Raw genomic sequence first — 115,343 nt, forward strand, 5'->3', positions numbered from 1 at the left:
CTGTGTGGGCACTCGTTGATGATAATCAAAAAAGATTTATCAATGAACTGAGTGACCATTTGAATGAGCAATCATTCAGCACAGTCAATTCAACATTACTTCGCTTTTTATTAAGCAAAGAATGTAATCAGTATTCATTGAGCCGAAGCGAAAGCTTCAAAAACTTTTAATTGAAGAGTTTGATCATGGCTCAGATTGAACGCTGGCGGCAGGCCTAACACATGCAAGTCGAGCGGCAGCACAGAGGAACTTGTTCCTTGGGTGGCGAGCGGCGGACGGGTGAGTAATGCCTGGGAAATTGCCCGGTAGAGGGGGATAACCATTGGAAACGATGGCTAATACCGCATAACCTCGTAAGAGCAAAGCAGGGGACCTTCGGGCCTTGCGCTACCGGATATGCCCAGGTGGGATTAGCTAGTTGGTGAGGTAAGGGCTCACCAAGGCGACGATCCCTAGCTGGTCTGAGAGGATGATCAGCCACACTGGAACTGAGACACGGTCCAGACTCCTACGGGAGGCAGCAGTGGGGAATATTGCACAATGGGCGCAAGCCTGATGCAGCCATGCCGCGTGTATGAAGAAGGCCTTCGGGTTGTAAAGTACTTTCAGTAGGGAGGAAGGTGGTTAAGTTAATACCTTAATCATTTGACGTTACCTACAGAAGAAGCACCGGCTAACTCCGTGCCAGCAGCCGCGGTAATACGGAGGGTGCAAGCGTTAATCGGAATTACTGGGCGTAAAGCGCATGCAGGTGGTTTGTTAAGTCAGATGTGAAAGCCCTGGGCTCAACCTAGGAATCGCATTTGAAACTGACAAGCTAGGGTACTGTAGAGGGGGGTAGAATTTCAGGTGTAGCGGTGAAATGCGTAGAGATCTGAAGGAATACCGGTGGCGAAGGCGGCCCCCTGGACAGATACTGACACTCAGATGCGAAAGCGTGGGGAGCAAACAGGATTAGATACCCTGGTAGTCCACGCCGTAAACGATGTCTACTTGGAGGTTGTGACCTAGAGTCGTGGCTTTCGGAGCTAACGCGTTAAGTAGACCGCCTGGGGAGTACGGTCGCAAGATTAAAACTCAAATGAATTGACGGGGGCCCGCACAAGCGGTGGAGCATGTGGTTTAATTCGATGCAACGCGAAGAACCTTACCTACTCTTGACATCCTCAGAAGAGACTGGAGACAGTCTTGTGCCTTCGGGAACTGAGAGACAGGTGCTGCATGGCTGTCGTCAGCTCGTGTTGTGAAATGTTGGGTTAAGTCCCGCAACGAGCGCAACCCTTATCCTTGTTTGCCAGCACGTAATGGTGGGAACTCCAGGGAGACTGCCGGTGATAAACCGGAGGAAGGTGGGGACGACGTCAAGTCATCATGGCCCTTACGAGTAGGGCTACACACGTGCTACAATGGCGTATACAGAGGGCAGCAAGACCGCGAGGTGGAGCGAATCTCACAAAGTACGTCGTAGTCCGGATTGGAGTCTGCAACTCGACTCCATGAAGTCGGAATCGCTAGTAATCGCAAATCAGAATGTTGCGGTGAATACGTTCCCGGGCCTTGTACACACCGCCCGTCACACCATGGGAGTGGGCTGCAAAAGAAGCAGGTAGTTTAACCTTCGGGAGGACGCTTGCCACTTTGTGGTTCATGACTGGGGTGAAGTCGTAACAAGGTAGCGCTAGGGGAACCTGGCGCTGGATCACCTCCTTACACGATGATTATCGTGATGAGTGTCCACACAGATTGATTTGGTTTAGATTTGAGCATCAAGTGGGGCTATAGCTCAGCTGGGAGAGCGCTTGCATGGCATGCAAGAGGTCTGCGGTTCGATCCCGCATAGCTCCACCATCTTTAAGCGTTTTCGCTGAGAATGTTTAAAAATGGTTCATCTTTTCTTTAAATAGAAAGGGAATCTTGCTCTTTAACAATTTGGAAAGCTGACAAAACAACAATTTATTGTTGTTTGTAAAGTTCTCAATGTTTATCGAAAGATAAACACCAACAACACATTCAAGTGTGCTTGGTATCGAATAAGACTTAGGTCTTGTTCAAAATTTGAGTCCGGCAAAATCTGTCTCGCACTCATGTAAATTAAACGCGAGACAACTTAGGTTGTTTAAACAACAACCCGAAACTCCTTCGGGTTGTATGGTTAAGTGACTAAGCGTACACGGTGGATGCCTGGGCAGTCAGAGGCGATGAAGGACGTACTAACTTGCGATAAGCGCAGATAAGGCAGTAAGAGCCGTTTGAGTCTGCGATTTCCGAATGGGGAAACCCAACTGCATAAGCAGTTACTGTTAACTGAATCCATAGGTTAACAGAGCAAACCGGGGGAACTGAAACATCTAAGTACCCCGAGGAGAAGAAATCAACCGAGATTCCGGTAGTAGCGGCGAGCGAACCTGGATTAGCCCTTAAGCACTCGGTGAAGTAGGTGAACAAGCTGGAAAGCTTGGCGATACAGGGTGATAGCCCCGTAACCGACGCTTCATCGAGCGTGAAATCGAGTAGGGCGGGACACGTGATATCCTGTCTGAATATGGGGGGACCATCCTCCAAGGCTAAATACTCCTGACTGACCGATAGTGAACCAGTACCGTGAGGGAAAGGCGAAAAGAACCCCTGTGAGGGGAGTGAAATAGAACCTGAAACCGTGTACGTACAAGCAGTAGGAGCACCTTCGTGGTGTGACTGCGTACCTTTTGTATAATGGGTCAGCGACTTATATTCAGTGGCAAGGTTAACCGTATAGGGGAGCCGTAGCGAAAGCGAGTCTTAACTGGGCGCTCAGTCTCTGGATATAGACCCGAAACCGGGTGATCTAGCCATGGGCAGGTTGAAGGTTGAGTAACATCAACTGGAGGACCGAACCGACTAATGTTGAAAAATTAGCGGATGACTTGTGGCTAGGGGTGAAAGGCCAATCAAACTCGGAGATAGCTGGTTCTCCCCGAAAGCTATTTAGGTAGCGCCTCGGACGAATACTACTGGGGGTAGAGCACTGTTAAGGCTAGGGGGTCATCCCGACTTACCAACCCTTTGCAAACTCCGAATACCAGTAAGTACTATCCGGGAGACACACGGCGGGTGCTAACGTCCGTCGTGGAGAGGGAAACAACCCAGACCGCCAGCTAAGGTCCCAAAGTATTGCTAAGTGGGAAACGATGTGGGAAGGCTCAGACAGCTAGGATGTTGGCTTAGAAGCAGCCATCATTTAAAGAAAGCGTAATAGCTCACTAGTCGAGTCGGCCTGCGCGGAAGATGTAACGGGGCTAAGCAATACACCGAAGCTGCGGCAATGTCCTTTGGGCATTGGGTAGGGGAGCGTTCTGTAAGCCGTTGAAGGTGAATCGTAAGGTTTGCTGGAGGTATCAGAAGTGCGAATGCTGACATGAGTAACGACAAGGGGGGTGAAAAACCTCCCCGCCGGAAGACCAAGGGTTCCTGTCCAACGTTAATCGGGGCAGGGTGAGTCGACCCCTAAGGCGAGGCTGAAAAGCGTAGTCGATGGGAAACGGGTTAATATTCCCGTACTCAATCAAATTGCGATGGGGGGACGGAGAAGGCTAGGTGGGCCAGGCGACGGTTGTCCTGGTTCAAGTGCGTAGGCTTAAGAGTTAGGTAAATCCGGCTCTTTCTAAGGCTGAGACACGACGTCGAGCACCTACGGGTGTGAAGTCATTGATGCCATGCTTCCAGGAAAAGCCTCTAAGCTTCAGATTTGATGGAATCGTACCCCAAACCGACACAGGTGGTCGGGTAGAGAATACCAAGGCGCTTGAGAGAACTCGGGTGAAGGAACTAGGCAAAATGGTACCGTAACTTCGGGAGAAGGTACGCTCTTGATGGTGAAGTCCCTCGCGGATGGAGCTGACGAGAGTCGCAGATACCAGGTGGCTGCAACTGTTTATTAAAAACACAGCACTGTGCAAAATCGCAAGATGACGTATACGGTGTGACGCCTGCCCGGTGCCGGAAGGTTAATTGATGGGGTTAGCGCAAGCGAAGCTCTTGATCGAAGCCCCGGTAAACGGCGGCCGTAACTATAACGGTCCTAAGGTAGCGAAATTCCTTGTCGGGTAAGTTCCGACCTGCACGAATGGCGTAATGATGGCCACGCTGTCTCCACCCGAGACTCAGTGAAATTGAAATCGCTGTGAAGATGCAGTGTACCCGCGGCTAGACGGAAAGACCCCGTGAACCTTTACTACAGCTTGGCACTGAACATTGAACCTACATGTGTAGGATAGGTGGGAGGCTATGAAGACGTGACGCTAGTTGCGTTGGAGCCGTCCTTGAAATACCACCCTTGTATGTTTGATGTTCTAACTTAGACCCGTTATCCGGGTTGAGGACAGTGCCTGGTGGGTAGTTTGACTGGGGCGGTCTCCTCCCAAAGAGTAACGGAGGAGCACGAAGGTGGGCTAATCACGGTTGGACATCGTGAGGTTAGTGCAATGGCATAAGCCCGCTTAACTGCGAGAATGACGGTTCGAGCAGGTGCGAAAGCAGGTCATAGTGATCCGGTGGTTCTGTATGGAAGGGCCATCGCTCAACGGATAAAAGGTACTCCGGGGATAACAGGCTGATACCGCCCAAGAGTTCATATCGACGGCGGTGTTTGGCACCTCGATGTCGGCTCATCACATCCTGGGGCTGAAGTCGGTCCCAAGGGTATGGCTGTTCGCCATTTAAAGTGGTACGCGAGCTGGGTTTAGAACGTCGTGAGACAGTTCGGTCCCTATCTGCCGTGGGCGTTGGAAGATTGAAGGGGGCTGCTCCTAGTACGAGAGGACCGGAGTGGACGAACCTCTGGTGTTCGGGTTGTGTCGCCAGACGCATTGCCCGGTAGCTAAGTTCGGAATCGATAACCGCTGAAAGCATCTAAGCGGGAAGCGAGCCCTGAGATGAGTCTTCCCTGACAGTTTAACTGTCCTAAAGGGTTGTTCGAGACTAGAACGTTGATAGGCAGGGTGTGTAAGCGTTGTGAGGCGTTGAGCTAACCTGTACTAATTGCCCGTGAGGCTTAACCATACAACACCCAAGGGGTTTTGTAGTGGACTCAAAGCTAAGCGCATAAGAATGTGTGTGAGAACGAAGACAGCTTTCCAGATTATTCTCTAGAAATAGAGAGAAAGAATTTGCTTGGCGACCATAGCGTTTTGGACCCACCTGACTCCATCCCGAACTCAGAAGTGAAACGAAACAGCGTCGATGGTAGTGTGGGGTTTCCCCATGTGAGAGTAGAACATCGCCAGGCTTTAATTTAGCACCAAGCGCTAGCCAATGCGGAGCGGTAGTTCAGTTGGTTAGAATACCGGCCTGTCACGCCGGGGGTCGCGGGTTCGAGTCCCGTCCGCTCCGCCACTTATTCGAGCTTAAGCTCAAAAAATCCACAGGGGTGTAGCTCCAATTGGCAGAGCAGCGGATTCCAAATCCGCGTGTTGGGAGTTCGAATCTCTCCACCCCTGCCATATATTGAACCTCAGCAGCAATGCTGAGGTTTTTCTTTATCCGTGTTTTGACAAATTCCAGTCAAGTATCGTGATACGTGACGTATGTAACTTTTCTTATTTACCATCTCATGCATCCCTTCTTCCCCTATTTCTTCCTTTAATTAAATCTATTCTTACGCTGAAATATCGCACTTTATCTTTATGAATGTTTAAAATAGCTTCTCTAAATAATGGAGGAACAAGCATGTCGCTATCTATGTTGGGGTTTATTGCTTTGGGTGGGGCGATTGGTGCTTGTGCCCGTTTCTTAGTCTCTGAAATGTGCATTACTCTTTTTGGCCGAGGTTTCCCTGTGGGAACACTCACCGTGAATGTTGTTGGCTCATTCACTATGGGGGTTTTGATTGCTTGTGTTGAAAACGAGTGGTTAAGCCCTTACCCGTGGAAACAAGTGATTGGGCTCGGTTTTTTGGGGGCATTGACGACATTCTCTACGTTCTCAATGGATAATGTGCTGTTAATGCAGCAAGGAGCCTTTTTTAAGATGGGAGCGAATGTGCTGCTCAACGTGATTTTGAGTATTTCCGCTGCTTGGCTTGGGTTCTACTGGTTAATAAAAAGTTGATAAGTGAAACAGTCATTTTACTTGGTTAACCAATAACCTTTATCTATAATGCTTCCACTTGTCGGAGTGCCATTGGGCTGAGACCGTTTATTCGGGATCCGTTGAACCTGATCAGGTTAATACCTGCGAAGGGAACAAGAGAAGACTCTCTGGGTGAGCTATTATTTTTAGTAGCGATCTTACCTGTCGACTCACCTCTTATAGCATTTTTCCGTCAAGCATTTCTCCCTCTTATTAAAAAGGAAATGCTATGTCGAATCGTAAACAAGCAAGACTGGAAGCGAAACGTTTTATAGAAACTCTTTCAGTTGAACCCTATCCAAACTCTCAAAAGACATATTTCGTAGGATCTCGTGCGGATATTCGTGTGCCTGTGCGTGAAATTGCCCTTAGTAATACCTTGGTCGGTGGTAGCAAAGAGGCACCTATTTTTGAGCCTAACGAGCCGATCTGTGTCTACGACACCTCTGGTGTTTATACTGATCCTGAGCATGATATAGACCTCTATACAGGACTTCCTAAACTGAGAGAGTCATGGATTGAAGAGCGTCAGGATACCCAGATTCTATCTAATATGAGTTCTCATTTTGCTCGTGAGCGATTGGCCGATGAGACACTTGATGAGCTGCGCTATGGACATCTTCCTCGTATTCGACGGTCTGTAAAGCAGCGTCGAGTGACTCAGTTACATTACGCAAGACAGGGTATTGTTACACCTGAAATGGAGTTCGTTGCGATTAGAGAAAACTCTCGTCGCCTATCAAATCAAGCCCTCAGTTTAACTCAGCAACATGCAGGCCAGAATTTTGGAGCACACCTTCCTGATTTGATTACCCCTGAATTCGTACGTAATGAGGTTGCAGAAGGGCGTGCCATTATCCCATGCAATATTAATCATCCTGAATCCGAGCCGATGATCATTGGCCGTAATTTCTTGGTTAAGGTGAACGCGAATATTGGTAACTCTTCGGTCAGTTCATCTATCGAAGAGGAGGTGGAGAAACTGGTGTGGGCTACTCGCTGGGGTGCTGATACGGTCATGGATCTTTCTACTGGGCGGAATATTCACGAAACACGGGAATGGATTCTGCGCAATAGCCCTGTCCCTATTGGTACTGTACCTATGTATCAAGCACTAGAAAAAGTGAATGGCATAGCTGAAAATCTCACTTGGGAAGTCATGCGTGACACTTTGCTTGAGCAAGCCGAGCAAGGTGTGGACTATTTTACGATTCATGCCGGTTTGTTATTGCGTTATGTGCCGATGACGGCAAAACGCCTGACTGGGATTGTCTCTCGCGGTGGTTCTATCATTGCTAAATGGTGCCTTTCTCACCATAAGGAGAATTTCCTTTATACCCATTTTCGTGAAATCTGTGAGATTTGTGCGCAGTATGATGTGGCTCTATCTCTTGGAGATGGGCTTCGTCCAGGCTCGATTGCTGATGCTAACGATGAAGCACAATTTGCTGAGTTACGTACTCTTGGTGAGCTAGCCAAAATAGCTTGGGAATATGATGTTCAGGTCATGATTGAAGGCCCAGGACATGTGCCGATGCATTTGATTAAGGCGAATATGGATGAACAGCTTAAACACTGCCATGAGGCTCCTTTCTATACTCTTGGACCATTAACCACCGATATCGCTCCTGGTTATGATCACATTACCTCAGGTATTGGTGCGGCAATGATTGGTTGGTTTGGGTGTGCCATGCTCTGCTATGTAACGCCGAAAGAGCACTTGGGATTACCCAATAAAGAAGATGTTAAAACAGGCCTTATTACGTACAAGTTAGCTGCACATGCTGCTGATTTAGCAAAAGGGCATCCAGGGGCTCAGATTCGCGACAATGCATTATCAAAAGCGCGTTTTGAATTCCGTTGGGAAGACCAATTCAACCTCGCATTAGATCCGGTAACAGCTCGTGCTTTCCATGATGAAACTTTACCGCAAGAGTCGGGGAAGGTTGCCCATTTCTGTTCTATGTGTGGCCCTAAATTCTGTTCTATGAAGATTTCACAAGAGGTAAGAGATTACGCTAATCATCAACAAACCTCAGAGACTTCAGTCATTGAATTGACCATGCCGGAGCAATTGGCTCAACAAGGAATGCACGATAAATCTCAAGAGTTTTTAGCCTCGGGTGCTGAGCTCTATCATCCATTAGTTAAAGAATTAGCTGAGGAGTGATGATGGCTCGCTTAGTTTTTCCCCGTCACATGGCTGCATTCACTGGCCGTGTGCAATCAGTGTTGTTTCTGGCTGAAAAACAGGGATTTTCTATACAACACATCAGTTTAGATGTGGGTGATAGCCCATATTTTGTATTAATCGGTGGGTGTTCGGTAGTGATTGGCAGTGATGTGTGCTCCCTAGAGAACGCAAGTGAGCCTTTAGATTATTACATACAGTATTTAGCAGGGCAGCCAGTACATCAGGCCAACTGTACGGTGAAGGTGGGGCTGCCCGATCCACGTGACGGCGATTTCCAAATAGATCAGTGGTTTACTAAGGCGAACATTCCACAACAGATCTCTTATCCATTTGTTCATACATCATTGAATTATCAGCAAAATCAACATCTTGCTTGGGTGTTAGCACTGTTAGCTCTGGATTTTCCTCTTGAGGATACATTGTGTATTGCTCGTGCCGCGATGAGTCAAGCTCAGTATGTTTCACGTGAAACATGGCCGACACAGTGGCAGCATTTTCCTGTAGTCAAAACAGCGTGGCATTCCGCTAAAGTTGTCGCTTTCCCTGCAATCGATAAGGCGAAATTTACACTCTACCCCGTAGTAGACGATGTGGCTTGGATTGAACTTCTATTGAAGCTTGGAGTAACAACGGTCCAATTGCGTATTAAAGATCCATCACGGCAAGACTTGGAAGCGCAAATCTCTCGAGCAGTTAGTTTGGGGAGGGAATATGACGCACAAGTCTTTATTAACGATTACTGGCAGCTGGCCATGAAGTACCATGCTTATGGTGTCCACTTGGGGCAAGAGGATCTGACGTGTGCCAATTTAGAACTGTTGTCACAAGCAGGATTGCGATTGGGCCTCTCGACCCATGGTTATTTTGAGTTAGTGAATGCGGCATGTATACAACCTAGCTATATTGCGCTAGGCCATATTTTCCCCACGACAACTAAACAGATGCCATCAAGACCCCAAGGATTGGTACGCTTGGCGGCTTATCAAATCGTTGCTGATCAGATGCCTTATCACGGTGATCTAGGCATACCCACGGTGGCGATTGGAGGGATTGAACTCTCAAATATTCGTGATGTGCTCGCTTGTGGAGTGACGTCTGCCGCTGTTGTTCGGGCGATCACTCTCGCTGAGAATCCAGCTTTCGCCGTGCACCAACTCTTCTCTGCGTTTTATGAGTGTAAGGAAAAGCAGTTTCTGGACCTGAAACAGAAAATAGCCACTTTGACTCGGGAGGCTAGTGATGCTCAGTGATCAACTTTTTCTGCGTTACCAACGGCAAATTAGCCTTGCTGAAGTGGATCACATCGGTCAACAAAAACTCATCAATGCGCGAATTTTGATGGTCGGGTGCGGTGGTCTTGGTTGTGTGGTGGCTCCTTATTTAGTCGGAGCTGGTATCGGGAGTCTCATCATTGCTGATGGTGATGGGTTGGAAATACACAATTTACATCGGCAGATTATCTATCGCGAAGAACAGTTAGGAGGCAATAAGTCGGAATTATTAGCTCAACATCTCCGCCTATTGAATTCTAATGTCCGCATTCGAACCGTTCCAAGGCAAGTTGACGAGCTGATTTTGACATTGGAAATAGAGCACGTGGATCTGGTCATTGACTGCAGTGACAACTTGGCAACCCGTCATGCCATTAACCGAGTCTGCTTTAATGCACAAGTTCCACTCATTAGTGGTGCGGCAATCGGGTGGGAAGGACATTTGATGGCGTTTCGCTATCAGCAAAACTCCCCTTGCTATCACTGCATTGTTCCAGATATGTCGGATAGACAGCGCTGTAGTGACTCTGGGGTGATAGGACCTGTGGTGGGAATGGTGGGGAATGCACAAGCTTTACTCGCCCTACATTATTTACTCGATAACACGCGATTTCCTGCCGAACAATTGATGCGCTTTAATGGAATGCAAATGCAATGGCAAATCTTGCAATTACACCAAGATAAAGCCTGTCCAGTTTGCGGTATTCATTCCGCAGTAATTAAGGAGTGTGCCCTGTGTTAGTTATATTTATTAATCAACAGCCTTTTGAAGTTGTTGCCGAAACTTCATTGCGTGAATTGCACACCCAGCTCAAGCTCCCGCAACAAGGCTGTGTATTTAGTCTCAATGGTGATGTGGTTCCCAGAAGTGAATGGGAACAAGTTGGGTTAAGTGCAGGTGATCAGATTTCACTCTTTCAAGCGATAGCAGGAGGCTAATCCCATGCTGAAGATTGCAGACAAAACATTTCATTCCAGATTATTTACGGGTACCGGAAAATTCTCCAACCGCACCATCATGACTAATGCACTCGCAGCTTCGGGGTCGGAGTTGGTCACCATGGCATTGAAGCGTATTGATTTCACCCAATCTAACGATGATATTCTCGCACCTCTACTCAACATGCAGATCAATTTGTTACCCAATACATCGGGTGCCAAAACCGCAGCCGATGCCGTGTATGCGGCTCAGTTGGCACGAGAGGCTTTGGGGACATCTTGGTTAAAGTTAGAAATTCATCCTGATCCGAAATATTTAATGCCAGATCCCGTGGAGACTTTGCTGGCGGCAGAGCAGTTGGTTAAGTTGGGCTTTACCGTTTTACCTTATTGTCATGCCGACCCTGTGCTGTGCAAAAGATTGGAAGAAGTTGGATGTGCCGCCGTGATGCCGCTTGGTTCTCCGATCGGTAGTAACCAAGGCTTAGCCTCTAAAGCTTTCCTCGATATTATCATCGAACAAGCTAATGTTCCGGTGATTGTTGATGCTGGGATTGGTTCACCCTCTGATGCGGCATTAGCGATGGAATTGGGTGCCGATGCGGTGCTGGTTAACACGGCGATTGCTGCCGCTAGGGATCCAATCGCTATGGCTCAAGCCTTTAAGCTTGCAGTTGAAGCGGGACGCATGGCGTATGAGTCAGGTATGCCATCACGCTTAAGGACGGCATCAGCTTCGAGCCCGTTAACTGGATTTTTGGATTTTGCGTTATGACGTTCATGCAGCGCTTCCAACTAATGGACTGGGATGACATTCGCCTGTCTATTCATGCCAAAACAGCAAGGGATGTGGAGCAGGCTCTCTCTTCGCATAAGCGTACACTGGAGGACTTCAAAGCACTGATTTCTCCTGCTGCAGAGCCTTATCTCGAAGCAATGGCTCAAGTCGCTTATCAAGCCACTCGTCAGCGATTTGGTAACACCATGTCGATGTATATCCCGCTTTATCTTTCGAATCTTTGTTCAAACTCATGTACCTATTGTGGTTTTTCGATGGAGCACCGAATCAAGCGCAAAACACTGAATGTTGAAGAGGTTGAGCGTGAGGTTGTAGCGATCAAGAAAATGGGATTTGATAGTGTCTTGCTCGTCACGGGAGAGCATGAGACTAAAGTTGGTATCGACTATTTTCGCCGAGTATTGCCCATCATCAAGCGGGCATTCAGCTACGTTGCGATGGAAGTACAACCGTTACAACAAGAAGAGTACGCTCAGCTGATTGAACTCGGGCTCGATGCCGTCATGGTCTATCAAGAAACCTATCATCCATCAACTTATGCTCAGCACCATCTGCGTGGCAATAAGATGGATTTCCAATTCCGGTTGGAAACGCCGGATCGTTTGGCGAAAGCGGGTGTTGATAAGATCGGTATTGGGGCATTAATTGGTCTTGAAGATTGGCGCACTGACTGCTTTTTTGTTGCCGCACATCTGGACTATTTACAGCGACAGTATTGGAAAACACGCTACTCGATCTCTTTTCCGCGCTTGCGCCCGTGTGAAGGTGCATTGCAACCGAAATCGGTAATGTCTGATCGGCAATTAGTTCAATTAATCTGTGCTTATCGCTTATTGAACGGTGAAGTTGAGTTATCACTTTCTACGCGGGAGTCTCCCGAATTCCGTAATCAGGTGGCCAAACTTGGGGTGACTGCGATGTCAGCGGCTTCGAAAACTCAACCGGGTGGGTACGCAGATCCAAAAGTGGAACTAGAGCAGTTTTCTGTCAGTGATGAGCGCTCTGCGGCAGAAGTGAGTGCAGCGTTAATGACTCAGGGATTACAAGTCGTTTGGCAAGATTGGCATCGAGCCTATTCGAGATGATGTTTCACGTGAAACCAACGTGGTTTTAATTAGTTTGTTAAAAGCCAACGCTTCAAAAACTTATAGATAAAAGAAAACCGCCGGTCGGCGGTTTTCTTTTATCAGTAGGCCATAGCTAAATGCATTAAACCCATTGGCATTGCGTTATGGATGGCTCAACGGTGACGTTGCTTGAACAAGCCATTGGCGAGTTGTTTCGTCTATGATAAGAGGGCTCACCTCATCCCATACTTTTTGATGGTATTGATTGAGCCAATTCAACTCAGGTTTGGTCAGTAAATTCACGTCAATCGCACGCTTATCGATCGGGCAGCGAGTTAAAGACTCAAAGCCGAGGACCGAGAAATCACCTTGAGTTTGGAACTCAGAGACGAGCTCTAGGTTTTCAATACGAATCCCGAAAGCGTCAGCTCGGTAATAGCCAGGTTCATTGGACAGCACCATTCCGGGACGTAGAGCGACACTATTGTGTACTTTTGCGATCCGCTGTGGACCCTCATGAACACTTAAAAAGTGGCCTACACCGTGGCCAGTACCATGGTCATAGTCATAACCTTGCGCCCACAAGTATTGTCTGGCTAACACATCCAGTTGTGAACCTGTAGTGCCTTTAGGAAAGCGGGCACGAGCTAACGCGATGTGCCCTTTGAGCACTAAAGTGAATTGTTGTTTCATCTCAGGGCTGACATTACCAATCGCAATGGTTCGGGTAATGTCGGTGGTTCCATCGACGTATTGGCCGCCAGAGTCAACCAAATACAGGCTATTCATTGAAAGCTCGCCAGGTATGGGTTGATTTTGATGGTTGTAATGACACATGGCTGCGTTGGTGCCTGCTGCGGAAATCGTATCGAAACTTAGGTCGACTAGAGTTGGGTCTTGGCGACGGAAAGCTTCCAATCGCTCAGCCAACTGCGCTTCGTTATGTAAATGACCATTGGCTACTTCATTGTCTAACCATGCGAGAAATTGCACCATGGCTGCACCATCACGCACATGGCAATCGCGCATTCCAGCTACTTCAACGCTGTTTTTTGCTGCTTTAGGCAGTAAGCACGGATCCGCTTCATTGATCAACTCTGCTCCTGCATTCTGCAACGTGAGAGTGAACCAAGCATTGCTAGTCGCAGAATCGAGCATAACACTACGGCCAGAGAGCTGACGCAGTTGTGCTTCAAGCTGTTCAGGATGATGTACGCGAACCGTCCCTCCCACATGGACGTCAAAGTTTGCCGCCAAGCGTACAGGGTCAAGGAAGAAATCGATACTTGTGTCGCTGTGAACAATCGCGTGAGAAAGCAAAACGGGCAAGCGAGAAACATCCAAACCACGGATATTGAGTAGCCATGCGATCGAATCAAGCTCGGTAAGCACTACGCAATCGACGTTCTTAGAGCGCAAGGTGGCTGAGATCAACTCTCGCTTTTCAAGACTAGTCTGGCCAACTCTCGCCAAAGGCATTAAGCGCATTTCAGACACGACAGGTGCAGGGCGACCATGCCATAACCGATCAACGGGATTATCCGCTACCGGACACAGTAACACTTTTCCAGCAAGTTTTTGCTGCGCTTGAGTAAGCCAGCTGCCACGGTGCATACGTGGGTCATAACCCACTTTGGCTCCTGTTGGAAGTTGTTCCGTTAACCAACCTAAGTAAGGTTCTTCAATCAAATGGCGGTACTCAAACAACTCAGGAGAGACCTGTTTACGTACTTGAACGGTATAGCGGCCATCAACAAAAATCGCTGCACGGTTGGTAGCAACAATCGAAGCGCCGGCAGAACCAGTAAAACCCGTTAACCAATGCAAGCGCTCGTTGTGTTCGGGGACATATTCACCGAGATATTCATCTTCATGAGGGATGATGAAAGCATCAAGTTGTTGGGTGTGTAGCCAATGGCGAAAATCCGCGAGGCGCTGAGCATGAGAGTTTGACATCTGAGGTTATCCTTTTTCTAAACAGTCCTTTGTTATGGCTTGTTGCATCGCAGTGAAGGAGTCAATACAGCAAGTGGACGAGAGCGAATAAGCTACTCCTTTTATGTACGCTGCGCAAATATCTGACTATGGATTCAACGTAAATGAAGTGTATTGGTTTGTATCACTTCGCGCAGCCAACGTAATGCAGGATCGCTTTCTCGATCACGATGCCAGAACAGGGTATAGGCCATCGGCGGAAGCTCAATCGGCAGTTGGAGTTCAACCAGACCAAGCTGCTTTACGATTAATTGGGTAAAGTGGCTTGGCGCCGTAAACACAAAGTCGGTATAGGTACACAAACTAGCGGCACTATTGAAATCAGGCACTGTGATGGCGATGTCGCGCTCACAGCCGATATCTGCTAGGCGATAGTCAAGTAGCCACCGATCATTGCCATCACAACGGACTTGTACGTGTCTCTGGTTCAGATAGCTCGCGAGGTTCCATTCTTGAGTGAGCAGTGGATGATCGTGGCGTACTACACAGCGCTGCTGATCGCGAAACAGCTCTTGTTCACAGATGTCCGTAGGGGGCAGCATGGTCAGCTTGGCATCGTTGATGTCAATGTCTCTTCCGGTTAGCCCAAAATCCAGTTCACCGACTTGCAGTTTACGAAAGGTTTGATCACTCCATGAGTGGGTGCTGATACTAAGATGGGGACCATGATGAAAAATGGTGGGTAAAAAATAGGGCATGATCAGTGGATAGGCGCTTTCTACCGCGGCAATTTGAAAGCGGTATTCACTCGATTGAGGTGAGAACTGGGCTGGCTGGGTAAGCAGCTCAAGTTGATTGACCAATACATCGAGTTTGGGTTTTAAAAATAAAGCCTTAGGCGTTGCATTTAAACCATAAGAAGTGCGAACAAAAAGCGGATCATCAAATTGCTCACGCAGTTTAGCCAGTGATTTACTAACGGCTGATTGGCTAAGACACAAACGAGCGGCGGCACGTGTGACGCTGAGCTCTTCGATTAATACCTTTAAGCAGACCAGAAGATTGAGGTCGATCCGCGCGAGTTTTTCAATTTGCATAAGATTTTCTAAAATGGAATAACAGCAATGACGAGATACCACTGTTTTGCATATCTTGCCATGCGTATCATGCATTGATCTTTAAAAATGAGCCGGAGTGTGAAGTGAAACAAGCAATGCCTGATCAGGTCAGTAAACAACAAATGGTATTACTGACGTTTTTGGTTCTTTTTAGCCCCTTGGCTATCGATATTTATTTACCGGCATTGCCACAAATTTCGCAAGCGTTTCACGTGGAACACTCCTTAGCGAAGGATACGATTACTTGGTTTTTGTTTGCTATGGGTGTAGGGCAGCTTTTTGCTGGCCCATTGGCAGATAAGTACGGTCGTCGAACGGTTGCATTAGGAGGAATTAGCATCTACATCTTGAGTGCTTTATTGGCGTGGAGTGCTCAAACAATCGAATGGATGTTGATGGCTCGGCTGTTACAAGGCTTAGGAGCGTGTGCAACCTCCGTAGCAGCTTTTGCAACGGTTCGCGATTTATTTGGCCCACAACGCAGCGGCAAGATGATCAGCTATCTGAATGGGGCGATCTGTTTTATTCCTGCGTTGGCGCCTATTTTAGGGAGTTGGTTAACACAACAATTTGGCTGGCGAGCGAATTTCAGCTTTATGGCTGGTTTTGCATTGGTCGTGGGTTCGGCGATTGCGTTACGTATGCAAGAGAGCAATCCAAATACAGGAACACGTCCGGCGGTGTTCAAACTCTCACGTTATGCTGCGGTGCTTAAAGCGCCTACATTTTTGTTTCACGCGACCCTATGTATGCTCGCTATGGCCGTCATTCTAGCTTACGTCACTTCTGCGCCAGTGGTTTTGATGGAGCGTCTGCATTTAAGTATGAATGAGTTTACTCTTTGGTTTGGCTTGAATGCAGTAGTGAACATTATTGCCTGCATGACTGCTCCGAAAATGATGGATAAACTCGGTACACGAATCACGTTGCTGATCGGCATTATGACGCTGTTGATTGCGGGAGTGATGATGGTGATGATGCAGACTGTACCTGCTCCGCTAGCTTTCATGTTGCCGATCTTTTTATCCTCGATTGGTTTTGCTTGGATTCTTGGGGCCGCAGCAGGGAAAGCTTTAGCACCATTTGGCGACAAAGCAGGAACGGCGGCGGCATTGCTTGGCTTATTTCAAATGAGTGGTGCTGGGCTGCTAGTGGGCACATTGCAACGAATGTTACCAGAACCACAACACATGATTGGTTTTACAATGTGGCTTGCGGCACCGGCGATTTTGATCATGATGTCCCCGATAGGTAACCGTTGGCACACCCGTGTGCCTGAGTGTTGATTGAGCGAGAGAATTTCACGCTGAGGCTATTTTACTCAGCGTGTATCCTGTGTATATTGTCTGCCACTTCGACAGCAAATAACCGTTTGGAACTTAATACACCATGTCTTTAACCACCTATGAAATGGCTCGCATTCTGGAACAGCTCGATGAGTCCCCAGAAAAGGTGATGTTTGGCAAATTACTTAATGAACTGGGTAACCAAAGTAGCGAACGTATTCGCAGTGCGGCTAAGCAAGTACCGCTAACTGTGCTACGTGACCTGATCTATCAGTTTCAACAAGTGATTGAATCACGTAAAGGTGAGCAAGTGGAAACCATGGCCAAAGAGTTGGCGAAACAAGGAATTTCCGCAGAAGAGCTGCTCAATTATCTACAGAAACGCTAACACTCCCGATTTTATCCATTCTTCTTTTCCTGAGCCTTGTTGCTATCCCTGATAACAGAACAAGGCTAGGCGGCTCATGAACATCGGAAACTCTACGGGTTGACATTGCGGTTGATGGGATTTTGTAAGGAAATCAAGGTTTCCGTGGATTGCACTTCATCAATGGCTTGCAGTTTGTCTATCAGGACATGCTGTAGCTCCTCAATCGAACGGCACATCAATTTCACAAAGATGTTATAGGCGCCAGTGGTGTAGTAAGCTTCAACCACTTCATCAAGTGCATTCAGTTTGGCTAATGCTGAATGGTAATCGCGCGCAGCATTCAAATTTATCCCGATAAAACAGCATACATCGTAACCAAGCTTTTTGGTGTTCACGACCACCTCAGTGCCTTGAATAATATCGGCCGCTTTCATCTTCTCGATTCGCACGTGAATGGTGGCTGGGCTAACATTAAACTGTTTCGCCATTTCTGCGTAAGGTGTGCGGGCATCGTCCATCAGAATCTTCAGAATGGCACGATCCAGCTCATCAAGTTTGGTTTGGTTGGTTTGCATTGTCCTTCCTGATAGTCTGCCGACTCAAAATGAGTGTGTGCATTTTAGCACCATTAAAGTAATTAATAACCTTGGAGTCTGCTTTGAACCCTTTGCGATTATTCCGCGCCATATTCGGATATTTAACCTTTGGGGGGTTAGGATTGATTTGTGCCGATGCGATAGCGCAAGAGCTGGCATCATCTAACGATCAAGCGGAGTTGATACAAAAAGTGAGTGATTACTCTCGCTGGAGTGCAGAATTCATCGGAAGCACTCCAGCGTTAACTATGATGATTGCTGTTTTTAGCGTGCTGCTCATCGTCAGTGTGCGGCAGTATCGTTATACACAGCGGCTACGCATCAACCAGAAACTGCTGGAATCCATCTTTGACCAAAGTACACATTACATCGGTATTTTTGACAGAGAAGGACGGATTGTTTCCTGTAACGGCAAGTTGCAACATTTGCTCTATCGACATGGCGAGAGCTTACTCAGACCGATATGGCAGCACAAAGGTTGGGAGGATTCAGCGGTAGAGCACATTCAGAACTATTTCTCTGGTTCTGTGCCGCAAGCTCGCCAGTTTAATGCTGAAATTTGGCACCCTGATTACGGTGCCATTGTATTGGAATGCCAGTTTAAGCCGCTGCCGACTCGAGAGGCTGCGCAAATTCTGCTCGAAGCACAGGACATCACTTGGCGAAAAATCACGGAAGATAAGTTGTTCCAACGTGAAGCCAGTTTACGACATTACTACGATCAGCAGCCCGTGATGATGCTGACGTTGGATGAGCGTAACCACATACAGCAAGTGAATCAGTTCGCTGAGCAACTGTTGGGGTATCCTGCTGCAGTCATGTTGGGTCACCATATCCGCGATTTCTATCAAGAGCCTGACGCTTTAACGCCAAGACAAATGTTGTTGCTGCCGAGCAGCCATGTCTCTTCGGTTTGGCGACGGGACGTCTGCTATCGCCATCATTCTGGTAAATCCGTGTGGGTGAGGGAAAATATCCGTCCGTTGGTGGAAACGGGGACTTTACTGATCGTTGGGGAAGACATTACCGAAACTCGTCAACTGGCGGATCAGCTTGCTTATCAAGCTCGTTATGACTTATTAACCCACACATTTAATCGTAACCAATTTGAATTGGAGTTGGCGAAAGCACTCAAAGAAACTGAAAGCCAGCTTCGCACACATGCCATGCTGTATCTGGACCTTGATCAGTTGAAAGTGCTGAATGATACCGCAGGACATGATGCGGGTGATGGAGCCATTCAGTTTTGCGCCAGTATGCTTGAAGATGTGCTGCCTTTTAAGGCGACACTGGCGCGTATGGGCGGCGATGAATTCTCAATTTTATTGCGCGACTGTACTGAGCGAGATGCGGTGTTGGTAGCGCAAAGCATCATTCATGCACTGAGTGAAGTGCCGTTTGTTTGGGAACACATTCGCTTTAATCTGACCTGTTCGATTGGCATCCGCATGATTGACCATACCGCAACATCACCCCAAATGGTGCATGCTCAGGCTGATACCGCCTGCCACGCGGCGAAAGAGGAAGGGCGAAACCGCTTTAACTTTTATCGACAGGATGATGCGGATTTGCGTCGCAGCCAATTGGAGATGGAGTGTGTAAACCTAGTACATGACGCCTTAGCCCATCAACGTATTGAGTTATTTGCCCAACGGGTTGTGCCACTCCATCAACCTGAGCGGCAATTGCACTTTGAGGTATTGGTACGAATAAAAAATGCGATGGGAGAATATGTCTCTCCGGGTATTTTTGTCCCAGCTTCTGAACGTTATAACCTGGCCCATCATTTAGATCGGCAAGTTGTTGAGCAGACGCTAAGTTGGCTCGAAGCTCGTCCTGATGTAGTCGATAAACTTGGCCGAGTGTCTATCAACCTCTCTGGCAACTCAATTGGCAATCCCGATTTTGTCACTTTCTTACTGCAACGGTTACGCATCAGTCACGTGTCGTGCCACAAAATCTGTTTTGAAATCACCGAAACGGCGGCGATGTGTAATCTCAACCAAGCGATTACGGTGTTGTCAAAACTCAAAGCGCTAGGGTGTGTGTTAGCGTTGGATGATTTTGGTTCGGGACTTTCATCATTCGGTTACTTACAAAAATTGCCAGTGGATATCGTGAAAATAGACGGCATTTTTGTGTGTGATATGGATAAAAACGAGATGGATCGCTTGATGGTGCGCTCTATTCATGAGTTGACCAAACAAATGGGTAAAACCACCGTTGCGGAATTTGTCGAAAATGAGCAGATTCTGCAGGCATTGCAATTGATTGGCGTGGACTATGCGCAGGGATACCTGTTCAGTCGACCGCAACCCATTGCCGATTTGGTTGCTGAGCAACTCAAAGAGAAAGCGTAGGGTTTGCCAACAAAATCCGCTACACTGAGCGCCGTTTTGTCTAGGTTTTCGGAGTTCCCTTGTTGATACAACTGATTTGTGAAGCGGCACACCGTGCGCAAGAATTGGAGCAGATTGCAGCGCGTTGGCAACTGCAAGCCAGTGATGACAGTGTATTTGCTTTGGTACTCACAGAAGAACGCCTTGAACTGCGCAAATTAGATGAGCCAAAGCTTGGTGCAATCTATGTCGATTGGGTGGAAGGCGCCGTAGCGCATCGTCGTAAATTCGGTGGTGGTAAAGGGCAGTCGATCGCAAAAGCGGCAGGGTTGAATAAAGGCGTGACTCCACTCGTTCTGGATGCGACAGCCGGTTTGGGGCGTGATGCATTTGTGTTGGCTTCCTTAGGTTGTCGAGTACAAATGGTGGAGCGTCATCCCGTGGTGGCAGCCTTGCTAGAAGATGGCTTGCAACGCGCCAAACAAGACAATGAAATTGGAGCTTGGGTGAGTGAGCGCATCAGTTTACTGCACGCTTCAAGCCATGATGCTTTACTGCAACTCGCCGCCGATCCGAATTTTATTTCCCCAGATGTGATCTATCTTGACCCTATGTATCCTCATCCTGAGAACAAAAAGAAAAGCGCTCTCGTCAAAAAAGAGATGCGGGTTTTTCAATCTCTGGTGGGAGCGGATAATGATGCCGATGCCTTACTTGAGCCAGCGCTGCAATTGGCAAAAAAGCGAGTAGTGGTGAAACGCCCTGATTACGCGCCGTGGCTGCAAAATCACAAACCCAGTATGGCGATTGAAACCAAGAAAAATCGCTTTGATGTTTATGTTCTTGCGGCGATGGATGATGAGTAACCAGCCTCAACGCGACCATTATTCGTCAAGAAAGGCTAAGCGGATCGAACTTGTTTTTTGCGCTTAACCACGTAATATGCGCCTGAGAATAATTCGTGTTTTAGCTGGAGTGGTGAGTGGCTAAACGTCTATGCAAACTTAATCGCAATGAGATTGCGACCTCCCTTGGTGAGATTGAACGCTTAGTGGCTGAGCCGCAGTTTCTGTGCCGAGCCTGCGCTCGTGTGGCCGCCGATAAAAAAAGCCTGTGCAAGCCACAAGCTTTGAGTGCAAAGTCTCCTGCTGCCAGTATCCCCACATTATCGGAAATCGAAACCAATACCGGCATGGTGAACTTATTGCCGAAAGGCAGTTTGAAGAAACAGCAGAAGTTTCATAAGAAACTGGAAAAAGTGCTGAAGAAGCAGCGTAAGCTGATGAAAAAACAGCAACAGCTGGAAGGTAAAGTCGCTCAGACCAATCCAGCGCCAGTTCATGAAATCGCTGCTCAGGTCAGTATGCATTAAGCTTGAAAAGTCGATAAGGATTAAGCAAAAGCCCATCATTCGATGGGCTTGTGTGTTTTAGGCGATGAGAGTTTGCTTAGGCTAAGTTTTGGCGTTGATAATCACGCTCAACACGGCGTTTTACCCAAGTCTCATTGATCCACAGTGAAGCCAAGATAATCGCGCCACCAAAGGATAGGCGAACCAAGTCCACATCGCGGTTCCAAATCAGAATGTTCACCACCAAGCCTGCAGGCACTAAAGCATTATTCATCACAGCTAAAGCGCCCGCATTTACCAAGCAAGCCCCTTTGTTCCACGCAAAGTAGCCAAGGCCAGAAGCAATCAGCCCTAAATAGAGCAAAATGCCCCACTGGAGTTGAGTGGTCGGCAATTTAGTGGGGTTACCCAGCAGTAAGAAAGCGACACTCGCCACCACGAAAGCACCAAGATAGAAATAACCAAACACCGTATGTTGCGGCAGGGAAGTCTGTTCGCGCTCCATCAGGTATTTGTAGCCGACTTGGCCAATCGCAAAGCAGAGGTTGGCACCTTGAACGACGAAAAATCCAGTCAGGAAATTCTCATTAACTCCTGCAAACTTAATCACTACCGCACCCAATACCGCAATAATGGCAGTGACCAAATACCAAGGTGAAAAACGACCTTTGAGAAAATCGTAAATCAAAGTGACATAAATCGGGGTGAAAACGGTGAACAGCAGCACTTCCGGTACTGAGAGCAGCAAGAAAGATGGATAGTAAAAACAGTACATCAAGCCGAGCTGAATACCGCCAATCGCCATCAATTTGGCAATCAGTGCGCGTGGTACACCTTTAAAACGGAGAAAGGGGATGAAGACTAGGCTCGCGAGAGCTACCCGCATCCAAACCGCAAACCAAGAATCGACCTGACCGGCTAAATAGACGCCGATCAGGCTAAATGAAAATGCCCATAACAGGGTGACTGCAGAGAGATAAACCATAACGCGACTGAATGAGTGAATGGAATTCGCAGTCTACCCGAGTCTTTTTCGTTCGTCAGTCGTTGAGTGGTATGACTAGCATATCCACTGGAGAACTGTTAATCAGCTGACGAGTAGAAGAGAGCAGTTTGCTCCAGAAATCCTGATGATGGCCACACACCAAAAGATCCACGTTAAATTCGCTGATGGTTTCGCACAATTCATTGGTTAAATCACCGCTGCCCACCAGAGTATGCTTGATAGGGTAATTGGCATGTTGCGCTAAATCTTGTAGCTGCTTTTGTGAGGCTTCCATCGCGTGATGCTGAGTTTCGGCCAAATTAATATCGATAAGGCCAGTGTACAGCTCAGCATAGTTCACATCGATATGGATAAATGAGACTTCTGCATTGAGTGGTTTGGCCAGAGCCACCGCTTTTTCTACTAGCAGTTTGCTGTCTTCAGACAGATCCACTGCAACCAAAAGATGTTGATAACTCATTGTACGGACTCCTTTTTAGGTGACTCAATACAGCGTAGCACCGGATGGGTGAATTTTTTGTCGCAGTGATCTCAGTTTGGTGGTGCTGACTTGGGCTAGGGCTACAATAACCGGTGAACATGCTATAGTGCGTTCAAATAGTTACAGTGAATTAGGAGCTTTTTATGTTGTCGCAGGCGATGGTTGAACATCTCAATGAGCAAATTAACCTCGAATTTTTCTCATCCAATCTATACTTACAAATGAGTGCTTGGTGTGAAGACAAAGGATTTGATGGCGCTGCAGAGTTTTTACGCGTTCACGCGGTAGAAGAGATGCAGCATATGCAACGTCTGTTCACTTATGTGAGCGAGACGGGAGCACTGCCCATCCTTGGTGCGATCGCTGCGCCACGCCACGAATTTGCTTCACTGGGTGAAGTGTTTCGTGAGACGTACCAACATGAACAGAAAATCACGCAACAGATTAACAAACTGGCTCATGTGGCGTTCACCTCCCAAGACTACTCAACATTTAACTTCCTTCAGTGGTACGTGGCTGAACAGCACGAAGAAGAGAAGTTGTTTAAAGGGATTTTAGATAAGCTAGAGCTGGTCGGTGAAGATGGTAAGGCGTTGTTCTTTATCGATAAAGATCTGGCGGCATTGGCAAAGAAAGGCTCATCTTCTGTGATGGATGCTCCTGCTGAGTAAGATCGGCAAAAAGACAAACTGAAGCGATCGTCTTTTTCTCTGGGCATTCTCAACACAAGGTGTAGGGAGGAAAAGATGATCAGTGGAGATACCATTCTATTTGCGCTCATGCTGGTGACTGTGATTAACGTCGCGCGTTATGTCACCGCTTTGCGTTCACTTATTTACATCATGCGTGAAGCCCATCCGCTGCTTTACCAACAAGTTGATGGTCGGGGCTTTTTTACCACTCATGGTAACGTCACCAAGCAGGTACGCTTATACCATTACCTAAAAGGCCGCGAGTATCACCATCATCATGATCCCGTGTTTACTGGCAAGTGTGATCGCGTTCGTGAGCTGTTTATTCTATCCGGTTCGTTACTGGTTCTGACCACTGTTGTCGCATTTATGCTCTAATCGCGTGCATTTGCCATACATTGGCATTGCGTTGGCATAGTGGCCATTTGCCGTTAGAATAGCCGCCCAAGTGAGTAAGGATGTGCACTCAGCACATCCTTTTTTTATGGTATTAGGTGGCAGTGATGAGCAAGAAAGTCGATGTAGTGATAATTGGCGCTGGTGCAGCAGGTTTAATGTGCGCGGCGCAGGCGGCACAACGTGGCCGTCAGGTATTGCTGCTCGATCATTCCAAAAAGCCGGGGCGTAAAATTCTGATCTCCGGTGGTGGCCGTTGTAATTTCACCAACTACGATGTCTCTGCCGCCAACTACTTGTGCCAAAACCCGCATTTTGTGAAATCTGCGCTTTCGCAATACACCAATTGGGATTTCATCTCGCTGGTCAGCAAATACGGCATTGCTTACGAAGAGCGTGATCATGGCCAGCTGTTTTGCCTTGATTCGGCCAAAGAGATTGTGGATATGCTGCTCAGTGAGTGTAATCAACCCAATATCGAGCAGCGTTATCAAGTTGAAATCAGCACGATAGCCCACACCGAACAAGGTTTTACCCTGCAAACTACCATCGGTGAGATTGAGTGCGCTTCGTTGGTGGCCGCGACGGGTGGTTTATCGATGCCGAAATTGGGCGCAACACCATTTGGTTACAAGATTGCTGAGCAGTTTGGTTTGCCCATCATCAGCACTACGGCAGGTTTAGTGCCTTTTACTTTGCATGTGCAAGATAAGGAAGATTTCGCGCCGTTATCAGGTGTGGCGATTCCCGTTGAGATGCGCGCAGAGTGCGGTAAAACTTTTAAAGAAGCCTTGCTGTTTACTCATCGCGGCTTATCTGGCCCTGCAGTGCTACAAATTTCCTCTTATTGGACTCCGGGACAAACCATCACCACCAATTTAGTGCCGGACGTGGATTTGGCGGAGCTGCTGAATAGCGAAAAAGAAGCGCACCCGAATCAGAGCTTGAAAAATACCTTATCGAAAGTGTTACCTAAGCGTTTGGTGGAAGTGCTGATTGAGCGTCAACTGTTTGCCGATAAACCGCTGAAACAGTATTCCCCCAAAGAGCTCGACGCGGTGCAAACCAGTTTAGAACAGTGGTCGATTGTGCCAAACGGCACCGAAGGTTATCGCACTGCTGAAGTGACGCTCGGCGGCGTGGATACCGATTGCCTCTCATCCAAAACCATGGAATGCAAAACCGTGAAAGGTTTGTTCTTTGTCGGTGAGGTGATGGATGTAACGGGCTGGCTCGGCGGCTATAACTTCCAATGGGCTTGGTCGAGTGGCTACGTTGCCGGCCTGTGGGTTTAGGGGTTAAGTTTTGCTTCGCTAGGTTGCGCTTTACGCCCTTGCCACTGCTGAACTACAAGGCCTGCAATAATCAGTACCAAGCCGATCAAGGTAGTTGGGTGGATCGCTTCACCAATGATGGTCGCGAGTAGAAACAGCGAGATAAAAGGCGAAGCAAAAATCAGGTTACTGATGCGTGCGGTGTTCTGGGTATTTTTCAGCGCGCTGAGCCAGAGTACAAACGTGATGCCCATTTCAAACAGCCCCACGTAAGTGACCGCTAACCAACCTTGGGTGGTGATGCCTTGCCAATTGAGGTTTTTGTGCCAACACAGCGCCAGTGCAAAAGGGATGGCGAGCAGAAAGCCGAGTAACACCCCAACGATCGGGTCTGCTTTGTTTTTGGTGTTGAGAATCCAATATCCCGCCCACAGCAGAGTAGAGAGCAGCGCTAGGCCAACCCCGAGTGGACTTTCAAACTGCAAACCGAGCAGATTGCCTTTTGTGGCGATCACCACTACACCGAGATAACTCATTGTACAGGCGATCCAATCTTGTTTACGAATCCGTTGCCCGAGAAACAGCGCCGCCATCAAGGTGAGAGTAATCGCCCAACTGTAGTTGATGGCTTGTGCTTGTGACGCGGGCAGTAGCGAATAGGCTTTAAACAAAATCAGGTAATAGGCGAGTGGGTTAATCAGCCCAAGCAGCAGGTAGTAAAACGGATTGGCCAGCAAAGTGGGGACGATCAGCTTAAGCTTGCCCATCGCAGCACAAATCACCAGTAAAGCCAGTGCAGAGACAATGCTCGCCACCGTCACCATTTGCAGCGGGTTCAACTCGGCCAGTGTCAATTTAAAAGCAGTCGCCACGGTTGACCACAGCAACACAGAAGCCAGCCCTAAGCCCAACGCGCGTTTTTCATTCATCCTGAAACTCTCTTATCCTTGTTTTTCGCTAGTCTACGGGGAGAATAAACGCGCAACAAACTGGACATTTATCCAGTGTCGAAATACCATTTTGATCGAGATAAATCACAGTAAGTGTTCAACATGCAATGGATTTTTGAAAATCAAAGCGCCTTGTGGTCGGCGTTAGTAAGCGCCGGAGCCACTGGGGTGGCGATCGGCTGGTGGGTCAAGCAGCGCTACCAACTGAAAACCCAATTGCTTGAGCAACAACTTGAGCAGCAGAGCCACTGGCATGCGCAGCAAATTCAGCAGCTTAATGAGCAGCTCACCACTGCTCAGCAAGAGTTGGATGAGCTAGATGCGTTACGTGACAAAAACGAATTTGAACTCAAGCAATCACACGGCAAGTTAATGGCAGTGCTGGAAAAGCTGCGTTACTTTGAGGCGGTAAAACAAGAGCGCCAGCAATACGCCGATGAGCTAAACCAAGTACGCGCGGCAAAAGCCGAGTTAGAAAGCCAATTGCGTGAACAAGAAGCGCGTCATCAGCAGCAATTGGTGGCGAGCCAAGAAAAATTGCAGCTGCTTGAACGGGCTGAAGAGCGCCTGAAACAACAATTCGAGCATCTGGCCAATCAAGTGTTTGAACACAAAACCGCGACGGTAGATGTGCAAAACCGCCAAAGTTTGGAAGGCTTACTTAGCCCACTCAAAGAGCAGCTCGAAGGCTTTAAAAAGCAAGTCAATGACAGCTTTAACCACGAAGCCAAAGAACGTCACACCTTGGTGCATGAACTGCGCAATTTGCAACGTCTCAATGAGCAGATGGCCAAAGAAGCGGTCAACCTGACGCAAGCACTGAAAGGCGATAACAAACAGCAAGGCAACTGGGGCGAAGTGGTGTTGGCGCGCGTGTTGGCGGAATCTGGGCTGCGCGAAGGGCATGAATACCAAACCCAAGTCAGCTTACAAAACGAAACGGGCAAGCGTTATCAACCAGATGTGATCGTCCATTTACCGCAAAACAAGCAGGTGGTGATCGACTCAAAGATGGCTTTGGTCGCGTATGAGCGTTACTTCCATGCCGAAACCGATAGCGAGCGAGATAGTGCATTACGTGAGCACTTACTTGCGCTACGCAACCACATTCGAGGGCTTGGCCAGAAAGATTACCATCAACTCAAGGGCATTCAGAGCCTTGATTATGTGCTGATGTTTATTCCGGTTGAGCCGGCTTTCCAAGTGGCGATTCAAGCTGACCCAAGCTTGGTTAAAGACGCGATGGAGCAGAACATTATTTTGGTCAGTCCCACCACCTTGCTGGTGGCATTGCGCACCATTGATAACTTATGGCGCAACGAACGGCAGAACCAAAATGCGCAGGTGATCGCCGAACGTGCCAGCAAACTGTACGATAAGCTGCGTTTGTTTGTAGAGGATATGGAAGGACTGGGCGGCGCATTGGATAAAGCCAACCAGAGTTATCAAGGGGCGATGAATAAGCTGGTGACTGGGCGCGGAAACGCCATTCGTCAGGCGGAAAGCTTCAAACAGCTGGGGGTTGAGATCAAACGCTCCATCCCTCAGCCGTGGGTGGAGCGCGCACAACAAGCATCGGATCAGGAAAATGCCCCTTTAGTAGAAAGACATCTGATTGAGGATAAAGTAAACTAACCGCCCGCAGTCGCCGCAGTGATGACGGCCAAAGAGGAAAAATAATGACGGACACCAACGTGCTAGCAAATTCGGCAACAGACAATCAGGAAACGACCCACTTCGGGTTTGAAACCGTACGTAAAGATGAAAAAGTACATAAAGTCGCGCAAGTGTTTCACTCTGTGGCGGCCAAATACGACATCATGAACGATTTGATGTCAGGCGGCATTCACCGTTTATGGAAGCGCTTTACTATTGATTGTTCTGGCGCACGTCCGGGACAACGTATCCTCGATTTGGGTGGTGGCACGGGTGATTTAACCGCCAAGTTTTCGCGCATCGTTGGCGACAAAGGCCATGTTATTTTGGCGGATATCAATAACTCTATGCTGAATGTTGGCCGCGATAAACTGCGCGACATTGGTGTGGTCGGCAATGTGCATTACGTACAAGCCAACGCGGAAGAGTTACCTTTTCCAGACAACTATTTTGACTGCATCACCATCAGTTTCTGTCTGCGTAACGTGACTGACAAAGATAAAGCGCTGCGTTCGATGTTCCGTGTACTGAAACCCGGTGGCCGTTTGTTGGTGCTGGAGTTTTCTAAGCCGATCCTCGATCCGCTGTCGAAACTCTACGACACCTATTCATTCCATATTCTGCCTAAGATGGGACAGTTGATCGCCAATGATGCAGACAGCTATCGCTATCTCGCTGAGTCGATCCGCATGCATCCGGATCAAGAGACACTAAAAGGCATGATGGAGGACGCAGGCTTTGAACAAACCACTTATTACAACCTGACCGGCGGCATTGTGGCGCTGCATCGTGGTTACAAATTTTAAGGGCTGCTATGTCATTGCTTGCGACCATGCCATTGTCTCCTCTGCTGACTGCGGTAATTGAAACCACGCTCAACACGCTCATTAATGATGATCCGGCTTTAGGCCGCAAACTGCTGCGCCTGAAAGGTAAAGTGATTTCGCTGCATCTGCGTGAATTAAATCAATCTCTAACGTTTGTTTTTAGTCAGCGCATCGATGTGATGACGGGCTTTGAAGGCCAACCGGATTGCTATCTGGCACTAAACCTCTCGATTCTTCCTCAGTTGCGTGAACAGGCCAACATCACTCGTCTTATCAAGCAAGATAAGCTGGAACTGGAAGGCGATATCCAACTGGCGCAGAAGTTTGCTGAGCTGATGACCGATTGCAAACCGGATGTGGAAGAGTGGCTATCGCGTGTTACCGGTGATGTTGTGGCACACAGCTTAGTGCATGGTGTAAAAAGCGTTGCCAATGCAGTGAAACAGCAAGCACGCAAACATCAAGACCACTTGGCACAGGTGCTCACTGAAGAGTGGCGTATCGCGCCGCCGCCATTGGAAATTGCTTATTTCTGCGATCAAGTGGATGAAGTGAAAAGTCAGGCCGCGCGCTTAGAAGCGCGTCTTAGCCAGCTATTGGAAAAAGCATGAAACCTGCAGAGCTGAAACGTTTATACCGCATAGTTAAAGTTCAACTCGAATATGGTTTGGATGAGTTGCTGCCTGATCATCATCTGACCCGAGCGCCTCTGCTTGCGCGCAAATCTCTGTTCTGGCTGCGTAATCAACACACCGATAAGCAGTTAGGTGAGCGCTTACGTTTGGCACTGCAAGAGCTGGGTCCTGTGTGGATCAAGTTTGGGCAGATGATGTCGACCCGTCGCGACTTGTTCCCACCGCACATCGCCGATCCCTTGGCGATGTTGCAAGATAAGGTCGCTCCGTTTGATGGTCAGCAAGCCAAACAACTGATTGAAGAAGAACTCGGCGCGCCGCTGGAAACCTGGTTCGATGATTTTGACATCAAACCGTTAGCTTCCGCTTCGATTGCCCAAGTACACACCGCCAAGCTCAAGAGTAATGGTCGTGATGTGGTGCTGAAAGTGATTCGTCCGGATATTCGTCCGCAGATTGATGCCGACATCAAGCTGATGTATCGCGTGGCACGCATTGTCGCCAAAGCGCTGCCGGAAGCCCGCCGCTTAAAACCGGTGGAAGTGGTGCGTGAATACGAGAAAACTTTGCTCGATGAGCTGGATCTACGCCGTGAAGCGGCCAATGCCATTCAGCTGCGCCGAAACTTCGAAAACAGCGAAGAGCTATATGTACCAGAAGTGCTGACGGACTTCTGTAATGAAACTGTCATGGTTTCTGAGCGAATATATGGCATCCAAGTTTCTGACTTAGCAGGGCTTCATGCCAACGGTACCAATATGAAGTTACTGGCGGAACGTGGTGTGAGTGTGTTTTTCACTCAAGTGTTTCGCGACAGTTTCTTTCATGCGGATATGCATCCGGGTAACGTGTTCGTCAATCCTGACCACCCTGAAAACCCACAGTGGATTGGTTTGGACTGTGGCATCGTAGGTACACTCAATAGCGAAGATAAGCGCTATCTGGCCGAAAACTTCCTTGCCTTTTTCAATCGTGATTATCGCCGCGTGGCGCAACTGCATGTTGATTCGGGTTGGGTGCCACTGGATACCAATGTGGATGAATTTGAAGTGGCGATCCGCATGGTGTGTGAGCCGATTTTCGCCAAACCGCTATGCGAAATTTCGTTCGGACATGTGCTGCTTAACCTATTCAATACCGCGCGCCGCTTCAATATGGAAGTGCAGCCGCAGTTGGTCTTGCTGCAAAAAACGCTGCTGTATGTGGAAGGCTTAGGTCGTCAGCTCTATCCGCAACTCGACTTATGGCAGACCGCCAAACCATTTTTAGAAAAGTGGATGGCAAACCAAGTCGGTCCACAAGCCTTCTTGCATGCTTTGAAAGAGCGTGCCCCTTTGTGGTTTGAAAAAATGCCTGAACTGCCAGAATTACTGTATGACAGTTTAAAGCAAGGCCGTAACTTGAATCAGCGTTTGGATAGTCTGTATCAAGGCTATCGACAATCCAAACGCCAACAAGGGACGGGAAAGTTTTTGTTTGGTGTTGGAGCCACATTAGTCGTATGCTCGGCGATATGGATCTCCAATCAATTAGAACCTTTAGCGATCGGTAGCGCGACCATTGGCGCGTTATGTTGGCTGTTGAGTTGGCGGGCTTATCGTCAGTAGCGTGTGTCGCTCAGAGAAGCTCGAAAATTTGTTCACACATAACCCGAGGTAAAAAAGATGGGTGGAATCAGTATTTGGCAACTTCTTATTATTGCAGTTATCGTGGTATTGCTGTTTGGCACTAAGAAACTACGTGGTATCGGTGGTGACTTGGGTAGCGCGGTAAAAGGCTTCAAGAAAGCCATGTCGGAAGAAGAACCAAACACCACAGCAAATCAGAAAGATGCTGATTTCGAAACCAAAAATCTTGAGCAGTCAAAAACCAATGCGACTGCTGAAGTGAAAAAAGACAAAGAGCAGGCTTAAATCGTGTTTGATATCGGTTTTTGGGAACTGGTATTGATCGCTATTGTGGCGCTGGTGGTGCTAGGTCCTGAGCGATTACCGCATGCAATTCGTAGCGTGGCAAAGTTTGTCTCTGCAGCGAAAAGCATGGCGAATAGCGTGAAGGATGAGTTAGCGCATGAGTTGAAAGTGCAGGAGTTGCAAGAAAACCTGCGTAAAGCTGAGCAGATGGGGATGCAAAACTTATCACCAGAACTGCAAAAATCGGTGGAATCACTCAAGCAAGCCGCGCAGGAAGTGCAGCGTCCTTACGCGGCAACACCGAGCAGCGAAGCTACATCTAGCTCTACCAGTGGCAACGCCAGTTCTGCTACTGAGCCCGATGTGCGCCTCGATAGTGCACCGCAACCGGCTGAAAAAAAGGCCGACTAAGCTATCTTTCCAAAGAGTTATCCAGGCTTTAACGCTGATGTGATAACTCTTTTTTGATCTGTCACATGAGGTTTGCATGTCTTCCGTAGAACAGACCCAACCTTTGATCAGCCATTTACTAGAGCTGCGTAATCGCCTACTCAAAGCGGTGGCAGCGGTCATCGTGGTGTTTATTGGCCTGATCTATTTCTCGAATGAGATTTACGAGTTTGTCTCAAAACCCTTAGTGGATCGGCTCCCAGCAGGAGCAACCATGATTGCTACTGACGTAGCATCGCCCTTTTTCACGCCTTTAAAACTGACGTTGATTGCCGCGGTATTCCTAGCGGTGCCTTTCATTTTGTATCAGGTGTGGGCGTTTGTAGCGCCTGGCTTATACAAGCACGAACGGCGTTTAATCTTCCCGTTGTTGGTCTCTAGCTCGCTGCTGTTTTACTGCGGTGTCGCCTTTGCCTACTTTGTGGTGTTTCCGCTGGTGTTTGGATTTTTCACCGCGATTTCACTCGGTGGTGTGGAATTCGCGACCGATATCGCGAGTTATCTCGATTTTGTACTGGCGCTGTTTTTAGCGTTTGGTATCGCGTTTGAAGTGCCGGTGGCGATCATTCTGCTGTGCTGGACGGGCGCAACCACGCCTAAAAGCCTATCGGAAAAGCGCCCCTACATTATCGTTGGGGCATTTGTGGTCGGTATGCTACTGACACCGCCGGATATGATTTCGCAAACCTTGCTCGCGATTCCTATGTGCCTGTTGTTTGAAGTCGGTTTGTTCTTCGCCCGTTTTTATACCCGTGACGAAGCCGAAGAGGCAGCAGAAGAAGATGAATAAATCATCACATTCACTGGGGTGTAAGGCTGATGAAAATAGGGAGCGCAAATGTGCTCCCTATTTTTTTAGCTGTGCTGTAAGAAGGTGCCAGCGCGCCATTGGGTAGCTAAAGCGATGCCAAGTGTCACGCCACGCAGCGCCATAAAGCTGAGCATGGCAAGCCAAAGTGCATGATTGCCGTAGCTTGCACTAAGCCAGTAAGCCATAAAGAAAGCCACCGCCGAGATTGCCATACTATTTCGCATCTCTTTACCTTTGGTCGCGCCGATAAAAATGCCATCCAACAAAAAACACCACACCGCCACCAAAGGCATGGCTACCAGCCAAGGTAGATAGATTTCTGCCGTCGCTTGGACGCTCGGAATGTTAGTGATCATTTGGATCAGATCCGATCCAAAACCTAAGAAGATCAGGCTTAACAGCAAACAGATCATGGTAGCCCAAAAGGTACTACCAATCATGGAGGTACGCAGTTGGCGATCATCCTTTGCGCCAATTGCTTTACCCACCATGGCTTCCATCGCATAAGCGAATCCATCCATGCCGTAGGAAATCATCATCAAAAAGCTCATCAATACTGCATTCGCTGCTACGGTTTCATCCCCTAGTGCTGCACCTTGGAAGGTCATAAAGCTAAACACGGCTTGTAGGCAGAGTGAGCGTAGGAAGATGTCACGATTGAGCGCCACTAAACGGGAAAGCTCTTTGGTGATAGAAGGAATGAAAGAGAAAGGGGCTGGGAGCTGATGCTGCCGCCAGTAACGCACCACACACAGGAGACCAAACAAGAGTCCGGCATAATCGGCGATAACCGATGCAATGGCGGCACCCTCGACTTTCAGCCCCAGTCCGAGTACCAACAGCAGATCGAGCCCAATATTGGTGAGGTTGGTGATGATCACCATCCACATTGGGGCGCGGGCATTTTGCGTACCCAGTAACCAGCCCAATAGCACAAAGTTAAGGAGTGCGGCTGGGGCGCTCCACGCACGAATAGAGAAATAGGCGTGCGCGTAGGTTTTGACTTCGCTACTGGCATCGCTGAAGTGAAAAATCAGTCCGGCAACAGGGCGGTGAAACAGCAAAAACAGCGCGGCTAAACCAAGAGCAATGACGCTGCCTTGCAGTAAAACTCGACCAAGCTGCTGTGTATTTTGCGCACCATGCGCTTGGGCGGTTAAGCCTGTCGTCGACATACGTAAAAAGCCGAGCAGCCAAAACGTCACACTGATCATAGTGCTACCCAGAGCCACGCCTCCTAAATACCAAGCGTGTTCGAGATGACCGATAACCGCAGCATCGACCAAGCCAAGCAGTGGAACGGTAATGTTAGACAGCACCATAGGCAACGCGAGCGCAAGCACTTGGCGATGCACGCTCTGCTGTTTCAGAGTCTGGATAATCAGTGACACACAAAAAACCTCAAGAACGACTTGCGGTTAGTGTAACTGAGTGGAGATGGTTGGGCTATGACATGACCGAGATGGTGGGTTACCAATCTAGGTTAACAACAACGGGTGTTAAGCGTGTTTTATAAATGCCGGAGCGTGCAATCGCGCGTTGCCAAAATTTCCAGCGATCACAATGGCGATCGAGTGGGGAAAATGTGCGTACTGATTTCGCCCATGGTAAACAATTCATGATGGCATCACCTGCGCAGGTAAACCCGTGGGCATAAGTTTCACAGCCCAGTTTTTGGCCTAAATAACTGGAGGTTTTATCCCCTGCCACCACAAGGCATGCGCTGGCTTTGGCAAAATGTAATCCGATAGAGCGGACAAAGCGCGCCACTTGTTGTGCATCACAATCGAGTAGAGCGTGTTCGCACACTAACAAAACGGGAGCAAATTCAGGGATGGGCAGTTCCGCGAGCCCTTGTGGTTGCATCACATCACCACACACTAGCTGATAGCGTTCACTACGGTGAAACAGCTTCTCACGCCATAACAGGTTTTCAGTGATATCCCATTCAATCCAGTGGCAGCGGCCGTTATCAACACGATAAAAACGGGTATCGAGACCTGCGCCGACATTAATAATCCAGCCATCAGGATGATTATCGAGAAAGTGGCGAACTTGTTGGTCACAAAGCTGAGTTAGCGTGACATGCAGTAACTGCTTTTGTGCGATATCCCCAGTTAAGCACTCTTGCGCTAACGCGCAACGCCTACAGGCATTGGCGGCAATCGGATCGTAAACAAGGCCATTATCCACCAAGCTTTCTCGACTGCGCAGCCAAAGTGGTTGCACTAAATTGGCGGGGACGTGATATTGGTCTGAAGTAGGTGAATCTGAGTGACGCATGCTCATCTTCCTATACTGGGATAGGAAGATGATAATGAATCTCAAATAAGAAGGCAAGTTGTTGAGAATTTATCTCAACAATGTTTACATCCAGTTGCTGTTGCGAATTACGCCAACCGCAATGCCTTCAATCGTGAGGGATTGAGCGGCTAAATCGACTTCGATCGGTGCAAACTCTTCATTTTCCGCATGCAGAAAAACTTTGGAGCCTTTGCGTTCAAGACGTTTCACCGTGACGTCATCTTCAACGCGGGCAACAACCACTTGGCCATTGCGTACGTCTTGCGTTTTGTGAACGGCTAGGAGATCACCATCGAGGATGCCGATGTTTTTCATACTTTCGCCATGTACACGCAGCAGAAAATCAGCTTGCGGGCGGAACATGCTTGGATCGACTTGGTAATGCGCTTCCACATGTTCTTGAGCGAGAATGGGTTCACCTGCGGCAACGCGGCCAATCAAAGGTAAGCCAGTTTCGGCCTCTTCTTCGTTCGCGGCATTATCGACAAGGATTCGGATCCCGCGTGAGGCACCTGGAACCATCTCAATGACTTGTTTACGGGCAAGCGCTTTGAGGTGTTCTTCAGCCGCATTGGCCGAACGAAAACCCAGCTCTTTGGCAATTTCGGCGCGGGTTGGGGGCATTCCGGTTTCATCGATCTTACTTTTGATCAGATCAAACACTTCTTGTTGGCGTGGAGTTAACGGCTTCATGAGTCACCTGTCTTTTTATACAGTTGACTGTGAGTATATCCAGTGCAAAGAGAATTGCAAAGCCAATTGCTTGTTTTTTGTGTGATTGTGAAGTGAGCCACTGACCCTTGTGGTCATCGGCGGGTTGTTGCGTGGAGCTTTGGTATTCTATTCAGTTCAGAAATGCTGCGGATGTAAGCAATAAAATTAAAAGGTTTGACCAGTTTCTGGTATTCTTGGCGCGCAAAAAAACAATACCGCACGATGGTGCACTCTCACGCTGGCCGTTAGAGAGGAAGTACAGTCGGGCTTATTTAAAGAATCTTGAGGCTTTGAACTCTATGTCTTCAGGACACCTATTATCCCGCTCACTATTGAAATTGCCGATGTCGGTGCTGGTGAAAGGGACGGCGATTCCGTCTAATCCGATCCAAGATCTGGATATCGATACTCAAAAACCAGTGATTTACGCCTTACCGTTTCGCTCAAACGTTGATCTGCTGACGTTGCAAACTCACGCTAAAGACGCTGGCCTGCCTGACCCGCTAGAACCACTGGTGGTGAATGGCAAAGCTTTCCAACGCTATGTGTTTATTGCCTCACGCCCGACGCTGCTCAATAGTGATCAGCATGTGCCGAATGACTCTATTGCGCTGTTTTCTGAGCTGCTGACCGAGCATAAGCTCGACAGTGAGCTGGATGTGCAAGTCATCCCAGCAACAGTATTGTGGGGTCGCAAGCCGGGTAAAGAGGGGCAAGAGAGGCCCTATTTGCAAGCCTTGAATGGACCGGAAAAGGCGATTGCGGTACTGGTTGCTGGCCGTGACTGCTTGGTGCGTTTTAGCCCAGTGGTTTCGATGCGGTACATGGCGGATACGCACGGCACCGATACCTCGATTGCGCACAAATTGGCTCGTGTAGCACGCATTCACTTTTCTCGGCAAAAACTGGCGGCGTCAGGCCCTAATTTGCCGCAGCGGGCACAACTGTTTGCGCGCTTAATGAACTCTCCCGCGATTGAAAAAGCCATTGCGGATGAAGCGAAATCCAAACAGATCCCGCTCGAAAAAGCGCGCAAAGAAGCGCACGACATTTTGGATGAGATCGCGGCGGATTTTTCATATTCGCTGGTGAAAAAAGGCGATCGCATCTTAGGTTGGCTGTGGAATCGCATCTACCAAGGTTTGAACATCAATAACGCCGCGACTGTGCGCCGTTTGGCGCAAGATGGCCATGAGATTGTCTACGTGCCTTGTCACCGCAGTCATATGGATTACTTGCTGCTTTCTTATGTGCTGTACCATGAAGGCATGGTGCCTCCGCACATTGCCGCGGGCATTAACCTGAACTTTTTCCCGGCGGGGCCGATTTTCCGCCGCGGTGGTGCGTTTTTCATTCGCCGCAGCTTTAAAGGTGCACCACTCTATTCAACGATTTTCCGCGAATACCTCGCGGAGCTGTTTGCGAAAGGCTATTCGGTGGAATACTTCAGCGAAGGTGGCCGCTCGCGTACTGGTCGCTTGCTGCCAGCGAAAACAGGCATGTTGGCGATGACCATTCAAGCCATGTTGCGTGGTCTGAATCGTCCAGTAACTTTAGTACCTGTCTACATCGGCTATGAGCATGTGATGGAAGTGGGTACTTACGCCAAAGAGCTACGTGGTAAACGTAAAGAGAAAGAGAACGCCGGTTTAGTACTGCGTACGTTGCGTAAGCTGCGCAATTTTGGCCAAGGTTACGTGAACTTCGGTGAGCCGATCCCACTCAACCAGTTCTTGAATGAAACCGTTCCACAATGGACGCAAGATATTGACCCGATGGGCGCAAGCAAACCGCAATGGATGACGCCGACGGTGAATAAGCTCGCCACGCGCATGATGACGCACATCAACGATGCCGCGGCAGTGAATGCGATGACCTTGTGTGCAACGGCGTTGCTGGCTTCTCGTCAGCGTGCCTTGGCGCGTGACAACCTGATTAAGCAGGTCGATTGCTACTTATCGCTGCTGCGTAATGTGCCGTATTCAGCGACTTCAACGCTGCCAAGTGATAGCGCAGAAAAGCTGGTTGAGCATGCGGAGTCGCTGGATAAGTTTGTGGTGGAAACCGATACCATGGGCGACATTATTTCGCTGGATCGCAACCAATCGATCCTGATGACTTACTATCGCAACAACATCATCCACTTGTTGGCGCTGCCATCGCTGATCGCTCAGTTGTTGATCCGTCAGCAGAGCGTATCGTTGGAAAAAGTCCAAGCGACCGTCGCACAAATTTATCCTTTCCTGAAACAAGAGCTATTTTTACGTTTTGAGGAAGACGAGCTAAACGATCTGGTACTGCGCTATGTGGCGGAGCTGGCTCGTCAAGGTTTAGTGAGTGTGGAAGGTAAAACCGTCACTCTGAATCAAGCTCAAACGCAAGTGCTCATGCTGCTAGGACGAATTATTTCTGAAACCCTGCAACGTTATGCGATTGCTTTGAACCTTCTGGTTAGTTGCCCACATTTGGGTAAAGCTGAGTTGGAAGAGAAAAGTCAGGAAGTCGCGCAGCGTCTTGGCCGCTTGCATGGCATTAATGCGCCTGAGTTTTTTGATAAAGGGGTATTTGCTTCGTTATTCGTGACGCTCCAAGAGCAGGGATATTTGGATGATCAAGGTCGCTGCGTGTTAGAAACTGCGAAGCCACTCTCTCGTCAGCTTTATGCGCTGATCTACCCAGAAGTGCGAATGACGATTCAAGAGAGTTTGTGTCAGGTTGACGCTTAAACTAAGCGTAGCGAGAACTCTCCAGTAAATAGAACTAAATGAAAAAGGCATCCCATGGATGCCTTTTCTTTTTGTCTTCATTCTGAATGGTTACCAGACACTGAAGAGTATGCCGGCAGTGATCGCCATGCCGACATAGTTGTTATTCAGAAACGCCTGAAAACAAGGCATACGCTCACGATAACGGATCAGATGTTGCTGATAGGCAAACAGTCCGGCTGCGACTAACAGACTCCAGTAGTAGCTTGCGCTAAGTTCTAAACCTTGACCTAAAGCGACCAGTAACCCCAAGGTGGCCAACTGCAGCAGACCTATGATGCGCTTATCCCAACGACCAAATAAGATGGCGGTGGATTTAATGCCAATATTCACATCATCATCTCGATCAACCATCGCATATTGGGTATCGTAAGCCACTGTCCACAGAGCATTAATTAAAAACAGTACCCAGACTTGTGGAGGCAACGTATCCGCTTGAGCGGCCCAAGCCATAGGAATCGACCAACTAAACGCCAACCCCAACACCAATTGAGGTAGGTGGGTAAAGCGCTTCATAAACGGGTAGATAAAGGCTAATAAAATACCAACGAAAGAAAGCTGGATAGTAAGGGTATTCATAGTTAACACGAGCAAGAAAGCCGTGACTGCAAGGATGACAAACAGCCGTAAGGCTTCTTTTGCGGAAACTAACCCGGCAGGTAGTGGGCGTTGGCTGGTGCGTTTCACATGGCCATCGACATGGCGATCAGCAAAATCGTTGATGACACAACCGGCGGAGCGCATCAAGAATACGCCTAGCACAAACACAACGAATACGCGGACATCCGGCAAGCCTTGAGCGGCTAAAAGCAGCGCCCACAGAGTAGGCCAAAGTAAAAGTAGGGAGCCAATTGGGCGATCCATGCGCATCAGTTGCCAGTAAGCACGTGCTTTTACAGCGGTCATTTACACTCTCTCCTTAGAGTAAATCGGGGATGTGGCGAGAAACAGCTCAGTGACCAACATGGGTTTATGATTCATCCATAATCGAGACCGACGAGCGAGTAGTCGTCCCAATTCTGTTTCTACCCAACCTACTTGCAGTGCATCTCGCTTGACATTATCCGCACTAAAGACGGTGAGTCCTAGTGGAATTTGCCCTTGTTGCGTCAAATCGTATTGTTGTTGCTGCATGGATGAGCGAGGAATTAAGGTGTGGCCGAATACCCAAGGTTGTTGGTCTCCACGAATGACCACTTGGCGTAGAAGATACTCCTCTGGTTGAAGTAATTGTAATTCATCCTGGTTTAGCGAGTCGGTTGGCATCATTTGGTTGCTCAGGAGATCGACCGTAAGTTGTTCACAATGGGTTGCCATTAAACGTGATAGTGAGCCTTGTTCAAGCAGCCAGCGCTGGGCTAAAGGGGCAGGAAACTCAATATCATCAGGCTGTTGCCAAGTTACCTGATTAAGAACGGCTAAATAGAGCGAAGTTAATTGATTCATACTATTATTCAATTTGACGCTTTACCCGATTACCCTCGCTACCTGCAATACCACGTAGTTTAGGTATACAATAAAGCTCAGATTTTGATTCCAAACCCAAGAGTTCGAACGCGGAAAGCATTTTATTTACCAAATGGATGCTCTATTGTAACAAGACTCCGGCGGTTCGAGTATTGCGAACAGAATAAAGAGCAGATAGAAATATGCTAAAACGTTATGTCATACAAATAATGCTCGTTTTGAGCTTAATGCTGTCTTTTGCCAGCCATGCCGAAGATCCACCGGCTGCGCCTCAGCTAGCTTATTTCACTTTAGAGCCTGATCTCACGACCAATTTTTTTACCAAAGGTAACAAACTGGGTTATATCCAAGTACGCATCGATATTATGGTGGCGAATGCGGCAGATTTGCCAGTGGTGGAACAGCATCAACCTTTGATCCGTGATGCTGTAGTAGAACTGCTGGGTAAGCAAACTGAAGACACCATCAAATCTTTAGCGGGACGTGAAGATTTGCGTAAGTCACTGGTTAATCGCCTCAACAATATTTTGTTGCCTGAAGTCGGCCGTACTGTGATCGCAGATTTACTGTTTACTAAGTATATCTACCAATAATTTTGGATTTTCATCCAAGATTAATCATGAAAAAGCGGCTTAAGCCGCTTTTTTACTTTCACGCCAAAGACTGCCATTACGCCTGCTGGTAGCGCTTGCTATCCATCCAAGCTAGAACGATGCCACTGATTAAGCCCGCTAAATGTGCGGTGTTGGCAATCGCCATAAACGGTTGAACATAACCCAGCGCCAACCAAATCAGCATAAAACCCATTAATGATCTCGGGAGCGACAGCCCGAGTTGTGGCGAGCGTTGGCCAAGAATCCACAAATATCCTGCTAAAGCGTAAACCACGCCAGATAGGCCCCCAAAATTTGCGCCTTCCACCCAGTATTGTCCCGCACCGGAGACGATGGCTGAAATAATGAATAGTTTTACCAATTTTACAGTGCCGAGACGTTGTTCAATGTCACCACCAAACTGCCACCACCAGAGTAAGTTAAAAGCAATGTGCATGACTGAAAAATGCAGTAAAGCATGGCTTACCCAGCGCCAAATTTGCCACTGCTCACTAGCCTGAGCGGGAAAGTGCAAGGTAGCAAAAATGGCTTCACCAGCGCCAAAGGTCTGTAGAGCGAAAATGGCAATACATAGCGCCATGATCAGCAGTGTAAAGGCACCCGCTTTGGCTTTGATGAGGCTGAGTAAGTTGGGGGAGGCGTAATGAAATTGGGGCCGTTTTTGATCGGCGACTTCCCATGATGCAGCTTGATACTTTTGATCATAAGGGTTTTGTAAAAACGCCTGCAGCTCAACTTGTGCAATATCGATATGTTGATCATTCATTACCCAAAGAGTGAACTGACCACTGGCATCCGGCATCATTTTAATTTCGATCTGATGAGCGGCCATGTAATCAATAAAAGCTTGAGCTGCTCGCGGATTGTTTAAAGTGGTCAGTAAGTGCATCAATAATTAACTCGCTTCAATGGGAAGGTTGGCACGTTGCCAAGCGTCAAAGCCGCCATCCACACTATACACCTCTTCAAATCCTTGGTTAACCAGATATTGGGCCGCACCTTGGCTGCTGATCCCGTGGTAACACATCACTAAAACGGGGTTATCGAAATCGACCTGTTCCATAAATTGCGTCATAGATTGATTAGTGAGATGAAACGCCTCTCGGGCATGGGCAACTTGAAAGGATTGTGGGTCGCGAATGTCGACTAAACGAGCTTGTTTTTGCTCCATCAGGCGTTGTGCAGCATTAACATCGATGTGTGAAAATTGGTCCATAGGTTCGCTCTCATTTGGCATGCAAGACAGTGTAAAGTGTAACCTATTCAAGTTTAGACAAGTACCGAAGAACCGTAGGGTTATCCACTTGTGATTAAAATGACAGCGCTTGTGGGTAATCCTGTGAATTGCGTTGATAAAGTGGTTTTAAAAAAATCGATCCACAATATGTAGCGATGATCCTGATTTTGTTGTGGGTAATTTTAAAAGTATCCCCAATAGAAGTATATCGAGAAAGCCTTGAAAATGGCGGTTTGATGATGGGGATAAATAAACTTTCTCACAGAGTTATCCACAGATTGTTTACGCAACGCGATCCACTCTTCGATCCTCAAAGGGAGAAGATGAATCAAAGATATATGGGGTGAATACAGACGGGTAAGGTGGTTTGGCTGTGAATCCCTAAGTTGACACAAAAAATAGCCTGCATCTGCAAGCTATTTGTTATCTGCATCGTATCTGGAGAGATGAGGTGGTGCATTCGCACCAGTGATATACGCTGAGACGGTGACTATTTGATCTTGATGATCTGCCCACATTCCTTGCACAGATAAACTTCTTTAATACCAAGCAATTTTTGCCAAAGAGTGCGTCGTTTCCGTTGTAAATGATTCGTATGAGTACAATTGAGCATAATGTATAAGTTAACTATGAAAAATTGTTACGGATATTACATTTGACGCACTGCTTAAAAAGTGATCTTAGTTCAATTGTGTGATATGAAATTAAATTAATAAAACTATTATTTGTATAGTTTAAACAGTGAGTTAGCGTTACTTGTGGTGATGGTGCTAACCTCGCCGAAAGTGAGTGAATGAAGCTGAGAAATTTTCTCGCAAATGAGACTGGTAAACTGAGGCTCATTGCGTTTTCCACGATGTGGGACTGGCGCTAAATAAGGGCAGTCCGTTTCTAAAATGACGTAATTAAGATCGAGCTCTGGGATCACCTGATCCATTCCGCTATTTTTAAATGTGCTCACACCACCCAGCCCAAGATGAAAGCCGAGATCATTGATCGCTTTGGCCTCATCGAGCGTGCCGCCAAAGCAGTGAAAAACACCGTATAAGCTGCCATCTTGGGCTTGCTTGAGTAATGCTAATGTCTCGTTGAGCGAATCTCTGGTGTGAATGACCACGGGTAAATCCAGTTCTTTTGTCCAGTTGAGTTGGGTTAAAAACGCCATTTCTTGTTCAGCTTTAAAGGTTTTATCCCAATACAGATCGATACCGATTTCGCCCACGGCGATAAAAGAGTGACGAGAAAACCAATCGTAAATCGTGGTCAAGGTTTGCTTCACATTGGCATCGACATAACAAGGGTGTAAGCCCATCATTGAATGACAAAAATCGGGGTAAGCCTTTTCTGTTGCTAGCATTGGCTCAATCGAATTAAGGTCGATATTCGGCATCAGGATTTTTTCAATACCCGCTTGTCTGGCTCGAGCAATCACTTCATCGCGGTCATGGTCAAATTCACTGGCATAAACATGGGCATGGGTATCTATCATGAAATTATCTCTAGCATTAGGTTTGTAGCGAGTATACGTGAGTGTGAGCACGAGGTCATTTTTGGCTTTTTCCTACTTTGCCGCTAGCATGCCGAGCCGAGAGTGATATGATTTTGCCCAACACTTCCCTCAGCGCCTGATTGTTTAGGCACTGATAACATAAGAAGGAGAGTCGTGTGTCGGTATCCATTCAAGGTCAATTTCCCGGACGTCGTTTGCGCCGTCTGCGCAAACATGATTTCAGTCGTCGTCTTGTGGCAGAAAACCAGTTGTCGGTGAGCGATCTGATTTACCCCATGTTCATTTTGATGGGTAAAGATCGCCGTGAGAAAGTGGACTCCATGCCTGGTGTCGAACGCTTGTCGATCGATTTAATGCTAGAAGAAGCACAATACCTAGCCAATCTTGGTGTGCCGGCGATTGCTCTATTTCCGGTCGTGAACCAAGATGCCAAAAGCTTGTGTGCAACGGAAGCCTATAATCCGGAAGGATTGGTCCAGCGTGCTGTGCGTGCTTTAAAAGAGCATGTGCCCCAAATGGGTGTGATCACCGATGTGGCACTTGATCCATTTACCACCCATGGTCAAGACGGCATCATTGATGATCAAGGTTATGTTCTAAATGACGAAACCACCGAAGTGTTGATCAAGCAAGCTCTGTCTCATGCTGAAGCTGGAGCGGATGTCGTTGCACCTTCCGATATGATGGATGGTCGTATTGGCCGTATTCGTCAGGCGCTGGAAGAGGCTGGATACATTCATACCCAGATCATGGCTTACTCCGCCAAATATGCCTCAAATTACTATGGTCCATTTCGTGATGCAGTAGGGTCATCCGCGAATTTAAAAGGTGGCAACAAGAAAAATTACCAGATGGATCCGGCCAATTCGGATGAAGCCTTGCACGAAGTGGCAATGGACATCAATGAAGGTGCGGATATGGTGATGGTGAAACCCGGCATGCCTTATCTGGATGTTGTGTGCCGAGTCAAAACCGAACTGCAAGTCCCAACTTTTGCTTACCAAGTCTCTGGTGAGTATGCGATGCACAAAGCCGCAATTATGAATGGCTGGCTTAAAGAGCGCGAAACGGTGTTGGAATCCTTACTCTGCTTCAAACGTGCTGGTGCAGATGGTATTTTGACCTATTTTGCTAAAGACGTTGCTCAGTGGTTAGCGGAAGACAATGCGAAAGCGGCGCAATTCCTTGCCAAAAAATAATCTACTTTCCGTGATATAAAAGATGAAGGCTGACGTAAGTCGGCCTTTTTGTTGGGAGAAAATCATGTTGGTTCGTGAAGGGTCTTTGAACGAAGTTACGCAAATTGTGGCGCAAATAAGCGAATTTGCTAAATCGGAAAATGAGCAGAGTCTACAAGCGAGGCTGGAAAATAAGCCTAATTTGGTACTTGTCGCAGAAAACAATGGTGAGCTGCTCGGTTTTAAAATCGGTTATAAGCTTGATTCTGAAACATTTTATAGTTGGTTTGGTGGTGTCGCTCCGGCCGCTCGAGGTCATGGTGTGGCGCAACACTTGCTCGAAGTGCAGGAGGCATGGGTGTTAGAGCGGGGATATAAACGCATTAAAGTTAAATCCCGAAATCAGTTTCCAGACATGTTGCGTTTATTAATAAAAAATGGCTATTTTATTGAAAATTATGAGAAAAAAGATCCAATCATAGAAAGCAGGATCCATTTTAGTAAAGAACTCTAAAAATAAATGAGATTTCTTCTCATTTAATTCTTGACTATTAAATGAGAACTATTATTATTAGGCGTGTCTTAGGGAGCAAACGAAAGTTCACAGGACGTTAGATGACCCTATCTTAGTATGGATTTATGGTGATTTAACGAACGAACTTGAACAGGTTCTTTTTGACACGACATTGCTCACATTGCTTCCAGTGTAATTTTTTAGCTTTTTGGTAAAGCGAATCAATCAATTGGCTTTTACCTTGTTTGCTAGGCGACATCTTCGGGTGTCGCTTTTTCTTTTTATCCCTTTCTATTTGATGCTCTATGTTGTTGACTGCATTTGCTCATCCCAATCACATTACCTATCGGCACACATAGGAGTCACTACTTGGCGTCTATCTATAATTCCAAGCATTTGGGTATACCTCGTGATGTATTAGTTATCCACTATCTTCATATTTTACTTCGTCATCCAGTGAACAAGTGTTCGTTTGGTGAGTAATCATCCACCGTAGTGAGCACGAAGAGAAGAGACTGAGCAAAAGGGCAGCGAGTGTCTTTTCCACAATTGATGATCTGGAAAAGATCATTTTACGCCATTGAGATCCATTTTTTTGTCATTTAAAAACATTATGTTACGTAGCAATTTGATTGTGTTTTTATGAGGTTTAAAGCTGCGTAAAAAAAACTATAAACAAACTTATCCACAGATTGGCGCTGTGCACAGGCCGCTAGGATATCCCCCGAATCGAGCAAAACCAGTAACAACGTAGAATCCAAGCAGTAGTCGTGGCATCCTAGGCTCATTTACTCTCGTTTGGATAACCCTCTTATGGCTCGTATACCTGACAATCCGCTGATTCTGATCGACGGCTCTTCTTATCTTTATCGTGCATTTCACGCTTACCCGGGCACCATGAGTAATGGTGAGATCCCGACAAACGCCATTTATGGTGTGGTGAATATGGTGCGCAGCATGATGCGTCAGTTTGCTTCCGATCGTATCGCAGTAATTTTTGATGCGAAGGGAAAAACCTTCCGGGATGAGATGTACGACCAATACAAGGCGAATCGTCCGCCAATGCCTGATGATCTACGCTGTCAGGTTGAGCCACTGCATCAAGTGATCCGCGCGATGGGATTACCCTTGCTGGCGATTGAGGGTGTTGAAGCGGATGACGTGATTGGAACATTGGCGCGTCAAGCCTCACAAGCGGGTATGCCCGTTTTGATCAGTACCGGCGATAAAGACATGGCCCAGTTGGTGGATGAGAACATTACCCTGATTAATACCATGACCAATGTGGTGCTGGATCGCGAAGGTGTGATTGAAAAGTTCGGTATTCCACCTGAGTTGATCATCGACTACCTTGCCTTGATGGGCGATAAAGTGGATAACATTCCGGGCGTACCGGGTGTGGGTGAGAAAACCGCGACAGCACTCCTGCAAGGTATTGGTGGTTTGGAAGATCTATACGCCAATTTAGATAAAATCGCTGCTTTAGGTTTCCGTGGTTCAAAAACCATGGCGCAAAAGCTGGAAGAGAACCGTGACAATGCCAATCTTTCTTACCAACTCGCTACGATTAAATGCGATGTGGAGTTGGAAGAGTCACCACAAACACTGCTTAAGCAGACTCCCGATCGTGATGCACTGATGACATGGTACGGGAAGTTAGCGTTCAAATCTTGGCTGACAGAATTACTCGATGGTGGTACTGGAATTGTGACTGCTGACGAGCAAGCGAAAGTCTCTTCAGTGACTGCGTCAAACACCGCAAACAATGCGGCTAGTCATGGCGCAGCGATTCCTGCAAGCCCAGCAGTGCAGATCGATCGCAGCCAGTATCAAACAATCCTTAACGAGCAAGATTTCAATCTGTGGTTGGAAAAATTACAGCAAGCTGAACTGTTTGCCTTTGATACCGAAACCGACAGCCTCGATTACATGGTTGCAAACTTGGTTGGGGTGTCGTGTGCTGTAGCGGAAGGTGAAGCGGCTTATATTCCTGTGGCGCACGATTATCTGGATGCGCCGCAGCAGTTGGATCGCGAGTGGGTGATCGCCCAGCTTAAACCTCTGCTTGAAGATGAAAGCAAAGCCAAAGTCGGCCAGAACCTCAAATACGATGCGAGCGTGATAGCGCGCTACGGCGTTGAGTTGCGCGGTATTCGCCATGACACCATGTTGCAATCCTACGTATATAACAGCGTAGGCGGCAAACATGATATGGATAGCTTAGCGCTGCGTTTCCTGCAGCACAGTTGCATCTCCTTTGAGCAAATCGCCGGTAAAGGCAAAAATCAGCTCACTTTTAACCAAATTGATCTGCAAGAAGCCGCTCAGTACGCCGCAGAAGATGCGGATGTAACTTTGCGTTTACATCAGCGCATCAGCCCGCTGATTGAACAAGACAGCAAGCTTGAACAAGTGTATCGTGAAATTGAAATGCCGCTCGTTCCTGTGCTGTCACGCATTGAACGCACAGGTGTTATGATCAACGACATGCTGCTCAGTGCTCAATCACAGGAAATTGCGTTGCGTCTCGATGAGTTGGAAAAAAAGGCGTATGAACTGGCTGGCCAGCCATTCAACCTCAGCTCACCGAAGCAACTGCAAACCATTTTGTTTGAGCAAATGAAGCTGCCTGTCTTGCAAAAAACGCCATCAGGTACTCCTTCAACTAATGAAGAAGTGTTGCAAGAGCTGGCCTTGGATTACCCACTGCCGAAAGTGCTGATTGAGTATCGTGGTCTGGCTAAACTCAAATCGACCTATACCGATAAGCTGCCCAAAATGATTAACCCCAATACAGGGCGTGTGCATACTTCCTACCATCAAGCTGTCACGGCTACGGGGCGTCTTTCATCGACGGATCCAAACCTACAAAACATCCCTGTGCGTAATGAAGAAGGACGTCGCATTCGCCAAGCGTTCGTTGCACCGCATGGTTGGAAAATCATGGCCGTCGACTACTCACAAATTGAGCTGCGCATCATGGCGCATCTGTCGGGTGATCAGGCATTACTCGATGCCTTCCGTGAAGGGAAAGATATTCATGCTGCCACGGCGGCTGAAATCATTGGTGTGCCGATAGAGCAAGTCAGCAGTGAGCAGCGGCGTCGCGCCAAAGCTGTTAACTTTGGCTTGATCTACGGCATGAGTGCGTTTGGTTTGGCAAAACAGCTCGGTATTCCACGCGGTGAAGCGCAAGAGTATATGGATAAATACTTCGAGCGTTATCCAGGTGTGATGCAGTACATGGAAGACACGCGCAGTCGCGCTGCGGAATTGGGTTATGTTGAAACCATTTTTGGTCGTCGCTTACACCTGCCTGAAATTACTTCGCGTAATGGGATGCGTCGAAAAGCGGCAGAGCGAGCCGCGATTAACGCGCCAATGCAAGGCACTGCGGCAGACATCATCAAAAAAGCGATGCTGCTGGTCGATGAGTGGATTCAGCGAGAGGGTGATGGTCGTGTCAAATTGCTGATGCAAGTACACGATGAACTGGTCTTTGAAGTTGAAGAGTCATCTTTATCCGAAATTGAAAGTAAAGTACAACAGCTGATGGAATCAGCAGCAGAGCTTGCTGTACCACTGGTTGCTGAGGCTGGACACGGAGATAACTGGGATCAGGCCCATTAGTTGATTTTTTCAGCGAAATTCCTCAGGAATATGAGCCGGCGCACGTTCGCTGGCTTTTTTTATGGCTAAAAAAAGTTTACCAAGCTCAGACAGTTATGTTGTTAACCTAAAAATCAATGAAAAAAAACTACAAAAAATATTTTCAATTCTGACCAATTGTTGTACATTAACGCTCGTAGGGTACAGAGGTAAGATGTTCTATCTTTCAGACCTTTTGTTTCACGTTATTGGATTAGGCTGATTCAGCCGCCCCAGTCACCATTTGACTGGGGCGTTTTTTATTGGGCGTAATTCAAGTGTTCTAGCCTATTTTGGCCTTTCTTTTTATTTCTACTTAACCTCGCTTAATGCTGTAACTTAGCTCAGATTGAGTTACAAAAGGCATTGCATTCTGTAATTAAGCACCATTCACACTTTTATTATTTCTAGATAGAAAGTAAGTCTTATCGAATGACGATTCTATCGAAATAAACAAACATTACTTATTGAGATATAAGGAAAGATCGCTGTGGATGGGCGGTTTGATGAGTGTTTTGTGCTGGCTTGATATTTAGGCGTCTTTGCTGAATGCTTAACGACATAACAATAACAACTGTTTTCTCTCCCGTTGCCCCACCAGGATGGTGGGGATTTTGTTTTTTCTCTTCAGCTCTTAATTGGTCTCAACTTAGTCACAATAAAAACCCCGCTAATGCGAGGTCATCATGGCAAAATGCTGAGATTATTGGCCAGCAGACTCTTCGGGTTGCTCTCCCTCTGCTTGCTCTGCAAGCGCTGCCAACATTGGGGCATACCACTCATCCAACTTCGCGCGCAGCGTATCGACACCAATTCCGCTTAGTGACGAAAATGCATCTACCGCGACATCGCCGCCAAACTGTTTAGCGTCTTCACGCACTTTCAAAACTTGCGCTTTGCGAGCACCACTTTTCAGTTTATCCGCTTTGGTGAGCATCACTTGTACTGGGATGCCACACTCGACAGCCCAGATAATCAGTTGCTGATCGAGATCTTTCATCGGGTGGCGAATATCCATCAGCACCACTAAACCTTTTAAGCACTGACGTCTTTGTAGGTATTCACCGAGCGCTCTTTGCCACTTTAGTTTCATCTCTAGTGGTACTTGAGCAAAGCCATATCCCGGTAAATCGACGATATGGCAACCCTCTGCTACTTTAAAAAGGTTAATCAACTGAGTACGACCCGGAGTCTTACTGGTTTTGGCCAGGTTTTTCTGGTTGGTCAGGCGATTAAGGGAACTTGACTTACCAGCGTTAGAGCGTCCTGCGAACGCAATTTCGATACCTTCATCTTCAGGAAGATGGCGAATATCAGGCGCACTGGTAATGAAATGCGTGTTCTGGTAATGAATTTTTACGCTCACTGTGTTAACTCCATCTCGACTTTGTGTAGTCGATTGATTACTTTTTTGTGAAATTGTGTAAAATAACCGTGCTCGGCATAAGGTCGCCTATTGTACCATGAGTGGTACCCCAGAGTGGTACTGGAAGCTTGATAATTATAAATGGAATGTCATGAAGAAATTAGCGCTAATCTTGAGTGTTTTAGCCAGCTGCTCTGTATGGGCCCAAGGTAGTATCGAAGCTGGTAAAGCCAAATCTTTAACCTGTGCTGCCTGCCACGGTGCAGACGGTAACAGCCAATTAACTATTTACCCTAAACTGGCAGGGCAACATGAGAAGTACCTTGAAAAGCAACTCAAGGAACTGAAACTGGGTGCTGCTAGCGGTGGAAAACAAGGTCGTTACGATCCGGTGATGAGTGCAATGGCAATGCCTCTGAGCGATGAAGATATCGCAGATTTGGCGGCTTACTTTGCCTCCATGCCAACCTCTGCAAACACCACACCAGAAGATGTCGTTGCACAAGGTAAAGTGCTCTACAGCGCTGGAGATGCATCGCGTGGTTTGACGGCGTGTATTGCGTGTCACGGTCCTCGTGGTGATGGTACTGAGTCATCTGGCTTCCCGAAAATTTCAGGGCAGCATGCCGACTATATTAAAGCACAGCTAGAAAAATTCCGTTCAGGGACACGTGCTAACGATATGAACGAGATGATGCGTGATGTGGCGCATAAGCTGACGGATACGGATATTGATATCCTATCGAAATACGTAGGTGGCTTGCACTAATTCGGCAATACGAGCAAAAAATACCAAACAGCCCTAGTGACCTTACTAGGGCTGTTGCTTTTCTGGCGCTGAGAATCTTATCTCTCCCCCTTACTTCATGTGATTTTGCGTTTTTTGTTTAGGTTGATGAGAAAATCGCCTTTTACACTCCACTCTAAGGGGAGTTTCTGGTATGTTGCGCATCCCGTTGGAGGAGGTCAGCATGCATTCGTGCCCGTTATGTCACAGTGAAAACAGCCAAGCGTATTTTGTAGATAAGCATCGTCGCTATTTTCAATGTCAGCAGTGTGCGCTGGTGTATGTCGATCCAGAACAGCGCTTAAGTGCGGAGCGAGAAAAAGGCTTCTATGACTTGCATCAGAACATTCCTAGTGATGAAGGCTATCGACGCTTTTTATCACGAGTCTGTTCGCCTATGCTTGAGAGGCTGCCTCCCCAATCTCAAGGGTTAGATTTTGGCTGTGGGCCAGGCCCCACTTTATCGCTGATGTTAGAAGAAGCGGGACACTCCGTGGCGTTGTACGATATCTTCTATCATCCGGATACTGAGGTGTTGAACCGCCAATACGATTTTATGACTGCGACCGAGGTGATTGAGCATCTACATGATCCTCACCGAGTGTGGCAGCAATGGTTAAATTTAGTTAAGCCAGGCGGCTGGATTGGTCTGATGACAAAAATGGTCAAAGACTTGGACGCATTTGCTGGTTGGCACTACAAAAATGATCTCACCCATGTGATCTTTTTCAGTCGTGCCACGTTTCAGTATCTGGCTGAGCGGGATAAGCTCGAACTTGAATTTATTGGTAATGATGTAATTTTACTGAGGAAACCCCAGTAATGAGTCGCTCAAAGAAATCGAGAAAACCGGGTACCAACAGTAACGACCAACTGGTCGTGGTACGTACGCGCAGCGAATCCGAAGTGGAAAGCCGTCTGCGTAAAAAACTGAAAAAGCGCAAAGGCTTAAAGTCAGGTAGCCGTCATTCAGAAAGCACTGAAAACCAAGTGCGCCAAGGGACGCAGAAGCGTGATCCACGTTTGGGCAGCAAAAAGCCAATTCCATTGATTGTTGAAGCGCCGAAGAAGCTCAATAAACAAGAGCGTAAACTGGCGGCTGAGCAAGAGCTGGCGATGCTGGAAAAAGATGCACAACTGAATGTGTTGCTCGACCGACTCGACAACGGTGAGAAGCTAGGTATTGGCTTGCAGAAATACGTTGATGAGAAATTAGATCGCATCGAAATGCTGATGGATCAACTGGGTCTGTTGGACGATGAGCCAGTGGAAGAGCCTGCACCACAAGCTAAACCGAGCAAAAAGCGCAAAACAGAAGACGATTTGCTCTCTGAGTTTGAACAGCTGGATGTCGATAAGTACCAAGATTAAGGAGCAGTGATGAACGGGATGCTACTCGCCAGCGTGGGTGGTGCCATTATCGTGGCGCTCGCCAGTTACGCTGCTTATTTGTTGTGGCAAGTGAAAAAACAGCAAGCGCTGCAGTTGCAACATCAACAGTTAGCGATTGAAAAGCGTAATGCGAACATCTTTGATAGCGTTAATATCCTTTGCATGGCGGGTATTCAAGGGCAGTGCGATCTGTCGGAAATCAGTATCCGTGTTTATTGCATTATGGATTATGTGCAGGGTGAACAGCGCGTCAATTTTGAACAAGAGTATCCCGCAATCTCTGAACTGTATCATCTGGTGAAAGACATGGCGCGCGGTGATGCGCGCCAAGAATTACCAAAGCAAGAGCGAATGAAGCAGAATCTGGAACGCACTAAAGCAGAAAGTCGTCTGCAAGAGGCAATCGTTGAAGAGCTCACTGCACTCAAACAGCGCATCCAGCCGCTGAATAACCAAATCGCGATTCAGATGGTGTGAAACTAACCCGAAAGGGGGAGTGATCACGCTAGCAGAATCGAATATTTTGTTGCCAAATCCTGTTCTGCTGCCCGACGCCTGTCAATGTCGTGTGGCAGAATAGCCTGTCAAGAATTGAGCAAAACGGAAAGATTCACTATGTCGTCGTATGTCGTACCCAGCCAACAGATCGTATGGGATCAGGCCATTCTGGATAAGTACAACTACTCCGGTCCGCGTTACACTTCATACCCGACTGCGGTTGAGTTTCATGAAGCCTTTACTATCGCTGACTTTGATATGGCTTGTACTCAGTACCCAGAGCGGCCTCTGTCGCTTTATATCCATATCCCGTTTTGCCATAAGCTTTGCTACTACTGTGGCTGTAACAAGGTCATTACTCGTCATTCGCACAAAGCGGATGAATACCTTGATGTGCTTGAGCATGAAATTCGCCAACGCGCATCATTGCTGACGGGGAGAAATGTTACTCAGCTGCACTTTGGCGGTGGCACTCCAACTTTCTTGACCAATGCACAGATCAGCCGTTTGATGACGCTGCTACGCAGTGAATTCGACTTTGCTGATGATGCTGAGATCAGTATTGAAATCGATCCGCGTGAAATTCAGTTAGAGGTGCTTGATCACTTGCGCCAAGAAGGCTTTAACCGAGTCAGCATTGGTGTGCAGGATTTCAATAAAGAAGTGCAGAAGCTGGTTAATCGTGAACAGGATGAGCAGTTTATTTTTGCTTTGGTTGAGCGTGCAAAACAGCTTGGTTTCCGTTCGACCAACCTCGATCTGATTTACGGCTTACCTAAACAAACCGCGGAAACTTTTGCTCAGACTTTGCAACAAGTGCTGACTATGCAGCCGGGGCGTTTGTCGGTGTTTAACTACGCGCACATGCCACAACTGTTCGCGGCACAGCGCAAAATTAAAGATGCGGATTTACCTGCCGCAGAAGAAAAACTGGCGATTTTACAGCAGACGATTGCCACTCTGACTGGCGCGGGTTATCAGTTCATCGGTATGGATCACTTTGCCTTGCCGGATGATGAGTTGGCTGTTGCTCAACGTAACGGTATTTTGCATCGTAACTTCCAAGGCTACACCACCCAAGGTGAGTGTGACTTAGTTGGCTTTGGGGTTTCCGCGATTTCTATGGTGGGCGATGCGTACGCGCAAAACCAGAAAGAGCTGAAAAAATACTATGCACAAGTCAATGAGATGCGTCATGCACTGTGGAAAGGTGTGGCGCTCGATAAAGATGATTTGCTGCGCCGTGAAGTGATTAAGCAGCTTATTTGTAACTTCAAGCTTGATAAAACCGAGATTGAGCGCGAGTTCAATCTGCGTTTCAATCACTACTTCCGTCAGGATTTAGCTCTGCTACAAACCTTTATTGACGACGAGTTGGTGACGGTGGATGAAAAAATGATTGAAGTGACTCTGCGTGGTCGTTTGTTAATTCGCAACATCTGTATGTGTTTTGATAAATACCTGCGTGAGCGGGCACGTCAGCAGCAGTTTTCACGAGTCATTTAAGACTGCATTCAAACAACAAGGCCACCGCATGCGGTGGCCTTGTTGTTTCTTATGCTACGCCATATCAGGATGACTGAACGGAAGGGGACTCCAGCAAAGAGAGTGCCTTACGAGAGACATCATGCGCCGCACGCGTGAAGTTTTGCTTTTCTAATGCATCCGCTAGATAAGCATAGTCTGAGACACTTGAACGTAGCGACAGCGCTTTTTCGAGATGCTTCTGTGCATCGGCCCAATGTTTTTCGCGCAGATAAAGTTGGCCTAGTGCGCTGTGTGCTTCCGCATTATGACTATCGCGGCGCAGTGCCTCTTCCAGTAAAGCGATCAGTGGATGGCGATCAGTGATATTGAGCTCTGGCAGTAGGGCATAAAGCTCAGCGGTCGGCTGTTTCTTCAAACTCTCTTTGATCACCGAAAACGCTTCATAATCGGCTTTGCGTTGAATGAGCTGAGTGATGAAACACATCAACAGTTCAGGCTCGGCTTTTAACTTACGCGACATTTGTGCCCAGTGCTGAACCAATCCTTCACTGCCTTTTTGGCTAGCAATGCTTTGTAAAATGCCACGCTGGGCGGTGAGTTCAAGCTGCTGAGCTTCTTCATTGGTCAAACGTTTGGCCTTCACCAGTTTGGGAAGCAGTTCCAAGAGCGGCTGCCATTGGCCTAAGGCTTGGTAGCACTGTTTAAGCAGGTTCAATACCACAGTATTGTGTGGATAGCTGTTTTGCAGTTGAGTTAAGGTGCTCAATGCGGCTTCATTATCGCCATCGCTCAGTTGCTGTTTCGCGCGAGTCAGTTCAACCGCTAAAGTGGCGTTGTCCTGCTTCGCCGCCAACGCTAAGTAGTGATCGCGCTTAGCTCGATCACCCATTCCATTCGCAGCTTCCGATGCGACGAGATAACAGAGCAGCGGCATATCGTGATGGTTTGCCCAGCGAGTCACTTTTTTCTCGGCTTGTTTCCAATCACCTTCAAGCAGTTTGATGATTCCTTCATTGGTATAGCGGCGTGAGCGGCGTAGCTTACGCACACTGAACCAGTTCCATGTATGAAAACTGGTATAGAGAATTTTTTTCACCAAAAATTCAAGTGCGAACAGCGCGGCTAAAGCGGCGATGATAAAGATCACCAGCGTAGTCACGCTCATTTCGATAGTGCGATTGGCAATTGAGATCAGCACATAACCTTGTTGGCCTGCATATTGAGTACCTACAAACAGGCCAAGGCCGAGGACGACAAATAAGAAAATCAGTCGAATCATTGCTTAGCCTCCGCGGTGATAGGGGTGACACTACGGCGCAAACGCTCGGTGATTACATCGGCTAACTGCTGCTGTGTTTGCAGTTTCACCGGATATTTGACCTGTACTTGCTGTTTGGCGAGTTGAGCTAGCTCTGCATTAAAGGTTTGTACGGCTTTGTCTCCAGCATTGAAGAAAGAGGCAGACCACTGTTCAGCGGTAGTCAGTGAAGTGACATAAAGGGTCTGTTGTTCGGTGTACACCCCTTTGATCGCCGTTTCTAATTTGGCTTGCAGGTTCTCTTTCAAATAAAAATGCTGAGTTGGGGAGAGCAGAGGAATCACATTCCCGTCACGAGAACGGAAGGTGATGAAGTTATCGACAAAGGCGTTGAGTGAGTTTTTCAAGTTGGTTTGCCAATCATTAATATTCTCGGATACCGCTTGGGTTTCCTGCGGTTGATCTTCTGGCAAGATCGCATTGGCCAGCGGTAAGCTGTCGACTTGTTGCTGCAAACTGATTAGACGCAGCACTAAACCATCACGATCAACCAGTGGGATATTTTTAAGCGTCGTAATGTCATTCGCCATGGCTTTACGCAGTGGCGTTAGACTGGGGTCGTTGAGCGCAGCAATGCGCTGATCGGCACTTTCCATCAATTGGGTTGCGGTTTCTACATCGTGTTCGAGGAACAGTTTACGTCCTGCGAGCTTCACCAAATAATCAGCTTCCGCGAGGAGCCAATCATTCGGGCGGCGACCTTTAATGTCAGCAACCGCGAGCTGCAAACTCTCAATACTTTTTTGCTGTTGTTCCAGTACTGTTTCTGCTCGATGAGTAATTTCTGTGGCTTGCGAGGTGGCGCTGGCCACGGTTTGCTTAAGCTGTTCGTTGAGTGCTTCGCGGGTTTGATTCAGTTCGGCACGTACCGCTTGTAGTTGTGCAGTAAATTGGGCTTTCTGTTGCTGATGAACATAAGCAAAACCAGCACCGAGTGCTAAAACCAGTAGCAAGGCGACACTAGCCAGTTTTTTGCCCTGATTATTTGGATTTTGAACTGGAGCTTGCGGTTGAGGCTCGTTAGAAACTTTAGCTGCCGCTGGTTCTGGTTGAACGGAGGCATCGACTTTTGATTCGTGCTCGATAGATGAAGTAACAGTGGGCGAGGGCACGCTGGTTTTGGTTGCAGTTTCAGGTTCTTGTTGCGGTTTATTGTTGTTGGTCATTGCTCAGAGTTCCTGTTGGTTAGGGCATTAATGCCACCACTAAATCGCGATTGGCTGCACTTGGCGTAGTCACAATCCGATGAAATCCTAGGTTATGGGCGAGTTCGGCGATGCGTTGGCTAGGAACCAGCAGAGTGAGGTGCTGTACCCATTCCAAATTGCGGCCATTTAACTGGCTAACGAAAAAAGCCAACTGTTCGCTGCTGGTGATCACCAGTGAGCTGACCCCGGCGTGTTGCCATTGTGGAACACACTCAGTGGCAGAAAAAGGCAGCTCACTTCGGCAATACGCTTCTTGATAGCGTACCGTTGCGCCTCTTTCCACTAAGGTGGAATAAATCAGCTCACGGCCACCATTGCCCCGTAATATCAATATTTTCTTACCTGCTACATGGCGTAATGCCTCTAGTGCCAACAGGTGTTCACTATCGCTAATTTCTGGATAGTCTACTGATTGTTGGCAGGCTTTGCTGAAAACATGCGCGGTTTTTTGACCAACGGCAAGGTAAATAGCGCTATTTGGCCAACAAATTCGGCGATGTTGCAGAAATTGGTCACTGAAAGTCACAGCATGCTGGCTGACGGCGATGATGATGTCGAATGAAGCTAAATCTTCTGCCAGCTCAGGGAGTTGAGGACTGGCAGAGATAGTGATCAGAGGATGATGCAGGGCAGTGATGCCCTGCTGATGAAGAAGTTGGCACAGTTCAATACCTTGTGCATCGGGACGAGTGACCAGTACTGTCATAGCACCCTCCATCGGTTACAGATGTGATGAACCATCTTGCGGCTTATTCAGGCTCGCCGTTATTCGTGTTCACAATAGAGGCGTTCCAGAATTTCTTTCGCGCCTTGCTCAAGCAGCTGTTCTGCCAGTGTAATACCGAGTTGTTCTGCTTCAGAACGAGGGCCACGGATTTCGCCATGAACGATTTGCGAACCATCGGGTTCACCCACCAGTGCACGCAGCCAAATATCATCACCATCAAGTAGTGCATAACTGCCAATCGGCACCTGACAGCCACCTTGCAGAGTCAGGTTCATCGCGCGCTCACAGCGCACGCGATCCGCAGTGTCAGTATGGTTGAGGGGAGCAAGCAGCTCACGCACTCGTTGGTCATCCAAACGGCACTCAATGCCAACCGCACCTTGACCAACCGCGGGAAGAGATTGCTCTGGTTCGATGAAGTTACGAATGCGGCTCTCAAGCCCCAGTCGTTTCAGGCCGGCGGCAGCCAAAATGATCGCATCGTATTCGCCAGCATCCAGTTTGCTTAATCTGGTACCCACATTGCCGCGCAACTCTTTGATGACCAGATCAGGACGCGCTGCTTTTAATTGGCATTGGCGACGCAGGCTGCAAGTGCCGACAACTGCGCCTGAAGGGAGATCATCAATCTTGACGTAGGTATTAGAAACAAACGCATCGCGAGGATCTTCACGCTCGCAGATGGTGACTAAACCAAGGCCTTGTGGAAAATCGACCGGAACATCTTTCATGGAATGTACGGCCAAATCGGCACGACCTTCGAGCATGGCGACTTCCAGCTCCTTGACGAATAGGCCTTTGCCGCCCACTTTGGCGAGTGGGGTATCCAAAATCACATCACCACGCGTCACCATAGTGACCAACTCCACTTGCAAGCCTGGGTGGGCGGCCATTAAGGCATCCTTAACATAGTTAGCTTGCCATAAAGCCAGTGGACTCTGGCGGGTTGCAATGCGAATTGGCGTCTCGGTCATTATGATGTTCCTATCCATCTGTCTAAAGTCGCTTAATCCTATCACTTGGGGATAAAAATGCTTACAACAAGTTCGATTCGGGATGATTTTGCAGGAAGTAATGCTACATCAGGATGGAATAGTGTGACTGTGTTCTCATTTATGCATTGGTCTATGATTACAAAGTACAATTTAGCAACAACACTGTAATCATTTAAGTTATCGTTTGCGGATAAGTGCCGACTTGGTGTGATGTGCTTCCAAGAGCGCTTTACCAAATGGTTAAGAAGTGTTAAATTGATCACGTTTTGTTGGCATGGTCGCGTAAAACATAACCAAAAAGCGGCTTGTATCTGTTATTCAGGGAAGCAACCTTGCAGGCTTATACTCAAACCTTAATCCATAGACTTGATAAGTTAAACCGGCAACGCATTGAGCGTGCGCTGGCTCTTATGGATTTGCAAAGCCAACGCGTTTTCCATTTAATTCCTACTCTGTTCCAATTTAATCATCCCCAGCTCCCCGGTTATTTTTCTGTCGATACGCCTTTCGGCATCCATCTCTTTGAAGCCAATGACATTCAGCAGCAATTTATCGATGATGCTCAATTAACCATCGGTGTATCGTTAACTCAATCAGCGAATCCGGCGATTCTTGGCTTATATACGATGGGGAGTACCTCATCGATTGGTCAAAGCACGTCCAGTGATCTGGATATTTGGGTGTGCGTGTCTGCCTCCATGAGTTGTGAAGCGCGTGAGAATCTCTCCAATAAATGTCTGCTGATCACCGATTGGGCGAAAAGTCAGGGTGTGGAAGCCAATTTCTTCATCATGAATGAAGAGCGTTTCCGCCATAACCATTCCGAAGCGTTAACCGGTGAAAACTGTGGTTCATCACAGCATTTATTGTTGTTGGATGAGTTTTATCGCTCTGCGGTGCGCCTAGCAGGTAAGCGACTGCTGTGGCAAATTGTGCCGCCAGAAATGGAAGAGTGCTACGACGAATATGTTCACGAGCTCTGTTCAAATGGCTATTTGAACTGCAACGAATGGATCGATTTTGGTAAGTTGAACCGCATTCCTGCTGAAGAATATTTCGGTGCGAACTTGTGGCAGCTGTATAAAAGTATCGACTCGCCTTATAAGTCGGTATTGAAGGCGATCCTGCTTGAAGCCTATTCGTGGGAGTACCCACACACTCAACTATTAAGTATTGATAGTAAACGCCGTTTCTTTGCCGATGAGCCAGACTTGTATGGGATGGATTCCTACTATCTCATGCTCGAAAAAGTGACCCGTTATTTAGAACGCATTGGTGACACGACTCGCTTAGAGTTGGTGCGTCGCTGTTTCTATCTCAAAACCCATGAAAAACTGTCTCGTGATCCGGGGATTGGTTCGATGCCTTGGCGTCGCGAAGCTTTGCGTGAGCTGACCAGTGAGTGGCAATGGGGCGCGGACTTGATTGCTGAGCTGGATAACCGTCGCCACTGGAAAGTGGAACAGGTGAAAGTGGTGCACCATGCACTGCTCGATGCACTCATGCTCAGTTACCGTAACCTGATTCAGTTTGCACGCCGCAATGACATCACTTCGGCTATCAGCCCGCAAGATATCTCGATTCTGGCCCGTAAGCTCTATGCTGCATTTGAAGTGTTGCCGGGTAAAGTCACTTTGTTGAACCCGCAAATTTCGCCTGATTTGCATGAGCCAGATTTAAGTTTTATTGAGGTTTGTGCTGGTCGCACCAATAAGCCAGGTTGGTATTTGTATAAACAACCACTACAAGCTCCGCGCTTGATTGGTCAACCATACCTTGAGCACAACGAATACTTGAGTAAGTTGGTGGCTTGGGCGTTTTTTAATGGCCTGATCACCGAATCCACGCGTTTGCAAGCCGTGGTGCGTGAAGCTCAGTTGGATATCGACAAGTTCTATCAGATGGTGAGTGATCTGCGTAACACCTTCTCATTGCGCAAGCGTCGTCCAACCATGCAAGCACTGGCTAATCCTTGTGAAATTAGCCAACTCGCTATGTTCATTAACTTTGAACATGACCCAACCAGTGAACTCAGTGGTAAAGCGCTGAAGGCTGATCTGAAAAACATTGATATTTTCAGCTTCGGCGCAGAACAAAAATGTTTAGTCGGCAGTGTCGATTTAGTGTATCGCAACTCGTGGCAGGAAGTGCGTACCCTGCATTTTGAAGGCCAAACTGCCATGCTGGATGCCTTGAAAACTGTGCTCGGAAAAATGCATCAGGACGCGTTGCCTCCGGAATCAGTAGACGTGTTCTGCTACAGCAAAAACTTGCGTGGTGTGATGCGTAACTTGGTCTATCAACTGCTGGCCGAGTGCATTGATTTACGTCTCAAGCCGATGGAGCAAGAGAAGCGTCGCCGTTTTAAAGCGCTGCGTATGGGTGATCAAATGTATGGGTTGTTCTTCGAACGCCGTGGTGTTTCGGTTCAAAAATTGGAAAACTCGGTCGATTTTTATCGCAGCATTTCGACCAATAAGCTGAAAGGTTCCCCTTTGCTGATGCTCGATCGCGATCAGGATTATCCTTTGCCTGCAGTGGTGGATAGTTTTGCCAGCGAAGGTTTGGTGCAGTTCTTCTTTGAAGATACCGAAAAAGGTTTCAACATCTATGTGCTGGATGAAGCCAACCGCGTTGAAGTGTATCACCAGTTTAACGGTGAAAAAGATGAGATGATTGCCAGCGTCAACAGCTTCTACACTTCGATACTGGATGATAGCAATAAGCTTGCTACGAAAAGCATCAACTTTAACCTGCCGCAGTATTACCAAATTATTCATCCTGAAGAGGGTGAGACTTACGTGGTGCCGTATCGTAACGACAGCGCCGTGTATTCCAAGCCTTCGCAAGTGGTGAATGCCTAAATCAGCGAAGCTTCAGGTTTGCTGTACAATGCCCAATAAAAAAGAGCACTGATGTGCTCTTTTTTATTGCATGACAAGTGCGCCAACTTAAGCCCAATCAATCGGCTCATCGGCGTGTTTATCACACTCTTGTTTCAGCAAGGTGAGCAGTTCAAGTCCGGTTTTGGAGCAGATCCACTCGCCATCAATCCACTTGAAATGGTAGCCGCCGGATTTTGATGCTAACCAGATTTCACGCATCGGTTCTTGGCGGTTAATGATGATTTGGCTACGGTCATCAAACTCCAATGTCATTACATTGCCTGAGGTCTCGTAGTCGATATCGGCACCGGCCTCATCAATCGCCGCTTCTATACGCTCTAGTTGGCTGTCGACGAGTTGATGAAATTCAGTTTCGTTCATCCTATCTATCCTATTGCTTTTCCTAATCGTGGTGCGATTATAGGGGGCATTGATTCAATAAGCACGATATGCAAAATGAAAAAGAAATTCACAGCACTGTTTTTGTTGTCCATGCTCGCACTGGCGGGATGTGGGCAAACTGGGCCACTTTATATGCCTGATGACGCAAAACAAAGCGAGCAAAGTCAGTAAATCACGCGACTAAGAACAAAAGGGAAAGCATTTTGGATTACTTCAATTATCAGGATGATGGCCAGCTATGGGCCGAGCAAGTTCCACTCGCCGATCTGGTAAACCAGTACGGCACTCCGCTTTATGTATACTCAAGAGCCACGCTTGAGCGCCATTGGCATGCGTTTGATAAGTCAGTCGGGGATTACCCGCACCTGATTTGTTATGCCGTGAAAGCCAACTCTAACCTTGGTGTATTGAATACTTTAGCTCGCTTAGGTTCTGGGTTTGATATCGTTTCGGTCGGTGAATTGGAACGTGTACTGGCGGCGGGCGGTGATCCGAGCAAAGTGGTGTTTTCTGGCGTAGGTAAAACCGAAGCCGAGATGAAACGTGCGCTGCAATTGAAGATCAAATGCTTTAACGTGGAGTCAGAACCAGAACTGCATCGCTTGAATAAAGTCGCGGCAGAATTGGGTGTCAAAGCGCCGATTTCACTGCGCATCAACCCAGATGTGGATGCCAAAACGCACCCTTACATTTCCACTGGTTTGCGTGATAACAAATTCGGCATCACGTTTGACCGCGCGGCAGAAGTGTATCGCCTCGCGCACAGCTTGCAGAATCTTGATGTGCACGGCATTGACTGCCATATCGGCTCGCAACTCACCGCGCTGGCTCCGTTTATTGATGCAACTGACCGTTTGTTGGCGCTGATTGATTCGCTCAAAACGGAAGGCATTCATATTCGTCACTTGGACGTTGGTGGCGGTTTAGGCGTAGTTTACCGTGATGAATTACCCCCACAGCCTTCTGAATATGCGAAAGCTTTATTGGATCGCCTTGAGCGTCACCGTGATTTGGAACTGATTTTTGAACCGGGACGCGCGATTGCAGCTAACGCGGGTGTGTTGGTGACTAAGGTTGAGTTTCTCAAACATACGGAACACAAGAACTTCGCGATTATTGATGCGGCGATGAATGATTTGATCCGCCCTGCGTTGTATCAAGCATGGCAAGACATCATTCCGCTACGCCCACGCCAAGGTGAAGCGCAAACCTATGATTTGGTTGGTCCAGTGTGTGAAACCAGTGATTTCTTAGGTAAAGATCGCGACTTAGTGCTTGAGGAGGGGGATCTGCTCGCAGTCCGTTCTTCTGGTGCGTATGGTTTTACTATGTCCTCTAATTACAATTCCCGTCCGCGTGTGGCTGAAGTGATGGTTGATGGCATTAAAGCCCATTTGGTTCGCCAGCGTGAAACCTTAAGCAGCCTGTGGGCGTTGGAATCGGTTTTACCGGAGTAAAGTTATCTTTTATGCATTTCCATTTTTCTAAAATGCACGGCTTGGGTAACGACTTTATGGTCGTTGACTGCGTTACCCAAAACGTCTTCTTCTCTCCAGAATTGATCCGTCGTTTGGCGGATCGTCATACTGGAGTGGGCTTTGATCAGCTGTTGGTGGTTGAAGCACCTTACGATCCTGAATCCGATTTCCATTACCGAATTTTTAATGCGGATGGCAGCGAAGTGGAGCAGTGCGGCAACGGTGCGCGCTGTTTTGCCCGTTTTGTACGCATGAAAGGGTTAACCAACAAGTACAGCATCAGTGTCAGCACCAAAAAAGGCAAGATGGTGCTCAACGTAGAAGAGGAAGATCTGATCACAGTGAACATGGGGGTGCCGGAATTTGAACCGAGTAAAATCCCATTTCGTGCCAAGCAGAGTGAAAAAACCTATATCTTGCGTGTCGGTGAACACACCCTGTTTTGTGGTGCGGTGAGTATGGGCAATCCGCATGTGGTGACTGTGGTGGATGACATTCGCACCGCAGCAGTAGAAACCTTGGGACCGCTTCTGGAATCTCACGAACGCTTCCCTGAACGTGTGAATGCCGGCTTTATGCAGGTGGTGAGCCGTGAAGAGATCAATCTGCGCGTCTATGAACGTGGTGCAGGTGAAACCCAAGCCTGTGGCAGCGGTGCTTGCGGCGCGGTTGCGGTCGGAATTCTGCAAGGGTTACTGGATGAGCAAGTCCGCGTACATTTACCCGGTGGTGAACTGGAAATCAGTTGGAAAGGCCCAGGTAAACCGCTTTACATGACAGGACCTGCCACACACATCTACGATGGCCAAATCTCTTGCTAATTGAGGTTCAATTTTGTCTCAGGTAACGGCAGATGCTCTGACCACCCAAGTGGTGGCAGAGTATCTTTATGAACACCCCGACTTTTTTCAGCACCATGCCTATTTGGTTGAGCGACTGGCTTTGCCGACGCAAACGGGCGCTGTATCGCTCGCTCACGTGCAGTTAGCGCGGCAGCGTCAGCGGATTGAAGATCTCGAAGAAGAGATCACCGGTTTGATGTCACTCGCCGCGAATAACGATCGCACTTTCCATGAGTTTATGGATTTGCAAGAGCAGATCCTCAAATGCTCGTCTTTGCAAGCGGTACTGCATGCCATTGAAGCGAAAGCGCGTGAGTTGAATTTACGTGCTTATGTGCGCCTTATGCAGCGACATGATGAGAAATATGGTTTAGCCAGTGAGGATTGGCAGCGCTTTTCGACCAATCACTTTAATGGCAAGCCAGCGTATTTAGGCCGTTTACGGCAAGCGGATCGCCAACGTCTGTTGGGTGATAGACCTGCGCCGGAAATGGGCTCCTATGTGGTATTACCCTTACATCGCCAAGCTCCGTTGGGTATCTTGGCTTTTGCGAGTGAAGATGGCGGCCATTTTCAGCCGAGTATGGACACCTTGTTTTTACGCCATCTGGCGTTAGTCTTAGCTCATCTGATAGAGACTTTACCTTGGCAGTCACACGATGAAGACCGAAGAACTCACCCCGCTTCCTAATGCGTTAGCTCAGCCGCTGGAACGATTTTATGCTTATCTGCACAGTGAAAAAGGGCTGAGCCTCTATACGCAGCGTAATTACAAACAGCAGTTAGAAACCATGGCGCGCTATTTAGCGCAGGTAGGCTTAACCAGCTGGCCTCAGCTCGATGCGGCGTGGGTAAGACAATTGGTCGTACTGGGTAAGCGACAAGGCATGAAAGCCAGTAGCATTTCTACCCGTTTATCGTCATTGCGCAGTTTTCTCGATTTTCTGATTTTGCGCGGTGAGTTGCAGGCGAATCCTGCGAAAGGCGTTTCGGCACCACGCAAGCAACGTCCGCTGCCGAAAAACCTTGATGTTGACGAAATGGCGCAGCTGCTGGAGGTGACCGATGATGATCCACTTTCCATTCGCGACCGTGCAATCATGGAACTCATGTATGGCTCAGGTTTACGTTTGGCGGAACTGGTGTCGATTGATGTGAAAGACGTCAATCTACGTGACGGGGAAATTCGCGTCATCGGTAAAGGTAACAAAGAGCGCAAAGTCTGGTTTGCTGGACAAGCGCAAGAGTGGGTTGGGAACTGGCTGAAACTGCGCAGTCAGTTGGCCAATAGTGACGAAACGGCGCTGTTTGTTTCCAAACTCGGTACGCGTATTTCGCACCGCAGCGTGCAAAAACGCATGGCGGAATGGGGGCAGAAGCAAGCGGTCGCGAGCCATATTAGCCCGCATAAACTGCGCCACTCTTTTGCTACGCACATGTTGGAATCGAGCAATAATCTGCGTGCCGTGCAGGAGTTGCTTGGCCACGAAAATATCGCCACCACGCAAATCTATACTCACCTCGACTTTCAACATCTGGCTCAGGTGTATGATCAGGCGCACCCTCGCGCCCGCAAAAAGAACAAGGATTAAGTATGCTGTTTTATCGCTCATTGGCTCCGATTCAAGCACTTACGTTTGATTTGGACGATACGCTTTACGACAACCGTCCGGTGATTAAGCGTGTGGAGGCTAAGGTGACTGAATGGCTATTAACCCAGCATCCTGTGACTGCTACGCGGCCCTTGAGTTGGTGGCAAGCGCTGAAACGCGATATCGCGAAACAGTTTCCCGATCAGTGTCACGATGTGAGTCAATGGCGTTATTTGCAGGTGATGTACGGATTACGTCAATTGGGATATACGCAACCACAAGCGGAGCAGGCGGCCAGTGAAACCCTTAAAGAAATGATGCGTTGGCGTAATCAAGTGGATGTGCCCGCTGAAACCCATCGTGTGTTGGTTGAGTTGGCGGCTAAGGTTCCGCTGATAGCGATCACCAATGGTAATGTGCAGGTGGAAAAAATTGGCTTGAGTGATTATTTCCAATCTGTGCTGCGTGCTGGGCCGGATGGACGTGCCAAACCTTATCCTGACCTCTTTCAGAAAGCGGCACAGCAACTGCAGCTTGAACCGTGTTCAATCTTGCATATTGGGGATCATTTGCAAACGGATGTACTAGGCGCTCGGCAAAATGGTTTTCAGGTGTGCTGGTTTAATGACCAAGGGCAGAGCATTCGTCGACACAATCAAGCCAGTGTGCTACCTGATGTCGAGATTGAATGTTTATCACAACTACTTATCTTACTAGACTAGATTCATATCATCGAGTCACAAAAATTACATTGCCTAAATATTGAGTATGGTCTGCGGTAAGGTTTGCATTGCATAATGCTTAAACATTTCACTGCCTTAGCTGCTCTTTATGTTTACGGTTTCTCGTCTCATCCCTGATTTGGCAACGGCACGCTTGGTGCTCGAAGCGATTGATCTTCCCTATGGGCAATCCGTACTCGTCCAGATTTTCTCTTCATTCAGTCCAGATCAAGTTCTTGAGCTGGCTGGACAGATCCGAAACAAATTTCCGCAGGCTTGTTTATTAGGTTGCAGTACGGAAGAGGTCATTTTCCAAGGCGAGATTCATCGTCAAACGACGTTGCTGCAAATTACGGTATTTGAGCAGGCGTATCTTAGTCGCGCAGTGGTCACCTACAGTGACGATTATGTTGAGGATGGTAAGCGCTTAGCTCGTCGGTTAGAACTTCATGAAGCCACGAAAGCCGTTGTCTGTTTTTCCGAGCAGATGGATACATTGCAAGTACCGCGGTTTGCTTTGCAAACCTTACAAGGTGTTGAGGTTCCCGTTGCCGGAGGTGCCGCCAAACAAACGCCAGCAGGACGTTGGGTGTTGTTGGATGATACTTGTTACCAAGATGCCAGTGTAGCCGTTGCGCTACATGGTGAGGCGTTGCATGTTGAAACTGGGGGTTACACCGAATGGCAGCCAGTGGGGCGAGCTTATCGTGTTACTGTGGTAGACGGCAATCGGGTGATAAGTCTTGATGATGAGCCGATTGAAGCGATTTATGAGCGTAATCTAGGCCTGCAACCAGACATGCCGCGCGAATGGCTGATCAGTTTTCCGCTGCTTAAAGGTGAGTATCGCCAGCAAGATATTTTTCTGCCGCTGAGCCAAGACCCGCAAGGTGGGATCTGTTTTGATCGACCATTGACTGTACAAGATGAAGTGCGTTTTTGCTTTAACCATCCTTCCTTAACACTGGAGCAAGTACACTTCACTGCGAAGCAGTTGCAAGCCAAGCAGTGTCAGCAAGTGTGGGTGTTTAACTGCGCCTTGCGGCTGAATTTCATGCATGAAAATCATGAACTCCGGCCTTTGCAAGCGGTGGCCCCTACGGATGGCTGTTACTGTTGGGGAGAATTACTGCATCATAAAGGGCAGCAGCAGGTAATGCACCATAGCATGACGTTCCTTGCCCTGCGTGAAGGTGAGCTGCGCGATATTGAGCTTGCACCGTTGCCAATTTATCCTCAGGTTGTCACATCGCCCTTGTTTAACTTGATTCGTCATGCGTTTCACGATTTGGATGTGATGACAGATAACCTCGCGCAGCAGATCCGTGCGCAAACTTCACTGCTCACCGCCAGTTACCGCCGAGATCGCCGCACAGGGTTGCCGAACCGTGTGGTATTACGCGAGCGATTACAGACGTTTGCAGAAAATGAACACTTAATCGTGATCAAAGTGACCAACTTCAACCAGATTAATGAGAAGTATGGTTATCCCGTTGGAGATAAATTGCTGTGTGATTTGAGCGAGCAGTTTCAACGTTATCTGGATCAAAAACTTGAAGGGTGCAGTGTACTGTATGCGATCGGTGTCGGTGAGTGGGCAACCGTGTTCCATTCTCGAGTGGATGGGAAAGGGATCCATAGCCATTTTTATCAATTTGTTGAGCAGTTGGAACACGTCAACTTCGAACCATGGGGGCTGCCGAATGTCGACTATCTCTCGATTTCGTTGTGTGCAGGTTTGGTCAGTCAAAGTGACTTTACCGAACATACACCAGACGATTTATTGCTGCGTGCGATAGAAGCACGCCGCAACGCGTTTAGTAACAATCGTCATTTTTGTAATGCGTCACGGCTTAAAACTCAGGAAACGGTACGTCAAGAGCGGCTTAACTGGCTATCACGCGTTAGCCGAGCTGTGCTGCGTGATGATGTGGTGGTGTACGCACAACCGATTTGTCAGGCACGCAATCACATTGTTGCTTCTTACGAGTGTTTGGTGCGGATTGAAGATGAAGGCGAAATTATTCTTCCCGGCCATTTTCTCCCCATTATTACCGATACGCATCTGTACACTCGTTTAAGCCGGCAGATGATCACCCATACTTTCAATATGATGCGCCATCGGCCAGAAGCGTTTTCCATCAACCTGTCTCCGCAGGACTTAATGAGTGAGCGTACTTTGCTGCATTTAGAAGCGGCGATCAAATCGATGGCGGATCCTTCACGCGTTGGTTTAGAAGTGCTCGAAAGTGAGCAAATTAAAGATTACGGACGGATGATTGAAGTGTGTAACCACTTCCGCTCACTGGGGGCGACCATCATAGTGGATGATTTTGGTAGTGGTTATTCCAACATTGATGAGATAGTGAAGTTAGAGCCACAAGTGATTAAGCTCGATGGTAGCTTGATCCGCAATATTGATCAGGATGCGAAGCAGCGTCGAATCGCAGAGCAGCTCGTGAAATTGTGCCAAGTGCTCAATGCAAAAACCGTGGCTGAATTTGTGCATAACCAGACGGTTTGTCGCATCAGTGAGGATATGGGGGTGGATTACCTACAAGGCTACTTCCTAGGTCGTCCAACCCGATTGGGGTAGTGGTAAGCTTCAGCCTGCTTGAAGTTGCAGCCGATGCTGCTGCACTTCAAGTCGGGAAAGTAGAACCCTCTATCCAGCAATGGCCGCTTTTATCTGCCTGAAACACGTTCATCGAATAGTGATAAAACTGCTCTAATACATCGGCCTGCGACTTGGCTTGAAATTGGCGCAATAAAGCTAACCCAACTTCCAGTGTGCACAGATTGCCTTGCTGTTGATTGCGCCGGAGTCGATAAGCAGAGGCTTGCTGTGTGGTGAGATGGACTCGCGGTAAGTCGGCTAGCCAAGGGCTTTTGCGCTCCATCTTTTTGGCTTCCTGCCACGTTGCATCCAGCACAATAAAGTGCGCGATTTCTTCTGGTTTCAGAGCGTGGATAGCACACTCTAAAGCCACACTCTCTTCTGAAGGGTAAACCAAAAATGATCGCGTATGGGGTTGGGTGATGTGTGCTTGCAACTCGGTGTTGGCAGATACTCGACTCCACGAGTAAGCGTGGCACTCAGTCATGGATTTGATCAACCAGCGTCCGGTATTGGTCTCTCGCTGCCACTCATTGTCATGGGTGAGCAGCGAGAGTTGAAACGGTGCACTGAACTGAGGAATAGCAGTACAGAGGCATTGGTATTTTAGCCCGCACTCAGGACACGCCGAACTCACAGTTTGACACCCGATTGCATGGGTGAGAGGCCATCCGAAAACAGGATCACTTGGCTTACCTGATCTGCGCTGGCTTCGGGTGCAACACTTGGGTTAGTGGGGTAACTAATGCCATTGTATTGCAAACGGTGTAGAGCTGGTTTGGCTCCACCACCACGCACGTTGAGCATCAAGTCTTGCCAACCATGTTGGGTCTGTTTACCTAAGTGAATCGGATTTTGTACGAGAGTAATGCGGCTGTTGAACTGCCACTGCTGATTTTGCTGCTCGAAAATCAGCAAAGTACAGCCTCCGGTACCACACCAATCAAGTTGAGCCAGTAATTCGGGTTGCTCATCGCCATTGAGATCATATTTCAACCAACGATATTGGGTTTTATCTGGCGCGGTTTTGTGCAAAGTGAAGTAGCGACGGATAGCTTGATCCACCTCTTCTTGATAATCCGCGCGCCCTGCGATTTGCTGAGCATGAATAGCCGCTTGGCCTACGATGGGGGGCGGTGTTGCTTCGCTCAGTTCAATCATGGAACGAAACAGCACCAAGCCGCCATCCGCGATGTTGTAAACCGATTGCCCAACTTTTTCTTTTTCGGCGGTGATTTGATAACCATCACGAGTAAAAATGCGTTCAGAGAGCAGGTATTGTTGCTGGTGGCGGGTCATCACCACTTGGATCTGGTCAGGGTTAATTTGTTGCCAGTATCCTTGTTCAATGACGGCCGGTTCGCCATTGGCGTATTCATAGCGCGTTTGTGCAGTGTGATCTTTTTCTAAGGTTAAGCTGACACTAAAACCCGTTTGTTCGGTTGAACTTGCAAAATAGACGCCGCTCCATTCTAGGGTTGGGTCAATATTCGCCAAGGTTGCACAGCCTTGATATTGCTCGCCTTTGAGCGAGAGAGTTGAACGCCATTGATAGAAATTATCGCTCATGCCGTCTTTACACTGCCCTTGCTCAAGCAGCAGTTCACCTTGATCAAATTGATAGCGGCGTTGTTCGTTACTCAATTGGGTACGCGTAATCGCGAACTGCTGTTTTTCGCCACCTAAAGGTTGGAATTGCAAGCCATCATCGACAAAGCGGATTGACCAGAACGGTTCATTACCAAAGGCGCGAGTTGGGTTGGCGGCTTGCTCACAACCACGGCTTTCACGGCTCAGTTGGTTAACGCTCTGAACTTCAATTCGTGCCACGTAATCACCGTTAAAGCCAGTTTGGCTCGGCGGTGTTAACGTCCCCACCATCTCCCCATACAAGGGCTGATATGGACTTTGGCTGAGTGCAAGGGCTTCACGCAGTTGTTCTGGGGGTAAATTGAGCCAGTATTGTTGATGGCTACCACACGGCGTAAAACGTCGCACTTCATGGCCTACAACTACCTCGCCACGCAACATAAAACTTTGTGGTTGGATGGTTTCGGGGTTATCGAGCGAAGCGGGGATGACTGGTGTTGGTTCTGGTTCTACGCTGGGGGATGAGATGTTGGAACACGCTTGCAGTAGCATAGTAAGCGAGATAACGCAGAGGGACGAAGCTCTCATTGATCAATTCCTTTGGCTCGATATGGATGGAGTACGGATTCAGTGGCCGAAATTATGGCATAAAGGCTAGGACATGCTAAACCGTCACAGGGTTCAATTGACAGAGTGCGGACACATAATCCCTTTGCTTGCGAAGTGTTTCGCAGTTTCTGGGCTGAGCGTTGGAGTGTGACGTTGTGAAAATACTGACGGCAGCATGTCGCTGCCGTCGATGAAGAATCCTGCTGCTTGGTGAGAGCTGCGGGAGAGTGTTAGGAAAGGTTTAGAACAAATGTTGGTGCAGGTAATGCGCGACGGCATCATCTGCGTTACTGCCGATTACTTCATTATTCGGCAGGGCTTTAAACACTTTTTCATGAGCGGTACCCATGACTAAACCTTTGCCTGCCATGGAGAGCATTTCGACATCGTTCATGCCATCACCAAATGCGATGCAGTTTTCTAAGCCCAGTTGCAGTGATTCCGCAACGGCTTGCAGAGCTTCCCCTTTCGACACGCCAGCACACATCACTTCTAAACACCAAGGTGTTGAAAACGCGACATTAATTTTGTCACCAAAGCGTTTGTTAAGCAGCGTTTCGTACTGAACCAGATGTTCATGTTCTTGATTTTCGTGAGTAAAGAAAATCTTCGCGATGCCATCGGTCGGTGCATTATCAATATCAAAAATGCGATAGCTGAAACCTGAGTCTTCGTGGAAGTTACGCAAAACGTCATCTTCTTTGTTCAGCCTCCACTCATCATTGTGGTACAGGTGAACAAACAGTTGTTCATCTTCCTTCACCACATCAATGATGGCTTGTACCAAATCTTGTGGTACGTTTTTGCTGTACATCAGTTGGTCATTTTGGTCATGCACACGAGCGCCGTTGGAGGTGATCATGTAAGCCGGAATCCCTGCAATTTCACGAATACCAGCCACATCAATATGGTGACGGCCAGTGGCAAAAATGAAAGTGAAACCTTGGTCATGCAGCTGTTTGAGCGTTTGTTTTGAAAAATCACTCAACTGATGGTTAGGGGCGAGTAAGGTACCGTCGAGATCCGACGCCACGATTTTATAAAGCTGTTTTTGTGCGAAAGTGGTCATAAAGTTCTCATGTTTCACTGTAGGCAGGATGACCTGTCACCCTATCTTGTTAGTGTAGTGGAATTAAATGCGGAAAAAGAGGGTAAACCTCTCTTGTGGTTTTTCCTCAATTTTAAGCTTGCACTGAATGAGTCGAAAAGAAGCGTAAAATATGCGCCAACGCCTGATCACGATAAGCATCTTGCTCAAAAAGCAGTTCATGTCGAGCACCTAAAATTGTCTGTAACTCGGCATATTGTTGAGTCCGTGACAGTTTCTTGAGTAACCGGTTTTGTGCTTGATTACAGACGATTGCTTCTTCTTCCGCTTGTAAGATCAACATGGGTATTTTGATCTGTCTTGTCATTTGTAAGCACTGTTTAGTGGCGAGCAAACTTTGCCATACCCAACGATGACTCGGGCCACCAATTTGTAATTCAGGATGTGCTTCATACAGCTCTCGAAACAGTCGGTAGCGGATTTCACTGTGCGTTAGTAGATTGAGATGAAAAGGTTTTGGGTGATAAGCCCCGTAACCCGGCGCATAGGTTGGCTGCGGTGAAAATGCTGTCATCAATTGGGTGATGAGCGGGGCAATGGGGCGCAGATACCAAGGCATATTGACTCCAAACATTGGGGCGCTCATGGCTACGGCATGAAAAGGGTGGTTTGGCGTAGTTTGAAGATAGCGTGTTGCGACAGCCCCCCCCATGGAGTGAGCCAGCAAAAAACGTTGCGGGTAGCCGTTGAGATCGAAATGTGCGACCAAGCCTTGTAAATCAGTTACATAATCTTGGAATTCATGGACATAACCGATTTGTTGATCTTCGGTCAAGCGATCTGATAGCCCTTGGCCTCGATGATCGTAGGTATAAACATCAAACCCTTGACAAAAAAGGTCATAACACAGCTCTTGATATTTCCACGCTGATTCAATACGACCATTCACGATCACGACCGCTTTTTGGTGTGCAGGATGTTTTAGACTGCACCAATAAATGTGCTTTTTATCAAAACTGCGATAAGTTCCTTCATGGCGATTGTGCCACACTTGAGCTATCTCAAAGTTGAGAGCTTGCTCCAAGAGAGACTCTTGCGTATAAGGATGAGGTTTTTTGTCAGAGTTCATAAGTCGATGATTTTTTGGCGCGTTGGCATTTGGCCTCTGTTGGCTAGCATAAGTCAGGAATGAGGAATTGCAATGGATATCCATGTTTGGCTTGCCTATGTGCTGACTGCGATTGTGTTTAGTTTGGCTCCCGGCTCGGGTACGGTCAATTCGATCAGCAATGGTTTAAGTTATGGTACACGCCACTCTCTTGGGGCGATCATCGGTTTGCAGATTGGTCTGGCTTGTCACATTGTGTTGGTGGGGGTAGGGATTGGTGCCTTGGTGGCTCAATCGGCGTTTGCGTTCTCCCTAATTAAGTGGGTGGGGGCGGCCTATTTACTGTGGCTAGGTATTCAAAAATGGCGTGATAGCACTCCATTGGCCACGATCTCTCCGCAGGCGGAGCTCTCACAATTGGCGCTCTTGCGTAAAGCGGTATTGATTAACCTGACTAACCCTAAGTCTATTGTGTTTTTGGTGGCATTATTCCCCCAATTTATTGATCCAACAAGGGATCAATTGCCACAGTTCTTGGTTCTCGGTCTGACAACCGTTACCATTGATGCCATTGTCATGTTCGGATACACCGCGTTGGCTGCTCAGTTGGGGCGTTATATCCGTTCTCCAAACGTAATGAACAAAATGAATAAACTGTTTGGTTCGATGTTTATGGGTTGCGGAATGTTATTGGCAACCGCCAAAGCCTAAAGCAAAGCCGCTCTTTGAGGAAACCATGTACACTACCTATGTTGCACGCCAACCGATATTGAATGCGAAACGACACACGTTAGGTTATGAACTACTGTTTCGTGATGGAGAGAAAAACTCATTTCCTGAGTACATGGATGCGGATCGGGCTACCTATCGACTCATCGTTGAAAACTTTTTATCCATGGGAACCAATCCACGGATTGCTCATTCACGCTGTTTTATCAACTTTCCGCATAAAAGCCTGATTCGGCGTTTGCCATTAACGCTGCCGCGTGAACAGATCGTGGTGGAAATACTCGAAACTTGCCAACCCACCGATGATCTCTTTGAGGCGATACAAGAGCTGAGTCAGCGTGGTTACTTGCTGGCCTTGGATGACTTCGTCTACTCACCCGCATGGGAGCGCTTTCTACCTTATGTGCAGATTGTCAAAATTGACATCATGGCGATGGGATTGGACAAGGCGTGTGAGTTTGTGCGTGATCGTCTATCGCAGGGGAGTCGCCGCCGCTTTTTAGCTGAGCGAGTTGAGACCGAAGATGAGTTTCACCAAGCACGCCATGCTGGTTTTACTTTCTTCCAAGGTTATTTTTTCAGTAAACCCGAAATCATTAAGCAGCGTTACGTTAGCCCAGAGCATGTCATTGCTATGCAGTTGTTTAATGAAGTTTGCCAGCCTGAAGTGGATTATGTCCGAGTTGAACGATTGGTGGCGCAAGATCTCGCGCTCTCTTATAAGCTACTGCGCTTTGTGAATACCATGTCGGATCGACTCTCGGTGTCGATTTCTTCATTTCGACAAGCCTTGGTTTACTTAGGGCAGGATAAACTGCGGATCTTTGTCTCTTTAGCGGTGGCCTCTTATATTTCTTCCACGAAGCCGAAAGAGTTGTACAACTTATCGTTGCAAAGAGCGCAATTTTGCCAATTGATGGCGATGCACCCACATTTTAAAGCCTATCGTGATCAAGCATTTCTCATTGGTATGTTTTCGGTTTTGGACGCGTTACTGGATACCTCGATTGATCAATTGGTGGAACAGCTACCGCTAGCCGATGACGTGAAGCAGGCATTGCGAGATCGAGAAGGCCCATTAGGAACCTTACTTGATTTGGAAGAGTGTTTTGAAAAAGCGGATTGGCAAGGGGTTGAAAAACATTGTGAGCAACTTGGTTTCGATTTGAAAGATGTTCGTCAGGAATTGATTGAAGCCCAGCGTTGGAGCCAGGACATCAATCGATTAATCTAGTGAGGTGGCCGGCCAGCCCGACTCTGAGGGTGTAGGACAATAAAGGCTGACCGACCAAATAGAGTTAACCTTTCTGCACCTTGTGTTTTTTCAGTTTATTGCCTCGGCAATTTATTTCAGCCAAGCGTTGAGCATCCAAACCAGTTTCTCTTGTTCACGGATGTAATCGCTCATTAACGCAGACGTCCCTTCATCCCCTGCTTTACCCGCAAGTTCTGAAATCTCACGTTGTTGGTGGAGTAGGATACTAAAACCCTCCACTAGCCCGCGCATGCTGCTATGGCCATCAAGCGAGTCAGTATGTTCCTTGATTTGCGCTGCTTTGAGATAACCGCTAAAGCTGTGCATAGGTCTAGCGCTAAGCGTCAAAATACGCTCTGCCAATTCATCAATTTTTAGCTGTAAGTCGGTATAGATCTCTTCAAACTTTGCGTGCAGTTCAAAAAACTCTTTACCTTGAATATTCCAGTGGTAACCACGGGTATTCATGTAAAACACTTGATAGTTAGCGAGTAAGTTGTTGAGCGCATTCGCCAGTTTTTGACTTTGTGTGGTATCAAGACCAATCAAATTCGTATTCATGTTACACCTCTCAGTTATGTGTTCTGCCTTGCGGCTTGAGTAAAGAATAAGCGGGGAAGGTGGTGAAGGAAATTTGCTTATTTTGATTTATTCAATAGCCACAGACTATCAAGGGAGAATGGGATGTGACCTTTTGCGGGAGATTGACTCAAGATTAACAGGCATGGACGAAGAGTCTTTATAGTGCAATGAAAAAACAGGAACTGAATGTGCAGCAACGAGTCTTTTTCTTCGATTTATTGAGAGCGATCGCCGCGGTAGCCGTGATTGCGATTCATGTATTAGCTCCCTATCGCGATTTATTAGGGGCGATCCCTTTCGCTGAGTGGCTCACCGCTGTTACGGTTAATGGAGCAAGTCGTTGGGCGGTGCCAGTATTTATTATGATCTCAGGAGCGCTCATGTTGAGCGATCGTAGGCCTTTTGCGCTGCGTTATTACCTAGAGCGGCGATTGGGTAAAGTGCTTATCCCGTTTGTGGTTTGGTCACTGTTTTATGCCGTTTTATCTGGTTGGAGTGTCTCTGGCTTTGATGGTGCAATCGCATGGCAAACTTTACTCTCAAGTCCACAGCATGAAACCTATTACCACCTAGGCTTTTTCTATTACTTTATTCCACTTTATTTAGTGATCCCTTTCCTGCAATGGGGCGTTCAACGTTGGGATAATTCTGCGCTTTACACTTTAGTGGCGGTGTGGTTGCTGACCACAGCACTGAATTTGCTAAGGCTAGATGGGCCTTGGAGTAATGATTTGTGGCTATTTTCAGGGTATTTACCACTCGGTTATCTACTTTATCAAAAGTGGCCATTACATCGTCGGAGTGTATTGGGGATAGCCTTAATTGGACTGGTTTCACTTTATATAACGGTACATGGCGTGGTGATGCTTAGTCTGGCCGAGAATGAGTACAGCGTTGGACGTTGGTTTTCATACAAGACGATCAATGTGGTGTTAATAGCGAGTATGGTGTTTATCTTGGCGCGCGCCTTAGCCACTAAGCTGCCGTTGAGTTGGCAGCGAGGTGTTAGCTTTGTCAGCCAACATAGCTTAGGTATCTATCTATTGCATCCTATTTTTCTCTGGCCAATGAAAGCGTATGGCTGGTGGCAAGGAAATCCTGCGTGGGTGATCCCACTCTGGGTCGTAATCAGTGGAGTGGGATCGTTATGGATCAGTTGGCTAGTCTCACGCAGCCCTAAAACACGTTGGCTGTTGCCTTAGCGTTTTAAGGCGAAATGCAGAAATTGGGTGCCACGGTAGGTAAGAGTGCCTTTATCACCGGGATTGAGCGCATGGAAATAATGAATGCCAACTTGAAACTCGCGTTTAGGCCCTACACGACCTTTTTGTACGTAAATCCAAAACTCTTGATCGTCTTGGCCGGGAAGTGGGTGAGGAATATCGATAACCTGCTTATCTAGAATCGTCACTTCGGCAGTTTTCTCTGGCGCATTTTCTCCATGAATGTGGCGACGATAGAAGTGGCTGAAAAACCAAAGTGCAGCAATAATCAATAAAGCTAAAGAGATCAACAGAGTGTAGGGCATGTCCGCCTCCTATGCGAAATACGCAGTCATTTTAGCGAATGACGTATTTTGCCAAGTAATTTGTGAGTAGAAAGAGACGTCAGGCGATAATCCGGTGAAATTTTTCGGCTTACCTCACATTTTGTTGGCCGTTGAACTGCTAACAATTGGATATTGCTGCTTTGGCTGTTAGAAAGGAAACGATAGGTGAGGATAGCGCAGGAGGGCGAATATGTCAGAAATTGAACAAGTTGTTCTACGTACGCGAAAACTCGAAACCTTATTGCGTGAGCAATACCATGCTGAAGGAAAAGGGTTGCATCAACTGGTGAGTAGCTGTGAAGAGCGTTTGCCGCATGATGTGATAAAGAAACTTCGCTATGTCGCGACCATTCGCAATAAATTGATGCATGAAGATGGTTATCAATTAGACAATCGCAAAGCATTTTTGGCGGTCTGCCAAGAGTGTGAAGATGAGTTAACCCCAAGAAGTGGAAAATTTGTTTGGCGACTTGCTTTTATGCTGATGGTATTGATGACGTTGGGAGCAATATTTTTCTATTACTTGCACTGGGAAGAGCTGTCGCAGCACTTGCAGTAAATGAAATTCTGGAAACAAAAAGGACGCAATCGCGTCCTTTTTTGTTTTTAAACAGTGACTTAATACATCATGGGCAGTGTCATTAGGCCAATGATTACTGCGATCATAACGAGTCCTTGTTTCTGAGATGAAGAAATCATAACACTGCTCCTGTATTGGTTTCTGATTCTATGAAAAAAGAATAGAACATTTATCAGGCTTGATCAATAGATCTCTGGCTAAACTTAAAAAAAATACAGTTATTTTGGCTTAATTTTGGTTTTTATTGAGAGAAAAGGCATGGTTTTGAGATGTTTTAATCATAATCAGTGTGAGTGTTTATTGTTCTCCTGTTTAATTATCTTATTGTTTTTATAGTGTTTTAATATTTTAACCTGTTGGTTTATCTTTGTTCTGCTTGTTCTTATGGGGTGTTTTGTCTACTTGGTGCTTGGGTTTTTGCAAATTACCACTTTGTGAGAAAATAGTTTTAACTGTTGATAGCTGTTCTCATCTTATGGCTTGTCTGATGAGAGTGTTTTTATTTTTTGCTTGTTAAAGCTTACATTTCATTGTTTTTTTATTTGTCTTGTGGTTTTTATCTTTTATCTTTGCTTATATCTATGATTTTTATGGTTAATTTATTTTTTAAATTTCATTTTTATTGGTTTGTTTTTTTTGTTTTTGTCTGTTTTTATTTGCTTTTATTGGTTTTATTTCTGATTTTTTCTTTATGTTCTTTGTTTGTGTTGGTTTGTTTCGTTTGGTGTTCCGTCGAGATATCGGGGTTTTCGATAATGATGAAGAGAATGATTCGCTAGCAAGATCCAACTTTTCACGTTCGCAGCTAGACATCAAAGGTGAGATCCCTACACTGGCGGCAGTTTAGGTGAAGGGGATGAGCATGTTGGGCTGGATTTCTGTCGTGTTGTCGGGGTTTATCAGCATTTCTGCTTATGGGCATCAGAAAGTGAAACAAGCGGTGTTCTTCCGAGTCCTCAGCCTGCTTTTATTGGTGCTGATCATTTGGACGCAGAACGTAAATACTACGTCAGAGCTTATTTGGGTCTCTTTGGGGCTGATGGTTTCCATGTTAGCGCATGGAGCTCGTTTGAATGTTCGCTACCATCGAGCCAGTTTTGTCCTGTTTTTAGCTGCTCAACTGTTTTTTAGTAAAGCGTTTTGGGTTCAATTATCAGGAGCTATGGTGTGGTGGTTGCCTGCCTTGTTAGTTGCAGCGAGCATTGTGGCGTTTTTCTTGCTGTTACCCCAAATAGACACTTTGATTTTTCCGGTCACGCTTATGGGGTTAATGCTCGTTCAAATGACTTGGGCTGCAGGGGAATTGTGGTTGCAAGTAGCAACTTTAGCTTCTGGTACGGGATTTCTGGGGTGCCTCATTTATATTCTTTCGGCGGCTTTATTCGCTATCAATGATTATCGACGGCCACTTCCGTTTGGTTATGTCCTCGTTTCTGCCACTTATTTGGTCGCGCAGGTGTTAATCTCTGCTTCTTTCGTGCTGTAAACGGTTCAAAAAAACCGCCTTGCGGCGGTCTCTTTACATCATATATTTATGGCGGATGTCCAACAGGGCAAAAATGCCGAAGATCAGTATCGACCATTTCTCCCAGCGTTTTAAAGGCACCTTATCGCCAAAAGCGCCGATGAAAATCAGCATTTGCAAGCCATGCATGAAGAGCAAGAATGCGGTCATGATGTAGAGGGCAATCGCCGCATTCCCCGGAAATGGGGTAATGATGTTGACCAGCAAAACCAACCATACAAAACCAATCGCCGCTTTGGCTAACCAGAGTAGTGCTTTCATTGTTCATCCCTTATAAACAGCCGATAACAGACTTGTCCGGCATTCTTTTCTCGGTGCAGATGCCAGTGAGGAGGCAACTCCGTCAGTGGCAGCTCTTTTTCGCACTCAATATAAATCATCGCTTGTGGCGCGAGCCAACCGTTTTGCTCGAGTAACTGAGTGGTTTCCTGTAACAAACCTTGTCGAAAAGGTGGGTCAATAAACACCACGTCATAAGGTTTACCCGATTGTCGTAGAAATGTGAGTGCATCCGTGTGAATAAGCTCAATATTTTCTGCTTTCAGGCTCTGTACATTAGTTTTGAGTTGTTGGAAGGCGAGCGGGTTCAGCTCAAGCATGGTTACTTGGTTGGCTTGGCGTGATGCACACTCGAAGCCTAGGCCACCTGAACCGGAAAAAATGTCGAGACAGCGAGCCTTTGGCACTTCCTGAGCGAGCCAGTTGAAGAGCGTTTCTTTCACTCTATCGGTGGTTGGGCGTAGCCCTTCCGCATCATGCACGGGCAATTTTCGGCCACGCCACAGGCCGCTGATGATCCGAACTTGCCCTGTAGGGGCCTTTTTTTGTGATGGGTTTGGCTGGCGACGTCTTTGCATAGATTTTTTGACCGCTAATTAAGTGTTACTATAACTCGCTTGTCTGCCATTGGTGGGACAACCCGAGTTAACATAAAAAATTGGGCAAAGTGTACCAAGCGAAGCAAAAAGTTTTCACTGCTTTGTCATTTTTTCTTTTCTGGCCCACGATAATGGCCAAGAAAAGTCTGTATTCAAATAAAGCGATTCAGGATAGCTCCAGATGACGGAAAAAAAGAAGCGTGGCTTGTTGTCATGGCTTGGATTTGGTGATGAAGAAAAAAACCAAACCACTGCAACGGATACTCAAACGCAGGATGAACCACAAAGCCAAGCCGATGTTGAAGCGGTGGCGATTCAAACGGAAACTGCGTTAACAGAAACAGAAACAGAAACAGAAACAGAAACAGAAACAGAAACAGAAACAGAAACAGAAACAGAAACAGAAACAGAAACAGCCACGGTTGAACCTGCACGTATTGTTGAACAAGAAAAACCGACCGAAAGTTTCTTTGCGCGCTTAAAGCGCAGTTTGAGCCGTACCAAAGCGAATATCGGCGCTGGCTTCTTTGGCCTGTTTAAAGGCAAAAAGATTGATGATGAGTTGTTTGAAGAGCTTGAAGAGCAACTGCTGATTGCCGATGTGGGTATGGATACCACCACCAAAATCATCGCCAATTTGACGGCGAAAGCCTCTCGCCAACAACTACGTGATGGTGAAGCGCTGTATGGTTTGCTGAAAGAAGAGATGGCGGAGATTTTAGCTCAGGTTGAGCAGCCACTAGTGATTGAGACCGATAAGAAACCTTACGTGATCTTGATGGTGGGTGTGAATGGCGTGGGTAAAACCACCACGATTGGTAAACTGGCTAAACAGTTCCAAGCGCAAGGCAAGAAAGTGATGCTGGCTGCGGGCGATACTTTCCGTGCCGCGGCGGTTGAGCAGTTACAAGTGTGGGGTGAGCGTAACCAAGTTCCGGTGATAGCTCAGCATACTGGCGCAGACAGCGCTTCGGTTATTTATGATGCGATTGAAGCGGCGAAAGCGCGCGGCATTGATGTGGTGATTGCAGATACCGCAGGCCGTTTGCAAAACAAAAGTAACCTGATGGAAGAGCTGCGCAAGATTGTACGCGTGATGAAGAAGATTGACGACAGCGCACCACACGAAATCATGTTGACGCTGGATGCCGGCACTGGGCAAAACGCGATCAGCCAAGCGAAGCTATTTAGTGAAGTTGCTCCTATTACAGGCATTACACTCACTAAGCTGGATGGTACAGCCAAAGGCGGTGTGATTTTCGCGATTGCCGATCAATTCCAGATCCCAATCCGCTATATCGGTGTCGGCGAGAAAATTGACGACTTACGTCCATTTGCAACACAAGAGTTTATCGACGCGCTGTTTAGCCGCGAAGAATAACCAAATCTGAGTTGGCACACTGTGCCAGCCTTGTCAGGGGGAGACGGCGTGATCAGATTTCAGCAAGTCAGTAAAGCGTATCGAGGTGGGCGACAAGCGCTGCAGAAAGTTGATTTCCACTTGCGGCGTGGTGAAATGGCCTTCCTCGGCGGTCATTCTGGGGCGGGAAAAAGTACCTTGCTTAAGCTGATTTGTGCCATTGAACGGCCAACTGACGGCAAAATTAGCTTTAATGGTCACGACATTACCCGAATCCCAAACAAGGATATTCCGTTTTTGCGCCGCAATATTGGGATTGTGTTCCAAGATCATCGCTTGCTGATGGATCGCAGCATCTATGACAATGTTGCACTGCCTATGCGCATTGAATCAATTTCGGAAAATGATATTAAGCGCCGTGTTTCGGCGGCGCTCGATAAAACCGGCTTACTCGATAAAGCCCGCTGTTTGCCAAGCCAGCTTTCTGGTGGTGAGCAACAGCGAGTTGGGATTGCTCGCGCGGTCGTTAACCGCCCGACATTATTACTGGCGGATGAACCAACGGGTAACTTGGATCCTGAGCTTTCTAACCGAGTGCTGCGTCTGTTTGAAGAGTTTAACCGCGCGGGTGTGACTATTTTATTGGCGACGCACGATATTCATCTGGTGAATTCGCGCCCGCAATATCGTCATCTAGAGCTCAATCAGGGTTTTTTAAGCGAGGTCGCGGATTATGGCCGTTAAGCCGGGCAATAAGAAAATCAACAAAACCACCAAGAGCAAACCGCGCGATGTCAAACGAGCCAAAACCGATAGTTTTCTCGCGATTCATTTAAAGCAAGCCAAAGCTTCCTTTTCTGCTTTGTGGCGACGTCCACTGGGCAACATATTGACCTTAGCGGTGATCTCTATGGCGTTGGCACTGCCTGCGAGTTTGTATCTGTTGAGTAAGAACATTGCTTCGGTTGCCGAACGAGTCGCAGGGCCTTCTCAGCTGAGTGTTTACTTACAAACGGATATTGCAGAGCCCCGCGTGATTGTGCTGAAAGATGATCTGGAACGGCGTGATGAAATTGCCAAGGTGAAATATATCTCGCCTCAGCAAGGTCTGGATGATTTAAGTCAGTATGCAGGTTTTGAGCAAGCGATCAGCCTGCTCGATAACGCGACCTTGCCGGCGGTGTTAGTGGTGACGCCTAAAGTGGATAGCCGAAAGCAGATCAAAGCTCTGGCAGAAACGCTGCAAGCAGAACAAGGTGTGACCGATGTACGCATGGATGAAGATTGGTTTGCCCGCTTAGATGCGATTCGCCACTTGGCGACTATCGTGGTGATAAGCTTATCCAGCCTAATGCTGATGTCGGTCTTTCTGATTGTTGGCAATACGCTACGTTTTAATGTGCAAGCCAACAAAGAAGAGATCCAAACCATGAAACTCATCGGTGCGACCGATGCGTATATTCTGCGTCCTTATCTCTATTCTGGGATGTGGTTTGGTTTACTCGGTGCCGTGGCGGCATGGCTACTAACGGCATTGATGACGATTTTACTCAATGGGGCAGTGGAAGCGCTCGCTCAATTGTATGATAGCCGTTTCCGTTTGATCGGCCTTGGCTGGGATGAATCACTACTGTTGTTGATGCTCGGCGTATTTCTAGGCTGTGTGGCGGCAAACGTGTCGGCGAAACGACATCTGAAAGAAATTGAACCTGTTTAAGTGATAATGGTCATAAATGGGCGGCTGATTCAAAGTTGAGGCTGTGCTTGACTTGAGTTGCCCTTTTGTTTATGCATAATGACCAGTCAAACTTGAAACCTGTTCATTTTAGGTTCAAGCTTGTTGCGGTAAAACAGTGTATCCAGATCAGCGAATGATGAGGAATTGAATGACTAACCAAGCGTATCCAATGGCTCTTGTTTCCCAAGACAGCTTAGATAGCTACATCCGCTCCGTTAACGGTTATCCGATGCTGAGTGCAGATGAAGAGCGTGAGCTGGCAGAGCGATTACATTACAAAGGGGATATCGATGCTGCGAAAGGCTTGATCTTGTCGCACCTAAGATTTGTTGTTCACGTTGCTCGTGGTTATTCCGGTTATGGCCTGCCAATGGCGGACTTAGTGCAAGAAGGCAATATCGGTCTGATGAAAGCGGTGAAGCGCTTTAACCCAGAGATGGGGGTAAGACTGGTTTCTTTTGCGGTGCACTGGATTAAAGCCGAAATTCATGAATATGTGCTACGTAACTGGCGTATTGTGAAAATTGCGACGACGAAAGCACAGCGCAAACTGTTCTTTAATCTGCGTAAATCGAAAAAACGCCTTGGCTGGTTTAATAACGGCGAAGTCGAAACCGTAGCACGTGAGTTGGGTGTTGAACCTGCTGAAGTGCGTGAAATGGAATCTCGTTTGGCAGCACAAGATGCCGCGTTTGAGATGTCCGCAGAAGATGATGAAAACGGCATGGCCTACACAGCGCCCGTGCTGTACCTCGAAGATAAGCATTCTGACTTAGCCGATAACCTAGAAGCGGAAAACTGGGAAGCGCATACCACACAGCGCCTCAGCATGGCTCTTGCGAGTCTTGATGAGCGTAGCCAACACATTGTGCGTGCTCGTTGGTTGGATGATGACAACAAAACTACACTGCAAGATTTGGCCGAAATGTATGGTGTTTCTGCTGAGCGTATTCGTCAGCTTGAGAAAAACGCAATGCGTAAGCTGAAAGAAGCGGTGGGTGAGTTCTGATTTCACATTGCGTAACAGCTTGATAAGAAAAGGTCTGGTTAATGCCAGACCTTTTTTGTCTCTATCTAATATCCCCTTCCTACTTGAAGCTGCAGCGGTGTTGGCTACGTTCGTTCACCCCAATCACATAGTGTATCTATGCTCATGGGGGTGAACTCACTTGCCGCCTACCTGCAACTCCAAGTAGTTTGGGTATAAAACACTCTAGCGTATTAAAACAGTCGGTTAAGACCATTTAAGGCCGCGACGCGGAAGGCTTCCGCCATCGTCGGGTAGTTAAAGGTGGTATTCACGAAATACTCAATGGTATTGGCTTCCCCTTTTTGTTCCATGATTGCTTGACCGATATGAATGATTTCCGCAGCACGTTCACCAAAGCAGTGAATGCCTAAAATCTCTTTGGTTTCGCGATGGAACAGGATTTTTAAGCTGCCGATATCTTTGCCAGCAATTTGCGCGCGCGCCAAATGCTTGAAAGATGCGCGCCCCACTTCATAAGGAACTTTAGCTGCCGTAAGCTCTTGCTCGGTACGACCAACAGAACTGATCTCAGGGATGGTGTAGATGCCGGTTGGGATGTCTTCCGTCAGTAAGTTAGCCGCTTGACCATGAATAATGGCTTGAGCCACGAATCGCCCTTGGTCATATGCCGCACTCGCGAGGCTTGGGTAACCAATCACATCACCTACTGCATAAATGTGTTCCACTTGAGTCTGATAATTGGCGTTGACGACTAACTGGCCACGCGAATCGGCTTGTAAGCCAACCGACTCTATATTGAGCTTATCAGTATTACCGGTGCGCCCGTTGGCGTACAACAAGCAGTCGGCACGCATTTTTTTACCCGATTTCAGATGGATAATCACTCCATCACTGGTGCCTTCAACTTTCTCATAGGTTTCATCATTACGGATCACCACGCCGCTGTTCCAAAAGTGGTAAGACAGGGCATCTGAAACTTCGTTATCCAGAAACGACAGTAAACGATCACGGGTGTTGATCAGATCGGTTTTGACATCCAAGCCGCGGAAGATAGAGGCGTATTCACAGCCAATCACCCCAGCGCCGTAAATAATGATATGGCGAGGGTCATGTTCGAGGTTCAGAATCGAGTCGCTGTCATAAATACGCGGGTGGCCAAAATCGACATCTTTCGGATGATAAGGGCGTGAACCAGTGGCGATGACAAATTGATCAGCGCTGTAAGTGTCGATGCTGCCATCGGCTTTTTTGACCGCGATGGTGTGAGCATCAATAAAGTGCGCGGCGCCAAAAATCAGCGTGCATTGATTGCGATCGTAAAAGCCTTGGCGCAGGCGCGTCTGTTTATCAATCACACTTTTGGCGTGGCCTAAGATGGTCGAAAACGTAGCGTGAATGCTGGAGTTATTTTTGCAAAACAGCGGGTTGCTGTTGAACTCAATAATGCGGCTTACCGCGTGACGTAGGGCTTTCGATGGAATGGTGCCCCAGTGAGTGCATCCACCGCCGACACTGCTCTCTTTTTCTATGATAGCGACATTTTTTCCCCCTTTGGTGAGTCCCATGGCGGCACCTTCTCCACCAGGACCACTACCGATCACAATGACGTCAAAGTGGTTTTTCTGTCCCATAGTTGATCCTTGTTATATTTGCTTAACATTGCTGTTGCGAGATTTTAACGCATTCCTTGCGTGGAAACATGACGCAAGGTGAAGAGAGTGGGGGGGATCACGCCTTCATTGCAAAAGAGGTGCTTGACCCTGCTCTATTTCAATCGCTTTTTATTACATCGGGTTAGCTTGAGATGCCGCCATCTGCGCTATGAATTTGTGAAAATGATGACTGTCTCATGGTGACGTACTTTGTTGCTTAGACAAGGCCGTCAATCAGGTTATAGTATGAACCAAATTATTCGACTTAGCTGAGAACTGACTGGGTATGAAATCGTTGGGAATCCGAGCACAACAAAAAGAAAAGACACGCCGCTCTCTAATTGATGCCGCTTTTAGCCAACTGAGCGCTGACCGAAGCTTCTCGAACTTGAGTCTGCGCGAAGTTGCGCGCGAAGCGGGAATTGCACCAACCTCATTTTATCGTCATTTTAAAGACATGGATGAATTGGGTTTAACCATGGTCGATGAAGGGGGCTTGTTGCTGCGTCAATTAATGCGTCAAGCTCGCCAGCGCATCGTCAAAGAAGGCAGCGTGATCCGCACTTCAGTGGAAACCTTTATGGAGTTCATTGAGAGCAGCCCTAACGTATTTCGTTTGTTACTGCGTGAACGTTCTGGTACTTCCTGCGAGTTTCGAGCGGCTGTGGTGCGTGAAATTCAACATTTTGCCGCTGAGCTTACTGAATACTTGGTTGCAACGGGTATGACGCGTGAAGAGGCGATGACTCAAGCGGAAGCCTCGGTCACCTTAGTTTTTAGTTCTGGAGCAGAAGCTTTAGATTTGGGGCGAAATGAGCGAGATGAGCTAGCTGAGCGCCTGATTATGCAGCTACGAATGCTGGCGAAAGGCGCACATTGGTATCGTAAAGAGCGCGAACGTAATCGCCTGAAAGGCACATTAGAATAAGATCCCTATCGAATAAGAAAAAAGGAACGAAAGATGTCGACGGAACAAGAAATACCATCAAACCGATCGGAGCGTAAAAGCTTAATTCTGGCATTGATCGCAGGCATGTGTAGCGATGCTTTGCTTTCATGGCTTACTATGAGCTCGGTGCCTTTCTCTTTGTTCGCGTTGATTGCTTTAGTGCTCTCAGCGCAAATGCTCTACCAAGAGTATTTAACGCATCCAGTGGCTGAAGAAGTGCCATTAGTTGGTCTGGCTTGTTTTTTCGTCGGGGCTTTTGGTCATTCGGCTTTTATCAAAGCACAGTACCCGCAAGAGGGCTCTAACTTCTTATCGATTGTGATTGTGTTACTGCTGATCTTTTGGATTGGCCGCAAGCTCGGTTACATTGGCAGACAGCCATAAACAAAAAAACGAGCCGGATGGCTCGTTTTTTTATGCAGTTACTTTTTACGCTCCAACATCACACCTGCTTCCATGTGGTGGGTGTAAGGAAATTGGTCGAAGAGAGCAAAGCGCACCACTTGATGGGTTTCACCTAGGACTTGTAAGTTCTCTTGCAGCGTTTCTGGGTTACAAGAAATGTACAGAATACGCTCATAACCTTGCACCATTTTACAGGTGTTGATATCCATGCCTGAGCGTGGCGGGTCGACAAAAATAGTGTTGCAACGGTAGCTTTGTAAATCTACTCCCGCATCCTTCAAACGATTGAATTCGCGTTTGCCTTCCATCGCCTGAGTAAACTCTTCTGCCGACATACGGATGATTTGTACGTTGTCGATCTGGTTGGCGGCAATATTAAATTGCGCGGCTTCTACAGAAGGTTTTGCAAGTTCAGTCGCCAGCACACGCTCAAAGTTTTGCGCTAACGCGAGTGAGAAGTTGCCGTTACCGCAATACAGTTCAAGCAAATCCCCCTTGCTCTCTTGAGTACAATCGACCGCCCACTCCAACATTTTTTCGGCGACCTTCGCGTTGGGTTGAGTAAAACTGTTTTCGACTTGCTTATACACATAAGGCTGGCCGTTGACCTGTAATTTCTCGACCACGTAATCACGATCCAACACCATTTTCATTTTGCGAGCACGGCCGATTAAGTTCAGGTTGAACCCTTCATCGTTTAGGCGCTGTTTGAGTGCTTGCGCTGCAGTGATCCATTCTTCGCTGAGCTGACGGTGGTACAGCAGTGAAACCAAAATCTCGCCACTGAGGGTTGAGAGGAAATCGACCTGAAATAGCTTGTGGCGCAGAATAGGGCTGCCTTTCATGGCATCCATCAGCAGAGGCATCAAATCATTAATCAGGCGGCTCGCCGCCGGAAATTGGTCCACGCGGTACTTTTCGCGCGTCTCTTGATTAAACATGATGTAGTACATGTCATCGCCTTCATGCCAAATCCGAAATTCAGCACGCATGCGATAATTCGCCACCGGCGACTCAAACACTTCCAGCTCAGGCATCGAGTAATCAACAAACATCGCTTTTAAACGGGCGATTTTGTCTGCCAATTGAGCTTGGTAGAGTTCAGGGTTTACATCAAGAGTCGCCATTGGGGTACCTTTTTATGGGCTATTACAGAAAGAGCGCAGATTTTATTCAATCTCGGCCGCTTGTCCAGTTTTGCCCAAATATTGATTGGGATATTCAGTGTAAAGCCTAGCGGATCGGAATCTGTACTGGACAATTTTTCATTCACTCAATACTATCTGCGCCAAGCTGGTGCTATTTAGATGCCTGGATGGCTAAAAATGGCTGAAAAGGGAATCCGGTGTAAATCCGGAACTGACGCGCAGCGGTAAGAGAGAACGAACGCTCAAACGACACTGCTTTTCGAGTGGGAAGTCGAGCCAGTAGGCCAAAAGTGCTCTCAAGTCCGAAGACCTGCCAGCAGCTGAGTACTCCACTCAGTAGGATTCACGCGATTTAGGACAACAAAATGCAAAAATCAGCACTGGCGATCGCTCTAGTATCGCTGCTTACCCCTATCTCTTATTTACACGCTAGTGAAGCACAGCCACAAGAAACGGTTGTTGTAACGGCGAATCGTTTTGAGCAAAAAACCAGTTCGACCTTGGCTGACGTGGAAATTCTTACTCGTCAGGATATTGAACAAACCCAAGCTAAGACATTACCTGATTTACTTCGTCGACTAACTGGTGTTCAAGTCACACAAAATGGTGGTCGTGGTCAGTTAGCCTCTTTATTTGTTCGTGGAACAAGTTCAGAACAAGTATTGGTATTAGTGGATGGAATCCGCTTTGCTCGTGCGGCGAAAGGGGCGGTTGATTTCAACCAAATTCCATTAACTTATGTTGAACGTATCGAATACGTACGTGGTGCTCGAGCTTCTTTGTATGGCTCTGAAGCGATTGGTGGTGTGATTAACATCATTACTAAAGCTCGTTCACAACAACAAGGCACAACAGTAAGTGCTGGACTGGGATCATTGGATTACCAAGAGCTCAGTGTTGCTTCTGGTGTTGCGATTAGTGAAAAGGGGCAACTTAACGTAGCCTTGGGCACGGAGAGTGATAAGGGCTACAACGTCCATCCTGTTCCTGGGGTGAATGATGGTGATCGTCACGGCTTCGGATCAGATAATGTGTTGTTGGGTTATGTGCACCAATTGGATGAGTCTTGGTCGCTTTTTGCTAATGCCCGAGCTTATGAAAATGTTTACCAGTATGACAGCAGCTATAGTACTCGAGACTATAAAGAGACAGAAAAAGATGACTTATCAGTCACCGTTGGCGGTCAATATCAAGGTGAACGTTGGTTGTCAGAGTTGCAACTGACTACGCAAAAGCAAAAGTCATGGGATTACACACAATCGCAAGGAAAATACTCGGGTAGGTCAGATAACCTTGAACAGCAAAACATCCAGTGGACTAACAGTTATGTTGCCAATGATGTCTGGACGTTGGCTGGGGGGGTGGATTGGCGTGACGAGTCGTATCTTGATAACACGGCGAATAAAGAGTTCGACCGCAGCAACACTGCCGCATTTGGTGTACTTTCAGCGGAGTGGCAACAATGGCTGTTGGAAGCAAGTTTACGCCTTGATGATAACCAAGAGTACGGTTCGCAAACTACCCATAACATTGCACTCGGGTATCAATTCATACCTGAATTTGGGGTTAAGGCATCTTACGGCACGGCGTTTAAAGCCCCTAATTTATATCAACAGTACGATCCCTCTTATGGCAATGCCAATCTAAAACCCGAGGAAGCGGATGCTGCGGAGCTGAGCTTCTATGGCTTGGTTACAGGTATTAAGTGGTCTATCACTGGATATGATTACAAAATCAACAATCTCATAGATTACAATTCAAACACTTACAAATATCAGAACGTGGCAGGTGAAAGTCACATTAAAGGAATTGAATTAACCGCCGAGTTTGTTACTGGTATCGTACAGCATCAGTTAAGTGCAGATATTAAAGACGCTGACGATAGCAAAGGACAAACACTACAGCGTCGTGCTGAGCAGATGTATAAGTGGAATGCATTAGTGGCTTTCGAACAAGTTGATTGGTCAATTGGGTATCAATATGTAGGTAAGCGTCCAGATTTGGACTACAACACCTATCCTGCTCAAAACATAACACTCGATGCGTATTCTCTCGTTGATACCGCAGTGAGTTATTATGTGACAGATTCGACAACTATCAGTGCTAGAATTGATAATTTGTTAGATAAAGAGTACGAAACAGCCAATGACTATCCTGCTGCTGAGCGTGCGTATTATCTCAATATTGGTTATCAGTTTTAAACCATAAGCCGCCGTAAGGCGGCTTTTCCTATTTGCTTAATGGTTTATGTATGAAAAAAGTCATCATCAGTTGGTCATCAGGTAAAGATTCGACCCTCACCTTAGATAGATTACGTGAAAGAGCGGATGTTGAAGTCGTTGGCCTCGTTACCACGTACGTAGGTAATGAAGTGCCTTTCCAAGCGACACCCATTGAAGTGCTTGAGCTACAAGCTCAGCTCGTTGGTCTTCCTTTGATTAAAATTGAATTACCAACGGTCTTTCCATCCAATCCTATTTATCAAAGCCGAGTCGTGGAAGGGTTACAGAACTCAGGTGTGAGATTTGATGCAATCGCTTTTGGTGATCTGTTTTGCAATGGCATTGCTGAGTATCGCAAAAGTTATCTAGAACCAGCAGGATGGGAATGTCTGTTTCCTCTAATGGGTGAAAATTCAATGCAACTAGCTCAGGAAATTATAAATCGAGGTATTCAAACCTTGGTAGTGACTACGGATGGTGAGCAGATCAGTTCAGACTATTGTGGGCAATGGTATACCGCAGAATTTATACAAGCATTGCCACTCAGCGTTGACCCATGCGGAGAAAATGGAGAATTCCATACATTAGTAACTCAAGCCCCATGCATGTCAGGACACTTAGAATTAGTGTTAGAAGGGAAAAGCCAAACCGAACGTTTCTGTTATCAAAGGTATCGGGCGTGGATTGCCTAATTTGGCAGAGAGAGTATGATTTCTCGGTTTTTCCTAGCTAGGTTGTTACATCCGTGTCACCTCAATCTTTTCCTCGCGTACTGATTTTTGATTCCGGAGTGGGTGGTCTTTCCGTGTATCGGGAAATCGAAGCTCGCTTACCGCAGCTTAACTACATTTATCTATTCGATAATGCAGCGTATCCCTACGGTGAATTGGCTCAAGAAACCTTGATTGCGCGAGTCGATGCTTTAGTCACACGAATGGTCGAAGAAGAGCAGATTGATCTCGTGGTCATTGCTTGTAATACCGCGAGCACCATAGTGCTTCCTGTACTCCGTGCCAAACTTACGATACCGGTAGTCGGGGTTGTGCCAGCGATCAAACCAGCGTCACTCATTGCTAGCAAGGCTATTGGGCTTATTGCTACGCCTGCCACAGTGAAACGACAATACACGCAAGAACTGATCCGTAATTTCTCCGCCAACAAAAACGTTGAGCTATTAGGTTCTACTCGGTTAGTGAATATGGCGGAAGAGAAATTGCGTGGTAAACCTCTCGATCTTGATGAGCTAGAAAGCATACTGCACCCACTCAAACATACCATTGATGTTGCCGTGCTAGGCTGCACTCACTTCCCTCTAATCAAAGAAGAAATTCAGCAAGTGCTCGGAGAGCAAGTCCAACTGATTGATTCGGGTGTCGCGATTGCGCGAAGAGTTCAAGAGCTGTTAGGAATAGACAAAGGAGAGAGTTCAAATCGAAAACATCAGATTTATGCTAGCGCACCCCCATGGGAGGAAAGTGCGCTGAATATCAAGCTTGAACAGTTGGGGTTTAATCCTGTTCAGCCATTTCCTCATCCGATTTAGGATCATTAGCAATACGAACTTTCAACGTTCGCTGCATATATTCCTTTTCATTGAGAGCATCAATCGCACTTTGAGCTTGGTTTGCTGCGATAACTACAAATCCAAACCCCCGCCGTTTACCCGTTCGTTTATCCTTCATAAGGCGTACCGCAAAGACCTCGCCATACTCCGCGAACAACTCTTTTACATGGGATTCATTCGCTTTGTAGGGCAAATTGCCAACATACAAAGTTTTCGTTGTAGAAGGAGTCTCTCCATCTTGGCTTGAAGTGGTGGATTGAGTAGAAAGTTTGCAAATTAAAGTCGTTGCAACCACACCAATTAAAAAAGCAATAGAAGAGGGTAGAGTCAATTGCGATAAAATCCCGGCACCAATAACCGCAAGCAGGGCAATCCATAATATAGATTTGTCAGATTTCATATTGAATTACTACGCATCAGAGAAAAAGAAGAGTCACTGTCTATCGATGAATTAACAAAATAGACACAGGAATCTTACGTATATGCTTGATATTTTTCCAATCGAATGGTGTGACCCCCCTCAATATGTTGAAATTTTATTCAAAAAACAGCCTGTTGTTGGCTTTTTGAGCGAACGATTTTTTTTGCCAAAAAAAAGCTTGTCATAAAACACAACCTCCCTATAATGCGCCCTCACTGACACGGCGTGAGGTTCAAATCACAAAGTGGAAAGAAAATGAGAAGAAAAAGTTTTAAAAAACGTTTGACACTCAAATAAATAAGCGTAGTATACGCAGCCCTAGCGAACGAAGCTGAAAGGCGGTTTCGATAGGCCAAGCTCAAGCTCTTTAACAATGTAAACCAATCAATCTGTGTGGGCACTCGTTGATGATAATCGCAAAAGATTTATCAATGAACTGAGTGACCATTTGAATGAGCAATCATTCAGCACAGTCAATTCAACATTACTTCGCTTTTTATTAAGCAAAGAATGTAATCAGTATTCATTGAGCCGAAGCGAAAGCTTCAAAAAACTTTTAATTGAAGAGTTTGATCATGGCTCAGATTGAACGCTGGCGGCAGGCCTAACACATGCAAGTCGAGCGGCAGCACAGAGGAACTTGTTCCTTGGGTGGCGAGCGGCGGACGGGTGAGTAATGCCTGGGAAATTGCCCGGTAGAGGGGGATAACCATTGGAAACGATGGCTAATACCGCATAACCTCGTAAGAGCAAAGCAGGGGACCTTAGGGCCTTGTGCTACCGGATATGCCCAGGTGGGATTAGCTAGTTGGTGAGGTAAGGGCTCACCAAGGCGACGATCCCTAGCTGGTCTGAGAGGATGATCAGCCACACTGGAACTGAGACACGGTCCAGACTCCTACGGGAGGCAGCAGTGGGGAATATTGCACAATGGGCGCAAGCCTGATGCAGCCATGCCGCGTGTATGAAGAAGGCCTTCGGGTTGTAAAGTACTTTCAGTAGGGAGGAAGGTGGTTAAGTTAATACCTTAATCATTTGACGTTACCTACAGAAGAAGCACCGGCTAACTCCGTGCCAGCAGCCGCGGTAATACGGAGGGTGCAAGCGTTAATCGGAATTACTGGGCGTAAAGCGCATGCAGGTGGTTTGTTAAGTCAGATGTGAAAGCCCTGGGCTCAACCTAGGAATCGCATTTGAAACTGACAAGCTAGAGTACTGTAGAGGGGGGTAGAATTTCAGGTGTAGCGGTGAAATGCGTAGAGATCTGAAGGAATACCGGTGGCGAAGGCGGCCCCCTGGACAGATACTGACACTCAGATGCGAAAGCGTGGGGAGCAAACAGGATTAGATACCCTGGTAGTCCACGCCGTAAACGATGTCTACTTGGAGGTTGTGACCTAGAGTCGTGGCTTTCGGAGCTAACGCGTTAAGTAGACCGCCTGGGGAGTACGGTCGCAAGATTAAAACTCAAATGAATTGACGGGGGCCCGCACAAGCGGTGGAGCATGTGGTTTAATTCGATGCAACGCGAAGAACCTTACCTACTCTTGACATCCTCAGAAGAGACTGGAGACAGTCTTGTGCCTTCGGGAACTGAGAGACAGGTGCTGCATGGCTGTCGTCAGCTCGTGTTGTGAAATGTTGGGTTAAGTCCCGCAACGAGCGCAACCCTTATCCTTGTTTGCCAGCACGTAATGGTGGGAACTCCAGGGAGACTGCCGGTGATAAACCGGAGGAAGGTGGGGACGACGTCAAGTCATCATGGCCCTTACGAGTAGGGCTACACACGTGCTACAATGGCGTATACAGAGGGCAGCAAGACCGCGAGGTGGAGCGAATCTCACAAAGTACGTCGTAGTCCGGATTGGAGTCTGCAACTCGACTCCATGAAGTCGGAATCGCTAGTAATCGCAAATCAGAATGTTGCGGTGAATACGTTCCCGGGCCTTGTACACACCGCCCGTCACACCATGGGAGTGGGCTGCAAAAGAAGCAGGTAGTTTAACCTTCGGGAGGACGCTTGCCACTTTGTGGTTCATGACTGGGGTGAAGTCGTAACAAGGTAGTGCTAGGGGAACCTGGCGCTGGATCACCTCCTTACACGATGATTGTCGTGATGAGTGTCCACACAGATTGATTCGGTTTAGATTAGAGAAGAGTATCTTAGTGTCCCGTTCGTCTAGAGGCCTAGGACACCGCCCTTTCACGGCGGTAACAGGGGTTCGACTCCCCTACGGGATACCACTTCCCTTGAGAAGTTAATGGGTCGTTAGCTCAGTGGTAGAGCAGTTGGCTTTTAACCAATTGGTCATAGGTTCAAATCCTATACGACCCACCATTTCCTTCCTCCACAGGAAGTAAAACATGTGGGCGATTAGCTCAGTTGGGAGAGCACCTGCCTTACAAGCAGGGGGTCACTGGTTCGAACCCGGTATCGCCCACCACTCTTTAAGCATTTTTGGAATATATTTCCAAACCACCCAACACTGCGTGGTTCGGATTTTTGCCGCCGAAAGTCCTTAAAAAGTGGCTCTTAGTGATAAGAAGTACTTTGCTCTTTAACAATTTGGAAAGCTGACAAAACAACAAATTATTGTTGTTTGTAAAGTTCTCAATGTTTATCGAAAGATAAACACCAACAACACATTCAAGTGTGCTTGGTATCGAATAAGACTTCGGTCTTGTTCAAATTTGAGTCCGGCAAAATCTGTCTCGCACTCATGTAAATTAAACGCGAGACAACTTAGGTTGTTTAAACAACAACCCGAAACTCCTTCGGGTTGTATGGTTAAGTGACTAAGCGTACACGGTGGATGCCTGGGCAGTCAGAGGCGATGAAGGACGTACTAACTTGCGATAAGCGCAGATAAGGCAGTAAGAGCCGTTTGAGTCTGCGATTTCCGAATGGGGAAACCCAACTGCATAAGCAGTTACTGTTAACTGAATACATAGGTTAACAGAGCAAACCGGGGGAACTGAAACATCTAAGTACCCCGAGGAGAAGAAATCAACCGAGATTCCGGTAGTAGCGGCGAGCGAACCTGGATTAGCCCTTAAGCACTCGGTGAAGTAGGTGAACAAGCTGGAAAGCTTGGCGATACAGGGTGATAGCCCCGTAACCGACGCTTCATCGAGCGTGAAATCGAGTAGGGCGGGACACGTGATATCCTGTCTGAATATGGGGGGACCATCCTCCAAGGCTAAATACTCCTGACTGACCGATAGTGAACCAGTACCGTGAGGGAAAGGCGAAAAGAACCCCTGTGAGGGGAGTGAAATAGAACCTGAAACCGTGTACGTACAAGCAGTAGGAGCACCTTCGTGGTGTGACTGCGTACCTTTTGTATAATGGGTCAGCGACTTATATTCAGTGGCAAGGTTAACCGTATAGGGGAGCCGTAGCGAAAGCGAGTCTTAACTGGGCGCTCAGTCTCTGGATATAGACCCGAAACCGGGTGATCTAGCCATGGGCAGGTTGAAGGTTGAGTAACATCAACTGGAGGACCGAACCGACTAATGTTGAAAAATTAGCGGATGACTTGTGGCTAGGGGTGAAAGGCCAATCAAACTCGGAGATAGCTGGTTCTCCCCGAAAGCTATTTAGGTAGCGCCTCGGACGAATACTACTGGGGGTAGAGCACTGTTAAGGCTAGGGGGTCATCCCGACTTACCAACCCTTTGCAAACTCCGAATACCAGTAAGTACTATCCGGGAGACACACGGCGGGTGCTAACGTCCGTCGTGGAGAGGGAAACAACCCAGACCGCCAGCTAAGGTCCCAAAGTATTGCTAAGTGGGAAACGATGTGGGAAGGCTCAGACAGCTAGGATGTTGGCTTAGAAGCAGCCATCATTTAAAGAAAGCGTAATAGCTCACTAGTCGAGTCGGCCTGCGCGGAAGATGTAACGGGGCTAAGCAATACACCGAAGCTGCGGCAATGTCCTTTGGGCATTGGGTAGGGGAGCGTTCTGTAAGCCGTTGAAGGTGAATCGTAAGGTTTGCTGGAGGTATCAGAAGTGCGAATGCTGACATGAGTAACGACAAGGGGGGTGAAAAACCTCCCCGCCGGAAGACCAAGGGTTCCTGTCCAACGTTAATCGGGGCAGGGTGAGTCGACCCCTAAGGCGAGGCTGAAAAGCGTAGTCGATGGGAAACGGGTTAATATTCCCGTACTCAATCAAATTGCGATGGGGGGACGGAGAAGGCTAGGTGGGCCAGGCGACGGTTGTCCTGGTTCAAGTGCGTAGGCTTAAGAGTTAGGTAAATCCGGCTCTTTCTAAGGCTGAGACACGACGTCGAGCACCTACGGGTGTGAAGTCATTGATGCCATGCTTCCAGGAAAAGCCTCTAAGCTTCAGATTTGATGGAATCGTACCCCAAACCGACACAGGTGGTCGGGTAGAGAATACCAAGGCGCTTGAGAGAACTCGGGTGAAGGAACTAGGCAAAATGGTACCGTAACTTCGGGAGAAGGTACGCTCTTGATGGTGAAGTCCCTCGCGGATGGAGCTGACGAGAGTCGCAGATACCAGGTGGCTGCAACTGTTTATTAAAAACACAGCACTGTGCAAAATCGCAAGATGACGTATACGGTGTGACGCCTGCCCGGTGCCGGAAGGTTAATTGATGGGGTTAGCGCAAGCGAAGCTCTTGATCGAAGCCCCGGTAAACGGCGGCCGTAACTATAACGGTCCTAAGGTAGCGAAATTCCTTGTCGGGTAAGTTCCGACCTGCACGAATGGCGTAATGATGGCCACGCTGTCTCCACCCGAGACTCAGTGAAATTGAAATCGCTGTGAAGATGCAGTGTACCCGCGGCTAGACGGAAAGACCCCGTGAACCTTTACTACAGCTTGGCACTGAACATTGAACCTACATGTGTAGGATAGGTGGGAGGCTATGAAGACGTGACGCTAGTTGCGTTGGAGCCGTCCTTGAAATACCACCCTTGTATGTTTGATGTTCTAACTTAGACCCGTTATCCGGGTTGAGGACAGTGCCTGGTGGGTAGTTTGACTGGGGCGGTCTCCTCCCAAAGAGTAACGGAGGAGCACGAAGGTGGGCTAATCACGGTTGGACATCGTGAGGTTAGTGCAATGGCATAAGCCCGCTTAACTGCGAGAATGACGGTTCGAGCAGGTGCGAAAGCAGGTCATAGTGATCCGGTGGTTCTGTATGGAAGGGCCATCGCTCAACGGATAAAAGGTACTCCGGGGATAACAGGCTGATACCGCCCAAGAGTTCATATCGACGGCGGTGTTTGGCACCTCGATGTCGGCTCATCACATCCTGGGGCTGAAGTCGGTCCCAAGGGTATGGCTGTTCGCCATTTAAAGTGGTACGCGAGCTGGGTTTAGAACGTCGTGAGACAGTTCGGTCCCTATCTGCCGTGGGCGTTGGAAGATTGAAGGGGGCTGCTCCTAGTACGAGAGGACCGGAGTGGACGAACCTCTGGTGTTCGGGTTGTGTCGCCAGACGCATTGCCCGGTAGCTAAGTTCGGAATCGATAACCGCTGAAAGCATCTAAGCGGGAAGCGAGCCCTGAGATGAGTCTTCCCTGATACTTTAAGTATCCTAAAGGGTTGTTCGAGACTAGAACGTTGATAGGCAGGGTGTGTAAGCGTTGTGAGGCGTTGAGCTAACCTGTACTAATTGCCCGTGAGGCTTAACCATACAACACCCAAGGGGTTTTGTAGTGGACTCAAAGCTAAGCGCATAAGAATGTGTGTGAGAACGAAGACAGCTTTCCAGATTATTCTCTAGAAATAGAGAGAAAGAATTTGCTTGGCGACCATAGCGTTTTGGACCCACCTGACTCCATCCCGAACTCAGAAGTGAAACGAAACAGCGTCGATGGTAGTGTGGGGTTTCCCCATGTGAGAATAGAACATCGCCAGGCTTTTAATCTCGCTGATAGTGTCATCATACTATCAGCACACAATTTGCGGAGAGATGGCTGAGTGGTTGAAAGCACCGGTCTTGAAAACCGGCGATGGTTAATAGCTATCCTAGGGTTCAAATCCCTATCTCTCCGCCACTATTAAGAAAGGCCGCTGATAATTCAGCGGCCTTTTTGCATTTCCGTCGTTTTTATTTTCAATAAAAGGTTATCGATAAAGTAGCGATAATCTATTCATCTAAAGTTCTTTATTTATCAACAACGCTTTTCTTTATAGAAACGACCCGCCACAGAGCTTGGACAAGTGGGTTGTCTAGTTGCGAACGCTTACAACAAACACCTAGTTGAAAGGGTTTTATCGGCATGAAGTTTAAGCGTTGAACCTTGTCACGTACGGGGCTGTTGTTAATAACCACATCCGGCGCGATGCCTACACCACACCCAAGAGCCACCAAGCTGACTATCGCTTCATGCCCTGCGATCTGCGCGTAGATATTGGGTTTAATCTTCATCTGCTTAAACCAAGTGTTGGCTCTATCTCGCGCTGTACCTGATTCAGGAACAATAAATGGAATTTCATTCCAATTGGGCTGCTCTTTTTGTAGTTCATCGACAAAGCTGCTGATCCCAAGCGGTGCAATGACTGACAGAGGAATTTCACTAATAGTGGCGAATTCGATACGACTAGGCAGTTGTTCTGGCATAGCAGAAATTGCAATATCGGCTTCGTCTTGCAGAATCTTATCGATTGCTTGTGCCGGATCTCCGGTCAGTAATTTGAATTCGATATACGGGTGTTTGAGGCGAAATGAGCTCAGAAGCTCTGGTAAGTGGCTATAGCTTGCTGTGACGGAACAGAATAGTTTTATCTCACCGCGCAGCTCTTGGCTGTGGTCATTGAGTTGTGTTGCCAGTTGTCGCCAATCGTTAATGATGCGTGCCGCAACGGGTAACAATTGTTGGGCTGCGGGTGTTAATTCGACACTGCGATTATCGCGCAGAAATAGCGTGTGGCCTAAGTCCTGCTCAAGTTTCTGTATCTGCCTACTGAGTGCAGACGGACTAAGATGCATTGCAGAGGCGGTTTTACTGAAGTTTTTACAGTCGCATAGATGGATGAATATCTGCAAGGTTTTGATGTTCACTAAATGGCCCTATGTTGCATTTGTTGCATTTGTTGCAATAACTAGTTGTGAATATATCACTTTGCGCAATTTTGTCTCTGGCTTAGTATGAGTTTATTCGGTCATATCGCACCGACTTAACGGAATCACTTATTAAGGAGCACCCACATGGCGAATTATTTCAATACGCTCAACTTGCGTGAACAGTTGGATCAACTTGGTCGCTGCCGTTTTATGGCACGCGAAGAGTTTGCAACCGAAGCTGACTACCTAAGAGGTAAGAAAGTGGTGATCGTGGGCTGTGGTGCTCAAGGCTTGAACCAAGGTCTAAACATGCGTGATTCTGGTTTAGATGTCTCTTACGCTTTGCGTCAGGCTGCGATTGATGAACAGCGTCAGTCATTCAAAAACGCGAAAAACAATGGTTTTAACGTGGGTAGTTATGAGCAACTTATCCCAACAGCAGACTTAGTCGTTAACCTCACTCCCGATAAGCAGCACACCAGTGTAGTGAATGCGGTGATGCCCCTGATGAAGCAAGGTGCAGCACTAGGTTATTCGCACGGTTTTAATATCGTTGAAGAAGGCATGCAGATCCGTAAAGACATCACGGTTGTGATGGTGGCACCAAAATGTCCGGGTACGGAAGTTCGCGAAGAGTATAAGCGTGGTTTTGGCGTTCCTACTCTTATCGCGGTACACCCTGAAAACGATCCGCAAGGTGAAGGCTGGGAAATTGCGAAAGCATGGGCAGCGGCAACGGGTGGTCATCGCGCGGGTTGTTTGGCTTCTTCTTTCGTGGCGGAAGTGAAATCTGATTTGATGGGTGAGCAAACCATTCTATGCGGTATGCTGCAAGCCGGCTCTATCGTTTGTTACGAGAAAATGGTTGCTGATGGCATCGACCCTGGTTATGCGGGCAAGCTTTTGCAATTTGGTTGGGAAACTGTGACTGAAGCACTGAAGTTTGGTGGTATCACGCACATGATGGATCGCCTTTCTAACCCTGCCAAAATTAAGGCATTTGAGTTGTCTGAAGAGCTGAAAGATTTGATGCGTCCTCTGTACAACAAGCATATGGATGACATCATCTCCGGCCACTTCTCAAGCACTATGATGGCTGACTGGGCGAATGATGATAAAGATCTGTTTGGCTGGCGTGCAGAAACCGCTGAAACTGCCTTTGAGAATTACCCTACAACCGACGTAAAAATTGCTGAGCAAGAATACTTTGATAACGGTATTTTGATGATTGCAATGGTGCGTGCTGGGGTTGAGTTGGCGTTTGAAGCGATGACGGCTTCAGGCATCATCGATGAGTCGGCTTACTATGAATCACTGCACGAACTTCCACTGATTGCCAATACGGTAGCGCGTAAGCGTCTGTATGAAATGAACGTGGTGATTTCTGACACAGCTGAGTACGGTAACTACCTGTTTGCGAATGTTGCTGTACCGCTACTGCGTGAAAAGTTCATGCCGAAAGTAGGCACGGATGTGATTGGTAAAGGTTTGGGTGCGGTATCTAATCAAGTGGACAACGCAACTCTTATCGAAGTGAACAGCATTATCCGCAATCATCCAGTGGAGTACATTGGCGAAGAATTGCGCGGCTATATGAAAGATATGAAGCGTATCGCGGTGGGTGACTAATTCCTTAATTTAGTTTTCCAAAGCAAACACAACAACACACTATAATAAAAACCAAGAAGGCTTAGTCGAATGACTAAGCCTTTCTTTATTCTGTCACTAAGTCACTTAGTGTATGGCTCTAGTGTTTATTTATCGGCTAATTTAGCTTCGAGTTCGGCCATTTTCTGTTCTAATTCAGTCAGCTTCTGGCGAGTACGTAATAAAACTTGGGTCTGAACATCAAACTCTTCACGGCTTACCACATCCAGTTTATTGAGTTGGCCTTGAATGACCTGACGTACTTTTTGCTCTACATCCGCACCCAGTTCTTTCACTGGTTGTGGCATGGCTTCATGGATTTGCTTGGCGATCTGCTCGAGTTTTTTTGCATCAAACATAGTTATTACTCCTGTTAAGTTGCCAACATTCTATGCAATTCAGCTGGTGATGTCGTTAGATTAGGCAATAAAAAAGGCCATCGAAATGGCCTTTTGTGATTGAGTCTGAGAGCTGGGATTACAGTTGACGATGAGCGGCTTTCGCTTCGTCAATACGTGCCAACTTCTCCAGATCTTTGTCTTCGACAAACACCGGCAGTGGTTTGTGTTTCTCTGCGAGGTAGCTGTAAATCACAGGTAGTACAAACAGAGTAAACAAGGTACCAATCGCCAAACCAGAGACGATAACGATACCAATACTGAAGCGCTGTGCTGCACCAGCCCCTGTTGCGTACATCAGAGGGATGAGGCCTGCGATCATCGCCGCAGTAGTCATCAGGATTGGACGTAGACGCACTTTCGCAGCATGCATTACAGCATCGATACGGCTGAGTTTGTTATGTAGTTGCTCTTCTTTAGCCACTTCACAGATCAAAATACCGTGCTTGGTGATAAGACCCACTAGAGTGATCAAACCTACTTGCGAATAGATGTTCATCGTTGCCGTACCCCAAGCCAGTGCGATCAACGCACCACAGATGGCGAGTGGTACAGACACCATGATTACTAGCGGATCTTTCAATGATTCAAACTGAATCGCCAAAACTAAGAAGATGATCGCCAATGCCAGACCAAACGTCGCGTAGAGTGCGCTACCTTCAGTGACGTACTGGCGAGCTTCACCCATGTAGTCATGGCTGTAGCCTTTTGGTAGTTTGCTGCTTGCCAAGTTTTCAAACCAATTGATGGCATCACCCATTGCTGTACCCGGTGAAGGTACTGCACCTACGGTTGCAGAGTTCAACTGGTTGAAGTGTGGCAAAGAGCGAGGCTCAGCGACGACATCAATCGTGATCAGGCTGCCCAATGGAATCACTTTGCCATCCGCCGCACGAACATAATAGTTGTTCATGGATTCTGGGTTGAGACGCCATTTACGTTCAACTTGTGGGATCACTTCGTAAGAACGGCCGTTGAGGTCAATACGGTTAACATAACCATCGGCCATCATGGTGCTGAGAGTGATACCAATGTCTTGCATGGTCACGCCGTAAGCACCGGCTTTGTCTTTATCGATATTGATCTTCATCGTTGCCGAATCGAAGTTGAGGTCAAGATCCGAGTACACGAACATTGGGCTTGATTTTACTTCGGTCAGAATGTCAGTCGCGATAGTGAACAGGCTTTCAAAGCTGTTTGGTGTCGTGATCACAAACTGGATCGGTAGACCTGAACCAGCGCCAGGTAACTCTGGCATCTGGAATGCGGTTACTGCAATGCCAGGGATCTCTTTTACCAAAGTACCCACACGGTTAGTCACTTCCGCTTGGCTCGCTTCACGCTGACTCCATGGAACCATAGAGGCAATACCAAAGGCCTGATTCGAGTTAGGCACACCGGTGAACACCTGAGCAAATTGTACTTCTGGCTGATCAGACAGAATTTGGTTCACGTCATGCATCGTATTAGCTAGATAATCGAGGTTGGCGTTAGAAGGGCCGGTACCCATCAACATGACTACCCCTTTATCTTCCGATGGTGCCAGCTCACTTGGGATGAACTTGAACAGCATGGGAAGGCTCGCAAATACGATAAATGCAAACGCGATAACCACAGGACGATGTGCCATGACGGCGCTGAGCATACGCTCGTAGCGTGCCGTCATGCGATCCAGTAAATGGTGTACCTTGAGTTCAAACTTGTTCGGAGCTTCATTTGCCTTGAGCATTTTTGAACACATCATCGGTGATAATGTCAGTGCGATAATCCCCGAAACAAATACCGCCCCCGCTAGCGTAAGAGCAAACTCTTTGAATAGCGCACCCGTAATACCACCCATCAATGCGATGGGGGCATACACCGCACCTAAGGTGAGCGTCATAGCAACAACGGGGATCGCAATCTCACGGGTACCGATAATGGCAGCGCGGAAAGGTGATTCCCCTTCTTTGATGTGACGGTCAACGTTTTCTAGAACCACGATCGCATCATCAACCACCAGACCGATGGCGAGTACCATGGCGAGTAGCGTCATCAGGTTCCAAGAGAACCCCATCATCTGCATCACCATCGCAACACCAATCAATGAAAGCGGGATGGTTATAATCGGGATCAGTACCGCACGTAGTGAGCCCAAGAACAGAGTGATCACCACCAGAACGATCAACGCTGCTTCTACGATGGTTTTAATAACCTCATGGATCGATTCGTTGATTGCAACCGTTGAGTCATACAACACGTTCATCTTGATGTTGCTTGGCATGTTCTTCTGCAACTCTGGCAACATCTCAAGTACATCTTTCGCGATGTTGATCGGGTTAGCACTTGGCGCAGCATTGATAGCCGCTACCACTGCTTCACGGCCGTTAGCACTTGCGCGATAAGTATCATGGCTTTTTGCCAAGGTAACTTTAGCAATATCACCTAAGCGAGTGACATTACCTTTTTCGGCTTTAACAACCAGATTTTCCAGCTCTCCAACCGTAGAAACCTGAGTATCGGCACTGCCGTTATAGAGAACAAATTCTCCTGTGGCTTGGCCGGTGGCCGACTGATAGTTGTTGGCATTGAGAATGCTCATCACATCAGTTGCAGACATATTGAGTGCTGCCATTTTTGCAGGATCAAGCCAGACGCGCAGTGCGTATTTCATACCGCCGTACAGATCGATACTCGACACACCATTAACGGCGTAAAGCTGTGGATTAACCACGCGCTCTAGGTAGTCAGTGATCTGGCTAGAAGCCAGCTCTTCACTGGTGAAACCGATGTAAAGTACCGCAGTCGTTGAACCAGTCGACATGGTTACGGTTGGATCTTCCGACTCTTTAGGAAGCTGAGAACGAACGGAGTTGGTTTTAGCCAAAACATCCGACAACGCCGCGTTAGGATCGGTGTTGAGTTTCATGGTTACCGTAATCGTTGAGCGGCCGAGTACCGACTGTGAGGTCATGTAATCGATGTTATCCGCTTGCGCGACCGCTTGTTCCAAAGGTTGAGTGATAAAGCCTTGGACGAGGTCGGCACTCGCACCATAGTAACTGGTGGTTACCGTCACGACGGTATTGGTCATTTCAGGGTATTCGCGCACCTGCATTTTGAACACGGCTTGTAAACCAAGCAGAACGATCAAAAAGCTGATGGATACCGCTAAAACTGGACGTTTTATAAAAACATCAGTAAAGCGCATGATGCCTCCGCTTACAGCATTGGGGTTTCAGCTGGTGGTGTAGTTGCATCGCTCTCGACAACACGAACTTTTGCACCATTACTTAGACGAACTTGACCTGTAGTCACCACGATATCGCCCGGTTTTACGCCTTCAAGAATGTGAGCAATAGACTTAGTTCGCTCACCCACTTTCACCACATGTTGCTGCACACGTTTTTCACCGTTTTCTTCGGTGATCACATACACATTATCGCCGTAGAGTGTGTAAGTAATGGCGGTTTGTGGCAGGGTGACTTGGTTGTCTAGCTTAGGCAGAATAATGTTGGCACGTGCAAACATACCGCTACGCAGCTTGCCATCACTATTTGGGATATTCGCTTGCACTTGGATCAGGCCACTTTGTACGCTTACCGCGGGTTCAATTGCTGAAATCGAGCCTTTGAATGACGTTTGTGGATAGGCATCGACAAAAATATCGACTTCCTGATTGAGTGAAATACGTGAAATATCCGTTTGAGGCACAGTAAAACGTAGGCGCATTACGCTGGTATCTTCCAAGCGCACAATATCGGTGCCTGGTTGCAGGTATTGGCCTAGAAACACATTACGAATACCGATCACACCAGCAAAAGGGGCTTTGATTTCACGGCGAGCAATGGTTGCTTTCAGGCTTTCAATGTCTGCTGCTAATGCGTAGTAGTTGGCTTCCGCTTCATCGTAAGACTCTTTCGAGATAGAGCCTTTTGTAAATAGACCTTTATAACGCTCATACTTGGCTTTTGCTGCCGGAAGACGAGCTTCTGAGCTTTTTAAGTTCGCTTTTTCTACTGCGGAATCGAGTAGAACTAGAGGCTGATCTTTCGCCACTTGGGTGCCTGACTCAAACGTAATTTGATCAATGACGCCCGCCGTTTCCGTCGTTAGTGTTACCCCTTGATTCGGTTCAATAAAACCAATCGCTTCAATGACTGGTACCCAGTCGACAGGATTGACAGTGGTTACCGTGACTGGAAACTCAGGTTCTGGGCGATTGGCGAGATACTCGGCAATTTTCTTTTGTTTGAAAAGGTTGAAGCCTATCACGCTGCCAAAAAGCAGGATGGCGATAAGCAACATAAAGAATGTCCACTTTTTCATTCTGGTGCGAACTCCAAATTAGTGTTGAGTAATAGCATCCCAACTGGCTTGAATCATCGCATCGAGAGTTGAATCATCCAGTTGATAAAAACCTAAAGCGTATTGACGAGCAAGAGTGACAGCGGTTTCAAAACTCAGTGCAGAAAGAAGACGATTATCGAGAGGTTTGAAGAGTCCCTGCTGCTTTCCTTGGTCGAATAGCAATTCGACTTTGGCAAACATTTTCCGTTCTAGTTCCCTTACATTGCAACAAGTTGTTGTTGGTAAAGACTCATACTGCACTCGATTACTGATAATGTCACGACAAGAGCCGGCCAACGTCCAAATATTAAGCCACATAGTACGGAAGCATTCCTGCAAAGACATGTCATCTTGGATATTGGTTTGCACCACTTCTGCGATTTGTTGACTGACATGCAAACGAACCTCAGTCAGCAGATGATCTTTATCGCGGAAGTATCGATAAATCGTTCCAGTCGCCATATTCGCCGTTTTAGCCAATTTATGCATCGAGAGTCCTTGAAACCCTTGTTCTGCAATTAATTTTTCTGCGGCGATTAAGATCTGGAGTTGTTTATCGTAGTGCACCAACTCGGACATCACATTTCTCTGCAAATGAACGGTTGTTCATTATAGCGGCTAACACCCCCTGTTTTGCAATACACTTGTGCAGTAAATTTTCATAAAGGCAGTTTCTTTATTGGTAATCCGCTGCCAGAGGATTATTATTGGCGGCTGAATTGTGAAGACTGAGAGCACCATGAAGCTGAACCCAAGACAAGATGAAGCCGTCAAATACGTCTCCGGACCCTGTCTGGTATTGGCGGGTGCAGGCTCGGGCAAAACGCGCGTTATCACCAATAAAATGGCTTATTTGGTTCAACAGTGTGGCTATAAAGCACGCAATATTGCGGCAGTGACGTTTACCAATAAAGCCGCGCGTGAAATGAAAGAGCGCGTTGCTCAAACGCTTGGTAAAGGTGAGTCGCGCGGATTAATGGTGTCCACCTTTCATACCCTTGGCTTAAATATCATTCGCCGTGAATTCAAGGCTCTCGGCCTTAAAGCAGGCTTTTCACTGTTTGACGATCAAGATCAGCTCGCGCTACTCAAAGAATTGACTGAAAAGCAGCTCGATGGCGATAAAGATCTGCTCCGTTTGTTACTCAGCACCATTTCCAACTGGAAAAATGACATGCTGACTCCACCACAAGCCAAGGCAATGGCGAAAGGGGAACAGCAGCAGGTTTTTGCACACTGTTTTGAGCTTTACCAAAAACAGATGCAGTCCTACAACGCGCTTGATTTTGATGATTTGATTTTGCTCCCCGTACTGCTACTGCGTAGTAGTGAAGAAGTCCGCCAACGCTGGCAAAATCGTATTCGCTATTTGTTGGTGGACGAATATCAAGACACGAACTCTAGCCAGTATGAGCTGGTTAAACTGTTAGTTGGAGAGCGTGGCCGCTTGACCGTGGTAGGGGATGATGACCAGTCGATCTACTCATGGCGCGGTGCCAAGCCACAAAACTTGGTCTTGTTAGGTGAAGACTTTCCGAGTTTAAAGCTGATTAAGTTGGAGCAAAATTACCGTTCCACGAGCCGTATTTTGCGTGCCGCCAATATCTTGATTGCGAATAACCCCCATGTGTATCAAAAAGCACTGTTTTCTGAGTTAGCGGAAGGGGAAAAGCTCAAGGTCATTCTAGCCAATAATGAAGATCATGAAGCGGAACGAGTGACCGCGGAGATCATCGCGCATAAGTTTCTTAACCGAACCGAATATCGCGATTACGCAATTTTATATCGTGGTAACCATCAATCGAGGCTGATTGAAAAGTCGCTGACTCAAAACCGCGTACCCTACAAACTTTCTGGTGGCACTTCGTTTTTTGCGCGTGCAGAAATCAAAGACATCATGGCTTACCTGCGAGTCTTGGTGAACCCCGATGATGACAACGCATTTTTACGGATTGTGAATACACCGAAGCGTGAAATCGGCCCAGCTACGCTCGAAAAGCTAGGCAGTTACGCCAATATGCGAGGAAAAAGCCTATTTGCGGCGAGTTTTGAACTTGGCTTAGAGCAGCATTTAGGTGGGCGAGGGCTAGACAACTTACGCCGCTTCACTGAATGGTTGGTGGCGATTGCTGATAATGCTGAGCGTGGTAACACGGTGGAAGCCGTACGCGCGTTGGTGCGCGATATTCGTTATGACGATTGGTTGTATGAGACCTCTTCCAGTCCGAAAGCGGCCGAAATGCGCATGAAAAACGTCTCCGATCTCTATTCATGGATCGTAGCGGATTTGGAGGGAGACAATCCTGATCAGCAAGAGAAAACTCTGAAAGAGGTGGTGCAGCGTTTAACCCTGCGTGACATGATGGAGCGTGGTGAAGAGAACGATGACAGCGATGCGGTACAACTGATGACACTGCACGCTTCAAAGGGCTTGGAATTTCCGTTCGTGTATTTGATTGGAGCTGAAGAGGGCATTTTGCCGCATCAAACCAGTATTGATGAAGAGAATGTCGAAGAAGAGCGCCGCCTAATGTACGTTGGGATCACCCGAGCACAACGCGAGCTGACGTTTATCGTGTGTAAAGAGCGCCGTCAGTTTGGTGAACTGATCAAACCTTCGCAAAGCCGCTTTTTGGATGAGTTGCCCCAAGACGATATCGAGTGGGAAGTAAAGAAAAAGCCCGTCACCCAGGAAGAGCGTATGGCCAAAGGCCAAGCGCATATCGCTAATTTAAGAGCGATGTTTAAGAAGTAAATAAAGAAGGGCTTTTGACAAGCCCTTCTTTATTATCAATTGATGGAATGGTAAACCCGCTTATTACAGGCCTGCGATCATATGCTCAATCGCAGCAACGATTTCATCGTCAGAACAATCCATACAGGTGCCTTTTGGAGGCATGGCATTGAAGCCGTTTAGCGCGTGGTTTTTCAACACATCCTTACCTTGGGCGATACGAGGTCCCCATTCAGCCGCATTACCAATTTTGGGTGCGCCACTTACCCCAGAGGAGTGACAAGCGATACAGAAAGTACCATAAACTTGAGAGCCTTCTCGTGGCCCTGTGGGTTCCGCTTTTGCTGGTTCGCTACCAGCAAGATAAACGCTACCTACAGGTTTAATACGTTCTGCAATAGCGTTTTTTTCGGCATCCGTAGTGGCAAAGGCTGCGGTAGAAAATGTTAGAGCAGCGAACAGTACGCTTAAGAGTGATCGAGACATATCCATTAACTCACTTTACATTCCGAAGGTAAGTGCTGCTTACCTATTATTTTTAGAGTGTTCCAATTTAACAGACGGTAATTGCTGTTAAATCAATGTAAATTTTGGGTGATTATATCCTGAGAAGTTGTTGCAATAAACAACAAGTTGCGATCTTCCGGCGGTGAGTCACAACCTTTATAAGGGAATAGTAGCAAGCATCTGATGAAAAAGGCGCCAAACAGTAAAAAAAGTAAAAAAAACACTAGACGCCCTAATGTGATATACGTATTATTCCACTCCGCCGATAGGGCATGCGCCCGTAGCTCAGCTGGATAGAGCGTTGGCCTCCGGAGCCAAAGGTCGAAGGTTCAAATCCTTTCGGGCGCGCCATTTCGCCCGGGGAATATCGGTAAAGAATTTCAGTGGTGGCTATAGCTCAGTTGGTAGAGCCCCGGATTGTGATTCCGGTTGTCGTGGGTTCGAGCCCCATTAGCCACCCCATTTATTTCGGTGATAGTCAACTATCTCCTGTCTTAAGAAAGCTTCTTAAGCAAAATAAAGTCGGTGAATAGCGCAGTTTGGTAGCGCATCTGGTTTGGGACCAGAGGGTCGGGGGTTCGAATCCCTCTTCACCGACCACTTATTGAAAGACTAGGCGTTTAGCGTGGTCTGAAATAACGGCAAACAAGCGGTTATTGCAAGTTTCAGTGGTGGCTATAGCTCAGTTGGTAGAGCCCCGGATTGTGATTCCGGTTGTCGTGGGTTCGAGCCCCATTAGCCACCCCATTTATTCCGGTGATGAATCATTATCTCCAGTCTTAAGGCTAGCTTCTTAAGCAAAATAAAGTCGGTGAATAGCGCAGTTTGGTAGCGCATCTGGTTTGGGACCAGAGGGTCGGGGGTTCGAATCCCTCTTCACCGACCACTCTTCAAAGCCTCAGCAAACGCTGAGGCTTTTTTCATTTCTATTTCTATCTATTTTTACCTTACACCTAGTTCAGCACCAATGGCGAGTTGATATCGCTATTGCTCCGGTGATCCTTCCTGTCTTTAATTTCTACTTTGTGGATTGTTCATAATGAAATTGCGATCTTATTGGCAATTCATGCTTCTTTCTCGTCAAAGGCTAGTTATCGCGGCTAAAGTTATGGGGAGAGGTATATTGTTTTACGTTTTTCTGTTGTTATTTATGTTGGTTTCTGAGGGTTTTTACTAGTTTTAATTACTGCATATTGTGCCTTGAGTTAGATAAATGCTTTGTCCTTGGTGCGTTGCATTCGGTGTTTGTTTGTTTATTGTTAATTTGTTGGTTTTCCTATAACGATAAAATATGCATTGGTCTTTTTATCTCCTGTTAAAAGTTAGAAGGTTTTTAGCAACAAATACCGAGCTTATCGTGTTGTTGTCATTAATTTTAAAATGGTAAGACCAATAAAATATGTGAATTTATTGCATATTGAACAACATCTATAAATTGTTTCTGCTTAATGGCGACTTTTTATTCTCTCTTTGTTGCTTTTGTGTGAAAGATTTGCCAAATTGAGAACCTTATAAATTGTCAGAATATTGTTCTGATTGGAATGGATGCAAAATGTACAATCAGCGCTCTTTTTTGCTGGTGTACTTCAGACAGGGCAGAGTGCTGCCTCAGCGGTAGAGGTCTGATGGAATGTCACTTTTAGAAGTCAAAAATCTTAGAATTGAATACCCTTCTCGTCACGGGGTACATGCGGCGGTGAAATCACTCACTTTAGATATCCAACGAGGTGAAATAGTTGGTGTAGTGGGGGAGTCGGGTGCTGGAAAATCCACCGTTGGTAATGCGGTTATCGATTTATTAAGCCCTCCCGGAACCATTGCAGGTGGTGAAGTTTATTTAAACGGCGAAAAAATTTCGGGGCTGTCGCCACAAGCCATGCGTGAAGTGCGTGGTAGTAAAATCGGTTTTATTTTCCAAGATCCGATGACCTCGCTGAACCCACTGTTTACCGTTGAGCATCAGTTAACAGAAACCATTCATGCCAACATGCAGGTCAGTGCTCCGGAGGCGTATCAACGCGCTTTGTCGCTGATGAAGCAAGTGGGCATTCCACAGCCCGAAAATCGTCTTAAACAGTACCCTCACCAATTTTCGGGTGGTATGCGCCAACGTGTGGTGATTGCGATTGCTCTCGCCGGGGAGCCGGATCTGATCATTGCTGATGAGCCAACTACGGCACTTGATGTGTCGATTCAAGATCAGATCCTGAATCTGATTCGCGAACTGTGTAAGAAGAATAATGTGGGTTGCATGTTGGTTACTCACGATATGGGGGTGGTTTCTAACGTTACTGATCGCGTTGCGGTGATGTACCGTGGTGATTTGGTGGAGTTTGGCCCGACAGCTAAAGTGCTTGGTACGCCGGAGCACCCATATACGCGCAGCTTAATTTCTGCTGTTCCTCGTTCTGATCGCAAGCTCGACCGCTTTCCTTTAGTGAGTTATATCGAAGAAGCGAAAGAGCTGAAGCCGTTTGATGTGAAAAATCACTGGTTAGGGCAAAGCCAAGATCACCGTAAATACAGTGGTTCACTGTTGAAAGTGGAAAACGTGAATCTGCGTTTTGTGACCAAAGATTCTCTCTTTGAACATCGTCGTGAGTATGTTCAAGCCTCAAATAACGTCAGTTTCGAAGTGCGTGAAGGAGAGACCTTTGGCTTGGTGGGAGAGTCTGGTTCAGGCAAATCAACTATTGCTCGTGTGATTGCGGGGTTATACCAACCCAATGATGGTCGCGTGACTTTTGAAGGCATCGATTTAACCGCACTGAAATCAGAACACGAACGCCGCCCACTGCGTCGCCAAATGCAGATGGTGTTCCAAAACCCGTATACCTCGATGAATCCACGGATGAAGATTTTTGACATCATCGCTGAGCCGATCCGCTTTCATAAATTGACTCGCAGCGAGAGCGAAACCCGACAAATCGTCAATGATCTGCTTGAGCACGTAGGGTTAGGAAAGATGGCGGGTTTGAAGTATCCCCACGAATTCTCCGGTGGTCAGCGTCAGCGTATCTCCATTGCGCGCGCTCTTGCCACCCGTCCACGCCTACTGATTTGTGATGAACCTACCTCGGCACTGGATGTGTCGGTGCAGGCGCAAATCCTGAATTTGCTTAAAGATCTGCAAGATGAGCTCAATCTGACTATGCTGTTTATCAGCCATGATTTACCGGTGATCCGCCAGATGTGCGATCGCGTTGGGGTCATGCAGATGGGGACGTTGCTAGAGGTGGCCCCCACCGAGCAGCTATTTACGGATCCGCAACACGAATACAGCAAAAAACTGATTTCCTTAATGCCTGAATTTACAGGCTTACGCGAAAGCACTACGGCAGCATAGCCGTTAATCATGGACCAACTTTCCGGTTGGCGATTGTTACAAAAGCAAATACAACAAACTAGGGATCTGGATTCCCGCATAAGGAGTTATGCAATGAAAACCATGAAAAACAAACTGGCGTTGGCTTTGATAGCGGCTGGCTTGAGTTTTGGTGTGATGGCGGCGGATATTACCGTGGCTTATGACGCTGACCCAGTCTCAATGGACCCACATGAGCAGCTATCTGGGGCAACACTGCAACTGTCACACATGGTCTTTGATCCACTGATTCGCTTTACACAAAAAATGGAATTTGAACCTCGCTTGGCTGAGTCTTGGCAGCGTGTGGATAATGAAACTATGCGCTTCACGCTACGCAAAGGGGTGAAGTTCCATTCAGGCAACGATTTTACTGCTGACGATGTAGTATGGACGTTCAATCGTTTGAAAGAATCGGCTGACTTCAAAGGGATTTTCGAGCCTCTGGTGTCTCTCACCAAAGTGGACGATTACACCATTGAAATCAAAACGGCGGGCACTTATCCCCTGATCGAAAACGTGGCGACTTACATCTTCCCGATGGACAGCAAATTCTATACTGGTAAAACCGCGGACGGCAAAGATAAAGCAGAAATCGTTAAGCATGGTAACTCTTACGCTTCTGAGCATATCTCAGGTACTGGTCCATTTACGGTAACGGGGCGTGAGCAAGGCGTGAAGATGGAGTTCCAGCGCAACCCTAATTACTGGGATAAAGCCTCAAAAGGTAACGTGGATAAGTTGACGCTCGCCGTGATTAAAGAAGATGCCACTCGTGTTGCGGCACTATTGTCTGGTGGCGTTGATATGATTGCCCCTGTTGCTCCTAACGATTATCAACGCATTAAAGACGCGAAGGGCGTGGATCTGTTCACCATGCCGGGTACGCGTGTGATCACTTTCCAAATGAACCAAAATAGCAACCCTGCACTGAAAGATGTGCGCGTCCGCCAGGCGATCGTTTATGCGATCAATAACGCAGGGATAGTGGACAAAGTGATGAAGGGGGCCGCCACTACGGCTGCGCAGCAAAGCCCTGTTGGTTATGCCGGTTACAACGAAAACCTGAAACCACGCTTTGACCTGAATAAAGCCAAAGAACTGATGAAAGAAGCGGGTTATGAGAAGGGCTTCAACCTAACCATGATCGCGCCCAACAACCGTTACGTGAACGATGAGAAGATCGCACAAGCGGCATCGGCGATGTTGTCAAAAATTGGTATTAAAGTTGACCTGAAAACCATGCCAAAAGCGCAATACTGGCCTGAGTTTGATAAGTGTGCGGCAGACATGCTGATGATTGGTTGGCACCCAGATACTGAAGACTCAGCGAACTTCACCGAGTTCCTGACCATGACGCGTGATGAGAAAACGGGTAAAGGCCAATACAACTGTGGTTACTACTCGAATGCGGAAGTGGATAAGCTAGTTCACCAAGCGAACGAAGAAACGGATCTGGAAAAACGTAGCACCATGCTGAAGAAAGTTGAGGAGATCCTGTACAACGAAGCGGCATTTGTACCTCTTCACTTCCAAGATCCATCATGGGCAGCCAAACATACGGTTGATATCGCACCGATCATTAACGGTATGGACTTCCCATACTTTGGCGACCTAGTGGTAAAAGAGTAAGTGTAAATAGCTCCTCTCTGCGGGTATTTGCCCGCAGAGAACGCTGTCGGGTACTTTGCTTTGTTTCAGTTGGGCAAAGTACCCTTTTTAAAACTGAAAATTTTTGGCGCTGTACTGCGCGCACAGATTCACATGGAAAGTTAAGGGGCAAGGAATGTTTTCGTTTCTGGTCAAGCGCCTATATCAGGCACTGATAGTGATGTTTGTGATCAGTTTGGTGGCGTTTGCCATTCAGGATAATCTGGGTGACCCGCTACGTGAGCTTGTTGGTCAGTCAGTTTCGGAAGCGGAGCGCCAAGCGCTGCGTGACAAACTTGGCCTCAATGATCCTTTTATCACCAAATATACTCGTTTTGTTACCGCTGCTGTGCAGGGTGACTTGGGGACTTCCTATTATTTCAAGCGCCCTGCGCTGGAAGTGATTTTTGATAAGCTGGTGGCCACACTGGAGTTGGTGTTTGGTGCCACACTGATCATCATTGTCTTTTCGATCCCGCTCGGGGTGTACTCAGCCATTCATCCGAAAAGTCTGTTTACCAAAATAGTGATGGCGGGCAGTAGTATTGGTATTTCCATTCCGGTGTTTTTAACTGCGATCATGCTGATGTATGTATTTTCGATTGAGCTGGGTTGGTTACCATCCTACGGGCGTGGAGAAACGCTGAATTTATTGGGCTGGGAATCGGGCTTTTTTACGATCGATGGCTTGCGTCACCTCGTTCTGCCTTCGATTGCACTCGCCTCCATCATGTTGCCGCTGTTCATTCGCTTGGTGCGCTCGGAAATGCTTGAGGTATTGAGCTCGGAATACATTAAATTTGCTCAAGCCAAAGGTTTGCCACTTAACAAAATCTACTACCAACATGCGTTGAAAAACACCATGTTGCCAGTATTGACCGTCGGTGGGGTGCAAATTGGCACTATGGTGGCGTACACCATTTTGACCGAAACCGTATTCCAATGGCCGGGCACGGGGTTTCTATTTTTAGAGGCGGTGAACCGTGTTGATACGCCGCTTATTACGGCTTACGTTATTTTTGTTGGGCTGATCTT

97 protein-coding genes, 12 tRNA genes, 6 rRNA genes and 2 riboswitches (1 of these 117 running past the window's edge) are annotated in these 115,343 nt (G+C 47.4%); of the genes, 78 read left to right on the forward strand and 37 right to left on the reverse strand.

Annotated elements, in window-relative coordinates; translation table 11 throughout:
- Positions 1-167 precede the first annotated feature (167 nt).
- The 13 genes from VOA_RS01155 to thiH all read left to right on the forward strand — a co-directional run bounded on the left by VOA_RS01155 (position 168) and on the right by thiH (position 12,393).
- Positions 168-1,710 (forward strand): 16S ribosomal RNA (locus VOA_RS01155).
- A gap of 62 nt (positions 1,711-1,772) precedes the next feature.
- A tRNA-Ala gene (locus tag VOA_RS01150) sits at positions 1,773-1,848 on the forward strand.
- Positions 1,849-2,150: 302 nt separating this feature from the next.
- Positions 2,151-5,037: ribosomal RNA gene (locus VOA_RS01145) — 23S ribosomal RNA — on the forward strand.
- A gap of 110 nt (positions 5,038-5,147) precedes the next feature.
- Positions 5,148-5,263, forward strand: a 5S ribosomal RNA gene (gene rrf / locus VOA_RS01140).
- The 16S, 23S and 5S rRNA genes sit together here with 3 tRNA genes alongside, the layout of an rRNA operon.
- Before the next feature lie 30 nt (positions 5,264-5,293).
- Positions 5,294-5,370 (forward strand) — tRNA-Asp (locus tag VOA_RS01135).
- Between the two features lie 30 nt (positions 5,371-5,400).
- Positions 5,401-5,477: transfer RNA gene (locus tag VOA_RS01130), tRNA-Trp, on the forward strand.
- A gap of 226 nt (positions 5,478-5,703) precedes the next feature.
- A complete protein-coding gene (gene crcB / locus VOA_RS01125) occupies positions 5,704-6,084 on the forward strand; it encodes a fluoride efflux transporter CrcB (protein WP_000059130.1) in 381 nt (126 codons plus the stop codon).
- A gap of 52 nt (positions 6,085-6,136) precedes the next feature.
- Positions 6,137-6,235, forward strand: a riboswitch (TPP riboswitch).
- A 99-nt stretch (positions 6,236-6,334) separates the two neighbouring features.
- Positions 6,335-8,275: a phosphomethylpyrimidine synthase ThiC gene (gene thiC, locus VOA_RS01120; protein WP_000071122.1), complete on the forward strand. Its 1,941-nt coding sequence runs from the start codon at positions 6,335-6,337 to the stop codon at positions 8,273-8,275.
- Between the two features lie 2 nt (positions 8,276-8,277).
- On the forward strand, positions 8,278-9,549 hold the full coding sequence (locus VOA_RS01115; protein WP_000113386.1) for a thiamine phosphate synthase: 1,272 nt from the start codon (positions 8,278-8,280) through the stop codon (positions 9,547-9,549).
- The gene (locus VOA_RS01110) at positions 9,539-10,312 is read left to right on the forward strand and encodes a HesA/MoeB/ThiF family protein (RefSeq protein WP_000947558.1); all 774 of its coding nucleotides are present in this window, start codon (positions 9,539-9,541) and stop codon (positions 10,310-10,312) included. The genes VOA_RS01115 and VOA_RS01110 overlap by 11 nt, the downstream gene beginning before the upstream one ends.
- Positions 10,306-10,509 carry a sulfur carrier protein ThiS gene (gene thiS, locus VOA_RS01105; RefSeq protein WP_000960168.1) on the forward strand — a complete coding sequence of 68 codons (204 nt, stop codon included), beginning with the start codon at positions 10,306-10,308 and terminating at the stop codon, positions 10,507-10,509. The genes VOA_RS01110 and thiS overlap by 7 nt, the downstream gene beginning before the upstream one ends.
- A gap of 4 nt (positions 10,510-10,513) precedes the next feature.
- Positions 10,514-11,284, forward strand: coding sequence for a thiazole synthase (locus VOA_RS01100; protein ID WP_000912208.1), 771 nt, complete (start codon positions 10,514-10,516; stop codon positions 11,282-11,284).
- The gene (thiH, locus tag VOA_RS01095) at positions 11,281-12,393 is read left to right on the forward strand and encodes a 2-iminoacetate synthase ThiH (protein ID WP_000143544.1); all 1,113 of its coding nucleotides are present in this window, start codon (positions 11,281-11,283) and stop codon (positions 12,391-12,393) included. Before VOA_RS01100 ends, thiH begins: the two co-directional genes overlap by 4 nt.
- Positions 12,394-12,537: 144 nt before the next feature.
- Here the strand turns inward: thiH and VOA_RS01090 are convergent, their stop codons facing one another.
- Positions 12,538-14,331, reverse strand: a complete 1,794-nt coding sequence (locus VOA_RS01090) for an aminopeptidase P family protein (RefSeq protein WP_000071483.1) — start codon at positions 14,329-14,331, stop codon at positions 12,538-12,540.
- Between the two features lie 134 nt (positions 14,332-14,465).
- Entirely contained in the window at positions 14,466-15,407 is a 942-nt protein-coding gene (locus VOA_RS01085; protein WP_001165360.1) for a LysR substrate-binding domain-containing protein, read from the reverse strand.
- A gap of 116 nt (positions 15,408-15,523) precedes the next feature.
- On the opposite strand from VOA_RS01085, the gene VOA_RS01080 reads away from it, so the two are divergent.
- Together VOA_RS01080 and tsrA are read left to right on the forward strand one after the other, a co-directional pair.
- On the forward strand, positions 15,524-16,714 hold the full coding sequence (locus VOA_RS01080) for a multidrug effflux MFS transporter (RefSeq protein ID WP_001113371.1): 1,191 nt from the start codon (positions 15,524-15,526) through the stop codon (positions 16,712-16,714).
- 103 nt (positions 16,715-16,817) lie between these two features.
- Complete coding sequence (gene tsrA, locus VOA_RS01075; RefSeq protein ID WP_000060367.1) at positions 16,818-17,102, forward strand: H-NS-like global regulator TsrA; 285 nt, start codon at positions 16,818-16,820, stop codon at positions 17,100-17,102.
- A 92-nt stretch (positions 17,103-17,194) separates the two neighbouring features.
- On the opposite strand, the gene asnC is transcribed toward tsrA, so the two are convergent.
- Positions 17,195-17,659, reverse strand: coding sequence for a transcriptional regulator AsnC (gene asnC, locus VOA_RS01070; protein ID WP_001194335.1), 465 nt, complete (start codon positions 17,657-17,659; stop codon positions 17,195-17,197).
- 269 nt (positions 17,660-17,928) lie between these two features.
- Here asnC and VOA_RS01065 point away from each other — a divergent pair, with 269 nt between their 5' ends.
- The 3 genes from VOA_RS01065 to VOA_RS01055 all read left to right on the forward strand — a co-directional run bounded on the left by VOA_RS01065 (position 17,929) and on the right by VOA_RS01055 (position 21,391).
- The gene (locus tag VOA_RS01065) at positions 17,929-20,040 is read left to right on the forward strand and encodes a sensor domain-containing protein (RefSeq protein ID WP_050413539.1); all 2,112 of its coding nucleotides are present in this window, start codon (positions 17,929-17,931) and stop codon (positions 20,038-20,040) included.
- Positions 20,041-20,099: 59 nt separating this feature from the next.
- Positions 20,100-20,885, forward strand: a complete 786-nt coding sequence (locus VOA_RS01060) for a class I SAM-dependent methyltransferase (RefSeq protein WP_000908199.1) — start codon at positions 20,100-20,102, stop codon at positions 20,883-20,885.
- 116 nt (positions 20,886-21,001) lie between these two features.
- Positions 21,002-21,391, forward strand: a complete 390-nt coding sequence (locus tag VOA_RS01055; RefSeq protein ID WP_001129191.1) for a hypothetical protein — start codon at positions 21,002-21,004, stop codon at positions 21,389-21,391.
- Positions 21,392-21,467: 76 nt separating this feature from the next.
- Here the strand turns inward: VOA_RS01055 and VOA_RS01050 are convergent, their stop codons facing one another.
- On the reverse strand, positions 21,468-22,355 hold the full coding sequence (locus VOA_RS01050; RefSeq protein WP_000262770.1) for a carboxylate/amino acid/amine transporter: 888 nt from the start codon (positions 22,353-22,355) through the stop codon (positions 21,468-21,470).
- Positions 22,356-22,410: 55 nt separating this feature from the next.
- On the reverse strand, positions 22,411-22,836 hold the full coding sequence (gene uspA, locus VOA_RS01045) for a universal stress protein UspA (protein ID WP_000121736.1): 426 nt from the start codon (positions 22,834-22,836) through the stop codon (positions 22,411-22,413).
- A 164-nt stretch (positions 22,837-23,000) separates the two neighbouring features.
- Between uspA and ftnA the strand changes: the two genes are divergently transcribed.
- The 3 genes from ftnA (at position 23,001) to VOA_RS01030 (ending at position 25,240) form a co-directional block, all read left to right on the forward strand.
- A complete protein-coding gene (gene ftnA, locus VOA_RS01040) occupies positions 23,001-23,528 on the forward strand; it encodes a non-heme ferritin (RefSeq protein ID WP_000951039.1) in 528 nt (175 codons plus the stop codon).
- Positions 23,529-23,603: 75 nt separating this feature from the next.
- A complete protein-coding gene (uspB, locus tag VOA_RS01035) occupies positions 23,604-23,927 on the forward strand; it encodes a universal stress protein UspB (RefSeq protein ID WP_000623075.1) in 324 nt (107 codons plus the stop codon).
- Between the two features lie 125 nt (positions 23,928-24,052).
- Positions 24,053-25,240, forward strand: coding sequence for an NAD(P)/FAD-dependent oxidoreductase (locus VOA_RS01030; protein WP_000039570.1), 1,188 nt, complete (start codon positions 24,053-24,055; stop codon positions 25,238-25,240).
- On the opposite strand, the gene VOA_RS01025 is transcribed toward VOA_RS01030, so the two are convergent.
- The gene (locus tag VOA_RS01025; protein ID WP_001003297.1) at positions 25,237-26,148 is read right to left on the reverse strand and encodes a DMT family transporter; all 912 of its coding nucleotides are present in this window, start codon (positions 26,146-26,148) and stop codon (positions 25,237-25,239) included. The genes VOA_RS01030 and VOA_RS01025 overlap by 4 nt on opposite strands.
- Positions 26,149-26,271: 123 nt before the next feature.
- Here VOA_RS01025 and rmuC point away from each other — a divergent pair, with 123 nt between their 5' ends.
- The 7 genes from rmuC (at position 26,272) to tatC (ending at position 32,440) form a co-directional block, all read left to right on the forward strand.
- Entirely contained in the window at positions 26,272-27,804 is a 1,533-nt protein-coding gene (rmuC, locus tag VOA_RS01020; RefSeq protein ID WP_001198574.1) for a DNA recombination protein RmuC, read from the forward strand.
- A gap of 44 nt (positions 27,805-27,848) precedes the next feature.
- Complete coding sequence (gene ubiE, locus VOA_RS01015) at positions 27,849-28,631, forward strand: bifunctional demethylmenaquinone methyltransferase/2-methoxy-6-polyprenyl-1,4-benzoquinol methylase UbiE (protein WP_000132701.1); 783 nt, start codon at positions 27,849-27,851, stop codon at positions 28,629-28,631.
- A gap of 26 nt (positions 28,632-28,657) precedes the next feature.
- Positions 28,658-29,263 carry a ubiquinone biosynthesis accessory factor UbiJ gene (locus tag VOA_RS01010; protein ID WP_032468433.1) on the forward strand — a complete coding sequence of 202 codons (606 nt, stop codon included), beginning with the start codon at positions 28,658-28,660 and terminating at the stop codon, positions 29,261-29,263.
- Complete coding sequence (ubiB, locus tag VOA_RS01005; RefSeq protein ID WP_000801136.1) at positions 29,260-30,894, forward strand: ubiquinone biosynthesis regulatory protein kinase UbiB; 1,635 nt, start codon at positions 29,260-29,262, stop codon at positions 30,892-30,894. Before VOA_RS01010 ends, ubiB begins: the two co-directional genes overlap by 4 nt.
- A 57-nt stretch (positions 30,895-30,951) precedes the next feature.
- Positions 30,952-31,200, forward strand: coding sequence for a Sec-independent protein translocase subunit TatA (tatA, locus tag VOA_RS01000; RefSeq protein WP_000508968.1), 249 nt, complete (start codon positions 30,952-30,954; stop codon positions 31,198-31,200).
- Between the two features lie 3 nt (positions 31,201-31,203).
- Positions 31,204-31,611 (forward strand): Sec-independent protein translocase protein TatB, encoded by a 408-nt coding sequence (gene tatB, locus VOA_RS00995; protein WP_000459626.1) that lies wholly within the window; start codon positions 31,204-31,206, stop codon positions 31,609-31,611.
- Between the two features lie 76 nt (positions 31,612-31,687).
- Entirely contained in the window at positions 31,688-32,440 is a 753-nt protein-coding gene (gene tatC, locus VOA_RS00990; protein WP_000099885.1) for a twin-arginine translocase subunit TatC, read from the forward strand.
- Between the two features lie 65 nt (positions 32,441-32,505).
- On the opposite strand, the gene dinF is transcribed toward tatC, so the two are convergent.
- The 3 genes from dinF to lexA form a co-directional block, all read right to left on the reverse strand.
- Positions 32,506-33,852 carry an MATE family efflux transporter DinF gene (gene dinF / locus VOA_RS00985; protein ID WP_000052530.1) on the reverse strand — a complete coding sequence of 449 codons (1,347 nt, stop codon included), beginning with the start codon at positions 33,850-33,852 and terminating at the stop codon, positions 32,506-32,508.
- A 79-nt stretch (positions 33,853-33,931) separates the two neighbouring features.
- Positions 33,932-34,744 (reverse strand): class I SAM-dependent methyltransferase, encoded by an 813-nt coding sequence (locus tag VOA_RS00980; protein WP_001216397.1) that lies wholly within the window; start codon positions 34,742-34,744, stop codon positions 33,932-33,934.
- 84 nt (positions 34,745-34,828) lie between these two features.
- Positions 34,829-35,458, reverse strand: coding sequence for a transcriptional repressor LexA (gene lexA, locus VOA_RS00975; protein WP_000803692.1), 630 nt, complete (start codon positions 35,456-35,458; stop codon positions 34,829-34,831).
- 320 nt (positions 35,459-35,778) lie between these two features.
- On the opposite strand from lexA, the gene plsB reads away from it, so the two are divergent.
- A complete protein-coding gene (gene plsB / locus VOA_RS00970) occupies positions 35,779-38,205 on the forward strand; it encodes a glycerol-3-phosphate 1-O-acyltransferase PlsB (protein ID WP_032468427.1) in 2,427 nt (808 codons plus the stop codon).
- A gap of 90 nt (positions 38,206-38,295) precedes the next feature.
- Here plsB and ubiA read toward each other — a convergent pair whose 3' ends face one another.
- Together ubiA and VOA_RS00960 are read right to left on the reverse strand one after the other, a co-directional pair.
- Positions 38,296-39,150 (reverse strand): 4-hydroxybenzoate octaprenyltransferase, encoded by an 855-nt coding sequence (gene ubiA, locus VOA_RS00965; RefSeq protein ID WP_000127682.1) that lies wholly within the window; start codon positions 39,148-39,150, stop codon positions 38,296-38,298.
- A complete protein-coding gene (locus VOA_RS00960) occupies positions 39,151-39,690 on the reverse strand; it encodes a chorismate lyase (RefSeq protein ID WP_001072884.1) in 540 nt (179 codons plus the stop codon).
- A 203-nt stretch (positions 39,691-39,893) separates the two neighbouring features.
- Here VOA_RS00960 and VOA_RS00950 point away from each other — a divergent pair, with 203 nt between their 5' ends.
- Positions 39,894-40,304 (forward strand): flagellar basal body-associated protein FliL, encoded by a 411-nt coding sequence (locus VOA_RS00950; protein ID WP_009356185.1) that lies wholly within the window; start codon positions 39,894-39,896, stop codon positions 40,302-40,304.
- Positions 40,305-40,380: 76 nt separating this feature from the next.
- Here VOA_RS00950 and glpG read toward each other — a convergent pair whose 3' ends face one another.
- From glpG to VOA_RS00935, 3 genes are all read right to left on the reverse strand, one after another.
- A complete protein-coding gene (glpG, locus tag VOA_RS00945; protein WP_000550463.1) occupies positions 40,381-41,214 on the reverse strand; it encodes a rhomboid family intramembrane serine protease GlpG in 834 nt (277 codons plus the stop codon).
- Positions 41,215-41,220: 6 nt separating this feature from the next.
- A complete protein-coding gene (gene glpE / locus VOA_RS00940; protein ID WP_000371952.1) occupies positions 41,221-41,541 on the reverse strand; it encodes a thiosulfate sulfurtransferase GlpE in 321 nt (106 codons plus the stop codon).
- Between the two features lie 742 nt (positions 41,542-42,283).
- On the reverse strand, positions 42,284-43,051 hold the full coding sequence (locus VOA_RS00935) for a TatD family hydrolase (RefSeq protein WP_000567372.1): 768 nt from the start codon (positions 43,049-43,051) through the stop codon (positions 42,284-42,286).
- Between the two features lie 176 nt (positions 43,052-43,227).
- Here VOA_RS00935 and hemB point away from each other — a divergent pair, with 176 nt between their 5' ends.
- From hemB to VOA_RS20535, 4 genes are all read left to right on the forward strand, one after another.
- Positions 43,228-44,271, forward strand: coding sequence for a porphobilinogen synthase (gene hemB, locus VOA_RS00930; protein ID WP_000116556.1), 1,044 nt, complete (start codon positions 43,228-43,230; stop codon positions 44,269-44,271).
- A 64-nt stretch (positions 44,272-44,335) separates the two neighbouring features.
- Positions 44,336-44,764 carry a GNAT family N-acetyltransferase gene (locus tag VOA_RS00925; RefSeq protein WP_000961019.1) on the forward strand — a complete coding sequence of 143 codons (429 nt, stop codon included), beginning with the start codon at positions 44,336-44,338 and terminating at the stop codon, positions 44,762-44,764.
- 813 nt (positions 44,765-45,577) lie between these two features.
- Positions 45,578-48,394: a DNA polymerase I gene (gene polA, locus VOA_RS00920; RefSeq protein ID WP_000101222.1), complete on the forward strand. Its 2,817-nt coding sequence runs from the start codon at positions 45,578-45,580 to the stop codon at positions 48,392-48,394.
- A gap of 193 nt (positions 48,395-48,587) precedes the next feature.
- On the forward strand, positions 48,588-48,635 hold the full coding sequence (locus VOA_RS20535) for a hypothetical protein (protein WP_438356636.1): 48 nt from the start codon (positions 48,588-48,590) through the stop codon (positions 48,633-48,635).
- A gap of 480 nt (positions 48,636-49,115) precedes the next feature.
- On the opposite strand, the gene yihA is transcribed toward VOA_RS20535, so the two are convergent.
- Positions 49,116-49,778, reverse strand: a complete 663-nt coding sequence (gene yihA, locus VOA_RS00915; RefSeq protein ID WP_000111638.1) for a ribosome biogenesis GTP-binding protein YihA/YsxC — start codon at positions 49,776-49,778, stop codon at positions 49,116-49,118.
- 151 nt (positions 49,779-49,929) lie between these two features.
- On the opposite strand from yihA, the gene VOA_RS00910 reads away from it, so the two are divergent.
- The 5 genes from VOA_RS00910 to hemN all read left to right on the forward strand — a co-directional run bounded on the left by VOA_RS00910 (position 49,930) and on the right by hemN (position 53,961).
- Positions 49,930-50,547, forward strand: a complete 618-nt coding sequence (locus VOA_RS00910; RefSeq protein ID WP_000731848.1) for a c-type cytochrome — start codon at positions 49,930-49,932, stop codon at positions 50,545-50,547.
- Between the two features lie 202 nt (positions 50,548-50,749).
- Entirely contained in the window at positions 50,750-51,388 is a 639-nt protein-coding gene (locus VOA_RS00905; protein WP_000555166.1) for a class I SAM-dependent methyltransferase, read from the forward strand.
- Positions 51,388-51,936, forward strand: a complete 549-nt coding sequence (yihI, locus tag VOA_RS00900; protein WP_000091437.1) for a Der GTPase-activating protein YihI — start codon at positions 51,388-51,390, stop codon at positions 51,934-51,936. The genes VOA_RS00905 and yihI overlap by 1 nt, the downstream gene beginning before the upstream one ends.
- Positions 51,937-51,945: 9 nt before the next feature.
- Positions 51,946-52,434, forward strand: coding sequence for a DUF2489 domain-containing protein (locus tag VOA_RS00895; RefSeq protein ID WP_001013979.1), 489 nt, complete (start codon positions 51,946-51,948; stop codon positions 52,432-52,434).
- 138 nt (positions 52,435-52,572) lie between these two features.
- Entirely contained in the window at positions 52,573-53,961 is a 1,389-nt protein-coding gene (gene hemN, locus VOA_RS00890) for an oxygen-independent coproporphyrinogen III oxidase (protein ID WP_000100656.1), read from the forward strand.
- A 64-nt stretch (positions 53,962-54,025) separates the two neighbouring features.
- Here the strand turns inward: hemN and VOA_RS00885 are convergent, their stop codons facing one another.
- From VOA_RS00885 to hemC, 4 genes are read right to left on the reverse strand one after another with little or no spacing between them, the layout of a single operon-like run.
- Complete coding sequence (locus VOA_RS00885; RefSeq protein WP_000620209.1) at positions 54,026-55,222, reverse strand: heme biosynthesis protein HemY; 1,197 nt, start codon at positions 55,220-55,222, stop codon at positions 54,026-54,028.
- The gene (locus VOA_RS00880; protein WP_000183819.1) at positions 55,219-56,427 is read right to left on the reverse strand and encodes a uroporphyrinogen-III C-methyltransferase; all 1,209 of its coding nucleotides are present in this window, start codon (positions 56,425-56,427) and stop codon (positions 55,219-55,221) included. The genes VOA_RS00885 and VOA_RS00880 overlap by 4 nt, the downstream gene beginning before the upstream one ends.
- A 19-nt stretch (positions 56,428-56,446) precedes the next feature.
- A complete protein-coding gene (locus VOA_RS00875) occupies positions 56,447-57,175 on the reverse strand; it encodes a uroporphyrinogen-III synthase (protein WP_000217489.1) in 729 nt (242 codons plus the stop codon).
- Between the two features lie 59 nt (positions 57,176-57,234).
- Positions 57,235-58,170, reverse strand: coding sequence for a hydroxymethylbilane synthase (gene hemC / locus VOA_RS00870; RefSeq protein WP_000141028.1), 936 nt, complete (start codon positions 58,168-58,170; stop codon positions 57,235-57,237).
- Positions 58,171-58,523: 353 nt separating this feature from the next.
- Between hemC and VOA_RS00865 the strand changes: the two genes are divergently transcribed.
- Entirely contained in the window at positions 58,524-61,055 is a 2,532-nt protein-coding gene (locus VOA_RS00865) for a class I adenylate cyclase (RefSeq protein WP_001149672.1), read from the forward strand.
- Positions 61,056-61,142: 87 nt separating this feature from the next.
- Here the strand turns inward: VOA_RS00865 and cyaY are convergent, their stop codons facing one another.
- Complete coding sequence (cyaY, locus tag VOA_RS00860; RefSeq protein WP_001005954.1) at positions 61,143-61,457, reverse strand: iron donor protein CyaY; 315 nt, start codon at positions 61,455-61,457, stop codon at positions 61,143-61,145.
- A gap of 75 nt (positions 61,458-61,532) precedes the next feature.
- Here cyaY and lptM point away from each other — a divergent pair, with 75 nt between their 5' ends.
- The 7 genes from lptM to VOA_RS00830 all read left to right on the forward strand — a co-directional run bounded on the left by lptM (position 61,533) and on the right by VOA_RS00830 (position 68,708).
- Positions 61,533-61,649 (forward strand): LPS translocon maturation chaperone LptM, encoded by a 117-nt coding sequence (lptM, locus tag VOA_RS20540; protein WP_000726425.1) that lies wholly within the window; start codon positions 61,533-61,535, stop codon positions 61,647-61,649.
- A 32-nt stretch (positions 61,650-61,681) separates the two neighbouring features.
- Positions 61,682-62,935, forward strand: coding sequence for a diaminopimelate decarboxylase (lysA, locus tag VOA_RS00855; protein ID WP_000384385.1), 1,254 nt, complete (start codon positions 61,682-61,684; stop codon positions 62,933-62,935).
- Positions 62,936-62,946: 11 nt separating this feature from the next.
- Positions 62,947-63,777, forward strand: coding sequence for a diaminopimelate epimerase (dapF, locus tag VOA_RS00850; RefSeq protein ID WP_000545407.1), 831 nt, complete (start codon positions 62,947-62,949; stop codon positions 63,775-63,777).
- 13 nt (positions 63,778-63,790) lie between these two features.
- The gene (locus VOA_RS00845; RefSeq protein WP_000084660.1) at positions 63,791-64,489 is read left to right on the forward strand and encodes a DUF484 family protein; all 699 of its coding nucleotides are present in this window, start codon (positions 63,791-63,793) and stop codon (positions 64,487-64,489) included.
- Positions 64,458-65,390, forward strand: a complete 933-nt coding sequence (xerC, locus tag VOA_RS00840; RefSeq protein WP_000845503.1) for a tyrosine recombinase XerC — start codon at positions 64,458-64,460, stop codon at positions 65,388-65,390. Before VOA_RS00845 ends, xerC begins: the two co-directional genes overlap by 32 nt.
- Before the next feature lie 2 nt (positions 65,391-65,392).
- Positions 65,393-66,112 (forward strand): 5-amino-6-(5-phospho-D-ribitylamino)uracil phosphatase YigB, encoded by a 720-nt coding sequence (yigB, locus tag VOA_RS00835; protein WP_000899924.1) that lies wholly within the window; start codon positions 65,393-65,395, stop codon positions 66,110-66,112.
- A 109-nt stretch (positions 66,113-66,221) separates the two neighbouring features.
- Positions 66,222-68,708 carry a bifunctional diguanylate cyclase/phosphodiesterase gene (locus VOA_RS00830; RefSeq protein WP_000495594.1) on the forward strand — a complete coding sequence of 829 codons (2,487 nt, stop codon included), beginning with the start codon at positions 66,222-66,224 and terminating at the stop codon, positions 68,706-68,708.
- Positions 68,709-68,754: 46 nt separating this feature from the next.
- Here the strand turns inward: VOA_RS00830 and VOA_RS00825 are convergent, their stop codons facing one another.
- From VOA_RS00825 to VOA_RS00810, 4 genes are all read right to left on the reverse strand, one after another.
- Positions 68,755-69,366, reverse strand: a complete 612-nt coding sequence (locus tag VOA_RS00825; protein ID WP_000092776.1) for a tRNA-uridine aminocarboxypropyltransferase — start codon at positions 69,364-69,366, stop codon at positions 68,755-68,757.
- On the reverse strand, positions 69,363-70,907 hold the full coding sequence (locus VOA_RS00820) for a COG3650 family protein (protein ID WP_032468429.1): 1,545 nt from the start codon (positions 70,905-70,907) through the stop codon (positions 69,363-69,365). Before VOA_RS00820 ends, VOA_RS00825 begins: the two co-directional genes overlap by 4 nt.
- A 262-nt stretch (positions 70,908-71,169) precedes the next feature.
- Entirely contained in the window at positions 71,170-71,997 is an 828-nt protein-coding gene (locus VOA_RS00815) for a Cof-type HAD-IIB family hydrolase (RefSeq protein ID WP_000206329.1), read from the reverse strand.
- Between the two features lie 112 nt (positions 71,998-72,109).
- A complete protein-coding gene (locus VOA_RS00810) occupies positions 72,110-73,105 on the reverse strand; it encodes an alpha/beta fold hydrolase (protein ID WP_001083476.1) in 996 nt (331 codons plus the stop codon).
- A 72-nt stretch (positions 73,106-73,177) separates the two neighbouring features.
- Here VOA_RS00810 and rhtB point away from each other — a divergent pair, with 72 nt between their 5' ends.
- The gene (gene rhtB / locus VOA_RS00805; protein WP_000351240.1) at positions 73,178-73,795 is read left to right on the forward strand and encodes a homoserine/homoserine lactone efflux protein; all 618 of its coding nucleotides are present in this window, start codon (positions 73,178-73,180) and stop codon (positions 73,793-73,795) included.
- Positions 73,796-73,820: 25 nt separating this feature from the next.
- Positions 73,821-75,047 carry an EAL and HDOD domain-containing protein gene (locus tag VOA_RS00800; protein ID WP_000288842.1) on the forward strand — a complete coding sequence of 409 codons (1,227 nt, stop codon included), beginning with the start codon at positions 73,821-73,823 and terminating at the stop codon, positions 75,045-75,047.
- A 111-nt stretch (positions 75,048-75,158) separates the two neighbouring features.
- Here the strand turns inward: VOA_RS00800 and VOA_RS00795 are convergent, their stop codons facing one another.
- The gene (locus VOA_RS00795; RefSeq protein ID WP_001095479.1) at positions 75,159-75,629 is read right to left on the reverse strand and encodes a Dps family protein; all 471 of its coding nucleotides are present in this window, start codon (positions 75,627-75,629) and stop codon (positions 75,159-75,161) included.
- 209 nt (positions 75,630-75,838) lie between these two features.
- Here VOA_RS00795 and VOA_RS00790 point away from each other — a divergent pair, with 209 nt between their 5' ends.
- A complete protein-coding gene (locus tag VOA_RS00790) occupies positions 75,839-76,852 on the forward strand; it encodes an acyltransferase (RefSeq protein WP_032468434.1) in 1,014 nt (337 codons plus the stop codon).
- On the opposite strand, the gene VOA_RS00785 is transcribed toward VOA_RS00790, so the two are convergent.
- On the reverse strand, positions 76,849-77,178 hold the full coding sequence (locus VOA_RS00785; protein WP_001147125.1) for a DUF2500 domain-containing protein: 330 nt from the start codon (positions 77,176-77,178) through the stop codon (positions 76,849-76,851). The genes VOA_RS00790 and VOA_RS00785 overlap by 4 nt on opposite strands.
- A gap of 211 nt (positions 77,179-77,389) precedes the next feature.
- Here VOA_RS00785 and VOA_RS00780 point away from each other — a divergent pair, with 211 nt between their 5' ends.
- Positions 77,390-77,758 carry a hypothetical protein gene (locus VOA_RS00780; protein ID WP_001289437.1) on the forward strand — a complete coding sequence of 123 codons (369 nt, stop codon included), beginning with the start codon at positions 77,390-77,392 and terminating at the stop codon, positions 77,756-77,758.
- A gap of 877 nt (positions 77,759-78,635) precedes the next feature.
- Complete coding sequence (locus VOA_RS00775; protein WP_000062194.1) at positions 78,636-79,265, forward strand: lysoplasmalogenase; 630 nt, start codon at positions 78,636-78,638, stop codon at positions 79,263-79,265.
- Positions 79,266-79,298: 33 nt separating this feature from the next.
- On the opposite strand, the gene VOA_RS00770 is transcribed toward VOA_RS00775, so the two are convergent.
- Together VOA_RS00770 and rsmD are read right to left on the reverse strand one after the other, a co-directional pair.
- The gene (locus VOA_RS00770) at positions 79,299-79,565 is read right to left on the reverse strand and encodes a DUF1145 domain-containing protein (RefSeq protein ID WP_000645841.1); all 267 of its coding nucleotides are present in this window, start codon (positions 79,563-79,565) and stop codon (positions 79,299-79,301) included.
- Positions 79,562-80,161, reverse strand: a complete 600-nt coding sequence (rsmD, locus tag VOA_RS00765; protein ID WP_001189760.1) for a 16S rRNA (guanine(966)-N(2))-methyltransferase RsmD — start codon at positions 80,159-80,161, stop codon at positions 79,562-79,564. The genes VOA_RS00770 and rsmD overlap by 4 nt, the downstream gene beginning before the upstream one ends.
- 202 nt (positions 80,162-80,363) lie before the next feature.
- Between rsmD and ftsY the strand changes: the two genes are divergently transcribed.
- From ftsY to rpoH, 4 genes are all read left to right on the forward strand, one after another.
- A complete protein-coding gene (ftsY, locus tag VOA_RS00760) occupies positions 80,364-81,563 on the forward strand; it encodes a signal recognition particle-docking protein FtsY (RefSeq protein ID WP_000136693.1) in 1,200 nt (399 codons plus the stop codon).
- 48 nt (positions 81,564-81,611) lie between these two features.
- On the forward strand, positions 81,612-82,286 hold the full coding sequence (gene ftsE / locus VOA_RS00755; RefSeq protein WP_000617862.1) for a cell division ATP-binding protein FtsE: 675 nt from the start codon (positions 81,612-81,614) through the stop codon (positions 82,284-82,286).
- Positions 82,276-83,259, forward strand: a complete 984-nt coding sequence (gene ftsX / locus VOA_RS00750; RefSeq protein ID WP_000279336.1) for a permease-like cell division protein FtsX — start codon at positions 82,276-82,278, stop codon at positions 83,257-83,259. The genes ftsE and ftsX overlap by 11 nt, the downstream gene beginning before the upstream one ends.
- A 169-nt stretch (positions 83,260-83,428) precedes the next feature.
- The gene (rpoH, locus tag VOA_RS00745; RefSeq protein ID WP_000184359.1) at positions 83,429-84,289 is read left to right on the forward strand and encodes an RNA polymerase sigma factor RpoH; all 861 of its coding nucleotides are present in this window, start codon (positions 83,429-83,431) and stop codon (positions 84,287-84,289) included.
- Positions 84,290-84,501: 212 nt separating this feature from the next.
- Here rpoH and sthA read toward each other — a convergent pair whose 3' ends face one another.
- The gene (gene sthA, locus VOA_RS00740) at positions 84,502-85,902 is read right to left on the reverse strand and encodes a Si-specific NAD(P)(+) transhydrogenase (protein ID WP_000529891.1); all 1,401 of its coding nucleotides are present in this window, start codon (positions 85,900-85,902) and stop codon (positions 84,502-84,504) included.
- A 307-nt stretch (positions 85,903-86,209) separates the two neighbouring features.
- On the opposite strand from sthA, the gene fabR reads away from it, so the two are divergent.
- Positions 86,210-86,851: an HTH-type transcriptional repressor FabR gene (gene fabR, locus VOA_RS00735; RefSeq protein WP_000838365.1), complete on the forward strand. Its 642-nt coding sequence runs from the start codon at positions 86,210-86,212 to the stop codon at positions 86,849-86,851.
- A gap of 33 nt (positions 86,852-86,884) precedes the next feature.
- Positions 86,885-87,256: a YijD family membrane protein gene (locus VOA_RS00730; protein WP_000102751.1), complete on the forward strand. Its 372-nt coding sequence runs from the start codon at positions 86,885-86,887 to the stop codon at positions 87,254-87,256.
- A gap of 38 nt (positions 87,257-87,294) precedes the next feature.
- Here VOA_RS00730 and trmA read toward each other — a convergent pair whose 3' ends face one another.
- Positions 87,295-88,404 (reverse strand): tRNA (uridine(54)-C5)-methyltransferase TrmA, encoded by a 1,110-nt coding sequence (gene trmA / locus VOA_RS00725; RefSeq protein WP_000212206.1) that lies wholly within the window; start codon positions 88,402-88,404, stop codon positions 87,295-87,297.
- Positions 88,405-88,554: 150 nt separating this feature from the next.
- A riboswitch (cobalamin riboswitch) is annotated at positions 88,555-88,757 on the forward strand.
- A gap of 33 nt (positions 88,758-88,790) precedes the next feature.
- On the opposite strand from trmA, the gene btuB reads away from it, so the two are divergent.
- The 3 genes from btuB to murI are packed head-to-tail and all read left to right on the forward strand — an operon-like array spanning position 88,791 to position 92,190.
- Positions 88,791-90,626: a TonB-dependent vitamin B12 receptor gene (btuB, locus tag VOA_RS00720; protein WP_001172324.1), complete on the forward strand. Its 1,836-nt coding sequence runs from the start codon at positions 88,791-88,793 to the stop codon at positions 90,624-90,626.
- 50 nt (positions 90,627-90,676) lie between these two features.
- Positions 90,677-91,339 carry an ATPase gene (locus VOA_RS00715; RefSeq protein ID WP_000755754.1) on the forward strand — a complete coding sequence of 221 codons (663 nt, stop codon included), beginning with the start codon at positions 90,677-90,679 and terminating at the stop codon, positions 91,337-91,339.
- 53 nt (positions 91,340-91,392) lie between these two features.
- Positions 91,393-92,190: a glutamate racemase gene (murI, locus tag VOA_RS00710; RefSeq protein ID WP_000074883.1), complete on the forward strand. Its 798-nt coding sequence runs from the start codon at positions 91,393-91,395 to the stop codon at positions 92,188-92,190.
- Here the strand turns inward: murI and VOA_RS0118785 are convergent.
- A complete protein-coding gene (locus VOA_RS0118785) occupies positions 92,156-92,611 on the reverse strand; it encodes an RNA recognition motif domain-containing protein (RefSeq protein ID WP_000833988.1) in 456 nt (151 codons plus the stop codon). The genes murI and VOA_RS0118785 overlap by 35 nt on opposite strands.
- A gap of 578 nt (positions 92,612-93,189) precedes the next feature.
- On the opposite strand from VOA_RS0118785, the gene VOA_RS00705 reads away from it, so the two are divergent.
- From VOA_RS00705 to VOA_RS00675, 7 genes are all read left to right on the forward strand, one after another.
- A 16S ribosomal RNA gene (locus VOA_RS00705) occupies positions 93,190-94,732 on the forward strand.
- A 68-nt stretch (positions 94,733-94,800) separates the two neighbouring features.
- Positions 94,801-94,876, forward strand: a tRNA-Glu gene (locus VOA_RS00700).
- 19 nt (positions 94,877-94,895) lie between these two features.
- Positions 94,896-94,970: transfer RNA gene (locus VOA_RS00695), tRNA-Lys, on the forward strand.
- Positions 94,971-95,000: 30 nt separating this feature from the next.
- A tRNA-Val gene (locus VOA_RS00690) sits at positions 95,001-95,076 on the forward strand.
- A gap of 342 nt (positions 95,077-95,418) precedes the next feature.
- Positions 95,419-98,305 (forward strand): 23S ribosomal RNA (locus VOA_RS00685).
- Between the two features lie 110 nt (positions 98,306-98,415).
- A 5S ribosomal RNA gene (rrf, locus tag VOA_RS00680) occupies positions 98,416-98,531 on the forward strand.
- A gap of 47 nt (positions 98,532-98,578) precedes the next feature.
- A tRNA-Ser gene (locus tag VOA_RS00675) sits at positions 98,579-98,669 on the forward strand.
- A 110-nt stretch (positions 98,670-98,779) separates the two neighbouring features.
- Here the strand turns inward: VOA_RS00675 and ilvY are convergent.
- On the reverse strand, positions 98,780-99,676 hold the full coding sequence (gene ilvY / locus VOA_RS00670) for an HTH-type transcriptional activator IlvY (protein WP_032468430.1): 897 nt from the start codon (positions 99,674-99,676) through the stop codon (positions 98,780-98,782).
- Positions 99,677-99,823: 147 nt separating this feature from the next.
- Here ilvY and ilvC point away from each other — a divergent pair, with 147 nt between their 5' ends.
- Positions 99,824-101,308 (forward strand): ketol-acid reductoisomerase, encoded by a 1,485-nt coding sequence (gene ilvC, locus VOA_RS00665; RefSeq protein ID WP_000024931.1) that lies wholly within the window; start codon positions 99,824-99,826, stop codon positions 101,306-101,308.
- Between the two features lie 125 nt (positions 101,309-101,433).
- On the opposite strand, the gene ubiK is transcribed toward ilvC, so the two are convergent.
- The 4 genes from ubiK to vexR form a co-directional block, all read right to left on the reverse strand.
- Complete coding sequence (ubiK, locus tag VOA_RS00660) at positions 101,434-101,685, reverse strand: ubiquinone biosynthesis accessory factor UbiK (RefSeq protein WP_000458935.1); 252 nt, start codon at positions 101,683-101,685, stop codon at positions 101,434-101,436.
- Positions 101,686-101,803: 118 nt separating this feature from the next.
- Entirely contained in the window at positions 101,804-104,914 is a 3,111-nt protein-coding gene (gene vexB / locus VOA_RS00655; RefSeq protein WP_001212857.1) for a multidrug efflux RND transporter permease subunit VexB, read from the reverse strand.
- Positions 104,915-104,925: 11 nt separating this feature from the next.
- On the reverse strand, positions 104,926-106,032 hold the full coding sequence (gene vexA, locus VOA_RS00650) for a multidrug efflux RND transporter periplasmic adaptor subunit VexA (RefSeq protein WP_032468431.1): 1,107 nt from the start codon (positions 106,030-106,032) through the stop codon (positions 104,926-104,928).
- Positions 106,033-106,050: 18 nt separating this feature from the next.
- Complete coding sequence (vexR, locus tag VOA_RS00645) at positions 106,051-106,632, reverse strand: TetR family transcriptional regulator VexR (RefSeq protein ID WP_001293198.1); 582 nt, start codon at positions 106,630-106,632, stop codon at positions 106,051-106,053.
- A gap of 160 nt (positions 106,633-106,792) precedes the next feature.
- Here vexR and rep point away from each other — a divergent pair, with 160 nt between their 5' ends.
- On the forward strand, positions 106,793-108,808 hold the full coding sequence (gene rep, locus VOA_RS00640) for a DNA helicase Rep (protein ID WP_000773977.1): 2,016 nt from the start codon (positions 106,793-106,795) through the stop codon (positions 108,806-108,808).
- 63 nt (positions 108,809-108,871) lie between these two features.
- On the opposite strand, the gene VOA_RS00635 is transcribed toward rep, so the two are convergent.
- Positions 108,872-109,279: a c-type cytochrome gene (locus VOA_RS00635; RefSeq protein ID WP_000367643.1), complete on the reverse strand. Its 408-nt coding sequence runs from the start codon at positions 109,277-109,279 to the stop codon at positions 108,872-108,874.
- Positions 109,280-109,568: 289 nt separating this feature from the next.
- On the opposite strand from VOA_RS00635, the gene VOA_RS00630 reads away from it, so the two are divergent.
- The 8 genes from VOA_RS00630 to VOA_RS00595 all read left to right on the forward strand — a co-directional run.
- Positions 109,569-109,645: transfer RNA gene (locus VOA_RS00630), tRNA-Arg, on the forward strand.
- A gap of 35 nt (positions 109,646-109,680) precedes the next feature.
- Positions 109,681-109,756, forward strand: a tRNA-His gene (locus VOA_RS00625).
- Between the two features lie 61 nt (positions 109,757-109,817).
- A tRNA-Pro gene (locus VOA_RS00620) sits at positions 109,818-109,894 on the forward strand.
- Positions 109,895-109,965: 71 nt separating this feature from the next.
- A tRNA-His gene (locus VOA_RS00615) sits at positions 109,966-110,041 on the forward strand.
- Positions 110,042-110,103: 62 nt separating this feature from the next.
- Positions 110,104-110,180 (forward strand) — tRNA-Pro (locus VOA_RS00610).
- A 744-nt stretch (positions 110,181-110,924) separates the two neighbouring features.
- Positions 110,925-112,640 carry a dipeptide ABC transporter ATP-binding protein gene (locus VOA_RS00605; protein ID WP_000054473.1) on the forward strand — a complete coding sequence of 572 codons (1,716 nt, stop codon included), beginning with the start codon at positions 110,925-110,927 and terminating at the stop codon, positions 112,638-112,640.
- 93 nt (positions 112,641-112,733) lie between these two features.
- Positions 112,734-114,290 (forward strand): ABC transporter substrate-binding protein, encoded by a 1,557-nt coding sequence (locus VOA_RS00600; RefSeq protein WP_000855620.1) that lies wholly within the window; start codon positions 112,734-112,736, stop codon positions 114,288-114,290.
- A gap of 154 nt (positions 114,291-114,444) precedes the next feature.
- Positions 114,445-115,343, forward strand: partial view of an ABC transporter permease gene (locus tag VOA_RS00595; protein WP_000490822.1) — the 5' portion only. Its footprint extends 79 nt past the window's final position; only the first 899 of its 978 coding nucleotides appear in the window; its start codon is at positions 114,445-114,447; its stop codon lies beyond the right edge, outside the window.

Source organism: Vibrio sp. RC586 (assembly GCF_000176715.1).
In the GTDB taxonomy this organism is placed as follows: domain Bacteria; phylum Pseudomonadota; class Gammaproteobacteria; order Enterobacterales; family Vibrionaceae; genus Vibrio.

Bases quoted from the DNA above. Each gene is read 5' to 3' on its own strand.
- thiH (WP_000143544.1), top strand. From the start codon at position 11,281: ATGACGTTCATGCAGCGCTTCCAACTAATGGACTGGGATGACATTCGC.
- VOA_RS00730 (WP_000102751.1), top strand. From the start codon at position 86,885: ATGTCGACGGAACAAGAAATACCATCAAACCGATCGGAGCGTAAAAGC.
- ubiE (WP_000132701.1), top strand. From the start codon at position 27,849: ATGACGGACACCAACGTGCTAGCAAATTCGGCAACAGACAATCAGGAA.
- crcB (WP_000059130.1), top strand. From the start codon at position 5,704: ATGTCGCTATCTATGTTGGGGTTTATTGCTTTGGGTGGGGCGATTGGT.
- VOA_RS00980 (WP_001216397.1), bottom strand. From the start codon at position 34,744: ATGCGTCACTCAGATTCACCTACTTCAGACCAATATCACGTCCCCGCC.
- btuB (WP_001172324.1), top strand. From the start codon at position 88,791: ATGCAAAAATCAGCACTGGCGATCGCTCTAGTATCGCTGCTTACCCCT.
- VOA_RS00875 (WP_000217489.1), bottom strand. From the start codon at position 57,175: ATGACAGTACTGGTCACTCGTCCCGATGCACAAGGTATTGAACTGTGC.
- rep (WP_000773977.1), top strand. From the start codon at position 106,793: ATGAAGCTGAACCCAAGACAAGATGAAGCCGTCAAATACGTCTCCGGA.
- rmuC (WP_001198574.1), top strand. From the start codon at position 26,272: ATGCAATGGATTTTTGAAAATCAAAGCGCCTTGTGGTCGGCGTTAGTA.
- yigB (WP_000899924.1), top strand. From the start codon at position 65,393: ATGCTGTTTTATCGCTCATTGGCTCCGATTCAAGCACTTACGTTTGAT.
- vexA (WP_032468431.1), bottom strand. From the start codon at position 106,032: ATGAAAAAGTGGACATTCTTTATGTTGCTTATCGCCATCCTGCTTTTT.
- VOA_RS00885 (WP_000620209.1), bottom strand. From the start codon at position 55,222: ATGATTCGACTGATTTTCTTATTTGTCGTCCTCGGCCTTGGCCTGTTT.
- ubiB (WP_000801136.1), top strand. From the start codon at position 29,260: ATGAAACCTGCAGAGCTGAAACGTTTATACCGCATAGTTAAAGTTCAA.
- VOA_RS00715 (WP_000755754.1), top strand. From the start codon at position 90,677: ATGAAAAAAGTCATCATCAGTTGGTCATCAGGTAAAGATTCGACCCTC.
- lexA (WP_000803692.1), bottom strand. From the start codon at position 35,458: ATGAAGCCGTTAACTCCACGCCAACAAGAAGTGTTTGATCTGATCAAA.
- tsrA (WP_000060367.1), top strand. From the start codon at position 16,818: ATGTCTTTAACCACCTATGAAATGGCTCGCATTCTGGAACAGCTCGAT.
- rpoH (WP_000184359.1), top strand. From the start codon at position 83,429: ATGACTAACCAAGCGTATCCAATGGCTCTTGTTTCCCAAGACAGCTTA.
- VOA_RS01010 (WP_032468433.1), top strand. From the start codon at position 28,658: ATGCCATTGTCTCCTCTGCTGACTGCGGTAATTGAAACCACGCTCAAC.
- VOA_RS01085 (WP_001165360.1), bottom strand. From the start codon at position 15,407: ATGCAAATTGAAAAACTCGCGCGGATCGACCTCAATCTTCTGGTCTGC.
- glpG (WP_000550463.1), bottom strand. From the start codon at position 41,214: ATGCACTTACTGACCACTTTAAACAATCCGCGAGCAGCTCAAGCTTTT.
- VOA_RS00905 (WP_000555166.1), top strand. From the start codon at position 50,750: ATGCATTCGTGCCCGTTATGTCACAGTGAAAACAGCCAAGCGTATTTT.
- VOA_RS01110 (WP_000947558.1), top strand. From the start codon at position 9,539: ATGCTCAGTGATCAACTTTTTCTGCGTTACCAACGGCAAATTAGCCTT.
- cyaY (WP_001005954.1), bottom strand. From the start codon at position 61,457: ATGAACGAAACTGAATTTCATCAACTCGTCGACAGCCAACTAGAGCGT.
- vexR (WP_001293198.1), bottom strand. From the start codon at position 106,632: ATGTCCGAGTTGGTGCACTACGATAAACAACTCCAGATCTTAATCGCC.
- VOA_RS00935 (WP_000567372.1), bottom strand. From the start codon at position 43,051: ATGATAGATACCCATGCCCATGTTTATGCCAGTGAATTTGACCATGAC.
- hemC (WP_000141028.1), bottom strand. From the start codon at position 58,170: ATGACCGAGACGCCAATTCGCATTGCAACCCGCCAGAGTCCACTGGCT.
- VOA_RS01090 (WP_000071483.1), bottom strand. From the start codon at position 14,331: ATGTCAAACTCTCATGCTCAGCGCCTCGCGGATTTTCGCCATTGGCTA.
- VOA_RS0118785 (WP_000833988.1), bottom strand. From the start codon at position 92,611: ATGAAATCTGACAAATCTATATTATGGATTGCCCTGCTTGCGGTTATT.
- ftnA (WP_000951039.1), top strand. From the start codon at position 23,001: ATGTTGTCGCAGGCGATGGTTGAACATCTCAATGAGCAAATTAACCTC.
- VOA_RS00820 (WP_032468429.1), bottom strand. From the start codon at position 70,907: ATGAGAGCTTCGTCCCTCTGCGTTATCTCGCTTACTATGCTACTGCAA.
- lptM (WP_000726425.1), top strand. From the start codon at position 61,533: ATGAAAAAGAAATTCACAGCACTGTTTTTGTTGTCCATGCTCGCACTG.
- VOA_RS00830 (WP_000495594.1), top strand. From the start codon at position 66,222: ATGTTTACGGTTTCTCGTCTCATCCCTGATTTGGCAACGGCACGCTTG.
- VOA_RS00880 (WP_000183819.1), bottom strand. From the start codon at position 56,427: ATGACCAACAACAATAAACCGCAACAAGAACCTGAAACTGCAACCAAA.
- VOA_RS00800 (WP_000288842.1), top strand. From the start codon at position 73,821: ATGTACACTACCTATGTTGCACGCCAACCGATATTGAATGCGAAACGA.
- plsB (WP_032468427.1), top strand. From the start codon at position 35,779: ATGTCTTCAGGACACCTATTATCCCGCTCACTATTGAAATTGCCGATG.
- VOA_RS00780 (WP_001289437.1), top strand. From the start codon at position 77,390: ATGTCAGAAATTGAACAAGTTGTTCTACGTACGCGAAAACTCGAAACC.
- VOA_RS00910 (WP_000731848.1), top strand. From the start codon at position 49,930: ATGAAGAAATTAGCGCTAATCTTGAGTGTTTTAGCCAGCTGCTCTGTA.
- VOA_RS00770 (WP_000645841.1), bottom strand. From the start codon at position 79,565: ATGAAAGCACTACTCTGGTTAGCCAAAGCGGCGATTGGTTTTGTATGG.
- VOA_RS01080 (WP_001113371.1), top strand. From the start codon at position 15,524: ATGCCTGATCAGGTCAGTAAACAACAAATGGTATTACTGACGTTTTTG.
- tatC (WP_000099885.1), top strand. From the start codon at position 31,688: ATGTCTTCCGTAGAACAGACCCAACCTTTGATCAGCCATTTACTAGAG.
- rsmD (WP_001189760.1), bottom strand. From the start codon at position 80,161: ATGCAAAGACGTCGCCAGCCAAACCCATCACAAAAAAAGGCCCCTACA.
- thiC (WP_000071122.1), top strand. From the start codon at position 6,335: ATGTCGAATCGTAAACAAGCAAGACTGGAAGCGAAACGTTTTATAGAA.
- VOA_RS00815 (WP_000206329.1), bottom strand. From the start codon at position 71,997: ATGACCACTTTCGCACAAAAACAGCTTTATAAAATCGTGGCGTCGGAT.
- VOA_RS00960 (WP_001072884.1), bottom strand. From the start codon at position 39,690: ATGAATCAATTAACTTCGCTCTATTTAGCCGTTCTTAATCAGGTAACT.
- VOA_RS00600 (WP_000855620.1), top strand. From the start codon at position 112,734: ATGAAAACCATGAAAAACAAACTGGCGTTGGCTTTGATAGCGGCTGGC.
- polA (WP_000101222.1), top strand. From the start codon at position 45,578: ATGGCTCGTATACCTGACAATCCGCTGATTCTGATCGACGGCTCTTCT.
- trmA (WP_000212206.1), bottom strand. From the start codon at position 88,404: ATGGCGACTCTTGATGTAAACCCTGAACTCTACCAAGCTCAATTGGCA.
- ilvC (WP_000024931.1), top strand. From the start codon at position 99,824: ATGGCGAATTATTTCAATACGCTCAACTTGCGTGAACAGTTGGATCAA.
- asnC (WP_001194335.1), bottom strand. From the start codon at position 17,659: ATGCAAACCAACCAAACCAAACTTGATGAGCTGGATCGTGCCATTCTG.
- vexB (WP_001212857.1), bottom strand. From the start codon at position 104,914: ATGCGCTTTACTGATGTTTTTATAAAACGTCCAGTTTTAGCGGTATCC.
- VOA_RS01050 (WP_000262770.1), bottom strand. From the start codon at position 22,355: ATGGTTTATCTCTCTGCAGTCACCCTGTTATGGGCATTTTCATTTAGC.
- VOA_RS00810 (WP_001083476.1), bottom strand. From the start codon at position 73,105: ATGAACTCTGACAAAAAACCTCATCCTTATACGCAAGAGTCTCTCTTG.
- ubiK (WP_000458935.1), bottom strand. From the start codon at position 101,685: ATGTTTGATGCAAAAAAACTCGAGCAGATCGCCAAGCAAATCCATGAA.
- sthA (WP_000529891.1), bottom strand. From the start codon at position 85,902: ATGGGACAGAAAAACCACTTTGACGTCATTGTGATCGGTAGTGGTCCT.
- dapF (WP_000545407.1), top strand. From the start codon at position 62,947: ATGCATTTCCATTTTTCTAAAATGCACGGCTTGGGTAACGACTTTATG.
- VOA_RS00895 (WP_001013979.1), top strand. From the start codon at position 51,946: ATGAACGGGATGCTACTCGCCAGCGTGGGTGGTGCCATTATCGTGGCG.
- uspA (WP_000121736.1), bottom strand. From the start codon at position 22,836: ATGAGTTATCAACATCTTTTGGTTGCAGTGGATCTGTCTGAAGACAGC.
- glpE (WP_000371952.1), bottom strand. From the start codon at position 41,541: ATGGACCAATTTTCACACATCGATGTTAATGCTGCACAACGCCTGATG.
- VOA_RS01025 (WP_001003297.1), bottom strand. From the start codon at position 26,148: ATGAATGAAAAACGCGCGTTGGGCTTAGGGCTGGCTTCTGTGTTGCTG.
- VOA_RS00775 (WP_000062194.1), top strand. From the start codon at position 78,636: ATGAGCATGTTGGGCTGGATTTCTGTCGTGTTGTCGGGGTTTATCAGC.
- uspB (WP_000623075.1), top strand. From the start codon at position 23,604: ATGATCAGTGGAGATACCATTCTATTTGCGCTCATGCTGGTGACTGTG.
- xerC (WP_000845503.1), top strand. From the start codon at position 64,458: ATGAAGACCGAAGAACTCACCCCGCTTCCTAATGCGTTAGCTCAGCCG.
- VOA_RS00795 (WP_001095479.1), bottom strand. From the start codon at position 75,629: ATGAATACGAATTTGATTGGTCTTGATACCACACAAAGTCAAAAACTG.
- VOA_RS01030 (WP_000039570.1), top strand. From the start codon at position 24,053: ATGAGCAAGAAAGTCGATGTAGTGATAATTGGCGCTGGTGCAGCAGGT.
- ubiA (WP_000127682.1), bottom strand. From the start codon at position 39,150: ATGACCGCTGTAAAAGCACGTGCTTACTGGCAACTGATGCGCATGGAT.
- VOA_RS01115 (WP_000113386.1), top strand. From the start codon at position 8,278: ATGGCTCGCTTAGTTTTTCCCCGTCACATGGCTGCATTCACTGGCCGT.
- hemN (WP_000100656.1), top strand. From the start codon at position 52,573: ATGTCGTCGTATGTCGTACCCAGCCAACAGATCGTATGGGATCAGGCC.
- VOA_RS01100 (WP_000912208.1), top strand. From the start codon at position 10,514: ATGCTGAAGATTGCAGACAAAACATTTCATTCCAGATTATTTACGGGT.
- VOA_RS00635 (WP_000367643.1), bottom strand. From the start codon at position 109,279: ATGGATATGTCTCGATCACTCTTAAGCGTACTGTTCGCTGCTCTAACA.
- ftsY (WP_000136693.1), top strand. From the start codon at position 80,364: ATGACGGAAAAAAAGAAGCGTGGCTTGTTGTCATGGCTTGGATTTGGT.
- VOA_RS00950 (WP_009356185.1), top strand. From the start codon at position 39,894: ATGCTAAAACGTTATGTCATACAAATAATGCTCGTTTTGAGCTTAATG.
- ftsX (WP_000279336.1), top strand. From the start codon at position 82,276: ATGGCCGTTAAGCCGGGCAATAAGAAAATCAACAAAACCACCAAGAGC.
- fabR (WP_000838365.1), top strand. From the start codon at position 86,210: ATGAAATCGTTGGGAATCCGAGCACAACAAAAAGAAAAGACACGCCGC.
- tatA (WP_000508968.1), top strand. From the start codon at position 30,952: ATGGGTGGAATCAGTATTTGGCAACTTCTTATTATTGCAGTTATCGTG.
- VOA_RS01065 (WP_050413539.1), top strand. From the start codon at position 17,929: ATGATGATTGCTGTTTTTAGCGTGCTGCTCATCGTCAGTGTGCGGCAG.
- VOA_RS00785 (WP_001147125.1), bottom strand. From the start codon at position 77,178: ATGCCCTACACTCTGTTGATCTCTTTAGCTTTATTGATTATTGCTGCA.
- yihI (WP_000091437.1), top strand. From the start codon at position 51,388: ATGAGTCGCTCAAAGAAATCGAGAAAACCGGGTACCAACAGTAACGAC.
- VOA_RS00605 (WP_000054473.1), top strand. From the start codon at position 110,925: ATGTCACTTTTAGAAGTCAAAAATCTTAGAATTGAATACCCTTCTCGT.
- VOA_RS00925 (WP_000961019.1), top strand. From the start codon at position 44,336: ATGTTGGTTCGTGAAGGGTCTTTGAACGAAGTTACGCAAATTGTGGCG.
- rhtB (WP_000351240.1), top strand. From the start codon at position 73,178: ATGGATATCCATGTTTGGCTTGCCTATGTGCTGACTGCGATTGTGTTT.